Raw genomic sequence first — 109,737 nt, 5'->3', positions numbered from 1 at the left:
CGGGGGCCCGCGGATCGATTCCGCGGGCCCCCGCCTCCGTCTCCCCAGGCCGGATCAGCCGCTGATGTCCTTGCCGCTGAACCTGGCCCACGCGATCGAACCGAAGATCACGATGTAGGCGCCGAACACCAGCAGCCCCTGTCCCATCTCCCCGGTGGCGACCGGGTCTCGCAACACCCCGTCGAAACCGCTCCACCAGCTCGACAGCAGGTACGGCCGCAGCCCGGACAACTGCGGGATGACCCCGAGCACCTGGGCGACGATGACCAGCACCACGGTCGCGGCGATGGCGCCGATGGCGATCTCCGTCAGCGTCGAGAACGCCAGCGAGATCGCCGCCAGCGCCGCCATTCCCGCCGCGACGTACAGTACGACGAGCCCGATCCTCAACAGTCCCTCGGCCATGGGGATCGTCCCGCCGGACAGCAGGGTGATCGGCCCCGCCGGGAACAACAGCAGCCCGGTGAGCAGCGCCGACGACGCGACCGCCGCCACGGCCGCCAAGCAGAAGATCACCGCGTTGGCGTACTTGACCACCAGCAGCCTGGTGCGGCCCACCGGAACCGCCAGCAGGTAGCGCAGCGTGCCGATGCCCGCCTCCCCCGCGATCGAGTCCCCGGCGACCACCGCGACCGAGACCGGCAGCAGCAACTGCACCAGCAGGGAGAGCGCGGCGAAGGTGAGGAACAGCCCGTTGCCGGTGATCTGGGTGAAGACGCCGGGAGCGCCGTCACCGGGCTCGGGTCCGCCGAACGCCCTGAGCGCGACGCCGAGCAGCACCGGCACCAGGACGAGCACCCCCAGCATGGCGAGGTTCCTCGGCCTGCGGAAGGTCAGCCCGACCTCGGAGAAGAGGAAGCGCATGAGACCGCGCCTCTTTGCGACGCCTTCGGCGTCGCGGGCTTGGGCGCTTTCGGGTCGGCGCTTTCCTTCGTCGTTCGTCCGCTGCGCTCCCTCACTCCTCAGTCCAAGCGCCGACGCGCCCAAGCCGGAGTCCTTCGCGCTGTCTTCCTTGGTGCGGGTCAGGCCGGGGGTGGGGCCTTCTAAGGCGTCGGTTTCGGAGGGCGGGGTGTCCTTCTCTCCGGTGTTCTGGGGGGCGGTCATTGTCTGGTTCGGGGAACCCTTCTCAGCCGGCGACATCGAAACCCTCTCCGGTCAGGCCGACGAACACGTCCTCAAGACTTGGGCGGCGTACGGCCAGGCCGCGCACCGCGACACCGGCGGTGACCAGTTCGGCGCAGATCCGCTCGGCGGCCTTCTCGCCCAGTTCCGCGCTCACCTCGTCCTCGCGGTCCTCGCCGAGCCGTACTCCCGCCAGGCCCAGGTCCGCCAGCACGGCCGCCGCGGCCGCGACGTCCGGTGTCTCGACGCTGATCCTGACCGCCTCCGCGGCTCTGAGGGTGGCCAGAGGACCCTGGGCGGCCAGTCGTCCGGCCCGCATCACGGCCACGTGGGAGCACATCTGCTCGATCTCGGCCAGCAGGTGGGAGGAGACGAACACGGTCGTGCCCTCCGCCGCGATCTCCTTGACCAGGCCGCGCACCTCCCTGGTGCCCTGCGGGTCGAGGCCGTTGGTCGGCTCGTCGAGGATCAGCAGTTCCCTGGGCCGCAGCAACGCGGCGGCGATCGCCAGGCGCTGACGCATGCCGAGGGAGTAGGCGCGGTAACGCTTGCGGGCGGCGGCCGTGAGCCCGACCCTTTCGAGGGCCTCACCGATCCTGGCCGAGGCGGTACGGGGATCGACCGTGAGGTCGGCCGCGTCGTAGCGGCGCAGATTGGCCTCACCGGACAGGTAGGGATAGAAGGACGGCCCCTCCACCAGCGCGCCCACCCTCGGCAGCGCCGTCCGCAGGCCGTCCGGCATGGCGGTGCCGAGCAGTTCCCAGCCGCCCTCCGAGGGGGCGACCAGGCCGAGGAGCATACGGATCGTCGTGGTCTTTCCCGAGCCGTTGGGGCCGAGGAACCCGAAGACGCTTCCCTTCGGCACGGCAAGGTCCAGGTGGTCGACGGCCACCTGGCCGCCCCTGAAGCGTTTGGTCAGTCCGCGGGTGACGATCGAGTAGTCCTCCGTGCGGGCCTCGGGAGGCACAGCGGAGGAAGCGGAGGAGGATCTGTCCTCCTGGACGGTCAGCATGGCTCTCCCATCGTCGCCTGTGTCGTCTCCGCCTTCGAGCGCGACGGCCCTCCGCTCGCGGCGTCGTTCCTGGGGCGTGGCCCGGCGGGCCGGAGGGCGGGTACGGCCCCGCTCCGCCCCGCCGGAGTCCCGGTCCCGGGAGACGTGGGCGCGTCCCCCGGGGCCGGCCGCCGGGAGTCATGACCCTCCCGGCGTCCCGTTCGTCAGCTCGCCGCCGCTTCCTGCAGCCTCTCCGGGGTGACCGCGCCGACCAGCAGGCGGCCGTCGTCGGTCAGCAGCGCCGAGAGCAGCTTGCTCTGGATGACCCTGCCGCTGCCCCACGGCCCGCTGACCTGCTTGGCCGACCTCAGCAGGGCGTCCGCGAGGGCGTTCGCGTTCCCCGCCGGGCCGTCCGCGTCCTGGGACCGGTTCGCGCCGAGGTCCTTGACGGAGAAGGGGAGCACCGCGACCGAGGTCCAGCCCTGCCCGACGACCTTGGCCCTGCCCTTCAGCGCCCGTTCCCGTTCCTGCCTGGCCCGGTCCTGCTCGCTGAACTCGTCGGCGGCCCGCTCGGTCACCTTCGCCCCCGCGGGCGGGGTGAAGGTGAAGTTCTCCGCGGCGGGCGGGGTGAACGTGACCGAGGTGAAACCGACCTCGAAGGCCGGCTCGGCGGCGCTCTTGGCGTAGACCTGCACCCGCAGGGGGACGAAGGTCTCCCCGTCGAGCGCCAGCTTGACCTCCTTGACCAGGGACGCGCCGTCCTTGGGAGCCAGGACGAGCTGGTAGGCGGGGCGGTCGGCGACCCGCTCGGTGTTGCTCACGCTCACCACGGTGTCCGTGGCCGCCCTGCTCAGCACCTGCTGCGCGGCCTGCTGCGGAGTGGTCGCGGAGGGAAGCGCGGTGGCGTGCTTGTCCTGCGCCTCGGGGTCCACCCCGTTGATCCGGGTGGCCTCGTTGTCCTCGCTGCGCCACAGCCAGACCTGGTCGCCGTTGACGATCAGGTCGGTCTCGCTCATCTTGCCCGGAAGAGCCAGCCTGAGCCGGTCCGCGCCGCCGTACCAGACCTTGAGCTCGTGTGAGCCCGCCAGCAGGGCGGCGGGTGAGGAGCCGCCCATGCCCGAGATCTCCGGCAGGCCGGGAAGTCCCAGGGAGGCTGTCTGAATGACGGTGCCCGACATGGGCTTCATGCCGGACCGAGAGGCCGTGGCGGCGTCGGCGAGCAGCTGCTGCGCCGTACGCGCGGGGAGCGTGGGCTCCCCCTGGACGGCTGCGATGACCGGGCCCGCTCCGATGGCCGCGGCTACCACCGCGATCGCAGCGACCGGCACACCCCATCTCGTCACGCGGCTTCGCCTTGTTCGTTCAGACATGTCACTCCTTTACGGTAGTGCGTCGATCGTTTCTGAAGGCAGCTTGCGTGACCGTTCCTGTGCCGGAGCTGAGACAGACTGAGAGGTCTCACAGGTTCTCAGCGGTCTCTCAGTGCCGCTGGCCGAAGATGGGGGCGAAGGCGGAGGTGATGGGGGATGCGGGTTCTCGTCGTTGAGGACGAGCGGCGGATGGCCGCGGCGCTCCAGCGCGGGCTGCAGGCCGAGGGGTTCGCGGTCGACCTCGCGCATGACGGCGAGGAGGGACTGCACCTGGCCAGGGTCGGCGACTACGACGTGGTCGTGCTGGACATCATGCTGCCGAGGATCTCCGGCTACAACGTCTGCAAGCAGTTGCGGGCCGAGGAGAACTGGGTGCCGATCCTGATGCTGTCGGCGAAGGACGGCGAGTACGACATGGCCGACGGCCTCGATCTGGGCGCCGACGACTACCTGACCAAGCCGTTCTCCTACGTCGTGCTGGTCGCCAGGCTCAGGGCGCTGCTGCGCCGGGGCGCGAACCGGCGCCCCGCCGTGCTGCGGGCCGGTGACCTGACCCTGGACCCCGCGCGGCGCCGTGTTTCCAGGGGGCAGCAGCCGATCGAGCTGACGCCCAGGGAGTTCGCCCTCCTGGAGTACCTCATGCGCCACCACGACGAGGTGGTCTCCAAGTCCGAGATCCTGGAACACGTGTGGGACACCTTCGACACCGACCCCAACGTGGTCGAGGTCTACGTGGGCTACCTGCGCCGCAAGGTCGACGCGCCGTTCTCCAGGAACGCGCTGCAGACCGTCAGGGGGGCCGGGTACCGGCTCGCGGGCGATGGCGGTTGACCCGCGCACGCGGGGCGGGCGCCGTACGGCCGGTTGGTGGCGGCGCAAGAGCCTGCGTTTCCGGCTGACCGCGGTCGCCTCCGCCGTGCTCGCGCTCGCGCTGGTCGTCTCGGCGTACGTGATGGTCGGCGTGCTGGGCCAGGCGCTGATCACCACCATCGACGACGCGATCTACCAGCGGGCGCGCGACACGGTCTCGCTGGCCGACGCCGGGCGGCTGCCGGACGAGCTGACCACCTCGGACGGCACGCTGCTGCAGGTGATCGACGGCCGGGGGCGGATCACCCACGCGACCACCGGCACCGACCGGCTGGTGCCGCTGCTGAGCGCGTCCGAGCGGGCCTCCGCGATCGCCAAGGGAAGGGCGCGGTTCGTCAACGGCGAGCCGTACGGCATCCCGCATCTGCTTCGGGTGCGGGTGCTCAGCGCGGACCGGGGGCAGAGTGTGATCTCGGCGCGCTCGTTCCGTGAGGTGGAGACCAGCCTCAGTACGGCCGGTCACGTGCTGGTCGTCGGCACGCCGCTGCTGCTCGTGCTGCTCGCCGGCGCCAGCTGGGTGATCATCGGCAGGACGCTGCGTCCCATCGCCGCGCTGCGCAGGGGCGCGGACGAGATCACCGACACCGCGCGTTCCAGGCGGCTGCCGGTGCCCGAGGCCAGGGACGAGGTGCACAGCCTCGCCACCACCCTCAACGACATGCTGACCAGGCTCGAACAGGCCGACGCGCGGCAGCGGTCCCTGGTCTCCGACGCGGCGCACGAGCTGCGCAGCCCGCTGGCCAGTATCCGTCTCCAGCTTGAGGTCGCGCTCGGCCATCCCGAGGGGCAGGACTGGCGGGAGACGGCCGAGGGCGTGCTTGAGGACACCATGCGCCTGTCCAGGCTGGCCGAGGACCTGCTCGCCCTGGCCAGGCTCGACGAGCGGGGCGGCCCCGCCCGCAGGGAGCCCGTCGAACTGGAGCAGCTCATCCAGCAGACCGTCGAGCGCTACGGCGAGGCCGTCACGGTACGGCTGCCCGCCCCGGCGGGCGACTCCCCCGCGGGGGCGGCCGTGGTGACGGGCGACGCTCTCGACCTGGGGCGGGTACTGGTCAACCTCGTGGACAACGCGCTGCGGTACACCTCGGCCCCGGTGGTGGTCGAGTTGCGCGTCGAGGGCGCGGACGCGGTGCTGACCGTCACCGACGACGGCCCCGGCGTCCCCGAACCGGACAGGGAACGGGTCTTCGACCGTTTCACCCGGCTGGACAGCGCGCGCAGCCGTGACGAGGGCGGTTCCGGGCTCGGCCTGGCGATCGTCAGGGAGACGGTCAACGCCCACGGCGGCGCGGTGCACCTGGAGGATGCCTCGCCTGGTTTACGGGCAGTTATACGGCTTCCGCTATCTTGACCGACGCTTGTCCATCATGTGCTTGGCCGGGAAGGGCCCGGAGACCTAGCGTCACTTTCATGACTTCCGCTGACGGCGGCGAGCGGGAGCTGATCCTGCGGGTCGCGACGCGGCTCTTCGCCGCCCTTGGCTACGACGGAACCTCGACCAGTCAGATCACCGAGGCCGCCGGGGTCGACGTCGCCACGCTCAACGAGCACTTCGGCGGCAAGCGGGAGCTGTACCTCGCGGTCATGGAGCGCGCCCACCTGACCGAACTCGCCGATCTTGAGGGGACGATCGCGCAGATCGCCGCCGCGCCTCCGGGAGACCCTCTCGGGGAGCCCTCGGGGGCCGTGCACCGCCTGCTCGACAGCTACATCGACTTCTGCGTCAGGAACCCCGACATCGCCGCGTTGTGGATGCACCGCTGGCTGTCCGACGCCAGCGACGTCACCGAGCCGGAACGGCAGTACGTCCAGCCGGTGGTCCGGCGCATCAGCGAGACCCTGCGGTCCCTGGCCTCGCCGTCCGCCGACGTGATGTTCGCGGTCTGGACGGTGACGTGGTCGGCGCACGCCTTCTCCCGTGGCGGGGTCCTCGACGAGGAGGGCAACCACTGGAGCCCCGGCGACCCGGAGATCCTGCGCCGCTTCCGCGCCTACATGCACGACGTGGTGCACCACGCCCTCGGCCTGCCGGGTGACCCGCCTCGGTCGTGAGTCAGGGCCGTGACCTTCGGTTCCCTCCGGCGGACGGTACGCGACGGACCAGATAACAAATCGATTTACCCCGGTCAGGATATTGCGGTAAACCCGTCGCGGGTTCACGATGGGGACGCTCACTTGTGCCTCTTCCGGGGCGCCGGGGCACCCCCGGCGGGCGAGACCGTCAGCACGAGCCAGGCATGCGTTCCCAGGCCTGCGGGACGGACCGTCTGCCGCCGTCGCGGGACCGCCCGCGGACAGGACCCATCGAAAGGCGAGGTGCGCCCCCGCCTCGCGATCGGGCCACCCGTTCCCCCCACGGGTGGCCCGATCCCATTCCGGTCCTCTCAGAGACCTGATCCGCGCAGTCCGGAGACGACGGCGAGGGCGTCACGGGCGGAGGCGGCGTCGTGGACCCGGAAGACCCGGGCGCCCTGCCAGGCGGAGACCGCGAGGGTGGCGATGGTCCCGGCGTACCGCTCGTCGACAGGCAGCCCGCCGAGGGTCTCACCGACGAAGTCCTTGTTGGAGACCGCGACGAGCACCGGCCAGCCGGTGCCGACCATCTCGCCGAGGCGACGGCTGATCTCCAGGGAGTGCCGGGTGTTCTTGCCGAAGTCGTGCGCCGGGTCGATGAGGATCGACTCTCTGGCGACCCCGGCGGCGGCCGCCCGCTCGGCGAGGCCGACGGTGTGATCGACGACGTCGGCGACCACGTCGTCGTAGGCGATGCGGTGCGGGCGGGTGCGCGGGGTCACGCCTCCCGCGTGCGCGCACACCAGGCCGATGCCGTGCCTGGCCGCGACGTCGGCCAGGCCGGGATCGACTCCACCCCAGGTGTCGTTGAGCAGGTCGGCGCCGGCCTCGGCGACGACCTCGCCGACCTCGGCGCGCCAGGTGTCGACGCTGATGACCAGATCGGGGTGACGGTCCCTGACCGCCGCGACCAGGCCGGCCACCCGGCGGATCTCCTCCGCGGGGTCCACCTCGTCGCCCGGTCCCGCCTTGACACCGCCGATGTCCACGATGTCCGCGCCGCCCTCGACGGCCCCGTCGACGGCCTTGAGCGCGGCCTCGAAGCCGTAGGTCCTGCCCCTGTCGTAGAAGGAGTCGGGGGTGCGGTTGACCACCGCCATGATCGCGAATTCGCCGGGCCGGAACTCACGGCCTCGCAGGCGCAAGATAGTCATCGATACCGAGCCTATCGGGCCGGTACCGGAGAGGCGGGCGCTCCCACCTGCGCCGCCTCCGGGGGTTGGGGAAACCGTGCCTCACGTGGAGGTCAGGCGGCCGACCCACCCTCGGCCACCGTGACGAAGTCCTGGGCGACGGAGGGCAGCCGCCGCCGCGCGTGGACGAGGGCGATCACCCTGCGGACCGAGGGGTCGAGGGAGCGGACCACCAGCCCGGCCCTGGCCGCCTGTTCGGCCATGCCCCGGTACCACAGCAGGGAGGCCGCTCCCGAGCGGACCGTGTTGAGCCAGTTGCCGCGCTCGTCGAGCTGTACGGCGGGCACGGGAGCGATGCCGTACTTGGTGAACAGGGCGTCGAACTCCCTGCGCCGGGCACTGCCGGGGACGGGCATGACCAGCCGCATGCCGTTGAGCCTGTTCATCGGGACCGGGTCGGGCAGGTCCAGGCCGGACGGGGAGATCAGCACGATCTCCTGGCGTTCCAGCGGATGGCTGACCAGGTCGGCCGGGACGGGCAGGTCCGTCAGGCCGAGATCGGCCCGCTGGTCCCTGATGGCGTTGACCACGCCGTCCCGGCCGTCGCAACGGACGATGTGCACGCGCACCCCTGGATGCTCGGCGGCGTAGGCGGGAAGGAGTCGTCCGGCCAGCCCCGGTTCGAGGCTGGGGGTCGAGGCGATGCGCAGTTCCGCGTCGGCCTGGTGGCCGTGGGCGGACAGTGCCTCGATCTCCCTGACTGCGTCGAGCGCCTCCCGGGCCAGCTTGACCACCCGGCGCCCCTGCGCCGTGACGACCACGCCGCGCCCGGAACGGGCGAACAACGTCATTCCCAACTCTCGCTCAAGGTCTCTGATCGCGCGGGAAAGCGCGGGCTGCGCGATGTACAGCGACCTGGCCGCATCTGTCATGGTGCGGTGCTCCGCCGTCGCGACCACGTAGCGGAGCTGCTGCAGATTCATGGCTTCGACGCTAGGACACGGGCCCGGGGTCGGTCCCGGACATTGCAGAGATCACCTTTGACGATTTCAGAATGTAACCGTATATAGCGACATCCGTGACGGATGATAAATCAGTATGCTTACGCCCCAAATTCGATAAAAGTCCGGTCATTCGTGGACGGCCGGACACTCGGGTTAACGGGGAGACAGCGTGACAGGCAACGGGCACAACCCTCCACAACCACCGTGGCCTCAAGGGCCTCAGGGCCCCCAGGGGCACCCCCGTCCCGCACCGCCGCCTCCCGCCTGGCCCGCCGCGCCGCCTCAGGGACCACCACAGGGGCCGCCTCCCGGCCCGCCGCCGCAGGGGATGCCCGGACAGCCGTACCCGTCCGCGCCTCAGGCTCCTCCCAGGCAGGGTTTCCCTCCGGGTTACGGCTATCCGCCACCCGGTCAGGCAGGCCCAAGACCCGGCCCCAACCAGGGATACGGTCACCCGCCCGCCCCGCCGCAGGGCTATCCGCCCCAGAACCCGGGACCGCAGGGCTACCCGCCCGCGGGCCAGGGGTATCCGCCGCCGCCCGCGCAGGGCTACCCCCGGCCCGGGCCCCAGGGGCAGCCGCCGTACGGCGCGCCGATCCCGCCACCTCCTCCCGTCCCGCCCGCTCCGTGGCAGCCGCCGCAGCGGCGCTCGGGAGGCGCCGGAGTGATCGTGGTGAGCGTCTTCGGTGTGATCGCGCTGCTCTTCATCGGGCTCGTGGTCGCCGGGTCGATCATCAAGAACCGTTACCGGGACTCGGCCCCGCACTTCGCCGTGCCCACCTACACGCCCTCCCCCTTGGAGACCTCGCGGCCGGCCACCGAGGACACGCCCACACCCACACCGACGGAGACGCCGCAGGAGACGAAGCCGACGGACGTGCCCAGCCCCTCGAAGGAGGTCGTCCGCAACACCACCCTGGAGGGCAACACCCTCTACCGGACCGGTGGCCTGCCCACGGTGAGCTGTTCCGCGGGCTCGCCGAGCATCTACAGCCACAGCCAGCTCAAGGGGCTGATCCTGAAGACCTCCAGGTGCCTGGACAAGGGGTGGTCGCGGATCCTCGGCGAGCAGGGCATCGACTGGAGCCCGCCCGGCTACGCCATCGTCTCGGGCAGGGGACGCGGGGCGTGCGGGGACTTCCCCCAGATCGGCAGCATCGTGCCGTACTACTGCCCGCGCAACCACACCATCTACGCCTCGACCGGCGCCATGGCCAAGGGATCGGGCAACAGCCTCGGATACGGCCAGATCGTCGGCTGGCACGGCGCGATCATCAGCATGATGGCCCATGAGTACGGCCACCACGTGCAGCAGCTGACCGGCCTGTCCGACAGCTGGTGGCAGAAGACGCAACGCTCGTCGAGCAGGAGCGGCAGGCTCGCGCTGAGCCGCAGGTTCGAGCTCCAGGCCACCTGCTTCGGCGGGATGTTCATGCGTTCGGTCGCGAGCACCTACCCGGTCACCCCGGCCAGGCGCAACACGCTCTACTACTTCTACTCACGGGTCGGGGACTGGCCCGGTTACCCCCGTGACCACGGGACTCCGGCGAACAACAACCGCTGGTTCCGCCAGGGCTACGAGAAGAACAAGACCTTCCAGTGCAACACCTGGCTGGCCTCCTCCTCCTCGACGTCATAGCTTAAATACTCATTAACCGAAGTTTGGTTGTCTGTCTGCCATGTCCATGTATGGGGCTAGAATCCTGCCAATTCCATGTAATCGGGGGACCTCGGCTGTTTTGCCAGGTGGACCGGGGTAGGACGCAGTAGGAAGCGGTGTGATCATGCGCCATGGGCAGGGCCCGGGGGACTCTTCCGGCGATGACGGGAAACGGCACGCCCCTGAGCAGGACCCGGGGGTCACCCCCGGCGCCCCCGCCGCCGACGTTCCCGGCGCTCCGGGAACCCCCGACGCCCCCGGTGTTCTCGGCGCCCCCGGTCCTCCCTCCGCCGGGGCCGGCGAGGGGGCCGGGGAGACCGCCCGGCCCCCGGGAGAGGACGCCCGGATCCCGCAGGGCCCGGGAGACCTCGCACAGGGCCCGCCCTCCGTGGCGCGACCGGCAGGGAAACGGCCCAGATTCGCCAAGCCGCTGACGACGGCCTCGCTCGTCGGCTGGACCGGGCTCTCGGTGGTCCTGCCCGGCGCGGCCCACCTGCGCGCGGGACACCGCCGTACCGGCTACGCGCTGCTGGGCGTCTTCGCCGCGCTCCTGGTCGCCGCGGCGGTCGTCGCGTTCGTCGTCCTTCCCGGCAACGTGGGCTTCCTGACCAGGGACAGCACGCTGACGAGCGCGGTGGCCCTGGCCGGCGCCGGAGCCCTCGCCTGGTTCCTGATCGTGCTCTCCTCCTACATCTCCCTGCGTCCGAGGAGGCTCAGCGGCAGGGGACAGATCGTCTCCGGCGTCGCGATCGGCCTGCTGTGCGTCGGGGTGATGTCGCCGTTCGCCCTGGTGGCGAACACCGTGCTGACCGCCAAGAACACGGCCAACGCCATCTTCCAGAGCTCGACCGACAACCCGGCCGTGGTCCCCGTCAAGCACGAGGATCCGTGGAACGGACGCGACCGGGTGAACTTCCTGCTCGTCGGCGGCGACGGCGCGGGCAACAGGGACGGCATCAGGACCGACAGCATGACCGTGGCCAGTGTGCAGGTCTCGACCGGCAACACGGTCATGTTCAGCCTGCCCCGCAACCTGCAGCACGTCCGCTTCCCGCCGGACGGCACGCTCGGCAGGCAGTTCCCCAACGGCTTCATGCGCGAACTGCCCAACGGCGGCCTGCTCAACGAGGTGTGGCAGTACGGCGAGGAGCACCCCGAGGTCGTCCAGGGCAAGGACGGTCAGCGCGGGCCCAGGGCTCTCATGGAGGCGATCGGCTACACCCTCAACCTGAGGATCGACTACTACGCGCTGATCAACATGTTCGGCTTCGCCCACCTGGTCGACGCCATCGGCGGCCTGAAGATCCGGGTGGACAGGGACGTCCCGTGGGGCGGCCTCTACGGCACCGCCGGCACCATCAGGGCCGGCTACCGGACGCTGTCGGGTGAGGAGGCCCTCTGGTACGGCCGCTCCCGTGTCGGCAGCGACGACTTCTCCCGGATGAGCCGCCAGCGCTGCGTCATCGGCGCCTTCGCCCAGCAGGCGACCCCCTCGGTCGTGCTCACCAACTTCGTCAAGATCGCGAACGTCGCCAAGAAGATGGCCAAGACCGACATCCCCCGTGAGCTGCTCGACCCGCTGACCGAGCTGGCCCTCAAGGTCAAGAACGCCAGGATCACCAGCCTGCAGTTCGTGCCGCCGGAGTTCTACTCCGGCTCCCCCGACTGGCGGAAGATCCGCGCCGCGACCGTCAGGGCGCTGCGCCAGTCCGAGCGGCCCGCCCGCCGGGCCCAGGCCGCCGGGGTGACGGCCTCGCCGGGCGTGAGCGGGGCAACGGCCTCCCCCACGGGCGGCGACGGCACGCCCGCGGCGACCCCCTCGACCACGCGGCCCACGCCGCACCGGACGGCGCCGCAGACACCGCGCGAGACGCCCACCCAGAACGGCGCCACCGCCAAGTCGCTGAGCGAGATCTGCGGCTTCTGACCCACTCGTCCTGGGCGGGCGGGCCCCGGTTCTGCGCCCGCCCAGGGGTCCGGCGGCAGGCCGGAGCGGTCCCCGGTGCCGCGATCATGTCCGCCGGGACAGTGATCGGCGACCTTCCGGAGAAGGAAATCAACCCTGGCGTTTTGCTGGGATTGGTGACATAAGGCCTGGTCAGAGGCATTTTTCACGGCTGGACGGGGCCGCCGGAAATGCAGGAACGTGGGGAGAGTTCGATCCCCTCGAATCCGGTGGTGCGCCATGCGAGTCCTGATCCAGCTCCGCCCAACCCCCGACATCGTCGCGGCCGTGGCCGACCCGGGTGTCGCCACGACCACGGCCGACGTGTCCGACGGCCTGCCCGGGGTCGTCCTCGACCACTCCTTCGTCCCGGTCGCGGTGCCCCGCCCGGTACCGGCGGCCGGGGGCGACCCGCTGTCCCTGAACCAGGCACTGACCTTCTCCTTCGCCGCCGAGCACGCCTCGGTCCTGGTCCGCGGCGAGATCTCCGACGACGAGCTCTCCACCAGGGTCACGCTGCTGCCCAACACCCGCTCCGACGTCATCGGGGTGCACGCCGACCCGGTGATCGGGTCGAGCATCGTCTGCGGCGGCGACGCCCCCGTCGGCGACTGGCACGACGTGGAACGGCTGCTGCGCGTCGCCGAGCTCAGGTCGGAGGGGCTGGACGGCTCCGGCGTCCCCCTGGCCATCGTGGACACCGGCATCAACGCCGCACACGTCGCCCAGCGCATCGGACACGCCCCGATCATCGACTCCGCCCACAGCTGGAACCCCTCCGGCGTCTCCGGGACCGCGGGCCGGTTCGAGGTCGACCACGGCACGATGTGCGCCTTCGACGCGCTGATCAGCGCCTCGAAGGCGTCGTTGATCGACATTCCCGTGCTGCTCTCCCGGCGTCCCGGCGGCTCGGAGATCGACGGCCTGCTCTCCGACGCCGTCGCCGCCTTCGCCCACCTGCGCACCGTGCTCGACTCCCTGCCCGCCGCGACCCGGTCGCTGGTCGTCAGCAACAGCTGGGGCTCCTTCTCCCCCGAGTGGGACTTCCCCGTCGGCCACCCCGGCAACTACTCCGACAACGCGGCCCACCCGTTCAACCTGATCGTCTCCAGCCTTGAGCAGGCGGGCGCCGACGTGCTGTTCGCCGCGGGCAACTGCGGGCGCGACTGCAGGGACCGCCGGTGCGCCTACCCCGACCGCCCGATCGGCGGCGCCAACTCGCACCCGAGCGTGCTGTCCGTCGCCGGTGCGGACACCGAGGGCGAGCGGGTCGGCTACTCCTCCCAGGGGCCCGGCCGTCTCGCCCAGCGCAAGCCCGACATCTGCTCCTACACCCACTTCTCCGGCTCCGGGGCCTTCGGCGAGGGCTCGCCCGACTCGGGCACCTCCGCGGCCTGCCCCGTCGCCGCCGGACTGGTCGCGGCCATCCGCACCCGCTGGCCCGCCGCCGTACTGTCCCCCTCGCAGCTGCGCACCCTGCTGCACCGCACCGCGGACGACCGGGGCGGTGTCGGCTACGACTACGACTACGGCTACGGCCTGCTGGACGTCGCGGGGGTTCTCGCCGCGCTGCGGCGCAGAGACCGGCGTGCGGCGTAGCGGCGGCACGGTCATGGTCCTCATCACCGTACGGCTGCCGCCGCAGGCCACACTCGAACAGGCCACGCACCGTCTCGGCCTCAGGGACGAGGAGGTCGACCTGGGCTACGACCTGGTGCTCATCGATCCCCGCAGGGGCCTGTACGGCCTGCGCGTGACCGAGGCCGCCGCCGACCGGATCTCCCCGGTCGCCTTCGGAGGCACGGGCCCCCACTCCGACCCCCGCATCGAGCCGTACGGCCCGCCGCGCTAGGCCGAGCACCGGCGGGGAAACACGAAAAGGCCCGGCCGAAAAAAGAAGAAAAACCGGAAAACCGTATCTCCTTTTCTGTCACGTAGCCTTCCGGAGGCATTTCCGGAACAGGTGGCGGCCGTTTTCCCGCCTTTTCCGCTCCCTGATCCTCGTGCACCCTTGGTCCGTGGAACCCGGCGCCGGCCCCCTTATCCCGGCGCCGGGGAAATCATTCACCGCGACCATGGAGGGGAAATGCCCGAGAGGAAGAGCGATTACGGCCCGGCACGATTACCGGGGGCGGTTCGCACGGCCGCCGTACTCGTCGGGGCCCTGTCCGCCGTCCTGGCCACGGCCGGACCCGGAGTGGCCCTGCCCGTCCCAGCCCCCGCTCCCGCCACGGCCGCGCAGTGCGGTGACGTGGTGACGGCGAACCTCGTCCTGACCGCCGACCTGGTGTGCCAGGGCACCGGGCTGACCATCGGCGCGGACAACGTCACCGTCGACCTCGCGGGCCACACCGTCAGCGGGGCGCCCGCCGTCCAGATCCCCGACCGCAGGGGCACGACGCTGGTCAACGGCACGCTCACCGGCTCCCAGTCGCTCACCGCCGCCGGTTCCCAGCTGATCTCGCCGATCCCGCTGACGGTCTCGGGAGTCCGGCTCGGGGCGCAGACGAAGCTGACCAACGCCTCCGCCGTCCTCGGTCAGGGTTCCGGCGGCTGCACGGTCAACGGGATCAGGGCCCAGGACTCCTGGGTGACGCTCGACGGCTGCGAGGCGCGCGACCAGCTGTATCTGCGCCAGTCGACGGGCACCGTGCGCGCGAGCAAACTGACCTCCGGCTCCCTGCGGCTTGAGCAGTCCAGCAGGGGGCGCTACGAGAACAACGTCTTCGACGACTTCACCGTGCTCCTCTACGACATGTCCCGCGAGAACGTGTTCACCGGCAACGTCCTGAAGAACGCGGAAAGCGCCTTCTACACGGCCATGCCGCAGTCGCCGAACGTCACCAACACGATCCAGGACAACGACATCAGGAACAACGACATCGGCTTCGAGGCCGATGACGTCACCGGTTTCACCATCAAGGGCAACCGGTTCACCTCCAACCGCACCGCGGGCGTCCTCGTCGACAACGGCATCAGGCGCGCGAACTCGGAGTGGATCTCCGGCAACGTGTTCACCGGCAACGGCCTGCGGCCCAGCGGGGTCAAGGATCGTGACGGCAACCCGGTCGCGGGTGGCGTCCACGTCCGCACCGTCCCCGAGTCCCGGATCAACCTGTCCGGCAACGTCGGCAGGTTCAACGGCGGCTACCTCATCTGGGCTCCCGCGGGTCAGGTCGTCGACGGCGGCGGCAACAAGGGCCCCTGCGGGCCGGTGCCCAACCCCGACCTGACCTGCCTCTGACCACGCGTTCCCGCGTTCCGCCCCATCCGCCGTCCTCTCGGCCCGCCGACCTCCGTGCGCGCCGAGTCCACGCTGTCGGATTTATCACCAAATTTCAGGAAAAGCGGTGTGGGCAGGTTCGGTGGAACCCGATCGCCGAAGACGGCACGCGTGACCGTCGCCGCCGCGCCCGCGGCGACCGTGCTCGGGGCGGCCCGCGCCGCCCCGGCCTCGGCGCGCGTCCCGGATGCGGGAGCGGGCGAACGACCCCCTGCGGCGGGACGGGCCGGTCCCTGGCCTGAGGAGGCCGACTTCCGGGCGGGGCGGATGATCCCCGAGCGATATGATCTTCCCTCAGTTCACCCGGCCAACGACCCACGGGGAGTCATTCGTGCCGCTGCGCGAGCGTGCCCGCGCCGTCCTGGAGGCTCCGCGCTTCCAGCAGGCCGTCATCGCGATCATCCTGGTCAACGCCGCGACCCTGGGACTGGAGACCTCCGAGGTGGCGGTCGAGCGGTACGGCACGGCCCTGACCGTCATCGACCACGCCGCGCTCTACGTCTTCGTCGCCGAGTTGCTTGCCAAGGTCTACGTCTACCGGGGCCGGTTCTTCGCCGACCCGTGGAACCTGTTCGACACCTCGATCGTGACGATCTCCCTGTTGCCCGTCGCCAGTGGCCTCTCGGTGCTGCGGGCGTTGCGCATCCTGCGGGCGCTGCGCCTGATCTCGGTCGTGCCGAGTCTGCGCAGGGTGGTGACGGCGCTGCTCAACGCGGTGCCCGGGATGACGTCGATCGTGCTGTTGCTCGGCCTGGTGCTCTACGTGGCGGCGGTGATGGGCGCCAAGCTCTATCACGACACCGCGCCGGACTACTTCGGGGACCTGCCGACCTCGCTGTTCACCCTGTTCCAGATGATGACCGGGGACGGATGGTCGGACATCACCCGGGAGGTCATGGACGAGCACCCGGCGGCCTGGATCTTCTTCGTGGCCTTCATGCTGGTGTGCACCTTCGTGGTGCTGAACCTCTTCATCGCCGTCGTGGTCAGGGCCATGGAGGACGAGCACGCCGAGCAGTCGGCCGAGGCCGCGGCCCAGGAGGCCCTGACGGTCAGGGAGACGAACGAGGCGGTGCTCGCGGAGCTGACCGCGCTCAGGGCGGAGATCCGCGAGTTGCGGGACCGGGTCCCGGTGACGCCCGCCGGCCGCTGACCGGTGGGCGGGCGCCAGCGGTGAGCCGTCAGCGGGAGTAGAACTCCACGACGAGCTGCTCGTCGACCGGGATCACGATCTGCTCGCGCAGCGGGCGGCCGACAAGGGTGAACCTCAGGTCGGTGTGGCTGACGTCGAGGTAGGCGGCGATCCGGTCGTCGGCGTAGACGCCCTCCGCAGCCGCGACGAACGGCTGCATCGTCCTGGACCTCTGACGGACCGCGATGACCTGGCCGGGCTTGACCAGGTAGCTGGGGATGTCGACCTTGCGGCCGTCCACGGTGATGTGGCCGTGGGAGATGTACTGACGGGCCGCGTAGATCGACGGGGCGAGACCCGCCCGCAGGACCAGGGAGGCCAGACGGCTCTCCAGCAGCACAACCAGCTCGGCCCCCGAACGGCCGGTGCCACGCAGCGCCATGTCCCAGTAGCGGCGCATCTGCCGCTCGGAGACGTCGTAGTACCAGCGCAGCTTCTGCTTCTCCATCAGCCGCAGGCCGTAGTCACCGGTCTGCCGCCTGTTCGTCTTGCGCCCGTGCTCGCCCGGAGGGTACGGCCGCTCCTCGAAGTAGCGCACGGCCTTGCGGGTCAGCGGGACGCCCGCCCTGCGGGACAGCCGCACCTTGGGCCCGGTGTAGCGCACGGTCACTCCTCTGTGATTAGGTTTGCCTTAGTGAGGTAAGCCTTACCTTAGGTCAAGGATCCCCCGATCTCAAGGAGAGCCTGTTCATGCAGCCCGTCACCGCTCCCCCGATCCCCGAACGGGTCCGCACCCTCGCCGCCACGGCCGTCCCGACCCACGTGTCCCTGACCGGGACCCGCCTGCCCGCCTCGCCCGCCAGGGGAGGCGTCGACGACCGGGGCCGCCCGGTGCTGCTGGTCATGCCGGGAGATCCGCTCCACGACGCGCTCGACGAACCCGTGGTGACCGTCGACCTGACGGCCAGCCGCAGTCTCGGAGCCGTCCAGGCCTCGCGCGGCCTGCTCAAGGTGCAGGGGTGGGCGCAGGCCGTACCCGATGGGGAGGCGCGGCAGGCCGCGATCGCGATCGCCGAACGCTGCCCCGACGAGGCGCTGTTCGAGGCTCTTGAGGGCCGTGGCCCCCGGCTGCTGCGGATCGACGTCGGCCAGGTGATCTATCTCACCGGCCCGGAGTCGGGGGTGCTCGACGGTGAGGAGTATCTCGGCGCCCGCCCCGACCCCCTGATGGACGTCGCCGAACGCCTGCTCGGCCATGTCAACGGCACGCACCGCGACCAGCTTGAGACGGCGCTGGCCTGCCTGCTCGACGGGCCCGTCCCCGACGTATGGCTCTGGGAGCTCGACAGGTTCGGCGCGACCGTCCGCTCAGGCGTCGACGAGCCGACGCTGATCCGTCTGCCCTGGCCCGTCCCCGTCTCCGACGCCGGGTCCCTTGAGCGCGCCCTGCGCTGCCTGCTCTGTCACCGCTGACGCACCCGGCCTGCTCCCGTTCTCCCCGGCCGCGCCCCTGTCCGTTCGCGGGACGCGCGGGGAGAGGGGTTGTCTCAGCTCTCGGGGACGACCTCCCTGGTGGTACGGATGACCTCGTCGACGAGCCCGTAGTCCCTGGCCTCGGTCGCGGTGAACCAGCGGTCGCGGTCCCAGTCCTCCTCGATCTGTTCCAGCGTCTGGCCGGTGTGGAAGGCGATCCGCTCACGCATGAGCTGCTTTGTGTACAGCATCTGCTCGGCCTGAATGGCGATGTCGGTGGCGGTGCCGCCCAGGCCTCCCGAGGGCTGGTGCATGATGATCCTGGCGTGCGGCAGCACGTAGCGCTTGCCCGGCGCCCCCGCGCACAGCAGGAACTGCCCCATGGAGCCCGCGATGCCCATCGCGACCGTGGCGACGTCGTTGGGGATGTACTGCATGACGTCGTAGATGGCCATGCCCGCCGAGACCGAGCCGCCCGGCGAGTTGATGTAGAGCCAGATGTCACGCCGGTCGTCGTCCGCGGACAGCAGGAGCAGCTCGGCGCAGATCCTGTTGGCCACCTCGTCGTTCACCTCCGTGCCGAGGACGACGATCCGTTTACGCAAAAGCCGCTGGTAGAGCTGATCCTCGGCGACGGGCCGCGAATTGGTCATCTCTTTCACCCACCCCGGAGCTGAATTTACGAATGACGATTCATCGCGACCATAACGCTCCCGGGCCGGCGTTCCCGCGCCGTTCGCTGTGAGCGCTTTCCGCTCACAGCGCACCTTGGAGCGGCTCCCATGGGTGACAGACAAACCTCCGCCCCTGCCTCATCAAAGGATCAAGGCATCGTTCAAGATATGGGGATGCGACCGATCTCACCCGAACGCCGGGGCGGGCGAACCCGCCCGGAGCGCGACCGTCGGAGCGTGTCATGAACTCCCCCATCCGTGTCCTGGACGCCCACACCACGAACCGCTGGGCGGACGTCGGAGCGTTGATCTTCGAGTACATGGGAGCGACCCAGGCGGAGCTCGGTCTCCCTGTCCCGGTCTCCCTCGACGAGCTGCCCGCCCGCATGCAGAACGAATGCCGCGACCCCGGGTCCGTCTACCGCGACCCCGGCGTGTTCCTCGTCGCCTGCCACGACGACAGGCCGATCGGCGGCGTGGGTCTCAAGCCCCTCCCCGGGACGGACGCCGTCCAGGTGAGCCGTCTCTACGCGCGTCCCGGCCACCGTGGCGGGACGGGCAAACTGCTGATGGAGCACGCGCACAGACATGCCGAGCAGCGGGGTTTCGCCCGGCTGGTCCTCGACGTCATGCCCCAGCGCCACCAGGTCATCGGCCTCTACCGCCGTCTCGGCTACACCGAGGTCGAGCGCGAGGACCACCGCTCCTTCCGCATGCTCTCCATGGAACGGCTCATCACCCCCGCATAGCCCCTTTCCCGCAGGCCCATGTTTATCTTCCTCGTCCTCGGACACTGGATATCCCTGTGCGGGGAAACTCCACATAGAGGACATAAGGGGATGAATCACTCATGGGTGCGGAAGACAAGGTCTCCAACAAGGCCGAGGAGCTCGGGGGCAAGGTCAAGGAGGGCGCCGGGCGCCTCACCGACGACGAACGGCTTGAGGCCGAAGGTCGCGCCGACCAGAGCAAGAGCCACCTCAAGCAGGCGGGCGAGAAGCTGAAGGACGGCGCCGAGAAGGTCAAGGACGCCTTCAAGGACTGATTCCACCGGTCTCGCCGTGCCGTACGAGGCCCGGCGAGACCCGAGGTCCGCGAGGAAGGGGGACCGGTATGACGGTGACGCGGTTCCATGACCTGCCGCTGGCCGACTCCAGGCGACGCTGGAACAAGGAGGCCGCCGAGAGACGCGTACGCGCCTGGGCGGGGGCACAGCACAGGCCGAACGCCAAGTACCGCGAGGCCCACCTCTGGTACGACGGCGGCGAGCCCGACGAGTTCGGAAGCTACAAACTGCCCTTCGCCGACGTGGTCGACGGTGAGCTCAAGGCCGTCCCGCGCGCACTGCACGCCGCCGCGGGCGTCGTCGAAGGGGCCAGAGGCGGGGTCGACGTCCCCGGTGGCGACGTCGGGCCGATCAAGTCCCATCTGGCCAGGTACTACTCCAAGATGCACGAGACACCGCCCTGGGAGGACTGAGCGCGGGGCCACACCCGCCGGAGAACCCCGCCCGAAGGAGGAGACGATGACACCCGAGGAACAGCCGGAGCGGATGTCCGCGGACGGCAAGCCCATGGTCGGCGCGACACCCCGCGACGTGGTCCACATCAGGCTCGGCTCGTTCGCGTTGATCGCGGCCGTCGGCATCGGTGTGCTCGGCTTCGTGGCGGGTCTGACCTGGCTGACCGTGGTGATGGCGCTGGCGGTCGTCGTCGCGGTCGTCGACATCGCCCTGGCGGTCCGACGCCAGTCGCACGCCAGGAAGGGCACGACGACCGAGGCGGGCTGAGCGCCCTTCCTGGAGGACCGCCGCCCGCAGGCACGGCCCTCGGGAGTACAGGCTCCCCGTGGGCGCGGCCGGGCACCGGCCCTCAGGAGGGGGCGTCCACGGCCTCGGGCGACAGGATGTGGTCCAGGACCATGTGCGCGCAGCCGACGATGCCCGCGCCGGGGCCGAGTCTGCTCCGCTCGATCCGCAGGTTACGGGTCGACAGGGCCGTCGAGCGCCGGTGGACGACCTCGCGCACCCCGGCGAGCAGCGGCTGGAAGGTCTCGGCCACGTCCCCGCCCAGCACGACCACGGCGGGGTTGAGCAGGTTGACGGCGGTGGCGACGACCTCGCCGAGCATCCTGGCCGCGTTGCGGACGACGGTCATGGTCTCGGCGTCGCCCGCCCGCACCAGGCTCACCACGTCCGCAAGGGTTCTCACCTCGTGGCCCCTGGCGCGCAGGTCACGCAGGATCGCGGTGCCGCTGGCGACGGAGTCGACGCAGTCGACGTTGCCGCACCGGCAGAGCACCCCGCCGCCGTCGCGGACCGGGATGTGCCCGATCTCCCCGGCCGCGCCGAGCGCGCCGCGCAGGATCTCGCCGCCCGCGATGATGCCGGAGCCGATCCGGGTCGAGACCTTGATGAACAGCAGGTCGTCGGCCTGCCCGGCGTAGACGGCCCGGTGCTCGCCGATCGCGATGACGTTGACGTCGTTGTCGAGGAAGACCGGGGCGGGGAAACGGTCCGCGATGATCGGCGGGATCGTGACACCGGTCCAGCTCGCCATGATGCGGGCGCTCTCGGTACGGCCCGCCGCGAACTCGACCGTCGCGGGCACCCCGAGGCCGACCCCGCGCACCTGGGAGACGGGCCGGTCGCCGAGCAGTTCGCCCCAGGTCCGCATGACCAGGGGGAGGACGACGTCCGGCCCCTCCTCGACGTCGATGGCGAGGTCGGCGCGGGCCAGCTCTCCGCCCGCGAGGTCGCACACGGCGATCTGTGTCTTGCTCGCCCCGAGGGAGCCGACCAGCACGACGCCGCCCGAGGCGTTGAAGACCAGGCGGGTCGGCGGGCGGCCTCCGGTGGAGGGACCGTCGCTGTCCTCGATGACGAGGCGGCGGTCCAGCAGCTCGGTGACCCGAAGCGAGACGGCGGGCCGGGACAGGCCGGTGACCCGGCCGATGTCCGCGCGCGTGATCGCCTCACCGGTGCGAATGAGGCGCAGAACCTCACCGCTGGTGGCGAGCGCGGCAGCGGGACGACGAGGCATCCGCTAAGTGAACCACACCCGCTTAGGAAATGAAAAGTTCAAACTTTCTCATCTAAGATGACAAAACTCCGCTTGTGTAGAGCGCAAGATCCGGCTAGTGTCCGATCTATCCCTAATTCCGGTAGATCACCACGGAGTACTCCCCATGTCCGAGCTCCCGCAGTCCGCCGACCTGATCGTCTTCGGCGGTACAGGCGACCTCTCCATGCGGAAACTTCTCCCCGCGCTGTACCACTGCGACCGTGACGGCCGTCTCTCCCCCGAGACCCGCATCATCGCGATGTCCCGGGGCGGACTCGACGACGCCGACTTCCGCGGCAAGGTGGACGCCCAGGTCCGCGGCGCGGTACCGATCGACGACCTGAACGTCTGGGAGCGTTTCCTCGGCAGGCTGCACCACGTCTCGGTCGACATCGGCGGCGAGGACACGGCCGGCTGGGAGCGGCTCGGCGCCATGCTCGCCGGGCACGAGCAGCGGACCCGGGTGTTCTACCTGGCCAGTCCGCCCATGACGTTCGGCCCCTTCTGCAGGCAGCTCGAACGTGTGGGGCTGGTCACCCCCGCCTCCCGGGTGGTGCTCGAAAAGCCGCTCGGCCGCGACCTGGCCAGCGCGCGGCGCATCAACGACGAGGTCGGCGCCATCTTCGACGAGCGCCAGATCCACCGCATCGACCACTACCTGGGCAAGGAGACCGTGCAGAACCTGCTCGTGCTCCGCTTCGCCAACGCCTTCCTTGAGCCGATCTGGAACTCCCTGTGGATCGACCACGTCCAGATCACCGCCTCGGAGACCGTCGGCACCCCCGGCAGGCGCGGCTACTACGACCACGCGGGCGCGCTGCGTGACATGGTGCAGAATCACCTGCTCCAGCTCCTGTGCCTGGTCGCGATGGAGCCCCCCTCGCGCAACGACCGCGAGGCCATCCGCGACGAGAAGGTCAAGGTCCTGCAGGCGCTGCGGCCCATCGTCGGCGGCGAGGTCGACCGGTTCACCGTCCGCGGCCAGTACACCGTGGGCGAGTCCGGCGGCGAGCAGGTCCCCGGATACCTCGACGAGCCGGACGGCACCGCGCCGACCGAGACCTCGCGCCGGGTGGAGACCTTCGCCGCGATCCGCGCCGAGGTGAAGAACTGGCGCTGGGCGGGCGTCCCCTTCTACCTGCGCACGGGCAAGCGCATGCCCCACCGGTACTCGGAGATCGTGGTGCAGTTCAAGGACGTGCCCCACTCGATCTTCCCCGGCAGCGCGCCCAACCGGCTGGTGCTGCGGCTGCAGCCCAGCGAAGGCATCCAGCTGCACATCATGGCCAAGGAGCCGGGCGCCGGCGAGGTCGCCCTCAAGCCGGTTCCGCTCAGCCTGAGCTTCGCCGAGACCTTCACCACCCGGGTGCCCGAGGCCTACGAGCGGCTGCTCATGGACGTCCTGACCGGCAACCCCACCCTGTTCATGCGGCGTGACGAGGTCGAGGCCGCCTGGCGGTGGATCGACCCGATCCTCGGCGAGTGGGAGGCGCACGGCACCCTGCCCGAGCCGTACCCCGCGGGCACCTCGGGTCCCGCGGGGGCCCACGAGCTCCTCGGCCGCAGCGGCCGTACCTGGCACGAGGAGGCCTCGGAGTGAACGAGCCCGCAGACCACGACGACCGACGAGGAGGCCGGATGAACCCCGCCATCCAGGAGATCACCGACCGCCTGGCCGAGCGCAGCCGCGCCAGCCGTGGCGCCTACCTCGCCCGGCTCGACGCCGAGGCGAGGACGGCCCGCGAGCGCGGGCCCGCGCGCGGACATCTCGGCTGCGCCAACCTGGCCCACGGCTTCGCCGCCGCCGGCAGGGACAAGCCGGACCTGATGGCCAACGTCAAGCCCGGCGTCGCGATCGTGTCGAGCTACAACGACATGCTGTCGGCGCACCAGCCGTACGAGACCTATCCGCCGATCCTCAAGGCGGCCGTGCGCGCGGCGGGCGGCGTCGCGCAGTTCGCCGGCGGCGTGCCCGCCATGTGCGACGGCATCACCCAGGGCCGCGCGGGAATGGAGCTGTCGCTCTACAGCCGCGAGGTCATCGCGATGTCCACCGCGATCGCGCTCTCGCACGACATGTTCGACGCCGGTCTCATGCTGGGCGTCTGCGACAAGATCGTGCCGGGCCTGCTGATCGGCGCGCTGCACTTCGGCCACCTGCCCGCGGTGTTCGTGCCCGCGGGCCCGATGACCTCGGGCCTGCCCAACAAGGTCAAGGCACGCACCCGGCAGCTCTTCGCCGAGGGCAAGGTCGGCAGGGAGGAACTGCTCGACGCCGAGTCGCGCTCCTACCACTCGCCCGGCACCTGCACCTTCTACGGCACCGCCAACTCCAACCAGGTCATGATCGAGGTCATGGGCCTGCACCTGCCGGGCTCGACGTTCGTCAACCCGCGCACCGAGCTGCGTGAGGCCCTGACGAAGGCCGCGGGCAGGCGGGCGGTCGAGATCACCGTGCACGGCGAGGAGTACACCCCCGTGGGGCGGGTCGTCGACGAGAAGGCGATCGTCAACGCCTGTGTGGCGCTGCTGGCCACCGGCGGCTCGACCAACCACACGATGCACCTGGTGGCCATCGCCGCCGCAGCGGGCATCGAGCTGCTCTGGGACGACCTGGCCGCGTTGTCGAAGGTGGTGCCGCTGCTGACCCGCATGTACCCCAACGGCCAGGCCGACGTGAACCACTTCCAGGCCGCGGGCGGCATGCAGGTGCTCATCGGCGACCTGCTCGACGCCGGGCTGCTCCACGCCGACGTGCTGACCGTCGCCGGACACGGCCTCGACCACTACCGCTCGGCCCCCGTCCTCAAGGACGGCGCGGACGGCGAGCTGCTGTGGGAGGAGCGCACCGAGGGCAGCACCGACCCCGACGTGCTGCGTCCCGTCTCCGAGGCCTTCTCCCCCGACGGCGGCATCCACATGCTCGACGGCAACCTGGGCCGCGCGGTCAGCAAGGTCTCCGCGGTCAAGCCGGAGCACCTGGTCGTCGAGGCCCCGGCGAAGGTCTTCGACGACCAGCTCGAACTGCTGCGCGCCTTCGAGGCGGGCGAGCTCGACGGCCAGGACTTCGTCGCCGTCATCCGCTACCAGGGACCCAGCGCCAACGGCATGCCCGAGCTGCACAAGCTCACCCCGCCGCTGGCGGTGCTGCTCGACCGGGGGCAGCGGGTGGCGATCGTCACCGACGGCCGCATGTCCGGGGCCTCCGGCAAGGTTCCCGCGGCCATCCACCTGTCGCCCGAGGCCGCGCACGGCGGGCCGATCGCACTGGTCAGGGACGGCGACCCGATCCGTCTCGACTCGACGGCAGGCACCCTTGAGCTGCTCGTCCCCGCCGAGGAGCTGGCGGCCCGCACCCCGCAGGGCGCCCCGCTCACCGACGCCCGGTGGGTCGGCACGGGACGTGAGCTGTTCGCCGCCTTCCGCCGTACGGCGGGCCCCGCCGAACGCGGCGCCGGGATCTTCGCCCTGAACGGCCACGCGGAGAGCCTTGAGGCCGGGGCATGAGGAACGCGCGATGGTGAGCCTGCCCTGGCTCCCCTGGCTTGTCGCCGACGTCGGGGGAACCAACGCCCGTTTCGGCCTCGTCACCGAGCCGGGCGGCGCCCCCGAGGCGGTGGCCGTGCTGGCCGGCGCCGATCACGAAGGGCTTCCCGAAGCCGTAGCCGCCTATCTCGCGGAACACGCGGGCGGAGTTCAGCCGGGAGCGGCCTGTATCGCGATCGCGGGTCCCGTCGAGGGAGACCGTTACCGGCTCACGAACGCGGGCTGGTCGGGCTCCGTGCACGCCCTCGGCATCCCCAACGCCGAACTGCTCAACGACTTCGAGGCCCTGGCCGCCTCCCTGCCCCACCTGGGCGGGGAGGATCTGGTCTCGCTCGGCGGCCCCGCGCCCTCGCACGGCATCAAGGCCGTGCTCGGGCCGGGAACGGGCCTCGGCGTCGGGGGTCTGGCGCCCGCGGCCGAGGGCTGGGTGCCGATCCCCAGCGAGGGCGGCCACGTCACCGTGCCGATCCTCGACGAGCGCGACCACGAGATCGTCCGCGCGCTGCGCTCCGAGGGGCTCGAACACGTGATCGCCGAGCATCTGCTGTCCGGCCCCGGCCTGACCCGGCTGCACCGTGCCCTGGCACTGGTGCGCGGGACCGACGCGCCGCGCCTGACCGCCGCCGACATCGTGGCCAGGATGGACGACTCGCTGTGCGCGGAGACCGTCGAGGTGTTCTGCTGCATGCTCGGCACCTTCGCCGGGAACGTGGCGCTCACCCTGGGCGCCAGGGGCGGCGTCTATCTCGGCGGCGGCGTGCTGCCCCGTATGGTGGGACGGGTTCTCTCCAGCGGCTTCCGCCGCCGGTTCGAGAGCACCCCCATGCTGAACGACTACCTTTCCGGCATCGCCACGAACCTGATCGTGGCGCCCCAGCCCGCGCTCGTCGGCGCGGCGGCGTGGCTGAGCCAGCGCCTGTCCAACATGGAGTATCGATGAGTCTGCTCGACATCGCCCCGGTGATCCCGGTCGTCGTGATCGACGACCCGGAGACCGCGGTCCCCATGGCCCGTGCCCTGGTCCGGGGCGGCCTGCCCGTGATCGAGGTCACCCTCCGCACCGAGGGCGCGCTGGAGGCCGTCGAGCGGATCGCCGCCGAGGTGCCCGAGGCCGTCATCGGCGCGGGGACCATCCGTACCGGCGCGGACGTGGACGCCGCCGTCAAGGCCGGTGCCCGGTTCCTGGTCAGCCCCGGCTCCACGCCCTCGCTGCTGGACGCCATGCGGGACAGCGGCGTGCCGTTCCTGCCGGGTGTCGCGACCGCCTCCGAGGTTCTGGCGCTGGCCGAGCGCGGCCTGACCGAGATGAAGTTCTTCCCCGCCGAGGCCGCGGGCGGGCTGCCGTACCTGAAGGCGCTGGCCGGACCGCTGGCGGAGGTGCGGTTCTGCCCGACGGGCGGCATCAAGCCCGCGACGGCCGCGGCCTACCTCGCGCTGCCCAACGTCGGGTGTGTCGGCGGCAGCTGGCTCACTCCGGCGGACGCGCTGGCCTCCGGTGACTACTCCCGCATCGAGCGACTGGCCGCGGAGGCCGCCGCTCTCCGCTGAGCGACGTTCACGGGGTGGAGCCGGGAGCACCGTTCCTTTACCCTGTAGGGGCGAGGGGAGTACTTCCCAAGAGCCGACCCGGTCAGTACGGACGTCCCACGGCGTCCCCGGGCGGCCGCCCGCACTGCGCGGGTGAAGGAGACCTCGGATGACCGCGTCATTCGAGGAGTCGCCATGCCCACCCTCCCCTCCCCCACCGGCGACACGCCCTCCTGTCCTCTCGGGGGAGGGGCCGCGACGGTCCTGACCTATCCGCCGGGTTCCCTGGTCCTGCTCGCTGGTCTCCCCGGCGCGGGCAAGAGCACTCTGCTCGACCGGCTGTACGGCCTCAGCGGCGACGAACGGGAGCCGGTCGCCGCCGGCGGTACCCGGGTGATCGACTCACGGCAGTCACGCAACTGGTGGGCCCGCTATCTCGGGCCGGTCCCACATCGGGCCCGCACTCCGCTCGTGCATGCCACACATGTGTGGCGGATCGCACGGGCGGTGCTCGGCGGGCACGACGTGGTCGCGCACACCCGGGGCACCTGGCCGCACATTCTGCACGGCTTCGCCTGGCTGGCCCGCAGGGCAGGCGGCGAGGTCCACCTCGTCCTGCTCGACGTCGACCCGGAGACGGCGCGGGCCGGGCAGCGCGCTCGGGGGCGCACGGTCACCGCGACGACCTTCGCCAGGCACCGCCGCCGCTGGCGGGACCTGGTCGGCCGGGCCCGGCGCGGCCCCCTGCCGCCCGCCGCGGGTGTGACCCTGCTGGACAGGCCGGCGGCGGACCGGGTCGGCGCGATCCGCTTCACCGGCCCGCGCCGGCCTCCCTCCCGGAGGGGAAACGCAGGTCGGCCAGGATCGGCCGGTGGTCGCTGACCGACCTGGGCAGCACCCGGCTGTCGAGCACCTCCAGCCCCCGGGTGAGCACGTGGTCGAGGCGCACCAGGGGCAGGGTGGCCGGCCAGGTGAACTGCAGGCCGGAGCCCGCCCGCTCGGCCGCGGGTGAGAGCGTCTCGGTGAGCGCGCGCAGCTCCCGGTCGGTCGAGGCGGTGTTGAGGTCGCCGACGACGATGATCCGGGGGCTCGGATCGGCCCTGATCGCCGCGGCCAGCGCCTCGACCTGGGCGTTGCGCTCGGCGATGACCCACCGCTCCCCCGGGCGGAAGGACGCCAGGTGCACGGCGTAGAGGTTGACCCGGCCGTGCGGGGTACGGATGGTCGCCCACCGGGAGCGCGGCACCCCGGGCACCGACTTGGGCCTGCCCACGAAGGGATATCTGCTCCACACCGCGATGCCGGGGTTGTCGGGGAACCGGTAGGGCAGGTCGGGGTCGATCTCCGCGGCGAAGGCGGGATCGACCGTTCCGTTCATCAGGACCGGGTCGTCGTAGAGCTCGGCCGCCACCAGGATGTCGGGGCGCGCCGCGCGAAGGGCCCTCGCGGTCCCGGCGAGGTCGGGGTTGGCCATGTTGACGTTCTGGTGGACCACGCGCAGGTCCGGCTGCCCGGCCCGGACGGCGGGCACGAACGCGGGCCCGAACATCACCCCCCACGTCACGGCCGGAACCAGCGCCCCCGCGGTGGCGAGCCGTGACCTCCTGGCGAGAGCGGCCACGGCCAGCAGCGGGACCACGAGACCGAACCACGGCAGGGCGCTGTCGAGCGTGTTGCCCCATCCCCGCCAGTTCGGCACCAGCCGGTGCCCGGCGAGGACGAGGGCGGTCAGTGTGCCCGCGGCCGCGACGAGCCCGCCCCGAAACCGCTGCGCCATGACGTTCCAGAGATCCCTTCGACGGCCGGGCCCGCGCGTACGGCCCCGCCGTGGGATCCGGGGCCGCGCGGAACGGTCCACGCCCCGGGTCCGCCGTACTCGGTGGCCGGGCGGACGACTCTACCGCCGTCCGCCGCCCCTTTCCGCCCCGCCCGGCAGGACCAGGCGGAAAGGGGCGTCTCTTTCGGGCCTACCGGACGGGTACCGGGCGTGGACGGCTCCCGTCCGTCACGCCCGGCGCGACCCCGGCCGCGAGCATGACCCCGGACACGGCCGGCGGCCGCGGCAGGGCGGGGGAAGGCGGCTCCTCAGGACGGTCCCCCGTGACCGGCCCTCGCAACGCCCTGCCCGGCGGAGGCACCGTCCTGTCCGGCGGAGGCGCGAAGGAGGGGCGGCGTTCCCCCGGCCGCCCTGCCTGCCCGTCGCCGTGCTCGCCGCTGTGATCGCCTCCGCGCTCGCTTCCGTACCCGCCGCCGTACTCACCGTCCTGTCCGCCGTCCAGCTCGACGTAACGCAGCATCACCCCACGCGCGACGGTCGCGGGGTTGTCCACCCCGTAGACGGCGTAGAGCCGCCGTCCCGTCCGCCGCGACAGGTGTCCGGCCCACCAGCGGTAGACCGTTCCGTCCGTCCAGACCACCAGGTCTCCGTGCACGGAGACCAGCGCCAGACCGTAACCCCCGTGGACGTCACCCTTGACTCCCCGACTGGCCAGCTCGTCATTGAGCAGACCTGCGGCACGCACGGCGGGCGTCCAGGCGGATGTGCCGTGGACGATCGTCACCACCGTCCACCTCCTCTCGGTAATCGATGCAAGCGATTCTTCGTTTCCACTTCCCAGAGTGAACAGGAGTGATTACTTTCTGTAGATGTTCGACTACGAAGAGGTACATGCACCTCGGTTCGGGTCGGCTGTAGGTTCCACCCCGACCCCTGTAGGACCCAGAAAGACGGGAGCCCCCCATGCCCGCCCCCAAAGAGCTGGACCCCAGCACGAGCGTCAGCGCTTACTGGGGTTCCGAGCTGCGCAGGTTGCGCGAGGCGATGGGCTGGAGCCAGCAGGAGCTGGCCAGACGGACCTCGTACTCCACCTCACTGGTCGGCTTGATCGAGACCGCCGCACGTGCTCCCACCAGGAAGTTCGCACAGAGATGCGATGAGGTCCTGGAGACCGGCGGCACCCTCGTCAAGCTCTGGCCGCTGATCGGCAGGGAGTCCTCCCCCGCGTGGGTGCGCTCGCTGTTCGAGCTGGAGTGGGAGGCAAGGACGCTGCGTAACTATCAGCTGTCGGTGGTTCCCGGGTTGCTACAGACCGAGGACTACGCACGGGCGCTGACCCGGGCGGGAAGGCCGTTCGACACCGAGAAGGAGGTTGAGGAGATGATTACTGTGCGTATGCAACGCCAGCGACTGCTCGACCGGCCGGACCCGCCGATCCTCTTCGTCCTGCTGGACGAAGCCGTGCTGACCCGCCCCATCGGTGGCGGCGCGGTCATGCGCGCGCAGTTGCAACACCTTCTGGATGCCACGATGCGACCGCGGATCACCATCCAGGTGATCCCCTTCGACGTGGGCGCCTATGCCGGGCTCGCAGGGCCCATCTTGGTCCTGTCCTTCAAAGGCGCCCCCGACATCGTGTACATGGAGAACGCGGAAGCCGCACAGCTTCTGATCGATCCAGCGCGGGTCGACCCTCTATCGGCCCAGTTCGACGCCCTGCGCTCATATGCCCTACCCCAGGCCGCATCGGCGGCCTTCATCGAGAAAAGGATGCATTCATGGACCTGACCGGCGCACAGTGGCGCAAGAGCAGCCGTAGCAACGGAAACGGCGGCGAGTGCGTGGAGGTGGCCGACAACCTCCCCGGCGTCATCGCGGTTCGCGACAGCAAGAACCCCGATGGCCCGGCTCTGCTGTTCAGCCCCCAGGTTTGGGCCGACTTCCTGACGCGTGTCAAGACCGGCGTGGTCTGACACAGGTCCGTGAGGCCCCCGCTCCGGCGGGGGCCTCGTGCTTTTTCGCTCCCGTTTTTGGGGTTTCTTGACCGGCTGCTCCCCGAGGGGCTCGTGCCCGCGGTGCTAGCTTTCTCATGATCGAGAACCTGAACGGGGGCTTTTCGAAAAGGACGCCGAACGTGGGTTTCACGCAGTACTCGACCCGGTTTCGCCGCGTTTCCCGAGAGATCATTTCCGGAAAAATCCGGACAATGTGCCGCCGGCCGGTTCCCGTTCCCCACCGTTCCACGCGGAACGACGGGCCGCCGTGGCCCGGCCACCTCTGAGAGCGCGGAGGCGAGACGCGTGCGCAGATTCCTGCCGTTGCTCGGCTGCCTGACGGCGGGCGGCGTCCTGCTGGCCCTGTTCGGCCCCGGTGATCCGGCGCCCGGTCCCGGAACACCGCCCGGAGCCTCGACCGGACCTGACGGGGCCTCCGCCGGAGGCTCACGGACCTCCCGGACGCGGATCGACCCCGTCGCGGACGCGCGCGCCCGCCTGCGTGAGCATCCCGCCGACGCGCGGGCCTGGACGGCGCTCGGCGACGCCCATCTCGACGCGGCGGGGCGCACCGGCGACCCGGCCCACTACGCCCTGGCGCGCTCGGCCTTCAGGTACTCGCTGAGCCTGTCCCCCGAGGCCGACGCAATGATCGGCATGGGTGTGATCGCCAACGTCAGGCACGACCACGGCGCCGCCCGTGCTTGGGGAACACGGGCCCGCAGGACCGCGCCGCGCCGCTGGCCGCTGTACACGGTGCTGGCCGACGCCTACACCGGGCTCGGCCGGTACGACAGGGCGGACCTCGCCCTGAGGCGGATGCTCGGCGGCACCCCGGACGTGGCCTCGCTCACCCGGGCCGCCGACCTGCTGCGGTTGCGCGGTGAGAGCGGGCGGGCCAGGGCCGTGCTCCGCAGAGCCGGGTTCGCGGCCTCCTCCCCCGCAGAGCTGGCGTGCCAGGCCCACGGGCTCGGCGAGCTCGAATGGAGTCTGGGACGGCCGCGGCGGGCCGTACGCGCCTACGGGCGGGCGCTCGCCGCCGACCCCGAGCACGCCCCCTCGTACGCAGGACGGGCCAGGGCGGAGGCGGCGCTCGGCTGGACCGACGCGGCGATCCGCGACTACGGCGCCGCGGCGGCCCGCGACCCCGGCTACACGGCCGACCTCGGCGAGCTGTACGAGCACCTCGGGCGGCCGGAGCGGGCCGCGCGGCAGTACGCCCTGTTCACCTCCCACGGCCTGGCAAGGGTGGACGCGCTGAGGGCGGGACGGTTCGAGGCCGACCACGGCGACCCCGCCTCCGCCGTACGGCGCCTGCGGGCCGAGTGGAACGGGCACGGCGGCGCGGACGTCGCCGACGCCCTGGCGTGGGCGCTGCACCAGGCCGGCCACGACGCCGAGGCGGCCGGGTACGCCGCCCACGCCGAACCCCCCGGCTCCCGGAACGCGCAGGCCGCCTACCACCGGGGCGAGATCGCGCGTGCCCTCGGCGACACGGCCGCCGCCCGCGCCCACCTGGCCAGGGCGTTGCGGATCAACCCCTACTTCTCCCTCGACGGCGCACCCCGGGCCAGACAGGCACTGATCGACCTGCCCAGGACGCCGCCCCCTCCCCCGCCCGCGCCATCTCCCAAGCCATCGTCCAAGCCGTCGCCCAAGCCGTCGCCCTCCGGGACTCCCGCCCCGTCCGCCGCGCCGCGGAGGTCACAGCGGTAGGACGCCACCGGGTTTGAGGGCCTTCATGGCGATCTGGGAGGTCAGCTTGTCAAGGCCGGGCAGTTTGCCGAGCCGTTCGAGGCACAGCTGGCTGTAGGCCTCCATGTCGGGCACCGCGATCCGCAGCACGTAGTCGGGGCGGCCGAACATGCGCAGGCACTCGACCACGTCCTCGATCTCCAGGACCGCGGCCTCGAAGGCGGTGACGGTCTCCGCGTCCTGGCCCTCAAGCTCCACGTACGCCAGAACCTGGAAGCCGCGCCCGACGGCCGCCGGGTCGATGACGGCCCGGTAACCGCTGATCACCCCCGACTCCTCAAGGTTGCGGACCCGGCGCAGACAGGGCGAGGGAGTGAGCCTCACCCGCTCGGCGAGTTCGAGGTTGCTGAGCCTGCCCTCCACCTGGAGAAGGCCGATGATTGCGCGATCTGTGGCATCCATGGCATCGGATGCTATCCACTCAGCAGTGGACAATAAATATTGACATCATATTTCGGACAGCCTGACATAACCTTGCGGCAACCAAAGTGCACCACGGCAAGACGGGACCACCGATCATGACGATCTCCGCCGAAACCCGCGCAACGGCTCCCGACGACCGATACGCCCTCGAAGAGGGCCAGGTGTTCATGACCGGCACGCAGGCCCTGGTCCGCGTGATCCTCGACCAGATGCGCGCCGACCGCGCGGCCGGTCTCGAAACCGGCGCCATGGTCTCCGGCTACCCCGGTTCCCCCCTCGGGGGCTTCGACCTCGAACTCTCCCGCTCGCGGCGGCACGCCGAGCCCCTGGACGTCGTGCACCGTCCCGGCCAGAACGAGGAGCTCGGCGCCACGGCCGTCTGGGGCAGCCAGCTCGTCCCCGGCCTGCCCCGGCCGCGCAAGGCCGGCGTCCTCGGCGTCTGGTACGGCAAGGCCCCCGGTGTCGACCGCGCCGCCGACGCGCTGCGGCACGGCAACTTCGTCGGCGCCCACCCCGACGGCGGCCTGATCGCCCTGTGCGGGGACGACCCGATCTGCAAGTCCTCCACGCTCCCCTCGGCGACGGAGAGCACGCTGGCCTCCTTCGGCATGCCGATCGTCCATCCGGGAAGCGTCCAGGAGCTGCTCGATCTCGGCCGCCACGCCATCGCCGCCTCCCGGGCCAGCGGCCTGTGGGTGGCCGTCAAGACGGTGACCGACGTCGTCGACGCCAGCGGCACGGTCGAGGTGGGACCCGGCCGTGTGGTCCCGGTCACGCCCGTCGTCGAGTACCAGGGCAGGCCGTACCGGCACACGCCCGACGCGACCCTGCTCACGCCGTGGTCACTGGAGATGGAGCGGACCCTCACCGGCCCGCGCCTCGACCTGGCCCGTGCCTACGCCAGGGAGAACGGCCTCAACCGCGTCACCGTCGACCCCCGGGACGCCTGGCTCGGCGTCGTCGCCTCCGGCACCGCCTACTACGACGTGTGCGAGGCCTTCCGCAGGCTGGGCGTCGACCCGGCGGAGCTCGGCGTCCGCGTCCTCAAGATAGGCATGATCTGGCCGCTCGAACCGGAGATCGTCAGGACCTTCGCCAGGGGGCTCAAGGAGATCCTCGTCGTCGAGGAGAAGGACCCGCTGCTTGAGGGCCTGGTCAAGGACGTCCTGTACGGCACCGCCGACGCCCCCCGCGTGCTGGGCAAGCTCGACGAGAACGGCGCCCCGCTGATCCCGAGGAGCGGCGGCGTCGACGCCGACCTGGCGGCGAAGGCGCTGGCCTTCCGGCTGCGCAGGGCCGGACTCGACCCGGCGGCCGGCGACCGGGTCGACAGGGGGCTGGCGGTGATCTCCCGTCCGGCGCCGCTGAAGCTGCTCGGCCCGCAGCGCACCCCCTTCTTCTGTTCCGGCTGCCCGCACAACCGCTCGACCGCGGTGCCCGACGGTGCCCCCGTCGGCGCGGGGATCGGCTGCCACACGATGATCGTGATCAACCGCGAGGGCAAGGGCACGCTGACCGGCCTGACCCAGATGGGCGGCGAGGGGGCGCAGTGGATCGGGCAGGCGCCCTTCACCGACACCCCGCACATCTTCCAGAACCTGGGGGACGGCACCTTCCACCACTCGGGCTCGCTGGCCGTACGGGCGGCCGTCGGCGCGGGGGTCAACATCACCTACAAGCTGCTCTACAACAGCGCGGTCGCGATGACCGGCGGGCAGACGATCACCCCGTCGCTCGCGGTGGCCGACCTGACCCGCTGGCTGGAGACCGAGGGCGTGCGCAGGGTGATCGTCACGACCGACGAGCCCGAGCGTTACCGGGGGGTCAGGCTCTCCAGGATCGCCGAGGTCCGCGACCGGAGCGCGCTCGAACAGGCGCAGCGGGAGCTGGCCTCGATCCCCGGCGTGACCGTGCTGGTCCACGACCAGCAGTGCGCGGCGGAGAAGCGGCGGCTGCGCAAACGGGGCGAACTGCCCGACCCGGTCAGGCGGGTGGCCATCAACCAGCGGGTGTGCGAGGGCTGCGGCGACTGCGGGCAGAAGTCGGAGTGCCTGTCCGTGCTCCCGGTCGAGACGGAGTTCGGCCGCAAGACCGAGATCCACCAGTCCTCGTGCAACAAGGACTACTCGTGCGTCGAGGGCGACTGCCCGTCCTTCGTGACCGTCGTGCCCGGCAAGGACACCCGGCGGCGCCGGGCCGTACCCGTGCCGCCCGCGCTGCCCGCCCCCGAGCCGCGCGCCGGGGAGACGACGATCAGGCTGGTCGGCATCGGCGGGACCGGGGTGGTCTCCGTGGCGCAGATGCTCGGCACCGCGGCGATGCTGGACGGCAAGCGCTCACGCGGGCTCGACCAGACCGGCCTGGCCCAGAAGGGCGGCACCGTCGTCTCCGACGTCCGGATCTTCGAGGACGGCGAGGACCGCTCCGCGCGGGCGGGCACCGGCGCGGTCGACGCCTACCTGGCGCTCGACCTGCTCGGCGCGACCGACCCCAAGCACCTGAGCGCCGCCGACCCCGGGCGGACCGTCGCGGTGGTCTCGACCAGCCTGGTCCCCACCGGCTCCATGGTCGTCGACCCGTCCAGGCACGTCACCGAACTCGGCTCACCGATCGGCGCGCTCGAATCGCGCACCAGGAGCGAACTGAACGTCTACCTCGACGCCGAGGACCTGGCCCAGGCGCTGTTCGGCGACCACATGCCGGCCAACACGATCGTGGTCGGCGCGGCCTGGCAGCGCGGGCTCATCCCGCTGAGCCTGGAGTCGATCGAGCGGGCCGTACGGCAGAGCGGGGGCAAGACCGCCGACCTGACGATCGCCGCCTTCCACTGGGGCAGGGCCGTCGTCGCCGCCCCCGAGGCCGTCGCCGAGGCGGCCCGCCCGCCCGCGCCGCCCGCCTCCCGTCCCGATCCGGAGCTCGCCCGGCTCGTCGACTCGATCGCCGAGCCCGGCACCGAACTGCACCGCCTTCTGACGGTCAGGGTGCCCGACCTGGCCGCCTACCAGAACCCGCGCTACGCGGCCGGTTACGCCGAGGCGGTGCGCGCGGTCAAGGCCGAGGAGGAGAAGGCCTCCAGGGAGGCCTCCGGAGACTCACTGCCGATCACCGAGGCCTACGCACGTCACCTGCACCGGCTCATGGCCTACAAGGACGAGTACGAGGTCGCCAGACTGCACCTCGACCCGGCCGAGCGGGCCAGGATCGCCGCCGAGTTCGGGCCGGGTGCGAAGATCTCCTACAACCTGCACCCGCCGGTGCTGCGTGCCATGGGCATGAACCGCAAGATCCGCCTCGGCACCTGGTTCGACCCCGCCTTCCGCCTGCTGTACGGCATGCGCGGGCTGCGCGGCACCCGGCTGGACCCGTTCGGCATGGCCGGGGTGCGCAGGACCGAGCGGGCGCTGGTCGCGGAGTACACCCGCGACGTGCGGCGGGCCCTGTCCCACCTGACCCCCGAGACCGCGGCGACGGTCCTGGAACTGGCCGAACTGCCGGACGTCGTGCGCGGTTACGAGCACGTCAAGATGCGCAACGTGGCCGCCTACCGGGCCTCCGCCGCCTCCCTTCTCGGCCGCCTTTCCGGCGGCCGCAGGCCCGGCTCCCCCGAACGGGGGTGAGCCGGGGCCGCGAGACCCTCCGCACCGGTCAACGGCGCCCGGTGCGGAGAGGCGGCCCGCATCCGGCGGGTCTAACGGTTCACCAGCGGGCCGGAGCCGGTCGAGCGGCGTACGACCAGCTCGGGCTGGAAGACCAGTTCGACGTTCCTGCCCCGGGTGCCGCTGATCTCCTCGATGAGGGCCGCGACGGCGGCCGCGGCCATCGCGCCGACGGGCTTGCGGACGGTGGTCAGCGGCGGGTCGGTGAAGGCGATCAGCGGCGAGTCGTCGAAGCCGACCACCGAGACGTCCTCGGGCACGGACAGCCCCCGTTCCCGGCAGGCCCTGATCACGCCGAGCGCCATCAGGTCGGAGGCGCAGACGATCCCGGTGCAACCCTGTTCGAGCAGCCGGACCGCGGCGGCCTGGCCGCCCTCGACGGAGAACAGCGAATGCGAGATCAGCTCGTCGGTCTCGTCCGCGCCGAGCAGGTGCGCCATCGCCTGGCGGTAACCCTCGATCTTGCGGATCACCGGCACGTACCGGCGCGGCCCGAGGGCCATGCCGATCCGCTCGTGCCCGAGGTCCACCAGGTGCTGCACGGCCAGCCACGCCGCCGCCCTGTCGTCGGGGGAGATGAAGGGGGCCTCGATCCGGTCGCTGTAGCCGTCCAGCAGCACGATCGGCAGGCCCCGGCCGACCAGTCGGGTGTAGCGCTCGACGTCGGCGGTGGTGTCGGCGTGCAGCCCGGAGACGAAGACGATGCCGCTGGCCCCCCGCTCCGTCAGCATCTCGGTGAACTCGTCTTCGGGGGCGCCGCCGGGAAGCTGGGTGCACAGCACCGGGGTGTAGCCGTGCTGGGTCAGCTCTCTTCCGAGAGCCTGGGCGAACGCCGGGAAGATCGGGTTGTCCAGCTCGGGGATCACCAGGCCGACCACCCCGTTGCTGCTCCCGCGCGGGCGCTGCGGGCGCTCGTAGCCGAGCACGTCCAGCGCGGCCAGCACCGCCTGCCTGGTCGTGACCGCCACGCCCTGCCTGCCGTTGAGCACCCGGCTGACCGTGGCCTCGCTCACTCCCGCCCGCGCCGCGATGTCGGCCAGTCTGACGCCCGCGCCGTCGAGGCGGGGCCGGGGGACCCGCGGGAGTTCGCCGTCCATCACAAGCACCCCACCATGCGGCCGAGCGGGGCGCAAGCCAGACGGCATCCGGCCCCCGTGAAAGGGTTCGCACAACTTTTCGCAAACTGTAACATTCAGCGACCGTCATCACGATCAGCACCTGAACCCTTGTCGTCGCGACATCGGCCACCCGGAGCCGGGCTCCGGAAGTGGCCCGAAGGCAAGCGATTTCTAACCACATCTATGGACACACAGGTGAATGTCGCGATGTACTACCTCATCAATCACACGGCTGGATCCGGGCAGCGGAGTCCGGGAGGAACGAGCGCGCATGAGTACCGTCGTCCTCGACAATGTGACCAAGGTCTACCCCGGCGGGTACCTCGCGGTTGACCGCATCAACCTGCGCGCCGAGAACGGGGAGTTCCTTGTCCTGCTGGGGCCCTCGGGATGCGGTAAGTCCACGCTGCTACGGATGATCGCCGGGCTTGAGGAGGTCACCTCGGGCGACCTGTGGCTCGGCGGCACCCTCGCCAACGACCTGCCGCCGCGTGAGCGTGACGTCGCCATGGTCTTCCAGAACGGCGCGCTCTACCCGCACCGCACCGTGCGGGGCAACATGGCCTTCCCCCTGGAGATCGCCAAGGCCGACCCCGCCCTGGTGCGCGAGCGGGTGACCGAGCTGTCGAAGGCGCTGCACATCGACGAGACCCTCGACCGTCGTCCTGGAACGCTCTCCGGTGGTCAGCGCCAGCGTGTCGCGATGGGCAGGGCGATCGTCCGCCAGCCCTCGCTGTTCCTGATGGACGAGCCGCTGTCCAACCTCGACGCGGGCATGCGCACCGAGATGCGCATGGAGATCTCCTCGCTGGTCCGTTCCCTCGGCGTGACCACCATCTACGTCACCCACGACCAGGTCGAGGCCCTGACCCTGGCCGACCGCATCGCCATCATGAACCGCGGCGTGCTCCAGGACCTGGGCACCCCGGGACAGGTCTACAACGACCCGGCGACCGCCTTCACCGCGGCCTTCCTCAGCTCCCAGCAGCTCAACCTGCTGTCGGCCGTGGTCAAGACCCCGCAGAACCAGTTCATCATGCTGGACTTCGGACCACATCAGATCACCATTCCTTGGACCGATCCCAGGGCGTACGTGATCTCCCAGCACGTCGGCCGTCAGATCATCGTCGGCCTGCGTCCCGACTGCCTCGCCCCGGTGCCGGAGACGTTCGAGGGCCCGGTCTTCTTCGGCCGGGTCAGGGCGCTTGAGTACCACGGCCACGAGTGGCTCGCCTACGTCGAGAGCGGCATCCAGTCCGTCGCCGTCCCCGAGCCGCCCGACCCGCGCCACAACGCCCACGCGATGGCCGCCTCCGGTGGCCGTGCGATGGCGGCCATCCGCAGGCTGCTGCCCGGCCGGTCCGCACAGGCCGAGACCGAGTACGGAAACGAGCAGGCGAGCGGGACCCATCGCAGGGCCGACCTCATCGTCCGGCTCGGCGCTCGTCCCGTCTGGCGGGCGGGGGAGCCCGCCAGGGTCGGCGTGGACGCCAGCCGGTTGATGCTCTTCACCGTGGACGGCTCGCGCATCGACCCGCCCCGCCGCTGAGCGGGACCGGACGCGCCCTGGGCGGACCCGGGGACCCGGATCGCGGCAAGGCCCGGATGAACGGCCTCAGACGCCCTGAGGGGTCTGCGGCGCGGTGCTGCGGCCGATGATGGAGACGATCTCCACGACACGGACCGCGCGGTCCAGCTCGGCGCGGTGGAACGGAGGCCCCTCCGTACGTGCGAGGACCAGATGGAGTCCCGCGCCGGGGACGGGCACGCTCATGAAGCGGTGGCGTCCCCCGGTGAGCGCGCAGGGGCGCAGGGCGGTGAGGTCGGCCGATCCGATCCCGGACAGGCCTCCCCGTTCGTCGAGGGACTCCGGCGCCTGCCAGCTTCGGTGGACGAGTTCGCCGCTCTCGGAGGAGACGACGACCGCCCACTCGGCGCTCACCAGGTCCGGGATGGCGTCGACCAGGGTGGCGAAGGCCCGCCCCGGCTCCGCGACGACGTGCCTGAGCAGGTCGTAGTCGGGGGACGTCCCGGGGATCTCCCTGGTTCGCCAGACGGCCTCGACACGGATGCCCGGCACGGCGGAGAGCCGGTCCCTGACGCCCTCCGGGCCGAACGGTCCCGGCCAGGAGACGGTGAAGTCGTCGACGACCCGCCCCGCCTCACGTTCCAGCACCGTCACCTGGAGGATGTCGGCGCCCAGCGTGCCGAGCACCCGGGCCACCTGGCCCAGGGCCCCCGGCCTGTCGGGAAAGGACACCCGCAGTCGCAACATCATCGTCGATCCCCCCTCTCCGAACACAGGGTGTCCTAGACAGGTTTCACGGATGTTCCGGGGAGATGTCCAAGATAAGACCTTAAATCCGAAAAATTCGGAAAGCTTAGTGCTGGTAGGCGCCCGCGTCGGGAACCACCGAAGGGGCCTTCCCCGCCAGGTCACGGGCCTGGGAGGCGCCGCCGTACCAGGCCGGGTTGAGTTTGAGGCCCCGGCCGAGGGCCGGGGAGCCCGGCTTCAGGCGCAGGTCGTTCCCGCCCCTGAAGCGCGGATCGGCGACGACGGACCGCGAACCGAGCTTGAACCCGCGGGACCTGCCCCGGTAGACGCTGCCGCCCTCGTCGGCCCCCGCACCGTCCTCGTAGCCCATCTGGCCGCCGACCACGATGACGTTGTTGCGCAGTTTGAGGATGGCCGGGGAGCAGCCGTCATGACACGACCAGCCGATGGTGTCGCGGGCGGGGAGGTACACCGAGTTCTGCACCGCCACCGTGCCGAGCACCGGCCCGACCACATGACCGGCGCCCCGGGTGATCAGGAAGGAGCCACGTTTGCGTGAGGAGGTCACCACGTTGAAGGCGAACACGTTCCCGGTCGCGGTCCTGCCCTTGCGCGCGCCCAGCTCCGCGAAGGTCTCGTTGTCGCGGGCGATGTTCCTGACCACCCGGTTGCGGTCGCCGTTGAACACCTCGACCGCGGCGCCGTCGGTGCCGTAGTCCTCGCTGGCGGCGTAGCTGCCGGTGATGACGTTGTCGGAGACCAGGTTGTCGTCGCCGTTGAGCAGCACACCGAAGGCGCCGGAGTCGTTGTCACCGCCGTTGTCGTTGACGCTCATGCGGTCGTTGCGGGTCAGCACGCTGTTCCTCAGGACGTTGCGTGCTCCGACGAGGTTGACGCCGCTGGCGTTGCGGTCGGCCAGGACTCCGTCGAGCTCGTTGTCGTCTCCGGTCACCTCGAAGCCCGCCCACTGGCAGCCGCTCGCGCGCACCCCGGTCACCCGCAGGTGGGAGCCGCCGAGCACCACGCAGCTCTCCGTGCCCTCGCCGCCGACCTTCGGCGCCGAGCCCGTGCCGTACGGCTCGACCACGACGGGCCGCGCCGCGGTGCCCTTCGCGCGAAGCCGCAGCGGTCCCTGCCACACTCCGCCGCGACTGAGCCGCACCACGTCGCCGGGGCGCAACCTGGCGTCGTTGACCTTGCCCAGGGAACGCCACGCCTTCTCCGGCGAGGTGCCCGCGGCCGCGTCGTCGCCCTTCTCGGAGTCGACGTAGTAGACGCCGCCCGCCCGCGCCTGGGCGGGACCGGGGACCGCGACGAGGAGACCGCTCACGGTGAACACCGCGAGAGCGGGAACGGTCCATCGCGGAATGATCGACTCCATGTAGGCACGTCCCATCGCTGAGTGACGGTCAGCGGAGATCCTGGCACAGGGAGCCCCCGCCGGACCATCGGGGGCGGCAGGCACCCAGCGAACCGTTACAACTCTTTCACCGGCGTTGAGGTGGACATTGCCCGGCGAACGGCGCTCTCACGCGCCCTCGCGCTCCCACCAGACAGCGGAGTCGGGGGCGAGCCGCGCCAGGCCGCCCTCGATTACCGGCTCCTCGCTGGCCAGCAGGACACGTCCCGGCGCGGGCAGTTCGACCGGCTCACCGGTCAGGTTGACCGTGCAGGCGAACCCCTCGCCACGGGCGAAGGCCAGCGTCCCCTCCGGGGAGGGCAGCCACGCCAGAGCGTCCTCACCGAAGGAGCCCCGGGCACGCCTGACCTCCAGGGCCCGCCGGTACAGGTTGAGCGTGGAGGAGGGGTCGGCCAGCTGCGACTCGACGCTGAGCGGCCCCCACGAGGCGGGTATCGGCAGCCAGGGGTCCTCGCCGCCCGGCAGGCCGAAGCCGAGGTGCGGCTCGGCCTCGTTCCACGGCAGGGGCACCCGGCAGCCGTCCCTGCCCGCCTCCGGGTCGCGCAGCCGCTGCGGGTCGTGCAGGAACTCCTCCGGCAGGTCGAGGACCTCGGGCAGGCCGAGCTCCTCCCCCTGGTAGACGTAGGCCGATCCGGGCAGGCCGAGCGTCAGCAGCGCCGCGGCGCGGGCCCTGCGCAGGCCCGTCCCGCCGCCGCCGTAGCGGGTGACGTGCCGTTTGACGTCGTGGTTGGACAGCACCCAGGTGGTCGGGGCGCCAACCGACCCGGCGGTGTCCAGAGACTCCTGGATCACCGCGCGGAAGGCCGCCGCCTCCCACGGGGTGCCCAGGAAGTGGAAGTTGAAGGCCTGGTGCAGCTCGTCGGGACGGACGTAACGGGCCAGCCGTCCCGGGGAGGGCGCCCACGCCTCGGCGACGCCGATCCGCTCGCCGGGGTAGGAGTCCAGGAGCCTGCGCCAGGCCCGGTGGATGTCGTGGACGCCGTCCTGGTCGAAGAACGGCACCACGTCGGTGCCGATCATCCGGATCTGGTCGGGATGGCCGACGTCGGGCAGCCCCGGCGCCTTGACCATGCCGTGCGCCACGTCCACCCGGAAGCCGTCGACGCCCAGGTCGAGCCAGAAGCGCAGGACCGACTCGAACTCGGCGTGGACCTCGGGATTCTCCCAGTTCAGGTCGGGCTGCTCGGGGGCGAACAGGTGGAGGTACCACTCGCCGTCCGGCAGCCGGGTCCAGGCGCGCCCCCCGAAGATCGACTCCCAGTCGTTCGGCGGCAGCTCCCCGTTCTCGCCCCTGCCCTCGCGGAAGACGTAGCGCTCCCGCTCCGGGCTGCCCGGTCCCGCCTCAAGCGCCTCCCGGAACCAGGCGTGCCGGTCGGAGGTGTGGTTGGGCACGACGTCCACGATCACCCTCAGCCCGTACCGATGCGCCTCCTCGACGAGCGCGGCGGCGTCGGCCAGCGTCCCGAAGATCGGATCGACGTCCCGGTAGTCCGCCACGTCGTAGCCGAAGTCGGCCATCGGCGAGGTGTAGAACGGGGTCAGCCAGAGGGCGTCGACGCCCAGGTCCGCGAGGTACGGCAGGCGCCCGCGCACCCCGAGCAGGTCACCGATCCCGTCCCCGTTGCCGTCGGCGAAGCTGCGCACGTAGACCTGGTAGATCACCGCGTCGCGCCACCAGCGGGTGGCCGTCCCGTCTGCTCCGCCGGGGCGGTGGGATTGGGCGAGTTCGGTCATGGGGGTCCCCCGATCAGACGACTGTCAGACCGTGACGCCCGGCGGGCCCACGGTATGGCGGTCCCCGCCGCGGCCGGGGACGGACCACCGGGCCGGGCAGGATACGCCGGACGTTACGCGGCGGTAAGCCGGAGCGAAAGAATTTGCCGCAACTTTCTGCAAACTTATTACAGGAAGATGTCAAGACAGGGCCCGGAACGCCCACCAGAAAAGTCACCATATATCCGTCTAGCTGCATGTTTCTCACTCCGGAGGCGCCGAGGGCTTCCGATGAAACCCCCGTAACCGCTTGCGTCACGGCCGCCTCGCGGGGAACGAGGAGGTCAGGAAAGCGTGCCCGTGAGGCGAGGAGACCGCGAACGTGAGCCAGGCAACGGAGCACGACGGCGCAGGGGGTGACATCGATCCCGGCCGGGCGTGGGCGCACTGGATCGACGGCGGGACGGTCGTCTGGGACCTGGACGGGGACCCGGCCGGGTTCGGCCACAGCCTGCTCCTGTCCGGCGAGGGCGGCATCGCCCGCACGGGCGGGGACCTGACCGGCGCCCTCGGGGTCATCCGCCTGTCCCCCGGCTCGCTCACCGCCGCGCAGCTGGCCGTACGGCCTCACCTGGCCGGGCGGACGGCCTTCACGGTCGATCCGCGTGACGCGGGCCTGGTCCCCTCGGCGCTGCGCGGCCAGGTGGTCGCCGTGCGGCGGGACCCGGCGGGGGCGCCGCTGGCCGCGACCGGGGTGCAGATCGCCGGGGTGCTCGACGACCTCTACCGGGCGGCGGCCGACGCCGAGCTGGGCCCGGTCTGGGAGGACGGCGTCCCCAGGGTCTCGGTCTGGGCCCCGACCGCCGGGAAGGTACGGCTGGCTCTGTACGACACCCCCTCCGGGGCGGGCCGTACCGTGCGTCCGATGCGGCGCGACGACGGGACGGGCGTCTGGTCGGTCACCGGCGACCCGTCGTGGAGAGGGCGCTACTACACCTTCCTGGTCACGGTTTACGCCCCGGCCGCGGGAAAGGTCGTCGTCAACGAGGTCACCGACCCCTACGGCCTGTCGCTGTCGGCCGGCTCCACGCGCAGCCAGTTCGCCGACCTCGCCGACCCCGCCCTGGCCCCGGAGGGCTGGGCCGAACTGCGCAAGCCCCCCGTCACCCGGCACCGGCCGGTGATCCACGAACTGCACGTGCGCGACTTCTCCGCCGGCGACCCGTCGGTCCCCGAGGAGGAGCGGGGCACCTACGCCGCCTTCGCCCGGGACTCGGCGGGGACGGCGGAGCTGCGCTCCCTGGCCCGGGACGGCCTGACCCACGTGCACCTGCTGCCGGTCTTCGACTTCGCCACCGTCCCGGACCGCCGGTCCGAGCGGACCGAGCCGGACGGCGACCTGGCCTCGATGCCGCCGGACTCCGAGCTGCAGCAGGAACGTGTGGCCCTGACGGCGGCGCGGGACTCCTACAACTGGGGCTACGACCCGCTGCACCACACGGTGCCCGAGGGTTCCTACGCCTCCGACCCCGACGGGACGGCGCGGATCGTGGAGTTCCGGCGGATGGTCGCCGAACTGAACCGGATGGGGCTGCGGGTGGTCATGGACGTGGTCTACAACCACGCCTACGCCTGCGGTCAGCACCCCTCGGCCGTGCTCGACCGGCTCGTGCCCGGCTACTACCACCGGCTGCTCGACGACGGCACGGTCGCCACCTCGACCTGTTGCGCGAACACCGCCCCCGAGCACCTCATGATGGGCAGACTCGTCGTCGACTCCGTCGTCACCTGGGCCCGCGAGTACAAGGTGGACGGCTTCAGGTTCGACCTGATGGGCCATCACCCGAAGGCGAACCTCCTGGCGGTTCGCGAGGCCCTCGACCGGCTCACCCCCGGCGCCGACGGCGTGGACGGCGCCTCGGTCCTGCTGTACGGCGAAGGCTGGGACTTCGGCGAGGTCGCCGGCGGCGCCCGTTTCGAGCAGGCGACCCAGACCGCCATGGCGGGCACCGGGATCGCCACCTTCAGCGACCGGCTGCGGGACGCGGTGCGCGGCGGCGGCCCCTTCGACGCCGACCCGAGGGTGCGGGGCTTCGGTTCCGGCCTGGCGGGACCGCCCGACGACTCACCCGTGAACGGCACGCCCGAGCAGCGGCGGGGGCGGCTGCTGTACTACCAGGACCTGATCAAGGCGGGGCTCGCGGGCAACCTGCGCGACTACGCCTTCACCGCCTCGGACGGCAGGTGGACGCGGGCCTCGGAGATCGGCTACAACGGCTCCCCCGCCGGGTACACCGCCTCACCCGGCGAGGTCGTCACCTATGTGGACGCCCACGACAACGAGACGCTGTTCGACGCGCTGGCCTACAAGCTGCCCAGGTCGACGACGATGGCCGACCGGGTGCGGATGCAGACGCTCTCGCTGGCCACCGTACTGCTCGGGCAGGGCCTCGCGTTCGTGCACGCGGGCAGCGAACGGCTCCGCTCGAAGTCCTTCGACCGCAACTCCTACGACTCGGGCGACTGGTTCAACCGGCTGCTGTGGGACCCCGCGCTGGGCAACGGGTTCGGCGCGGGCCTTCCCCCGAGGGCGGGCAACGAGGCCAGGTGGGAGTACGCCAGGCCACTGCTGGCCGACCCTGCCCTCAGGCCGGACCGCGCGGCGATCCGCTCGGCCAGGGCGAGGTACGGCGAGCTGCTGAGGATCCGCGCCTCGTCCCCCGCCTTCGCGCTCGGCTCCCTCGACGAGGTGCAGGCGCGCCTGTCCTTCCCCGCCGCCGGGCCGCGGGAGATCCCCGGCGTGGTGACCATGCATCTGGACTCCGACGGCCTCGACCCGCACCGGACGTCGCTGACGGTCGTCTTCAACGCCACACCGGGGACCGTGACGCAGGCCGTCGCGGCGCTGGCGGGCGCCCGGGTGGAACTGCACCCCGTCCAGGCCGGCGGCGGCGACCCCGTCGTCCGGAGGTCCGGCTTCGACCCCGCGACCGGCACGCTGAGCGTCCCCGCCCGCACGGTCGCCGTCTTCGTACGGCCCGCGCCCTGAGAGGGGTCACCAGGCCGGGGAGGCGTTCCCGCTCATCAGCCTGGCCAGCCCCGGGTAGTCGGCGACGACGCCGTCCCCGTCGAGGGTGAGGTCGGCGCCGAAGCCCTCTCCCTCGAAGCGCACCCGGCCCCGCGCCAGGTGGACGTAGCGCTGCGGGTGACGGGTCACGTGCAGGTGGGGCACCCCGACCCAGGCGGTGACGAGGTCGATCCGCCCGTCGTTGGCGTCGAGGCCGTGGCGCAGGATCGGCATGGTGTTGGTCAGCGGAGACAGCGCGAGGTCGCAGTCGAGCGCGTCGCCCAGGGCGTTCACGTCGCCGCCCGGGGACGGCCCGCCCAGGTTCCCCTCCTCCTTGGTCTCGCAGGACCAGGCTCCGTGCACGGAGCGGCGCAGGTCGAGCGCCCGGTGCCAGCCCGCGCCGTGGACCCGCACCGACAGCAGTTCGGTGACGTATCCGGTCAGGGTGCGCAGGGTGTACTCAAGGCGGTAGGGCACGGGATCGGTGCCGATCGCCACCCCGACCGCCGTCAGCTCCGCCCCGAGGTCCACCTCGGCGTACTCGGCGCCCCCGTCCTTCATCCACACCAGCCCGCGCATCCGCCGTCCCCTCTCCCCCGGATGTCCCGACCCCTGCGGAACGGCCGTACCCCGGCAGGCCATGACGAACCATTACGCCACGGCGCGCCGCCGCCCGGCACTTCCGGTGATCGCGAAGTTTCGCCAGGATTGGTCCCGTGAACCGCACAGCCGCACGCCTCGGAGTCCTCCTGCTCGCCGGAGCGGCCGTGGCGGCCGTGCTCCTGGCGCTGCTGACCCCCTTCTCCTCCGGCGGGACACCGCGTGGCCCGGAGATGTCCCCGCTCGGCTCCGGGCCGGGAAGCGTCCACGTCAACCGGCTGAGCGAGCGCGACCACGAGCTCACGATCCGCTCGGCCGCGCTGGGACGCGAGGGCATGGTCCGGGTGCTGCTGCCCGGCGGGTGGCGCCCCGGATCGGGGCCGTGGCCGGTGCTGTACCTGCTCAACGGGTGCTGCCAGTCCGAGTACGACGCGTGGACGACCCAGGGGGAGGCGGCCAGGCTCACCTCGGCCTATCCGGTGATCGTGGTCATCCCCGAGGGGGGCCAGGTGGGCTTCTACTCGGACTGGCGGGAGGGCCCCGCCTGGGAGACCTTCCACCTCACCGAGGTCCGCCGCGTCCTGGAGCGCGACTACGGCGCCGGGGACCGCAGGGCGGTGGCGGGGCTGTCCATGGGAGGGCTCGGCGCGATGTCCTACGCGGCCCGTCACCCGGGGATGTTCCGGGCGGCGGCCTCCTTCTCCGGTGTGCTGAACACCCTCGACGGCAACAACGGCGTCGACTGGCTGCTCAACGAGTACGGCGAGGACTCCGCCGACCTGTGGGGCGGCCACCGTGACCCCGCCTGGGCGGCGCACAACCCGGCCGACCTGACCGCCGGGCTGCGCGGGGTGCGGCTCTTCGTCTCCTGCGGGGACGGCACACCCGGGTCTCTCGACCCGCTGGGCACCGCCCCCGACCGCGGGGAGGCCACTCTGCTGCGTCAGGCGCAGACCTTCGTCAACCGGGCCCAGGCGAACGGCGCGCGGGTCGTGACCGACTTCTACGGCCCCGGAACCCACAGCTGGCCGTACTGGCGGCAGAGCCTGGAACGGGCGCTGCCCATGCTCATGGACTCCATCGGCGCGAGCGCCTGACCGCGCACGGCGACACATCCGGTATGCCCCGCACTGCCCTCCGTGTTGGAGCCCCCGGCTCTCCGGAAAGTTAAGACGACCGACTCTGGGCGTTCAGCTCAGTCACCCCTGTCCGGTCACCCCCGTGACTAGCGTTCCTAAAACGCCCCAGCTCAGGGGCATTTGCCGCATGTCACGAGGAGCAACCTTGCGAGTCCTGGCCGTTGTCCCCGCCCGTGGAGGATCAGCGGGCGTCCCGCTGAAGAACCTGGCCGCGGTCGGCGGCACTCCCCTGGTCGCCCGCGCGGTCAAGGCCTGCCTGCGGGCCGAACTGATCGACGAGGTGGTGGTCAGCACCGACCACAGGGGGATCGCCGAGGCGGCCCGTGAGGCGGGGGCGACCGTGATCGAACGCCCCGAGGAGCTGAGCGGCGCGACCGCCTCAAGCGAGTCGGCCGTCCTGCACGTCCTCGACCACCTGTCCGACGTGCCGGACGTGGTCGTCCTGGTGCAGTGCACCAGCGCGTTCATCGACCCGGCCGACCTGGACGGCGCGATCGTCAAGGTCCTCGACGGCACCGCGGACGTGGTGTTCTCCGGGCTGGAGACGCACGAGTTCCTGTGGAGCTCGGCGGGCGCGGGCATCAACCACGACCCCGCGCACCGGCCGCGCCGCCAGGACCGCGAGCCCGACTACCGCGAGACCGGCGCCTTCTACGTGATGCGCACCGAGGGCCTGCGCGAGCACGGTCACCGCTTCTTCGGCGCCGTCTCCGTGCAGCCCGTCCCCGCCAGGCACGCCCTGGAGATCGACTCTCCCGAGGACCTGGAGATCGTCAGGGCCCTCGCGCCGTTCGTCGACCTGCCCGAGCCCATCGACGTGGACGCGGTGATCACCGACTTCGACGGCGTGCACACCGACGACCGCGCCTACGTGGACCAGGACGGCCACGAGACGGTCGCGGTCAGCCGCTCCGACGGCATGGGCATCTCCCTGCTGCGCAGGGCGGGCGTCAAGCTGATGATCATGTCGACCGAGCAGAACCCGGTGGTCACCGCCCGTGCCCGCAAGCTCGGCGTGCCCGTCCTGCAGGGGCTGACCGACAAGCGGACCGTGCTGCGCGACTGGCTGGCCATCGAGGGCATCGACCCCTCCCGTGTCGCCTACGTCGGCAACGACGTCAACGACCTCGGCCCGATGGGCGACGTCGGCTGGCCCGTCGCGGTCCCCGACGCCCACCCCAGGGTCCGCGCCGCGGCCAGGACCGTGCTGACCAGGCCCGGCGGGGCCGGAGCCGTACGGGAACTGTGCGACCGCGTCCTGGCCGCGCGCCCCGCGACGGAGACGGCCGTGACCTCCGCCCCCAGGACCGAGCTGCGGCTCTCCCCGGTCGCCAAGCCGGTCCAGATCGGCGACGCGCTGGTCGGCTCGGGCCAGCCGGTCTACGTGATCGGCGAGATCGGCATCAACCACAACGGCGACATCGACATCGCGCGCAGGCTCATCGACGTGGCCGCCGAGGCGGGCTGCCAGGCGGTCAAGTTCCAGAAGCGCACCCCGGAGATCTGCGTGCCGCTTGAGCAGCGCGACCAGATCCGGCAGACGCCGTGGGGCGAGATGACCTACATGGAGTACAAGGTCAGGACCGAGTTCGGTCTCGACGAGTACACCGAGATCGCCAGGTACTGCCAGGAGCGCGGCCTGCACTGGTTCGCCTCTCCGTGGGACGTGCCCTCGGTCGAGTTCCTTGAGGCCATGGACGTCGTCACGCACAAGGTCGCCTCGGCCAGCGTCACCGACGTGGAGCTGCTGCAGGCCCTGGCCGCGACCGGCAAGCCGATCATCCTCTCGACCGGCATGTCCACCCTTGAGGAGATCGACAGGGCGGTGGAGATCCTCGGCACCTCCAAGCTGGTGCTGATGCACGCGACCTCCACCTACCCCCTGCCGCCCGAGGAGGCCAACCTCCGCACGATCGTCACCCTCCAGGAGCGCTACGGCGTGCCCGTCGGCTACTCCGGCCACGAGCGCGGCCTGCAGATCTCCCTGGCCGCGGTGACGCTGGGCGCGGTGACCGTCGAGCGGCACATCACGCTGGACCGCACCATGTGGGGCTCCGACCACGCCGCCTCGCTCGAACCCTCGGGCCTGGAGCACCTGGTCCGTGACATCCGCATCATCGAGACCGCCCTCGGCGACGGCGTCAAGCGCGTCTTCCCCGGTGAGGAGGCCCCGAAGGCCCGGCTGCGGAGGGTGCGGGTCTGAGTTGTGTTCCTTTGCTCCGCCTGGCGGCGTCGCGGGCTTGGGCGCCCCGAGTCGGCGCTTTCCCTCGTCACTCCGTCGCTTCGCTCCTGCGTTCCTCAGTCCAAGCACCGACGCGCCCAAGCCGAAACTCCTCACGCTTGGGGCCGGTAAAGCGCAAGATCAAAAACCTCACGTGTAGGGCTTAGGAAGTTCCCGCGTGGGGGTCGAATCACCAGAGAAAACAGAAAAGGGAAAACTTGATCACGTTGTCCGTCGTCGTCCCGGTCAAGGACGCCGAGCTCTACATCTCCGACGCGTTGACCTCCCTGGTCAGGAACGCGCGCAGGGACTTCGAGTTCATCGTGGTCGACGACGGATCGACGGACGCCACCGGGCAGATCATCGAGGACTTCCGCGACGAGCTGCCCGGCCTGGTCGTAGTGCACAACGACAGGCCGGTCGGGCTCGCCGACGCCCGCAACCTCGGGACCTCGCTGGCCTCCGGGCGCTACCTGACCTTCATGGACGGCGACGACTGGCTGGCGCCCGGCTACCTCGCCGAACTGACCGGGGCGATCGAACGGCTCGGATGTGACTTCGTCCGGGTGGACCACGTCCAGGCCGAGGGGCGCAAACGGGTGATCCACCGGGCGCCGCTCGCCGTACGGGAGACGGTGCTGAAGCCCCGCGACCACATCCTGCCCACCGGGGTGAAGACGATGGTCGACTACCCCTACGCGTGGGCCGGGATCTACCGTCGCGACCTGGGTGAGCTGCTGACCTTCCCCGGGCACCTGCACACCGCCGAGGACCGGCCGTGGATCTGGCGCCTGCACCGGCAGGCGGGCTCGTTCGCGGTGGTCTCGCTCGCGGGCCTGTTCTACCGCAGGATGGTCACCGGCTCGCTGACCCAGGTGGGCGACGCCAGGCAGCTGCACTTCTTCGACGCCTTCGACCTGGTCCTCTCCGACCTGGAGGAGGAGTTCGCCCCGAAGGCGGTGCGGACCTTCTGCGCCCTCCTCGCCCACCATCTGGAGCTGGCCGACCGCTTCTCCCCCGACCTTCGCGCCCGCTTCGAAAAGCGCGGCGCCGACGCCCTCAGGCGGTTGCCCTCCGACCTGCTCTCCGCGGGCCGGCTGGAGCCGGAGCGCGACCAGATCCTGCAGACATTGCTGGAGACCCGATGACACAGCTGTTCTACGCCTCGACGCTGTTCGGCGCGATGACGCTCGGGGCGGCGATCGACGAGGGGCTCTTCGGCCCGCACCCGGGCCGCAGGATCCTGCTGGTCTCGAACAACGCGGCCATCCCGGAGATCACCCCCTCCCTCGACCAGGCCCCCGGCTTCGCCGCGCTGCGTCCCCGGTTCGACGAGGTGTGGTCGTGGAACGACATCGTGGCGCCGCTGCACCCCTCCGACTGGAAGGCCCGCATCATCGAGGTCCCGATGCTGGGCCGTCTCCTGCGTTCCCACCTCTCCCTTGAGGAGGGGCCCCGGGAACTGATCCTGGAGTCCATCGCGGTGCCGCCCGCCAGGACGATCGCCGGCCTGGTCAAGGACTGCCCGATCACGGTCTACTCCGACGGCCTGATGAGCTACGGCCCGACCCGTGACCCCCTGCCGCAGGAGATCTCGGGGCGGATCACCCGCCTGCTCCACCTGGACCTCGTTCCCGGCCTGTCGCCGCTGCTGCTCTCCGAGTACGGCGTGCCCGCGGTCGCCCTGCCCGACCGGGCCTTCCTCGACGTCCTCGCCCAGGCGGAACGGCTCACGCACGGCACGCGGGGCCTTCCCCGCGGTCAGGCGATGATCCTCGGCCAGTACCTGTCGGCGCTCGACATCGTCACCCAGGACGAGGAGGCCGGGCTGCACGCGGACATGCTGCGCGGCCTGGCCGCGAGGGGGTTTCGCTCGGTGCTGTTCAAGCCGCACCCGGCGGGCGGGCGGCGACACGCCCAGCGGCTCCGCGAGACGGCCGCGGAGCTGGGGGTTGAACTGACGGTCGTCGGGGAGAGCGTCCCCGCCGAGTCGTGTTTCGCCACGCTTGAACCCGAGCTGGTCGTCGGCTGCTTCTCCACCGCCCTGGTGACCGCGAGCAGGCAGTTCGGGCTGCCGGTCGCGACGCTCGGAGGCGACCTGGTGCTCGAACGGCTGGCGCCGTACGAGAACAGCAACCGCGTCCCGGTCACGATCACCGACGCCCTGCTCCCCCGCCTGTCCCCCGACGGGTCGCTGGAGGAGCCGCCCCCGGTCGATCTTCCCGCGCTGGTGGGTGCCGTCGGCTACTGCATGCAGAGCACCGTCCACCCCGGGCTGCGTGAACGGGCCGTCGCGTATCTGGAGGCCAACGGCCCCGCCCGCTACTTCAAGCGTCAGCGCCTGACGGCCCTGGACCTGCTCCCCACCACGCCCGCCCCGGAGCCGGGCCCCCTGGGCAAAATCCGCCGCCGCCTCTCCAAGGCCCTCTCCTGACCCGCCGGCACCCCGCTTATTGCACCCTCACGAGGGGCTCCCCGCCCCAGGCGTGAGGGTTTTGGTCTTGTGCCTTACCGGCGCCAAGCGTGAGGAGTGTCGGCTTGGGCGCGTCGGTGCTTGGACTGAGGAACGCAGGAGCGCAGCGACGCAGTGACGAGGGAAAGCACCGACCCGAGGTGCCCAAGCCCGCGACGCCGCAGGCGGAGCAAAGAGACACAACCCGCGACGCCGCCAGGCGGAGCAAAAGTCACAGTTTCAGGTAGCGGCGCATGCGGCGTTTGGCGCGGTAGCCGACTCGGAGGACGTTGGGCGGCACCTCCACGCGCAGGCGGGCGCGCCTGCGGGCTGCGGCGTACTGCGGGCCGTCCAGCAGGGAGGTCGCGGGGACGAGGCGTCCCGAGCGGGACTGGCCGACGAGGGCGACCATCTGCGACACCCAGTCGCTCTCCCCGTTGGGGTGGAAGTAGTTCGCCCTGCACCAGGCCTCGTCCGGGGTGTGGAAACGGCCCTGAGCCAGGTCGTCCATGGTGCCGAGCAGACCGCTTCCCTCGAAGACCAGGTTGATCATCTCGGCGCTGACGCCGAAGTCGGACAGCACCAGCAGCGGCACGTCCTGGGCGATGGCCTCCAGTGCGGCGGTCGAGCTGACGGTGACGAATCCGGCGGCGTGCGCCAGGTGCTCGTGCATGGCTCCGGCGGCGAACCGCACCGCGCCGGGGCGGACCCGCCCCTCGGTCTCCAGGGCCTGCCACAGGCGCTGGTAGTTGTGACGTTCGTTGTGCGTCTGGCGTTCGTTGTCCAGGGCGCGCAGTTTGACGACCACGTCCAGGTCGGGGCGCCGTCCGGCCAGGTCGGCCAGCGCGAGCAGGATCCGTTCCCTGTCCTCCCTGCGCTTGGGCACCTTGGCCTGGGTGGCGAACACGACGCGGTCGCGGGGCCCCGCCGCGGGGGCCTGCCCGCTGTCGCGCAGGAACGGCAGCCGGGTGAGGCCGATCTGTCCTCCGCCGCCGAGTTCCTTGCCGATGGTGGAGAACTCCTCGACCTCCCGCCCGCTGTGCAGGACGAACAGGTCGCATCCGCTGCGGAAGATCCATGCCTTCTCGGTCGCCGGGATGGAGATGCCCGGCAGGCCGGAGACGAAGACGGGCCGGGGCGTGAGGCCGGAGAGGACCTCGCTGACCAGCACGTCCACCACGGGCCCTGTGCAGGCGACCAGCACCACGTCGGGCCTGAACCGCTCGGCGGCCCTGCGCAGGGCTCTGGCGGACAGCACCGGCGGGTCACCGGCCGCGCCGGCCACGGCCGCGTGGATCTGGGCCGGTGAGGGCGTGATGGGGGTACGGACCACCGTCAGCTCCGCCGTACAGCCCGAGGGCAGGCCCTCAAGCAGGTAGGCGGCCCACTTCAGGTAGGAATCCGAGTCGGCCACGGCCAGGACCTTCAACCTGTGACTCCAGTGTCGTGATGGGCGAACATCGATAGGTGCGTTCTGAGGGAGGGCGCCGCCTGGGCGGTCCACCACTCGTCGGGGACGTCCACGGTCTCCACGACGACGCCGCGGGCCGACAGCAGGACGCGCAGGGAGGTGACCGCGGTCGAGGGCAGGCTCAGGACCCGCTGCTCGGCCTCCAGTCCGCGCAGCGTCATCTCCGCGGGGGCGCCGCCGTCGTAGACGGTGGTCCCGGGCTGCCTGCCGACCCTGGCGAGGTCGCCGGGGTCCTCTCTGCGGTGCGGGAAGTAGGCGACGGGCCCGGTCGAGCCGAGTCCGGCCAGCCAGCCGAAGTAGTGGTCGCGGTGGATGAGGCCGTTGCGGACCAGGGAGGTGCCCAGGACGACGGTGCGTTCCCTCGGCCCCGGTCTGCGCATGGGCTGGGACCTGAGCCAGGCGAAGTCGTGGGTGACCAGTTCGGCCCCCCGTGCGCGTACGGCCCGCGCCAGGTCGTCGGGGACGGGCAGCGCCGTGAAGATCGACAGGCGGCCTGCCCTGGCGGCCGCCCGCAGCCGCATGCCCGCGGCCGAGCCGAGCACCTTCCTGAGCGGTCCCGGGGTGGCTCTGGCCCGGAGCAGGGGCGTCCAGAACCGCCCGGTGAGCAGTTCCAGGAGCCTGATCGTGGCGAGCCCGTCGTCGACGATCACCATCCGGCCGGGCAGGGCGGTGAGCCAGGCCGCCTGGACCTTGCCGGAGAAGGCGTCGCCGACCGCCCAGCTCGTCCCCCTGCGGGGCCTGGGCATCTCGGGCGAGGGCTCGTCGAGTTCGAGCCCGGCCGGTGGGCCGAGTTTGGCGATCTCACGGCGGGTGACGGCCAGCGGGCGCAGCCCGGCCCTGGGCACCACTCGCGCGTGGGCGCCGAGCAGCCCCGCGTGGTGGGCCTCCACGGCGCAGAGCATCTGCAGCGGGGACTCCACCCAGGCAACGGCCGAACCCTGCTCCCGCGCGTGGTCTCGACCGTCCTCCACGCCGGGCGATGACCCGTTCACGACCGCCTCACCGTAACCCGGACGTCTTACGGCGCCGGGAACTACGGGTGAACACACGAATATGCCCTCTTGCGGGTCGTACTCGTGACGATCTACCGTAGTGTACGAAACCGTTTCGTACAGCTGGCCCCGGAGACGCCGATCATGTGGACCGCTGATGACATTCCCGACCTGTCCGGCAGTACGGCACTGGTCACGGGTGCCGGCAGCGGGATAGGGCTGGCGACCGCCCTGCACCTCGCCCGGCGAGGCGCCGAGGTGATCATGACCGCGCGCGACCGGGCCAGGGGGCGGGTGGCGCTGGAGAGGGTCAGGGCGGCGGCCCCGGAGGGACGGGTCGAGCTCAGAGGCCTTGACCTGGCCGATCTCGCCTCGGTGCGGGCGTTCACGGACGACCTTGACCGGCCGATCGACCTCCTCGTCAACAACGCGGGCGTCGCCATGATTCCACGGCGGACGACGGCCAACGGCTTCGAGGCCCAGTTCGGCGTCAACCATCTCGGGCACTTCGCCCTGACCGGGTCGCTGCTGCCCCGGCTGCTGGCCGGACAGGGGGCCAGGGTCGTCACGGTCTCCAGTGGCGCGCACGCGATGGGGCGGATCGACTTCGACGACCTGGGGCTGGAGAACGGCTACCGCCGCTTCGGCGCCTACTGCAGGTCCAAGCTGGCCAACCTGCTGTTCGCCCTCGAACTACAGCGCCTGGCCGGAGGCAAACTGCTCAGCCTGGCCGTCCATCCCGGGCCGACGGCCACCTCGATCATGCGGCCGGGCGTGTTCACCCGGCCGGTCACCGCCTTCATGCGGCTGGCGCTCAAGGCTCCGGAGAAAGGGGCCCTCCCCTCCCTGTACGCCGCGACCCACCCCGGCGTGGCCGGCGGCACGTACGTCGGCCCCGGCCCCAGGGCGCTGACGCCTTCGCCCAGGGCTCTCGACGAAGACCTGGCGCGGCGGCTGTGGATCGTCTCCGAGGAGCTCACAGGCGTACGGTTCGCCGCGCTCACGTCACGCCCCTGACCGGCCCAGGGGCCGGGGGCGACCCCGCCGGGACGGGTAAAGAGACCCCCTCTTGACCCGGTGGAGGAGGGGTCGGCCAAAAGATCTACGTTCACCTGGCACGCGAAGTCCTTGCCCTTGCCCTTCATCGTGCCCGTCGTGTCGCGATCCCCTCTCCCACCGGGGATCGCGTCACCGAAAGGGAGATCGTCCCGGGTGGACGAGGCCCCAGTCTTCCCCCTCGAACGAGGCCCATTCCCAAGCCAAGGCAATGTGTCGGACTTGTAATCGTCTGTCCGGTTCACGTACGTTCAACGAATTCGCGGCGAACGCCCAGACCTTTGCAGGTCAGCGCATTGCCACGACATTGCCCGACCGTGCTCCACCAGGTGGACATCCGCCTGATGGACACGGCCGCCGAATCCGCGAGTCTCGCGGAACCGGGGACCCAGGTCCTTTGGGGTGAATCAGCGCATACGCGCTGTAGGACACTTTCCAGTCCGAACCCGTCAGCTAACCCGGTAGGCGGCATGGAAGCGACGCAAGGAGCAGTACCCCATGGCCAAGCACCGCCTTACCTCCACCCCCAAGACGCACTACCTGGCCCGTGTCATCCTCGGCACCGCCATCGCCCTCAGCGGCGGAGTCGTCGCCGGTGGACCCGCCCTGGCGGACACCCCCGAGCAGACGTCCGCCACCGTCCGGAACGCGAGCGCGGACACCGCCAAGACCAGCCTCCAGACCACGGCCGAGCGCCTGCCCAAGGTGACCGCCCAGCAGGTTCTGAACATCGCCTCCCAGCAGATCGGCGTCAGCGAGAACGCCCAGGGCGGCGGCACCAAGTTCCACTCCTGGTACATGTCCAGTGAGCGCGCCAAGGAGACCACCGCCCGTGACGGCGGCCGCATCCAGGACTACGCCAACGCCCCCTGGTGCGCGATGTTCGTCTCCTGGGTCGGCGAGCAGGCCGGCATCCGCCCCACCATGGGCTGGGACGCCTACACCGTCACCCACGCCAAGTGGTTCAGGGACAACGGCCACTGGGGCACCACTCCCAAGCCCGGCGCCGTCGTCTACTTCGACTGGAAGGGCGGCAAGGACCTCGACGGGATCGACCACGTCGGCTTCGTGAAGCAGGACAACGGCAACGGCACGATCACCACGATCGAGGGCAACACCGGCAACGGCAAGGTCGAGCAGCGCATCCGTCCGACCTCCCAGGTCGTCGGCTACGGCTACCCGGTCTACAGCGGCTGACCCCATCCCCTCCCTCCGTACGGCCCCCGCCGTACGAGACCCCCATCCGCGGCGGACTCCCCGCCCGCCGCGGCGGTGATCCCCCGAATCCGGAAAGGGCCGTGGCTCCCCAGCCACGGCCCTTTCGGCGTCCCGACCCTCCGCCGATATGGGAGCGCTCCCAAAAAGAAGCGCATCCATTTTGTGGTCATTTAAGCCCATAAGTCGCAAGGGAAACGGAGGAGGGTAACGGTTGCGTCTCGCCGTATTGACGTCGGCCCACCCGTCGGCCACGCTTCGTGGGAGCGCTCCCAATACGTTGAGGAACCGCCTCGTCGCAGAGCCGCGTCTGTCGGGGACCGGCCCGTGACGACACCTCCCACCGATTCGGGCGAACGACCTGAGAGGGGTCCGGAATGTTGAACCACAGGCGGTGCGGCAGGCTCGCCGCGGTCACGACGGTCACGGCCGCGGCGCTGGCCTTGACCTCGTGCGGTTCCGGCGGGACGGACGGGCCCGCGTCCACGGCGGCCGAACCGGTCGTCGTCACCGTGCACACCTTCGGCGGCGGCGAGAACTTCGGCTACGACAAGGCCGCCCAGGCCTGGAACGCCGCCCACCCCGGCATCCAGATCAGATACCAGAACCTGACCGACCGCTTCGAGGACGTCTACCTGCCCCAGTTGCTCCAGCGGTTGCAGGCGGGCAGCGGCGCGGCCGACGTGGTCGCCCTGGACGAGGGCGCGATGGGCCTGATGAAGGCCCGCCCGCAGTTCTTCACCGACCTCGGGCAGTACGGCCTCGGAGGCCGCAAGGCCGACTTCCCCCCTGCCAAGTGGGACAACGGCGTCAACGCCGAGGGCAAGCTGTTCGCTCTCGGCACCGACATCGGCGGCATGACCATGTGTTACCGCACCGACCTGTTCGAGAAGGCGGGCCTGCCCACGGACCGCGAGGAGGTCGGCGGGCTCTGGCCCGACTGGAAGTCCTTCATGGACGTCGGCAGGAGGTTCCAGGCCGCCAATCCCGGAAAGGACGCGCCGCGCTTCCTGGACGGCCCGAACACCCTCTACAACGTGATCCTCGCCCAGGAGGCGCAGAGGAACGGCGACATCACCTACATCGACACGTCCAACAAACTCGTCATCGACACCAACCCCGCCGTGAAGACCGCCTTCGACACGGTCAGGAGCTTCAGCGAGGCCGGGCTCACCGCCAAGCTGGCCTCCTTCACCCCGCCCTGGAACGCCGCCATCAAGAAGGGCGGCTTCGCCACGATGGGCTGCCCCGCCTGGATGCTCGGCGTGGTCTCCGGCGCCGCGGGCGAGCCCGGCAAGGGGAAGTGGGACGTCGCGACGGTGCCGGGAGGCGCGGGCAACTGGGGCGGCTCCTACCTGGCCGTGCCCAGGCAGAGCAAGCACCCGAAGGAGGCCGCCGAGGTGGTGAACTACCTCACCGGCAAGGACGGCCAGATCATGGCCTTCCAGGAGGCCGCCGCCTTCCCCAGCTCCCTGCCCGCCCAGCGGGACCCGGCGGTCGGCGACCTGAGGAACCCGTTCTTCAACGACGCGCCGACCGGCCGGATCTTCGGCGCGTCGGTCGAGAACCTGCAGCCGGTCTTCCTGGGTGAGAAGCACGCCCAGGTGAAGACCGCGGTCGAGAAGATCCTTGAGGGCATGGACCAGGGCTCGGTCCCCTACGACCAGGCCTGGCAGAGGTTCCTCGACGCCGGGGTCAAGGCGGCCGGCTGATCCGCTTCCCCCACCGGTCCCGTCGCCCCGGGACCGGTGGGGCCCACAGAGAAACCAGCCAGGAAAGCCCCCCGAAAGGCCGATCGATGACCCCGCACGCCGCAGCCCCGGCCCAGGCCGGGCCCGGTGAGCGCCCGCCCGCCGTACGGAGACGGGACGGCGCGCTGTTCGCCAGGTTCGACCTGTTGGTCACCCCCTATCTCTTTGTCTCGCCGTACTTCGTGTTGTTCGTCCTCTTCGGGGTCTTCCCGCTCGGCTACACCCTGTGGGTCTCGCTGCACGACTGGGAGCTCGCCGGGGACAGGGCCTTCGTGGGGGCGGGCAACTACCTGTCCCTGGTCGCCGACGAGGCCTTCTGGAACGCGGTGGTCAACACGCTCGGGATGTTCGTCATCTCGACGGTCCCGCAGCTCGTGCTGGCGCTGCTGCTGGCCAACGCCCTCAACAAGCGCATCCGGGGCAGGCTCGTCCTCCGCATGGGCGTGCTGCTGCCGTTGGTGACCTCCGTCGTCGCGGTCGCCGTCGTCTTCACCCAGCTCTACGGGCGCGACTACGGCATGGTCAACTGGTTCCTCGGCCTCTTCGGAGTCGACGCGGTCAGCTGGCAGAACGAGAAGTGGTCCGCGTGGATCGCGATCTCCACGATGGTCGACTGGCGCTGGACCGGTTACAACGCGATCATCCTGCTGGCCGCCATGCAGACCATCCCCGGAGACCTGTACGAGGCGGCCTCCCTCGACGGCGCGAGCGCCAGACGGCAGTTCTGGCGGATCACCGTCCCGATGCTGCGCCCGACGATCGTCTTCACCGTGTTCGTCTCGACCATCGGCGGCCTGACGCTGTTCACCGAGCCCGTCATGTTCGACGGCAACCCGACGATGAGCGGCGGGGCGACCGGCCAGTACCAGACGGTGGCGATGTTCGTCGTCAAGGAGGCCTTCCGTGACTTCGACCTCGGGTACGCCTCCGCCGCCGCCTGGCTGCTGTTCGTGCTGATCCTGCTCGGCACGCTCGTCAACCACCTGCTCACCCGCCGCATCGGAGGCGCCGGATGAGCCGCCCAGGGGACGCTGGACCGCTGACGAGGGCCACGCTCGCCCTCGCCGTCGTGATCTCCGCCTTTCCCGTCTACTACATGTTCGTCATGGCCACCCGGACCAACGAGGAGGCGATCGACGTTCCCCCGCCGCTGCTGCCCGGCGGCCACCTGGGGGAGAACGTCGCCCGGCTGCTCGCGGCCGAGGACGCCCACTTCCTCACCGGCCTGGTCAACTCGGCCGTCGTCTCGGTCACCGTGACCGTCTCGGTCGTGTTCATCTCCACGCTGGCCGGGTTCGCCTTCGCCAAGCTGCGTTTCCGGGGCGGGCGGGCGCTGCTCGGGCTGATCCTGGTGACGATGATGGTCCCGCTCCAGCAGATGGGCGTGGTCCCGCTGTACGAGCTCATGGTGACCCTCGGCTGGACCGGCCGGCTCAAGGCGGTGATCCTGCCCTTCCTCGTCAACGGGTTCGGGGTCTTCATGATGACCCAGTACGCCTCCCAGGCGGTGCCGGACGAACTGGTCGAGGCCGCCCGCGTCGACGGCGCCTCGACGGCGGGAGTCTACGCCCGGGTGATCCTGCCCGCGCTCAGGCCGGGCATGGCCGTACTGGCGCTGCTTGTCTTCATGCAGACCTGGAACGAGTTCATGTGGCCGTTGATCGTGCTGGACCCGGACAACCCCGTGGTGCAGACCTCGATCGCCGCGCTCAACCAGGCCCACGGCACCGACTACGTCATGTTGTTCACCGGCACGGCGGTCTCGGTCCTGCCTCTTTTCATTGTTTTCGTCGTGTTCGGCCGTCAGATCGTCGGCGGCCTCATGGAAGGTGCGGTCAAGGCATGACGACGCAGCAGACACAGGATCAGCAACTGAGGTTCCCGGAGGGCTTCGCCTGGGGGGCGGCGACCTCCGCCTACCAGATCGAGGGCGCGGTCTCCGAGGGCGGGCGCGGCAGGTCCATCTGGGACACCTTCGCCCGCCTGCCGGGGCGGGTGGTGAACGGTGAGAACGCCGACGTGGCCGTCGACCACTACCACCGCTACCGCGACGACGTCCGGCTGATGGCCCGGCTCGGCCTGGGCGCCTACCGCTTCTCCGTCTCCTGGCCGCGCGTCCAGCCGGACGGCGTGGGGGCGGTCAACCAGCGGGGGCTCGACTTCTACCGCAGGCTGGTCGACGAACTGCTCGGCCAGGGGATCGACCCGTGGGTGACGCTCTACCACTGGGACCTGCCCCAGGCCCTTGAGGACGCGGGAGGCTGGCCCGCGCGGGACACCGCCCTGCGGTTCGCCGACTACGCGGCGGCCGTACACGACGCGCTCGGCGACCGGGTGCGCAACTGGAGCACGGTCAACGAGCCGTGGTGCGCGGCCTTCCTCGGCTACGCCTCCGGGGAGCACGCCCCAGGGCGGCGGGAACCCGCACGGGCGGTCCTGGCCGCCCACCACCTGCTGCTCGGCCACGGGCTGGCCATGGCGGCCATGCGCGCCCAGCGGGCCGGCAGCCGGATCGGCGGCTGCGTGAACCTCTACGCCGTCTCTCCGCTGACACGCTCGGCGGCCGACCTGGACGCCGCCCGCCGCATCGACGGCCTGCAGAACCGTCTCTTCCTGGACGCGCTGCTCAGGGGGGAGTATCCGGCGGACGTCCTGGCGGACCTCGGGGAGGCCGCCGAGGGGCTCGCTGAGACGGGGGACATGGGGGTCATCTCCGCCCCGATGGACATGCTGCTGATCAACTACTACAGCCGGTTCACCGTCTCCGGGGCCCCGGGGGGCGCGGTCTCGGCCGCGGCGGCGCCGACGGACACCGGCTCGCCCTGGGTGGGCAGCGAGCACGTCTCGTTCGCCGGGAGCGGGCGTCCGGTGACCGGCATGGGCTGGGAGATCGACCACGACGGGCTGCGGGAGGTCCTGCTGCGGGTCGCCGGGGACTACCCCCGGATCCCCCTGGTGGTCTCCGAGAACGGCGCGGCCTTCGACGACGTCGCCGACGCCGGCGGTTTCGTGCGGGACCCGGAGCGCAGGGACTACATCGAGGCCCATCTGCGCGCCTGCCACGCCGCGATCGGGCAGGGGGCGCCGCTCGTCGGCTACTTCGCCTGGTCGCTGCTGGACAACTTCGAGTGGGCCTGGGGGTACGGCAAGCGCTTCGGGCTGGTGCGCGTCGACTACCCGACGCAGCGCAGAGTTCCCAAGGAGAGCGCCCTTTGGTATGCCGAGACAATCAGGCGTGGAGGCCTGACCGGTCCTGCACAATGAAGTCCGGAGAATCTTTCATGGGGGCGAGAAACATGAACGGCGACCGTCGTCCGACCCTTGAGGCGGTCGCGGCCCTGGCCGGAGTCGGGCGCGGCACGGTCTCCCGGGTGATCAACGGTTCGCCGAAGGTGAGCGAGAGGGCTCGCGACGCGGTGCAGCAGGCGATCAGGGAGCTGGGCTACGTCCCGAACCGGGCCGCCCGCACCCTGGTCACCCGGCGCACGGACACCGTCGCGCTGGTCGTCTCCGAGTCGGAGCTGCGGGTCTTCGACGAGCCCTACTTCGCCGGGACCATCCGCGGCATCGGCTCGGCGCTCTCGGAGACGGGCCTGCAGCTGATCCTGGCGATGGCCCAGTCCAGGCAGGACCACGACCGTCTTGAGCACTACCTGACGGGCCAGCACGTCGACGGGGTGCTGCTGATCTCGCTGCACGGGGCCGACCCGCTGCCCGGCAGGCTGGAGGAGATGGGCGTGCCGACCGTCATCGGCGGCAAGCCCGTCGGGCTCGACCCCTACTGTTACGTCGACGTGGACAACAGGGCCGGGGCCAGGCAGGCGGTGAAGTACCTCCTGGGCAGGGGCCGCAGGCGGATCGCCACCATCGCGGGCCCGCAGGACATGGGGGTCGGCGTCGACCGGCTCGCGGGCTACCGCGACGCGCTGATCGCCACGGGCGTGCCGGAGATCGTGGCCTACGGCGACTTCAGCGAGGACAGCGGCGCGCGGGCCATGTGCGGGCTCCTGGCCGAGCACCCGGACCTGGACGCGGTCTTCACCGCCTCCGACCCGATGGCGCTGGGCGCGCTGCGGGTGCTGCGGCACGAGGGCAGGGACGTCCCCGGCGACGTGGCGGTGATCGGGTTCGACGACTCCCCCGCCGGGGCCCACTCCTCTCCCCCGCTGACCAGCGTGCACCAGCCGACCGAGGCGATGGGCCGTCAGATGGCCCACCTCCTGGTCGCCCGCATCAATGGTGAACACCTGGAGCAGCCGGTCGTGATCCTCGACACGCATCTGGTCGAGCGGGCCTCCGCCTGAAAGGACAGTCGTGCCCAGGCAGTTCATCCTTCGTGACGGTGACATGTACGCCGAGATCAGTCAGTTCGCGGCGGCCGTGCGCGTGCTCAGGCACGACGGGCGCGACCTGGTGGCGGACTGGCCGCCGGAGGGGCCCGTCCCCTTCTACAGCGGCACCCTGCTGGCCCCGTGGCCCAACCGGGTCGGCGGGGCGCGCTACACCTTCGGCGGCGTGACCCACCGCCTCACCGCGAACGAGGAGTCCCGGGGCAACGCCCTGCACGGGCTGGTCGCCGACGTCAGGTGGTCACCGGTCGAGATCGGCCCCGCCCACGTACGGCTGGCGCACACCGTGACCCCGGTGCCCGGTTACCCGTTCACCCTGGCCCTGCGGGTGCTCCACCATCTGACCTCCGGCGGGCTGACCACCACGCTGACCGCGGAGAACACCGGTGAGCACGCCGCGCCGTACGGCTGCGCGCCGCATCCCTGGCTGCTGGCGGGCGAGGACGCCGGGGAGTACGAGCTGCTGGTGCCCGCGGACAGGGTGCTGCTGCCCGACGAGCGGATGCTGCCCGCCTCTCTTGAGGACGTCTCCGGCACGCCGTACGACTTCAGGGAGCCCAGGCGGCTCGGCGGCACGGTCGTCGACCACACCTTCACCGGTCTGAGGCCCGGGGCGGACGGCCTGACCAGGGTGCGGGTACGCGGCCCGGAAGGCGGGGTCGAGGTGAGCTGGCGGGCCTCGGTCCTGCCGTGGGCGCAGGTGTGCGGCGGCACCGGGTCCGGCTATCGGGGGCTGGCGGTCGAGCCGATGACCTGCCCGCCGGACGCCTTCAACTCGGGCACCGACCTGATCGTGCTCCAGCCGGGCGAGACGACCGAGACCTCCTGGACGATCTCCCCGCTCTGAGGCCTCTTCCCCACCCTTGATCCGACGCGTGCCGTACCGGACTCCGGGGGACGGTTTCCTTGGCGACCCCGCTGTGCGACAATTTCATTGGGTGATGAATTATGACTCGGAACACGTGTGTGATCGCGGGGGGCGGTCCCGCCGGGGCCGTACTCGCGCTGTTGCTGGCCAGAGCCGGCGTCCAGGTGACGCTGCTGGAGAAGCACTCCGACTTCCTGCGTGACTTCAGGGGCGACACCATCCACCCTTCGACCCTGCAGGTCCTGCACGAGATCGGCCTGGCCGAGGAGTTCCTGCGGCTGCCGCACCACAAGGCGTACGGCATGGCCGTGCACACCGACGAGGGGACGGTCCCGGTCGCCGACCTGTCCAAACTGGGAGGCGAGTATGGCTACATCGCCTTCGTCCCGCAGTGGGACTTCCTCAACCTGGTGACCACCGCCGCCGCGCGTTACCCCACCTTCCGTCTCCTCATGAACGCCGAGGTGCACGGCGTGATCCGGGAGGGGAACGCGGTGCGCGGGGTCCGCTACCGCGACCCCGACGGCGAGCACGAGCTTCGAGCCACACTGACCGTGGCCGCCGACGGGCGCCACTCCGACGTACGGCGTGCCGCCGGGCTCGTCCCGATCGAACACGGCGCGCCGATGGACGTGGTGTGGTTCCGGCTGCCGCGCGAGGAGAGCGACCCGGACGAGACGTTCCTGCGCCTGTCCTCGGGCCGGATCATGGTGGTGATCGACCGGGGAACCTACTGGCAGCTGGCCTACGCCATCCCCAAGGGCGGCTTCGAGGAGTTGCGGGCGGCCGGGATCGAGACGCTGCGGGAACAGGTGGCGAACCTGCTGCCGTTCCTGGCGGGCCGTACCGGGCTGCTGACCGGCTTCGACGACGTCAGCGTGCTCTCGGTCGCGCTCAACCGGCTGCGCCGCTGGCACCGGCCAGGCCTGCTCGTCATCGGGGACGCCGCGCACGCCATGTCGCCGGTCTTCGGCGTCGGCATCAACCTGGCCGTGCAGGACGCCGTCGCCACGGCCAACCTGCTGGCCGGGCCGCTGGCCTCCGGCGCGGAGATCCCCGAGTCGCTGCTGGCCAGGATCCAGCGCCGCCGTACGGTGCCGACCGTGGTGACCCAGTTCGCCCAGCGGGTGGTGCAGGACCGGCTGATCCGGCCGGCCCTGGACGGGCGGGACGCCCCGGAGCTGCTGCCACGCGACCTTTCCCACCTTCCGGTGGTCGGCGCCCTGACCCGCCGGTTCATCGGCCTCGGTGTCCTTCCCGAACACGTCAAGAGCCCCTCGTGAGCCCGCAACGGATCTCCGCCGAGCCCACGGCCCCCTACCGACAGGCACCGCGACGTCTTCCACAGTGACAAAGAGGTTCTCAATCTGTGGACGTTGAGGTGGGTTCGCCCACGAGGTTGCAATAGCCTGGTATGTCGTGAGCAACTACCTCGATTCCTGGCGGGAGCTTCCCGCGGCGCAGCAGCCCGAGTGGCCCGACCGCGGCGAGCTGGACAAGGTCGTCGCCGAACTCTCCGCACTTCCCCCGCTCGTCTTCGCGGGGGAGTGCGACAACCTCAAGGCCGAACTCGCGGCGGTGACGCGAGGCGAGGCCTTCGTGCTGCAGGGCGGTGACTGCGCCGAGACCTTCGCCGGCGCCACCGCCGACACCGTCCGCAACAAGCTGAAGACGCTGCTGCAGATGGCGATCGTGCTCACCTACGCGGGGAGGGTCCCCGTGGTGAAGATCGGCCGGATAGCGGGGCAGTTCGCCAAGCCCCGTTCGAAGGGAACCGAGGTGCGCGGCGGCGTCGAGCTGCCCGCCTACCGGGGCGACATGGTCAACGGTCTCGACTTCACCCCTGAGTCGCGTCTGCCGGACCCGGGACGGCTGCTGCGCGCCTACCACTCCTCCGCGGTGACGCTGAACCTGATCCGCGCCTTCACCAAGGGCGGCTACGCCGACCTGCGGCAGGTGCACGCCTGGAACCAGGATTTCGTCAGCGAGTCCCCCGCGGGCAAGCGCTACGAGCGGCTGGCCGGGGAGATCGACCAGGCGCTGGCGTTCATGCACGCCTGCGGCGCCGACCCGGCGGAGTTCCACGGCGTGGAGTTCTACTCCTCGCACGAGGCGCTCATCCTCGACTACGACAGGGCGCTGACCAGGATCGACTCCAGGACCGGCCAGCCGTACGACGTGTCGGCGCACATGGTCTGGATCGGCGAGCGCACCCGCCAGCTCGACAGCGCTCACGTGGAGTTCTTCTCCCGCATCCGCAACCCGATCGGCGTGAAGCTGGGCCCGACCACGACGGCCGAGGAGGCCCTGGCGCTGGTCGAGAAGCTGAACCCCGACAACGAGCCCGGCCGCCTGACCTTCATCACCAGGATGGGCGCCTCCAAGATCCGCGAACACCTGCCCGCGCTGGTGGAGAAGGTCACCGCGAACGGCGCCCAGGTCGCCTGGATCTGTGACCCGATGCACGGCAACACCTTCGAGGCCCCCAGCGGTCACAAGACCCGGAGCCTGGACGACGTGCTGAACGAGGTCGCGGGCTTCTTCGAGGTGCACCGGGACCTCGGCACCCACCCGGGCGGCATCCACATCGAGTTCACCGGCGACGACGTCACCGAGTGCGTGGGCGGCGCCGACGAGGTCGCGGAGGGCGACCTGGCGCTGCGCTACGAGACGGCCTGCGACCCCCGCCTCAACCGGAGCCAGTCGCTCGACATGGCCTTCCGGGTCGCGGAGCTCTACCGCTCCTCCTGAGCCCTGAGCTGCGGTTCGCCGCGAGGCACACGAGGGTCCCACGCCTGTGGTGCGGGACCCTTCGTCGTTTCGGGGTCAGTCCTTCTGCGCGCGGAGCTCGTTGGCCAGCTCGGCGCGGATCGCGTCCATGTCGAGCGCCCGGACCTGACCGATGAGGTCCTCAAGGGCGGGCGCGGGCAGCACCCCGGGCTGAGCGAAGACGACAATGCCGTCCCGGATGGCCATGACCGTGGGGATCGAGGTGATTTCGAAGCCCTGCGCGAGCCCCTGCTCGGCCTCGGTGTCGATCTTCCCGAACTTGATGTCGCCGTGCTTCTCCGAGGACTTCTCGAAAATCGGCCCGAACGTGCGGCACGGCGCGCACCAGGACGCCCAGAAGTCCAGCAGGACGATCCCCTCGTCGGCGATTTCGTTGAAGTTCTTCTCGGTTACCTCAATGGTCGCCACCTGTGGCTCCTCTTGTCGTCACGTCTTGTATGGCTCGCATAACCACTTCCCTCCCCCGGACATTCCATCCCGGCGACGCCCGGACCACCCCCGTTCAAGGGTGCCGATCCGAACGCCGCCGTACCGGATACGAGGGATCCCCCGCCTCAGGTGTGAAGGGTTTTGATCTTGGGTTTTCCGGTGCCGTGTGTGAGGGGTTTCGGCTTGGGCGCGTCGGTGTCTGGACTGAGGAGTGAGGGAGCGGAGCGGACGAACGACGAGGGAAGACATCGACGCGCCCAAGCCCCGCGACGCCGCCAGGCGGCGCAAGGAGACACAACCCGCGACGCCGAAGGCGGAGCAAAGAATCACAGCATCAGCCCGACCACCAAAGGATCATGGTCCGAGGACCGGAACGCGTCAGGCCGGTAGAGCCGAGGCGGGTTGTACTCGGTGTTGTAGTCGAGGATGCGGCTCTCGTCGGCGTTGACGTGCCAGATGGTCGTGCCGGTCACCTTCCTGAGCAGGCCCCGGCCCGCCAGGGCGTGGTCGAGTTCTCCGCTGCGGCCCTCGAAGAGGTAGCTGTAGCGCAGCGGCGCGGGGACGAACCGCTTGCTGAGGCTGGTCAGCCCGCCCGCCTCCAGCGTGTCGATCGGGTCCTCCTCGCCGTAGGCGTTGAGGTCACCGAGCACCAGCGCGTTGGGCAGCCTGAGGCTCTCGACGAGGGCCAGCGTCGCCTTGGCCTGGCGGACGCGTTCGCCGTTGTAGCAGCCCTGGCCGTCGCCCAGGTCGGCGTCGGGACCGGTGGCGGCCGCGTCGCAGCCCTTCGACTTGAAGTGGTTGACGACCATCGTGAACGGCTGGCCGCCCCGGACCCGGCGGAAGGTCTGGATCAGCGGAGGCCGCCTGAAGACGGGGTCGGCCGAGGAGCGGGCCGGGCCGACGGGCCTGAGCCTGGCGGGCTTGTAGATCACCGCGACGTGGATCAGGTCGGTGCCCGGGTTGGGGTGGGTCAGCGCGGCGTAGGTGCCCGCGCCCACTTCGGCGTTGAGCGCGTCGACCAGTGCCTGGACGGCGGTCTGGCCGTTGTTCTGGACCTCCATGAGGCCGACCGCGTCGGCGTTCAGGCCCTTGAGCGTGGCGACCAGCTTGGTCAGCTGCCGCTGCTGTTCCTCGGTGGTGTCCGCACCGCGTGAACCCAGGGTGGTGAACCAGTTGAGGGTGTTGAGACTGGCCACCCTGACGTTGCCGAACACCGGCGGCGGCGCGGGCAGGCGGGGGTTGGTCCGCAGGAAGGTGACCGGTTTGGTCGGCTGGAGGCGGTAGACGCCGAAGCCGTACCCCAGGACGCCGGTGGCGCCGAGCGTGGTGTCGCCGAGGCGGACGACGCGCGGGTCGGTGTAGGGGATGGTCTGCGGGTTCTCCCTGGTCGAGCCGTCGTCGAGGAGCAGGCTGCGGCGCCGGTCGGCGGCCTCGTCCACGCCGGTCCTGTCGGTGGCCTGGAACAGGCGTCCTCCCGAGGAGAGGGTGAGTTCGCCGAAGCGGCCCAGGTTGTAGTGGTCGGTGACGGTCAGCGGCCCGGTGACGGTGACGAGCATGCTCTCGACGGGTTCGAGGGTCGATCCCTCGGCGCGCGGCAGGCTCAGCCTGGCCGGGGTGACGGTGCCGGTGCCGCAGACGTCGACGGCGGTGACCGGTGAGAGCTCGGTCCAGCCGTTGTACTCCACGACCTTGCCGGTGACCAGCACCCGGTCGCCGGCCTTGACGTCCTTGAACGTGTCACGGGCGTAGGCGAACAGGCCTTCCGAGGTGGCGGGGTCGGCGTCGGGGGTGGGGTCCTGCAGGAAGAACCCGCCGAGCTGGTCGGCCCGCTGGAAGTCGCCGGTCACCACGCCCTGGACGCGTACGGTCCGGCCCGCCAGCGGGCTGGTGTCCCCGCTGCCCTGTACCTGGGCGATCGGGTGGGTCGCGGGCGTCTGGCACGGCTCCCCGGTCGGCGTGACCGTGGGACTGGCCGTGGGACTGGCCGTGGGGGTGGGGGTGGGCTCCGGGGTGCCGCACGGCGCGGCGGCCGTGGTCCCGTTGCGCGGCGCGGGGGACGCGCTCACCAGGTCGGTGCCGTTGACGTCGGTGTCGGCGCAGCCGTGGCCGGCACGCAGGGCCGCGGTGGTCGTGGACAGGGCGGGGGCCGGAGCGCCCTCGGCGTAGTCGGCGGTGCCGTACCCGACGAGATCGGCGATGAGGGCGCTCTGCTCGGGTGAGCAGGGGGTCGAGCCGCCGTTGCAGGCCAGTCCCTGCGCGGAGCGGACCAGGACGACCTTGCCCGAGGTTGCGCTCATGTTGGCCGTCCCGGTCGTGTCCGGGGCGGGCAGCGGGGCGCCCGCGCCTCCCCCGGCGAGCTTGACCAGGTGGTAGCGGCCGGGTTCCAGCGTGCCGGACAGCGGCACGACGGGGTTGGCGGCGAAGTTCCCCGTGCCGGTCGCGCTGCCGTACTGGACGGACCAGCCGTCCAGTGCGACCGGCGTGGAGCTCCGGTTGAACAGTTCGACGAAGTCGTTGGCGAGTGGTGCGCCGCTGTTGCCGCCCGCGCCGTAGACCTGGCTGATGACGACGGTTCCCGGTTCGGCCAGGGCGGGTGCCGGGGGGAGGGCGGTGACCGTGGCCGCGGCGGTGCCGAGGACGGCCAGAGCGGAGATGACTCGGGATAAGGCACGCATGAGGCGGAGCGTAGAACCGGTTTGATCTGCCGACACTTACTTAGAAATGGCCAGATGGTGAAATCAACGAATCTTGACACTAAGTGCTGACTAAAGGCATCAGTTATAGCTTGCTATGACGTAGATCTCACGTAAGGCTTCGTCTGGGGTATCACTGTTTTATGAGAACTCTGGACGTGGGTTGGATGACCTGCGCCGCCTCCCCTGAGTGCGCGGGATCGGCCCGGCAGCCGTACGGGCGCTGCCTGGCCCATCTGGAGCATCACGAGCTCGACGAGGTCCTCCGCGGCCTCTCCCCCGGCTCCGCGATCGATCTGCGGGGCACCGTCATCGGCAAGGACCTGCTGGAACGAGTCCTCACCCCGACCCGTGGGCGTCTCGGCAGGGCCAGGTTCGACCTGGCCGTCTTCCCCGAGGACGTCAGATTCTGCGACGTCGTCTTCAGCGGGGACGTCTCCTTCGACCAGGCTCGCTTCCATCGCCTGGCCTCGTTCGTCGGCGCAAGGTTCGCCGGAAACGTCTCTTTCAGGGAGGTCAAGTTCGTCAGGGAGGTCTCCCTGCACGGCGTCCACGTCGCCGGGCACGCCGCTTTCGACCGGGTGTCCGCGGGCCGGGACGCCTTGTTCGGCTCGGCGAGGTTCGCCCGGACCGTCTCCTTCGAGGGGGCCGAGTTCCACGACTTCGCCACCTTCGACGGCACCCTCTTCCAGGGGGATGTGACCTTCCGCGGCTGCCGGTTCGGCAGGGCGGTCTCCTTCAGGAGGACGGAGTTCGGCGGTCTGGCCGGGTTCGAGGCGACACGGTTCTGGGCGGGTGGCTACCTGGCCCCCGTCTCGGTCGGCCGCCGTCTCACCCTCGCCGGGGCGTGGGCGGGCAACGGCCTCGACCTGACGGTCCGCGGCTGCCCGGTCGACCTGCGGCGTATCCGGGTGACGGGCCGTCTGAGCGTGCGGCTGGACGGCGCGGTCGCCGACCTCGAAGAGGCGACGCTGCGCGGCCAGGCCACGGTCAGCGGGAACGGCGCGGCCGCGGTGACCTCCGTGCGCGGGCTTGAGGCGGAGGCGCTCCAGCTGAGCGCCGTCGATCTCAGCACCTGCCGTTTCACCGGCATCCGCACCCCGGAACGGCTCAGGCTGACCGGTTGCGTGTTCGCCACGACCCCGCGCGGCGTGCGGATCACGCCGCACTGGCCGCCGCTGCGCTGGTGGACCCTCCGGCGGACGCTGGCCGACGAGCACGCCTGGCGCGGCTGGTCGGACGAGGAGCAGGACGTGCCCGCGCCGCACCGCCTCGCCGTCCTGTACTCGCGGCTGCGCGCCGGGATCGACGACAAGGCGACCGCTGCCGACTTCGCCTTCGGCGCCATGGAGATGCGCCGTGCGACCAGCCGTTCCTCCGGCCGCTGGCTGCTGTCGCTGCACTGGATCATCAGCGGGTACGGCCTGCGGATGGGACGGGTCGTCGGCTGGTTCGCCCTGCTGGCGGCGATCACCGTGGGCAGCCTGCTGATGGGTTCGGCCTCGCACTCGGCCCGCCGGGCGAGCGCACCGAGGACGCCGCACCCCTCCATCCAGTTGTCGCCGTAACGGCCTGTCCGTTTTCCCGGAATCGGCGATTTCCCGGGCTCGGAGAAGGCGTCCGCGGGGGCGCGAGACGGTGACTCCGGGTTGTGTCCGGGTTATCCCGGATGCGCCGAACCCACCTCCACCCCGACGATGTACGGTGATGACCGCACAGGGAGTACGGGGGTGGAGGTGGGCGTGGCCGGAGCCGGGGTGATCGACGACTACGTGGCCAGGCTCAGCCGTACGCTCAGCGGGCCGCGAGGACCGAAACTCGACATGGTCACCGAGGCCCGCGACAGCCTGCTCGACACCGCGGAGGCTCTGGAGCTCGACGGGCTCGGCAGGGCCGAGGCCGAGCGGGTCGCGGTCGAGGAGTTCGGCCCGGTCGAGGAGATCGCGCCGGGCTACCAGGAGGGGCTGTCGATCTCGGCGGGGCGCAGGCTCGCGGCGCTGCTGTTCATCAGCGTGCCGCTGACCATCATGGCCTGGAGCCTGGTGTGGCGCTTCTCCTCCCAGGACCCGATCGCCTACGAGCGGTGGCCCGCGTGGTTCATGCCGGTCTCCCGCGGCCTGGACTATCTGCAGCTGGCGGTCGCCCTGCTCGGCGGGGCCGGGCTGTTCGCGCTCGGCCGGGGGCTGCGCAGGATCAGGCGGCCCAGACTCGTCACCCGGTCGCTGGGAGTGCTGGTGCTGATCGTGCTGCCGCTCACGGGTGCCCTCGGGCTGCTGCTGACCTACGGCGCGCAGCGTGACGACTTCTTCGACCACCCGCTGAACCTCGGCGTCGAGACGCTGAGCCTCGGGCTGTCGCTGCTGCAGCTGTACGGCGCCACCCGCTGCCTGATGATCACCCGCAGGCGCCGCGTCCCGGCCCTCGGCCGGTCCTAGCGGCCCAGCCGCTCCCCGGAGCCACCGGGGTCGAGCACACCGCCGATCACACCGGTAAACTCCCGCCAGGCCGCGCGTTCCCCCGCCAGGGCCCGGTGGCCCGAGGAGGTCAGCCGGTAGGTGCGCCGCCTGCGCCCGCCGACCGTCGCCCACTCGCTGGCGAGGTATCCCGCCTGTTCGAGCCGTCGCAGCGCTGGATAGACCGTGCCGGTCGGCACGTTCAGTGAGCCGCCGCTGCGTGCCTGCAGGGCCTCGATGATCGCGTAACCGTGCAGAGGTTCCTCCTCAAGCACGGACAACAGCAGGGCGTCCATGTGCCCGCGAAGCGTGTCGGCGTTCACCTCGCGCCCTCCGCCCGCCCTACGGCGCCTCGATCGTTCACGCCCTCACCTTACCCTTCCGCAGACAGGCTACATGTAGCCGTTCTACATGTAGAGTGCCTATAGGTAGACAGACACAACAACGGAGGTGAACCGTGGGCGTGCTCGACCTGGCGCGGACACAGTTCGCGGTGACGGGAAGCATCCACTTCCTGTTCGTCGTGCTGACGCTGGGCCTGGCCCCGATCATCGCGATCATGCACACCCGGCACGCCGTGACCGGCAGGCCCGAGCACGAGCGCGCCACCCGCTTCTGGGGTCAGATCTACGTGACCAACTACGCGCTCGGCATCTTCACCGGCCTGGTGATGGAGTTCCAGTTCGGGCTGAGCTGGAGTGGCCTGTCCGAGTACGCGGGAGACGTCTTCGGCGCCCCCCTGGCGATCGAGACGCTCGGCGCCTTCTTCATCGAGTCCACCTTCCTCGGCCTGTGGATCTTCGGCTGGAACAGGCTGAACCGGTGGGCGCACCTGGCGTGCATCTGGATGGTGACGCTGACCGCCTACGTCTCCGCCTTCTGGATCATGGCCGCGAACTCGTTCCTGCAGAACCCGGTGGGGGCCGTCGAGCGCGGCGGCCGTCTGGTGCTGACCGACTTCGGCGCGCTGCTGAGCAACCCGGCGCTGGTCAACTCGCTCCCCCACGTGGTCGGCGCCGGTCTGTGGGCCGCGGGCTCCGTGGTCATGGGGGCCTCCGCCTACCAGCTGTTCCGCCGGACCCCCGAGCGGGAGTTCTTCACCTCCGCCCTCCGCACGGGCCTGCTCGTCGCCTTCTGCGGGTCGCTGGTCACGGCCGCCTTCGGCTACGCCCAGTTCGGCTCGATCGGCCTCTACCAGCCGGACAAGTTCCGCGTCCCGCTGGCCGGGGTCGCCCTGGCGGCCATGATGGGGATCGGACAGCTGGTGCAGTTCCTCCTGCTCCTGCTGGCGCCCCTGACCTACTGGCTGCCGCGCTGGCGCTGGGCGCAGCCGCTGCTGGTGATCCTCACCCCGGCGCCGTTCCTGGCCGCGATCTGCGGCTGGCTGGCCCGGGAGGTCGGCCGCCAGCCGTGGCTGATCAACGGCAGGCTCACCGTCGCCGACGCCATGTCCCACGGCCTCACACCGGGCATGGTCACCGTCTCCCTCGTCGGGTTCACCGGGGTGCTCGGCCTGCTGGCCGTCACCGACTACCTCCTGATCGCCGGAACCGTACGGCGCGGCCCCGGCACCGTCGCCCTCGGCGCGGACGACGAACCCGCCCCCGCCGTTCTCGAACACGCGCTCAGCCACTAGACATCCCGCCACGGAAGGTGAGGAATCCATGGACGTCCTCTGGCTGGGCGTGCTCGCCCTGCTGCTGATCGGCTACTTCGCCCTGGAGGGGTTCGACATCGGCCTCGGCATGCTGCTGCCCGTGCTCGGCCGTACCCAGCGGGACCGTGACACGATCGTCTCGGCCATGGCCCCGTTCGTGCTGGCCAACGAGGTGTGGCTGGTCGCCGTCGCGGGCGTGCTCTTCGGCGCCTTCCCCGAGGTCGAGGGACGGGTGCTGTACGGTCTCTACCCGCTGGTCGTCACCCTGCTGATCTCGTGGATCCTGCGCGACGCGGGCCTGTGGTTCCGCCGCCGTCTCGACGGGACGGGCTGGCGGGCCGCCTGGGACTGGGCCGTCTGCGCCGGATCGTACGGCCTGGCGCTGAGCTGGGGCATGATCCTGGCCTCGATCGCCCAGGGCCTGCCGGAGTCGCCCTCCCCGCTCGCCGGGATCGCCTGCGTCGCCGTCGTCGCCGGGGCGTTCGCCTTCCACGGCTGGACCTTCGCCTCCTGGGCGCTGCCGGGACGGGTCACCGGGAGGAGCCGCCGCGGCGGGGCACTGCTGGTCTCGGCGTGCGCCGCCGCCCTGCCCGCCGCGGTGCCGCTGGCCGCACTGGCGCCGTGGCTGCTCGAACACGCCGCGCCCGAGGGCACGCTGGGTGTGCTCAGTCTCATAATCGCGCCTTTGACGCCGGTCATGGCGGGTGCGCAAGTATGGACATGGCGCACGTTCGGTCCCAAGCGTGCGGCCGGTCGGTTGCCGTCGTTCTTCTAGGGTTCACATGCACAAGGATCTCCTTCGGCTGGTCCGCGGCGAGCGGGCGGTCCGCCGCCACCTGGCGGTCTGCCTGGCCGCCGCGGTCGTGGCCGGGCTGCTCGTGCTGGTCCAGGCGGAGGTGCTGTCCGGGGTGCTCTCCGGCCGCTTCGCCCCCGCCGCGCTGACCGTGCTCGCGCTCGTCGTCGGCGCCCGCGCCCTGCTCGGCCTGGTTCAGGGGGTGGCCGCCGGACACACGAGCACCGGCGTGAAGACGGCGCTGCGCCACCGGCTGCTGTCGCGGCTGCGGGAGCTCGGCCCGGCCGGTCTCGCCTCACGCCGCTCGGGCGAGCTGGTCACGCTGGCCGGTCGCGGCCTGGACGCCCTCGACCCCTACCTGTCCGGTTACCTGCCCGCGGCCGCGGTCGCGGCCGTCGTACCGGTCGCCGTGCTGGTACGACTGTTCGCGGCCGACCTGACCAGCGCGGTGATCGTGCTCGTCACGCTGCCCCTCATCCCGCTGTTCGGCGCGCTGGTGGGGATGCGCACCAAGGAGGTCACCGAACGGCAGTGGCGGGCGCTGGCCCATCTCGGCGGGCACTTCCTCGACGTGGTCAGGGGCCTGCCCACGCTGCGCGCCTTCGGCAGGGCCCGCTACCAGGCCGAGGTGATCGGCCGGGTGGCCCAGGAGCACCGGGAGGCCACGATGCGCACCCTGCGGGTGGCCTTCCTGTCGTCGCTGGTGCTCGAACTGGCCGCGTCGCTCTCCCTGGCGCTGGTCGCCGTCCCGGTCGGGCTGCGGCTGCTGTCCGGGTCGATGGAACTGCCCACGGCGCTGCTGGTGCTGCTGCTCGCCCCGGAGGCGTACCTGCCGCTGCGCACCATGGGCAACAGGTTCCACGCCGCGATGGAGGGGGTCGCCGCCGCCGACGAGGCGTTCGCCGTCCTGGACGGCCAGGCGTCCGCCCCCGCCGTACGGGACGCCCCGGCCGGGGCGGCGGACCGGGCCGGGGGCCGCGCGCCGGAGATCCGCCTGGAGAACGTCACCGTGCGCTACCCGGGCCGGCAGGAGGCGGCGCTGGAGAACGTCTCGCTGACGATCGCACCGGGTGAGCGGGTCGCGCTGGTCGGCGAGAGCGGGGCGGGCAAGAGCACCCTGCTGCACCTGTTGCTCGGCTTCGTCGTCCCGGACAGCGGGCGCGTCCTGATCGACGGCGTGGCCCTCACCGCCGACGACGCCTGGCGGGAACGGCTGGCGTTCGTGCCGCAGCGCCCCCACCTGTTCGCCGTCTCGGTCGCCGACAACGTCCGCCTCGGCTTCCCCGGCGCCACGATCGAGGAGGTACGGCGGGCGGCCGGGGCCGCGCACGCCGACGAGTTCGTGACGGCGCTGCCCGAGGGCTACGAGACGGTGCTCGGCGAACGCGGCGCGAACCTGTCCGCCGGGCAGCGGCAGCGGGTCGCGCTCGCCCGCGCCTTCTGCCGCCCCGGCACCGACCTGCTGCTCCTCGACGAACCGACCGCGCGGCTCGACGGCCGCAGCGAGGCGGCGATCGTGGCCGCGACCGGTGAGCTGGCCGAGGGACGAACCGCGGTGATCGTGGCGCACCGGCCCGCGATGATCGACCTGGCCGACCGGGTGATCCGGCTGGCCGAGGGGCGTGTGGTCTCCGCCGAACTGATCGGAGGGTCCCGATGACGGGCGTCAAGGACATGAAGGGCCGGACGGCCCTGGCGATCTCCTCGGGCGCGGCGGCCGAACTGGCCGGACTCGGGCTGATCGGGTCCGCGGCCTGGCTGATCACCAGAGCCGCCGAGCACCCCCCGCTGGCCGCGCTGAGCGTGGCGATCGTCGGCGTCAGGGCCTTCGCGACCACCAAGGGCGTCTTCAGGTACGGCGAGCGCCTGGCCGGGCACGACGTCGCGCTGCGGGCGCAGGCGGCGACCAGGCAACGGCTCTACCGGGCGCTCATCCCGGCGGGGCCGCGTGACCGGCGGGGAGCCGACCTGCTCAGCCGGATGGTCGACGACACCGACGCGGCGCAGGACCTGCTGGTCCGCTGCCTGCTGCCTGCGGCGGCCGCTGTGGTGACCGGGGTCGCCGCGGTCGTGCTGGGGCTGTTTCTGCTGCCCGCCGCGGCGTCGGCGCTGCTGGCCGGGCTGCTGGTCGCCGGGGTGCTGATCCCGGCGGGTACGGCCGCCGCCGCCCGGCGCTGGTCGGCGCGGATCGCGCCCGCGCGGGCGGAGCTGGCGGCCCGGGTCGCCGACCTGGTCCACGGCGCGGCCGACCTGGCCGCCTACGGGGCGGGAGGGCGCGCGCTGGCCGCCTGCGCCGAGGCCGACGCCCGCCTGGGCGCGCTGGAACGCCGCCAGGCCAGGGCCAACGCGGTCGCCGCCGCCCTCGGCACGCTAACGCAGGGCCTGACCGTGCTGGCGGTCGTCTGGATCGCCGGAGGCTCGCAGGCGGGCCGGGTCGCCACGACGGTTCTCGCGCTGGTCTCGCTGGTCGCCTTCGAGCCGGTGCTGCCGATGGCCGCGGCGGCGGAGCGGCTGACCGGGGTGCTCGCCGCCCTGCGCCGGTTGCGGGAGGTCCGCGCGACCCCGCCCGCCGTCGCCGAGCCGGTGAGCCCCGCCCCCGTGCCCGAGGAGCCGCCGACCGTGGAGATCCGCGACCTCGTGGTCCGGCACGGCCCCGGTCTGCCCGTGGCGCTCGACGGCGTCAGCCTGACCCTCACCCCGGGCAGGAGGGTCGCCCTGGTCGGCCCGAGCGGCGCGGGCAAGAGCACCCTGCTTTCGGCCCTGATGCGGCTGGTGGAACCCGAGTCCGGCACGATCCTGCTGAACGGGACCGACCTCGGGAAGATGACCTCCGACGACGCCAGGCGGGTCATGACGGGACTGACCCAGGACCCCTACGTGTTCCGGACGACGCTGCGGGACAACCTGCGCCTGGCCGGGCCGGAGGCGGACCAGGACGAGCTGGCCGAGGCCGTACGGCGGGCCAGGCTCGACCGGTGGGTCGAGCGGACCGGCTGGGACACCATGCTCGGGGAGGACGGGCGGACGGTCTCCGGCGGCCAGCTCCAGCGGCTGGCGCTGGCCAGGGCGCTGCTGAACGACCCTCCTGTGCTGCTGCTGGACGAGCCCGCCGAATCACTGGACGAGGCCACCGCGGACGCGCTCATGGCCGACCTGCTCGACGCCACACGGGGCCGTACGACACTGCTGGTCACCCATCGGCTGCGCGGGCTCGAAGGGGTCGACGAGATCGTCGTGCTGGAGAACGGGGCGGTCGCGCAGCGGGGAACCCACGAGGAACTGGTCGGGACGCCCGGCTACTACCGTGACCTGTGGCGCTCCGAGGCGCTGACCGCCGGGCGCTGACCCGTGTTCCCCGGCCGGGTTCTCGTCCGGGGCACAAGGCCGCGGCCCGGATTTCCCGATCAGGAGCACAGGGGCTCCCGGGATGCCGGAAGCCGTCCGAGGCGGGCGGGCGGGAAACGGATGCGCCGCCGGGGTCCGCAGCGTCCCCGGCGGCGCATCGGCTCTGGGCGAGGCTACTGCCCGGTCTTCTCGACGAGGGTCGCGGTGGCGGTCTGGGGCTTGCCGTCGCGGAGGTAGGTGATGGTCACCTTGTCCCCCGGCTTGAGCCCCCTGATCGCGCCGACCACCGTCGCGCCGTCGTCGACCGGCGTCTCGTTGATCTTGGTGATCAGGTCGCCCTGCCTGATCCCCGCCTGGGCGGCCGGGCTGCCGTCGGTGACCTGGTTGACCAGGGCCCCGGCCACGTCACCGGTCGCGTCGGCGAGGCTGACGCCCAGGAAGGCGTGGCTGACCTTGCCGGTGTCGATGAGCTGCTTGGCGACCTGCTTGGCGGTGTTGATCGGGATGGCGAAGCCGACACCGATGTTGCCCTCGCCGCCGTTGGTGGCGATGGCGCTGTTGATGCCGACCACCTCTCCGGCCGCGTTGACCAGGGCACCGCCCGAGTTGCCGGGGTTGATCGCCGCGTCGGTCTGGATGGCCCCGCCGATGGTCGTCGTTCCGCCGCCCTGCTGTTGCTGCTGCATGCCGCCCCAGCCCGGCGGGAGCTGCTGTCGCTGCTCGCCGCCGACGGTCACCGTACGGTTCAGGGCGCTGACGATGCCCGCGGTGACCGAGCCGGACAGGCCCAGCGGACTGCCGATGGCGAGCACCGAGTCGCCCACCCTGACCTTGTCGCTGTCACCGATCGTGGCCTTGGTCAGGTTGGAGACGTTCTCCGCCCGGATGACGGCGAGGTCGGTCGCCGGGTCGGTCCCGACGACCCTGGCGGAGGCGGTCTTGCCGTCGCTGAACTTGACGGTCATCGAGCCGTTCGTCCCCACCTGGCCGCCCAGCGTGACCACGTGGTTGTTGGTCAGGATGAGGCCGTCGGCCGAGAGCAGCACGCCCGATCCGTCGCCGCTGCCGTTGGCGCTCTTGACCTCGATGGAGACCACCGAGGGCTGGACCGCCTTGGCCACGTCGGCGACCGTGGCGAAGCTGCCGACCTGGCGCACCTCGGCCGAGGGGGAGACGGACGAGGCCGTGACCGTGCCGGCCCCGGCGATCGAGGTCGCGATGAAGGCCCCCGCGACTCCACCTCCCACGGCCATCGCGGCCAGCGCCAGACCGGCCCCCAGCTTCTGCCTGCCGGTGAGCGACCCCCGCTGGGCGGGGATCCGCAGGGACTCCGCCGCGTCCGGAACCGGGTGGATCAGCGTCGGCTGCGGCCCGGTGTCCCGGCCCTCCGAGTAACCTCCGACACGCGGCGGCACCTTGCCGAACTGGCTCCATCCTTCGTTCTCGTGGGTCGCCTCGGCCGGGGTGCTTTCCTGCTCATTCTTGTTCGGGTCCATGTCTTCCCCCACGTCCTGCATCCGCTCGTGGACTGTCGGAGCGGCGACCGGCGGTTCCGGTACACCAGAACAATGCCTGACAGGACGTAAGCGCAGGTTAAGAGGATGATCGGAGCCCCTTCCCTTCTCTCACGTCCCCTTTATCCGCCGTGCTCAGAGGCCCTGTCGCTCCTCCAGGAGGGACAGAAATCACTCGCGGATCGGCCGCGTATAGGTGACTAACCGAATAATCACTCCCCCAAGGCTTAACCCCTTTTTGCTGTCTTTCGCTCTGGCGAGGAGGCCCCCGATGACCGAGAACGTGATCGAATTCGACCCGAACCGACGCCCTCGCCGATCGCGGCGCACCACCGCGCCAGCCCCCGTCGGGACGGATCTGGAAGGGTTGATCGACTCCTGGAAGCGCGCCCTGGAAGCTGGCAACAAGGCCCCGTACACGATCTACCTGTACACGCGGTCAGTTCGTGCGTTCTACGCCTACCTCCGCGCGAACGGCCACCCTCACGACGCTGAGGGGGTGACCGCTGACCATGTGCGTGACTTCCTGGCCTCAGAGCAGGCCCGGACTAGCGTCCACACCAGCTCGGCCCACCACTCCTACCTCGGGGTGTTCTTCAACTGGCTCATCTCCGAGGAAGAGCGCAGCACCTTCTCACCTGTGCTGCGTGCGGATCGGCCGCATGTACCGAAGAAGGCCCGCAAGTACCTGACGGACGCGGAAATCTCCGCGTTGCTGACCGCGTGCAAGGGCGCCGGGTTCGCGGAGCGCCGCGACACAGCCATGATCATGATCCTGATCGACAACGGCGTGCGTGCGAGCGGGCTCGCGGGGATCCAGCTCGAAAACGTGGACCTCCGGCAGCGGCGAATCATGATCGTGCTGAAGGGCGGCGACGAGCACTGGATCCCGATCGGCGCCAAGACGGTGGTGGCTCTGGATCGGTATCTCAGGGTCCGGGCCAAGCACGGGTGGGCGTCATCCCCCAACCTCTGGTTGGGGGTGCGCAGCAAGACGATGGGGAAGATGACGCGCGCCGGTGTGGCTCTGATGTTGAGCCGCCGCGGCGAGGCGGCCGGGGTGGAGAACGTGCACCCGCATCGTTTCCGGGGGACGGCGGCGCATCTTCTGCTGAAGGAGGGGATGGACCCGGACTCTGTGCGGCGCGTCCTTGGCTGGAAGTCGTACGCGCAGATGTGGCATTACACCGAGGAGCACGCGAACGATCGGGCGCGGGCGATGCACACGAAGTTCGCGCCTGGCGATCGGTTCTGAGGGGTTCCGCGGGGTCCTGGCCTGCCTGGGCAGCGTCACAGGGGGCTGGGGTCCGGCGGGGTGGCCGCGCTCACAGGTGATGCTGTGAGCGTGGCTGGCGGGGGCGCGGTGTCGGTCGCGCGGGCGCCGCCGGGGTCAAGCGGCGTTGCGTTCGCCGTCCTCGTATCCGTCGCGGTAGCCGACTCGGTACTGCAGACGCGGATGGCGCAGGATCCAGGCGAGGGTGATGGTGGCGCTGGCAGCGAGCAGCAGGTGATGGAGAGAGATCGGCAGGGAGTGGCCGGGTATGAGGGCGTCCAGCGCCACGTAGGCGACGCTGAGGGCCCATAGGGCGATGGTGACCAGTGCGAGGAGCATGGAGCCTCCTGAGGGGGACTGCTGACAGCACATGGCCGGGCGGCGTTAGGGCCTGCACGACGCTGTGCTTACGGCAGTCCTATATAACACTGCACCAGAAGAAAAATCCGCCTCCTGAGTGACAAAAATCCCTGCCCAAGTGGCAGTTTTTCCCGTCTCCCCTGGTCACGCTAGGAATAGCGCATCGAAAATTTTTTCGATGATCGCCCGTTTCGGGCGGCGCATTCATGGTCAGCCGAGCTCGTCACGCAGGATCTTCTCGATTCGGGAGAGGCCCCGTTCATAGTCCTCCCGGGCCCGCTCGTAGCGCTCCCGCTCCTCTTCCCGCCACTTCTCCAGCTCCCGCCGACGCTCCTCAGGCAGGCGGGCGAGCAGTTCGTCGAGGGTGTCGTCGGTTGCGGTCTCCCCCACGGCGGCCGCCTCCGGGTCGAGACCCGCCAGGGCGAAAGCCTCGTCACGCGGGATGCCCAGGGTGTCGGCGAGCGCGACCACTGTGGCCGGCCGAGGACGTCGGCGCTGGGTCGCCAGGTTGTTGATCGTGCTTCGGGCTACGCCCGAACGGCGATGTAGGTCTGTGGCTGTCCACGCGCGTCCGATGCGCTCCGCCTCGACCCTTCTCCAGAAGGGCAGACCTGGCGGTCCCGTTTCATGCTCCATGGAGTGAGTTGTAGCACGGTGGAGCGTATAGAGCATCAGATCATGACGTAAATCACGGGAAACTCTTGACTCGGCGTGTAGCGATATGCCTTGAGATGTAGCGTCTTGAATCGAGATGTAGCATCTTGTAGCGTTCTAGTACGAGATAGAGGAAGGAGGCCGCGATGGACGAGCCCATGCTGACCGTGGCTGAGGCTGCCGCCCGGATACGGGTCAGCCAGTGGACGATCCGCCGGGCCATCAATTCCGGTGAGCTGCGTGCGACGAAGACCTCGACGAAGGGCCGGTGGCGGATCTACGGATCCTCGTTCGAGGCGTACATGGCGCCGACGCCGACCGAGACCACGGCGGACGTCTGATGGCCACCCCCGAACAGCGCAGCCGCGCCGCCCGAATCGCCGCACATGTGCAGTGGGCGCGCACTCCTCACCGGGGTGAGCGGACGGAGGCGGCCCGCCGGGCGTCGCCGGTGTCGATCGACTACTGGATCGCCCGCATCACCGCTGAGGGCAAGGTCCGGAAGCGGGACATCCCGAAGGCCGCAGAGAACGCGCACAAGGCGTACATGACGCAGATGTCGCTGAAGGCGAGCACTGCACGCAGTAAGGCCGCCGAGCGCAGCGTGCGCCGGTCGGCGTAACCGGGCGGCCCGGGCCGGGCCAACGGCCGGGCGCCCGTAGACCCAACCCCCAACAGCGAAGAGAAGAGGTCAGGCCATGCCTGAACACTACAAGCTCGGCGAGCGCGTCCGCGTCATCGTCGAAGGCCTCATCACGCACATCGCACCCGCGTGCGACGCGTTCCCCGAGGAGCTCACGGTCGATCTGGAGCACTCGGCGGGCCCGTACGGGGTGACCGTCCCGCTCGACACGGTCACCATCGAGCGCCTGGTCCCGGCCGACGGCGTCCCCCAGCCCGGGGAAATCTGGCGAGACCGGCACGGCACCGACTGGTTCGCGCACCAGGGCTATCCCCCGGTTGCTCTGCGGGCTACCACCGGTCAGTTGGCTCCTTGGCCGACCATCGACAGGGAGCGCGGCCCGTTGACGAAGGTCTACCCGGCGCCCGTCATCGTGCTCGACGGCGGTGCGGCATGAAGTTCGGCGACCTCACCCCCGGAACCCTCGCCCGGATCCCGGCCCCGCCGGACACCCTCACCCCCGACAGCGTCCTGCCGCCCGCGGTGCAGATCCTGACCTACCCCACCCCCTGCCGCCGCCGCGGCTGCCGGGCGGTGGAGGTGATGGCGCGGCTGCAGGACGGCGGCCGCCCCCGCCTGTACCACCGGCTCCCCACCCGGCCGGTCGTCCTCATCACCATCGCGCAGACCGAGGAGGTCTGATGTTCTCTCCGCACACCATCACCCGCATGACCGAGCAGCTCCGCCAGCTGCAGGACAACGTGACCGCCGCTGAGCAGAAGCTGGAGGAGGCGCGCGCTGCAGTGTCCGAGTGGTCGGAGCTGCTCGCGCTCGCCGAGCAGCGCCCGGCGCTGCTCCCGCCTTCGGTTGACCGATGGAAGGAGGCGTTACATGGGGGTACCACTCCCCCGGACGACCAGCTCGTCGCACCCCAGCAGCCGCAGCGTGGTCCCGGCTGGTGCGCGTGCGGCCTCCCCGGGCTGCCCGGCATGCGGCACGCCGACGCCGAGTGCGTCCCGCTCGCCCCGCGGCTGCCCGCGACCACGGTTCTCCCTGTTGGCCGGGCGCCGTTCGAGCCGTACGTCCCGTCGGCCGACCGGGAGCAGGCGTGACCGCCGCCCTCCCCTGCATCATGCTCGCGCTGGCCGCCGCCCTCCTCGGGGTGGCGGCGGCCCGCCGCGGCCGCTGGCTCCACGCCACCTGCTGCGGCGTCGCCGCCCTCATCGCCGTCTACGTCGTCCTGCTCGTCGGCCTGCCGGTCGAACTGATCCCGCTCGCCGCCGTGGCCGTCCCCGGCCGGTTCCCGGTCGAGTGGCGGGAGGACAACCCGCTGGGTCTGTACGACCGCTACACGTGCGTCTACTTCCGGCCCGAGGACAACCCGGGCCCGGATGAGCCGACGCCGATCCCTGACCCGCCCAACCAGCTGACGTTGTGCCCGCGGGAGCCGTACGAGCGGCCTGGCCGGATGTTCGTCGACACCAAGCCCGTCGAGGTGAAGGCGTGACCGCCCGCCACCTGCCCGCCGCCGACCTCACCCTGGGGTTGGTGGCGGGCGCCCGCACCTGGACCATCACCCTCCCCGCAGGCACTCCGTTGTTGAACGCCAACAACCGCCTGCACCACGCCCCGAAGGCGCGTCTCACCGCGGCGATCCGGGCGGCCGGGAAGCAAGCCACCGAGGCCGCGGGGGTACCCCCGCTCGCCCGAGCGCACGTGTTCGGCATCCTCCACCCGGCCACCCGGGGCCGCCGCGACCCGGCGAACTGGTACCCCAGCTTCAAGGCGTTCATCGACGGCCTGGTCGACGCCGGGGTCCTGCCGGACGACGACGACACGCACCTCGTCGGCCCGGACATGCGGCTCGGGCCCGTCATGAAAGGCGGCCAGCTGCAGCTGCTCGTCATCGAGCTGCCTGCCCCCGAGGCGGTGGACCAGTGATCCCCCTCATCGCCGAACTCGTCGCCCTACGCCGTACAGCACAGATCCAAGGCCAGGAGCTCGCACACACCCTCGGGTTGGGGGCGAGTGCTGGTCCGTCGATGGTCAGCCGGTGGGAGTCCGGGCAGGCGATTCCTGTCGTCGGCCACGTCATCGGGTACGCGCACGCCGTCGGCCACCAGCTCGTCGTCGTGCATGACGGCGAACCGGTCGGCGCCCTCGACGAGGTGCTGCCCGACATGGCCGGGCTGCGTACGGCGGCTGGTCTGACGCGGGCTGCCGTGGCTGAGTGCCTGTGGATCACCGTCACCTCAGTCGGCCATCTGGAGCGTACGGCCGGGCCGCGCACTCAGCTCACCGCTCTCCTGCGGTACCTCGGCGCGCTCGGCTGCACGCTCACGCTGGCGCCATTTGAGGTGGTGGAACGGTGAGACGCCGACGCATCATCACCTGCGCCTGCTGCGATCAGCAGGGCTTCTCGAAGGGCCGGGGTCTGATCCGGGCGTGCTACCAGCGCCACTGGAGCGGGGGTTCCCTCGACCAGTTCCCCTTGCGTGGCCCGGTGCCGGTCTGGGCCGGTGAGGCTGCCCGGGCGGCGCGGGCGGCGCGGCTGGAGGACTACGGCGACCTACGCCGCCTGGGTCTGTCGCAGTGGGAGGCCGCGATCCAGATCGGTGTCTGCCGACGTACGGCGGAGCGGTACGACGCCGCCCTCCGAACCCAATCCGAATCCGAATCCCCCGAGAGGAAATCAGCGTGACAACCGACTCCGGTCAGGTCAGGCCGTTCGCCGACGTCCTGCGTGACATCCGTAACGGCCAGGTCTCCGACGAGGCCGCGGCCGCGATGCAGCAGCTCGTCGCCGCGGTCCGCGAGCACGGCAAGAAGGGCGCCATGACCCTCACTCTCACCGTGGAGCCGATGAAGGGCAACGAGGCGGCGCTCATGGTGGTCGGCGAGGTCACGGTGAAAGCCCCCAAGGCGCCTCCGCGGGCGGCCGTCTTCTTCGCCGACACCGACCACAACTTGGTCCGTGACGACCCCCGCCAGATCGCCCTGCCCGGCCTGCGTGAGGTCGGCCGGGCCGTCAACCACGACAACGTCAAGGAGATCAACAAGTGAGTGACTGGGCCCCCCGAACCGAGAACGACGCCCTGATTCAGGCCCTCAACGGCGCCCAGGCGCCCGACGAGCTGGAGCCCGGAGCCATCTACGGGTACAAGCTGAACGACCACGTGCACGTGGTCGACCTGCTCGACCGCGACCGGGAGAGCCCGCAGCGCAAGACCGGGACCGTCACGGTCGAGGACATCACCTCGTTCCTGCACTACTTCGGTAAGCACGCCGACGAATCCTCCGAGGTGTACGTCGACGTCGCCGCCAAGCGGATCACGGCCGTCATCAACGCGCACACCGCCATCGACCCGAGGTGGGGTGACCACCGGGTCGTCCTGCAGCTGCGCACCACGAAGGCGTGGCAGGAGTGGGTCGGCCAGGACCGCAAGGTCATGTCGCAGCAGGCGTTCGCGGAGTTCGTCGAGGACCACCTCGGTGACATCCGGGAGCCGTCCGCGGCCGACATGCTGGAGATCGCCCAGACGTTCCAGGCCAAGACGAAGGTGAACTTCTCGTCGGCGACGCCGCTCGCGTCCGGTGACCGGCGCCTGGTGTTCGAGGAGACGACCGACGCGTCCGCCGGGGCGAAGGGTCAGCTGCAGGTGCCGGCCACGTTCAAGATCGCGGTGAAGTGTCTCGAGCTGCCCGTGGCTGAGGGCGAGGACCCGACGACGTACGGGATCAGCGCGCGGTTCCGGTACCGGATCCCGGGCGGCGCGTTGCAGGTGGTCTACCTGCTGGACGACACGGATGCGGTGCTGCGTGACGCGGTGCTCGCGGTGGTCGGCCAGATCGAGGAGGCGCTCGGCGTCGTCGTGATGCGGGGCACGCCCGCGTGATGAGCACCACCAGCACCCTGCCCCCCACCGGCCTGCTCGGTGGGGGGCTTCCTCCTGCTCTACCCAGAGACGCGCAAATCACCGTCGCGACTCGCGTCGGCACCCAGGTCACGACGACCACGTGGCCGGTGTGCGTCGGCGTCGCGGACTTCATCACACGCTTGCTTGGAAAACCTGGAGACCCTGATGATTCGTGACTGGTTCCGCAGCCGGGCCGCCCTGATCCGCCGCCTCGACGCGGCCGACCGCCTCCTGGAGGAGGCGCGAGAGGAGGCTGCCAAGGAGGCCTCCGCCTCGGGTGTGCATCGGAAGACAGTCCTGAGGCAGAAGGACACGATCCGCACCCTGGAGTCGCGGCTCGACCTCTTGCAGCGGGCGAACATGGCACGCGACCGTGTCCGGTAGGTGTTGGCCGTTCACGCACCGGTGGGTATCGGTCCCGATCGTGGCCGGTGGCCGGCCAGTGCAGCAGCGGTGCGCACGGTGCGGCAAGACGAGGGTCCGCGTCCGGTAGTGCCCGTTTTCGCGCGCCCATCCGTGTAGCAGGATGTAGCAAGTTGTAGCGTCTTGAATCGTCTTGGAGCGTGATGTAGCGTGTTTCCTGCAGGCGCCGATCAGCGCCTCCCTTCCCCCGGATCCCAGGAGCCCGCCATGCTCGCGCAGCGTCTCACCGTCCCCCAGCTGCTCGCCTCCGCGCCTGTCAGTCGGTACGCCGCCGAGCTGACGGGATGCGCCGAGTACGGCGTCAAGGGCATCTTCCGCGACGGCGACGGAGTGCTGGAAGTGCGGGTCTACACCGCCCCCACCGGCGCCACCCCCTGGCGTCGTGAGCAGGCCGTCCAGCAGGTGGAGACGGCGCTCCAGCACCAGCGGGCCCGGGGCCTGCTCGACGACGCGCAGCTCGTCACCCGGGTGCAGGGCGGCCCGTGGCGGCCCGCGATCGCTATGTGACCCCACCTTTGGCACGGGGGGTTTCCGGGGAGCACGAGACCCCGCCCCGCAGACCCCCGCCCCTCCCCCTTCTTCAGCGAACCCAGGAGCCCAGAAGCAATGACCACCACGACCAGCGGGTTGGAGTACGCGGCCCGCTACACCCACACCTACCGGGACGGCCGCACGGTCACCATCACCAGCATCCACCACGAGACCCCCGGCGACCAGGCGTGGGCGCTTGAGCGGGTCGCCGAGATGGTGCGCGCGCAGCGGGCGCTCGGCCGCCCCGTGGACGCGCACCTGGTGATGCGGCGCGCGGCGACCGACTGGAAGCCCGCGCAGGCCGCGCCGATCAGCATCGCGAACCTCACGACGGGGCAGCGCGACGGGTGGGCGTGCGTCACCTGCGGAAAGCAGCGTGTCGTCGAGGAGCCGATGGTGTCCGCCGGGCAGGTCCCGGCCGTGGACGGCGTGGGTTCGTGGACGGTGTTCCGGTGTGTGAACTGTCCGCCGCGCGAGATCATCGGCGCGATCCCCACCCCGACGACTGTCGACCCGGCCGACGTGCCGGTCGAGCTCGTCGAGGTGGTCCTCCGGCAGCGCGGCCTGGCCGGTCTGTTCGCCGACACGGGGAAGATCCGCGCCGAGCTCGCTGAGATCCTGACCGTCGCCCACCGTACGGCCGGTGTGCTGTGACCACCCCTGACATGATCACCTTGACGGAGATGCGGCCGGACGGCTCCAGCCTCGTCCAGACATGGCTGATCTCCTCCGCCGACAGGGCTTTCCTCTCCCGCACCTTGAGGAAGATCATCGGTGACCCGTCCGCCGAGACGATCGCCACGGCCGCCGCAGTCCAGACGATCAGCGAGATGACCCAGACTTCCCCGGGCATCATCACCGACTTCCGGGACCCGGCGTGAGCATCCCGCCACGCGTTCAGGCGCTCGCCAACGAGCTCGACGGCCTCATCGAAGGCGCCATCAACAACCAACCGCGCACCCTGCAGACCCGCATCGGCCCGTCTGAGCTCGGCATCCCCTGCGACCTGCGTATCGGCTACAAGCTCGCCGGGCACCCGGCCGTCAACACAAACCAGCCGTTGAGCTGGAAAGCGTGGATCGGTACGAACGTCCACAACGGTCTGCAGGAGCTGCTGGAGCGCGCGAACTGGGCGTTGCCGAACTGGCACATCGACGGCCAGTCCCGGTACGCGCTGGAGGAACGCGTCACCGTCGGCCAGATCAACGGCGACGACATCTCCGGCAACTCGGATCTGTACCTCGACGGGGTCGTGTGGGACTGGAAGGTGCCGGGCGGCAACACCCTCCGCGAGTACAAGAAGCACGGCCCCGGCGAGCAATACCGCGTCCAAGCGCACACGTACGGCCTCGGCTGGGAGCGTCTCGGCTTCCCCGTGACCGACGTCGCCATCTACTTCCTGCCCCGCGACCAGGAGTGGAAGCAGCGCTACCTGTGGTCGGAGCCGTACAACCGGGCCGTCGCCGAGGCGTCCCTGTCGCGGGCGGACGGCATCGCGAAGCTCGTGACCGCGCTCGGCCAGGCCGCTTTCCCTCTGCTTCGGCGCCGCGAGTCGTGGTGCCGGTCCTGCCCCTGGTTCCGGCCGGGGGCCACTGATCTCGCCACCGGTTGCGGTGGTGACCCCGACGCCCTCACCGAGGCCGCGTCGGAACTGTCTGACCTCATCGCCCAGTAGCAACGAATCCAAGGAGCACAGATCATGACGACCCCGTTCACGATGGACGCCAACGCCTTCCTCATGGGCGGCGGCATCCCGTCCGCGCAGTTCCCGACCATCGGCACCACCGTCAGCGGCCCGATCACCACCCCTCCGACCGTTGAGCAGCAGAAGGACCTCGACAGCGGCGAGCCGAAGTTCTGGTCGGACGGCAAGCCGATGATGCAGATGGTCGTCACCGTTCAGACGTCCCTGCGTGACCCGCAGATCGTCGACGACGACGGCCAGCGGAAGTTCTACATCAAGGCCAAGCTCCTCGACGCGGTGCGTACCGCTGTCCGTCAGGCGGGCGCCCGGGGCCTGGAGGTCGGGGGTGTTCTGTCCATCACCTACGTCGCTGACGGTGAGGTGAAGAAGCGCGGCCACAACGCGCCGAAGATCTACACCGCCGCCTACGCGGCGCCGTCGGCTGTTCAGGCGAACGAGTTCCTTCAGGGTGCCCCGCAGGCCCCGGCGACCGCGCCGGGACCGATCGCACAGATGCCTCAGCAGGTCGCGCAGCGCGCCGAGGCTATCTACCAGGCCGCGCAGACGACTCTGGCCGCCCAGCCCGCGCCCGCCCCGGCAGCCGCCGCGTGGACGCCGCCGCCCGGGACGAGCCCCGAGCAGGCCGCCGCGCTGGCCGCGCTCACCCCCGAGCAGCGGGCCACGCTCGGCTTCGCCTGACCCTCCTGAACTCCGGTGCCCGCTCCCGTGGCGCGCGAGGCCGCGGGGGCGGGCACCGGCCCCTCCCTTTACAAAGAAAGGTTCCACCGTGAGCAACGTCCCTGAGTGGGTGGCTGGCCTGACTCCTGAGGAGCTCGTCGCGGTCCACGCCGAGGAGGAACGCGACGAGTGGGCGGAACGCGGCGAGGACATCGAGGTCGACGACTTCAACGACGACTACTACGACCTGCACGCTTCCTGACCCTCTTGATCAGCCCCCGTGCGCCGAAAGGGGAAGCGGCGCACGGGGGCTCCCCCCTTTCCTCCCCTGCCCGACCAGCAGACACCCAGGGTGCGAGTCCCTGGGGCGGGCGCTCAGCACCACCCGCACGACCGAGAGGGGCCCACCATGCGCACCACCCACAGGACACCTCTCCACGGCGAGGCGGCCGCGTGAGCGTCCCCCTCGAACCTCCCCTCACCCGCAGCGCCGTCGTCGGGCACGCCATCAACTGGGGGAAGCCGCTCACCACCGGCCCCCGCTACGTCCGCACCCCCGGAATGAGCCGCTGGCACCGGCCCCGCCACGGAGTCCGCTACCCGCGCGGCGTCTCCTACGGGCTGTGGTGCGGGCAGGCCGCCCGCGACGACGGGCGCCTCCTCACCGCCGACCAGCCCCCGGCCGGGGACGCGGTGTGCGGCACCTGCGAAGGGCGGGCGATCGGCGCCGGACAAGACGTGCAGCCCGACGGGCGGCCACCCCTCCTGTTCTCCCCGGCCCGGCTGGTGCCGCCGAAGAAGTGCCCCGGGTCCCGCACCGTGTGGTGTGAGGAACTCGCCTGGAACGTCGGCCGGTGCCTGGCGTGCGGAACCGTCTGCCCTATGCGGTCCTCCGGCGGCCCGTACAACCCCCGGTGGGGGCTCACCACCCACCCGCCCGGCCCCGACCTGATCCCGGGGTGTCCTTTCCACGCGTGGCGTGAGCTGGGTGTACAGGACGGCCGAGTGTCATGCCGGTGCACGCACAACCTCGGAGGCCAGGCGTGACCCTCTCCATCCCCCTCATCACGCCCGACCACGACACCATCAAGGCCGCCCTCGCCTACGCGGCCGCCGGATGGTACGTGCTGCCCGTCAACCGGGCCACGAAGCACGCCGGGTCAGTGCTCGGCAAGGGCTGGCCGTCGAAGTCCAGCCGAGACCCGCAGACCATCGCCGTCTGGTTCGCCGGAACCGACCACGCTCTCGCCCTCCACGTCGGCCGGTCCGGCGCAATCGCGTTCGACGTCGACCGGCCCGACGCCCTACCGCCGCTCCTCCGGGCCGCGCTCCTCACCGCCCCCGGGCCGTTCCAGTCGACTCGGGAGCATGACGCCGAGCGTGGCCACTACCTGTACGCCGCCCCAGACGGCCGCACCCTCGGCAACTCCACCGGCGGCCTCGGCAAGGCGTGGGGTGAGGTGCGCGGCAAGAACGGCATCATCGTCGTCTCCCCCAGCATCCACGAGAAGGCCGACCAGGGCGGCCGGTACGAATGGGTCCGCACCGGGGCGCTGCCCGAGCTGCCGCCTGCGTTGGCCGGCGAACTGCCCGACGCGGGCGACAGCAACGACGCGGCGACCGACCGTGAGGTGAAGGCGTTCCTCGACCGGCACACCGCCGGTACGCGGCCGGAGTTGCTCGCTGGGCTGACCACCCAGTTCCAGAGCGCGCTCGCGACCGGCGAGTCCCGGCACGGGATCGCGCTCCGAGCGGCGGCCGGGGCGATGCGGGAAGCCGCGGCCGGTCTGTACCCGGCGTTGGACGCGGCCGCCGCCCTGTCCGGGGTGTTCATCACGGCGATGGCCACCTCAAGGGACGGGACCGAACGGATCCTCACCGCCCGTCAGGCGCAGACGGAGTTCCTCGGCGTCCTGTCGTGGGCGGTCGCCCAGGTAGCTGTCGCGGACCTGGCCGCAGTGCGGGCCGACGTCGACGAGCGTCTCCCCCACGATGACGACTTCTCCGACCTGATCGCGCCGACCGGGCCGGGTGCTCAGGGTCCGCCCCCTTTCGCGACGGACGGCGCCCTCGCCACCGTCCACCAGCTCCACCCCACGCCTGACCCGACACCCCCAGCCGCGGCCGTCGACGGCGCGGAGGAGCTCGACCTGGAGGCGCTCGCCTACGAACGTGAGGTCACCCACGAGCTCCGCAAGATCCGGGTGCGTGAGGAGGCGGCCCGGAGGGCGAAGAAGGCGCGCGCCGGGAACGTCGTCCCGCCTGACATCACCCTGCTGTCGGACTTCCTCGCCGTCGAAGACGAACCAGTGCGGTACCGCGTCGACGGGCTGTGGCCGGTCGGCGGACGGGTCATGCTGGCCGCCCAGTTCAAGGCCGGGAAGACGACCACGGTCGGGAACCTCGTGCGGGCGCTGGCCGACGGGGTGCCGTTCCTCGGCAAGTTCGACGTCACCCCACCGTCCGGGCGGATCGTCATCATCGACAACGAGCTCGACGCGCGGATGCTCCGCTCCTGGCTCCGCGACCAAGGCATCACCCGGACCGACGCCGTCGGCATCCTCCCCCTGCGCGGCCGCCTGTCGTCCTTCGACATCCTCGACCCGCAGACCCGCACCGAGTGGGCTGACCGGCTGCGTGCCCTCGGCGCGACCGTGGTGGTGCTGGACTGTCTCGCTCCTGTGCTCGACGCCCTGGGCCTGTCCGAGGACAAGGAAGCGGGCCGTCTCCTCGTCGCGATCGACGAACTTCTGAAAGAAGCAGGAGTCGAAGAAGCGATCGTGATTCACCACATGGGCCATTCCGGTGAGCGGTCCCGGGGTGCTTCCAGGCTCCGCGACTGGCCCGATGTGGAATGGCGACTCGTCCGGGAAAAGGACGACTCCGGAGAAACGAATCCCGCCGCGCCACGCTATTTCTCAGCGTACGGGCGAGACGTCGATGTGCCCGAGTCGCTTCTTTCTTTCAACCCTGCGCAGCGGCGCCTGGAGCTCGCTGGAGGGTCCCGTAAGGACGCGAAGACCGAGTCGGCCGCGGGCGCCATCGTTGAGTGGCTCACCCTCTCTCCGCACGCGTCAGGGCGTGCGATCGAGGAGGCGTTGGCCGACGAGCACCCTCAGAAGGCGATCCGTGACGCCCTCAAGTCGCTCGTCCGGGCGGGGAAGGTGGTCGTGGTGGACGGGCCGAGGAGGGCGAAACTGCACTCTGTCTCTTCCGAGTGCGTCAGTGCGTCAAGTGCGTCACTAGTGCGTCAACGCACTAGTAGTGAGTGCGTCAGTGCGTCTATAGGAGACGCACTGCACTCACTACACGCGGACCCACGCGACCCCTCGGATCTCATAACGCACTCCCAGCCGTCCGAAGTGATCGTCGACGGTCTCCGCATCGACCCCACCACCGGCGAGATCCTCAACCCCGAGGACGCCCCGTGATCCCCCCCTGGCTCCTCGCCTGCTCCAGCGGGCAGCTGCGCACCGCGGGCATCACCCAGTGCCCCCACTGCCGGGTCCCGGTCCTCCGAGGCCTCGACGCCGAAAAATGTGCACTCCCCGTCCGGGCCGATATCAACCCGATCGACGAAATGGGGGAAGCGGTCGCGCTTCTCCAAGGCCGCGCGACTTACGATCTTGTCGGCAACGCGCAGAAAAAGGAGCTCGAGCACCGCTATGAGTGGCACATAAGGAATCCCCGCCGATATCCGGTACTCGCCGCACATAAATGCGGCTCACCCCTGCCCGCTATTCCTGCCCGCGCGCCTGAAATCCTCACGGAGGCCGAAAGCAATGACGCCCCCTTCTGAACCCCCACCACCCCGACGGTCGTAGGACGCGACGTTAACCACCGCCGCCCGCCACCATCGCTCCCGTCCGATCCGAACCATCCAGGGGGACCTCCCGTGCACCACCTGCCGACCGTCGTCGCCACCGACCTCGAATGGGCCTCCTTCTACGCGGCCGACCTCGTCGAGGCACGCTTCCCCGGCACCCCCAGGCCACCCCGCCCCAACCTCATGACCGCCGAGGCCCGAGAGCTCCGCGACCAGCTCGCCCGCGTCGAGCGCATCGAGCGCGTCGCCGTCATGCCCGGCGAGCACCCCGCCCCCGTCGACCTCGACGTGGTGACAGCGCTCAACAACCTCGCCATCGAGGCCTACACGTGCGCCGCCATGGTCGCCCAGGCCATCATGTGCCCGACCCCGGCGCCGCCGGCCACCCTGCAAGCCAACGTCGGCCCACTGCTCGACTTCGCCGCCCGCCACCTCGTCGAGGCCGACTTCGTCGACCCGGGCCTGGCCGAAGACCTCGCCCCCCGAGCCCGCCGCATCGTCAACACGCTCGCCCACCACCTCGACCTCTGGCCCGACGGACACGTCCTGCGCATCACCTGCCCCTGGTGCCCCACAGACGGCCCCCAGGCGGCCGGAGACGGCCAGTGGACGCTGCGGGTGCGGATCATGCCTGGCGATCAGATCGCGATCGTCTGTGAGGGTTCCTGCGAGCCTCCGGGCAAGGACGTGACGACCTGGTGGGGTGGGCGGCCGTGCTGGCCGTTGTGGGACTGGGCGTGGCTCGCCAAGCGTCTCCAGGCCGCCTGAAATCAGATCCCCGAACCCCCCACACCCCTTATCCGACCTAGGTAAGGTAAGGGGTGTGGAAGGAACCAGCGGACCCGTCCGCATCACCAAACCCCTGCTCGACGTCCTCGAAACCCTCATCCAGGCCCACCGCCAGGGCTACGAACTGCACGGCTGGGCCATCATCAAGGCAACCGGCCGAACCGGCCCCACGATTTACGGCGTCCTCGACCGCCTCGAAGACGCCAAGTGGATCGAGGGCCACTGGGAGGACAAGAACCCCGACCCCACCAAACCACCCCGCCGCTTCTACACCCTCACCGGAACCGGCGCCCCCGCCGCCCGCGCACTACTCGCCGAACGCCGCCCCGAAGCCCTCCAGCCCCGGCCCGCCACTGGCAGCGTTTTTCGCGGCCTGCTCAGCACGATTTTCCTCGGAGGCGCTCGGTGAGCGGCTGGGAAATCTTCCTCGGCATCACCCTAGGCCTCATCGTCAACGAAGCCTGCGAAGTGTCTCCCTGGGCAGCCCGGAAGCTCGTTCAGTGGTCTGCCCGCGTACGCTACGCCGATCCCCAACGCGCCGAAACGCGCGCCGCCGAACTGGTGTCATTGATCGAAGAGCGACCGGGAAAGCTTTTCAAGCTCTGCACCGCACTTAGATTTGCTATAGCAGCTTGCACATTCACCACAGCTCGCAACCAGCAAAGACATTTGAGAATTTTGTTCAAAACAACCATAATAGCCTTTTTTATAATCGGCGCCCCGGTAAATCATTTTCGAGCGAAACAATTCATAGTCGACATCCTGGACGACCCCAACCCCGCACATCCATTAATTGTTTCTATCGCAAAGATCCCTCTCACAAAAAATGGCAAATTCCACTCAAGAAGCAAGGGAGCCTAAAGGTACGTTCGGGCATCTTGACACTAAGCTTGTGGATAACTCATAATCGGAGGCACGCGAAGCATGTCCAGATGAGCCCCGCCACTGTGCGGGGCTGCTCCATGTCCGGGGGTGAGCACGTGTGCCCCCACCCATCGACCCCACCACCCGCGCCGCCATCCTCGACAGCATCCACGCAGGCGGCAAACGCAACGAGATCGCCCGCCAGCACAACGTCAGCCCGTCCACCGTCTCGAAGATCGCCCGCGACGAAGGCGTGACCACCGCGTTCGACCGGACGCAGACCGAAACGGCCACGCGCGCGAAGCAGGCCGACAACAAATCCCGCCGCACCCAGCTCGCCAGCCTCGCCCTCGACGATGCCGACACCATGCGCCGCCGCGCCCTGGCCGCTGAGGCCGGCCGCGACGCCCGCGACTTCGCCACCGCCTACGGCATCTTCATCGACAAGCACGTCGTGCTGGAGCGCCTCGACTCCGACAACGGCGCGTCCGAAGCCCGCAGCATGCTGGGCGCCATCGCCGAAGCCCTCGAAGTCGCCGCCGCGAACCTGCCGGACGAGACGTGAACCTCGAAGCGCTCGGCAAGGTCCTGTCCCCCAAGCAGCTGCGCTCCATCGTCGGCGCGCTCGCCACCCCGCAGATCGCGCTCTGGGCCGGGGCCGTGTCGAGCGGGAAAACCATCGCGAGCCTGCTGGCGTTCCTCATCGCCGTCATCCGTGCCCCTGACCATGGCCTCATCGTCATCGTTGGCCGCACCCTGCAGACGATCGAACGCAACATCATCGACCCGCTCCAGTCGTCCACCCTGTTCGGCTTCCTCGCCGGGCAGATCCATCACACCCAGGGCAGCACCACCGCCGTCATCCTCGGCCGCACCGTCCACCTCGTCGGCGCCTCCGACGCGAAAGCCGAAGGCCGCATCCGGGGCGCCACGATCGCGCTCGTCTACGTAGACGAAGCCACCCTCGTCCCCCAAGCGTTCTGGATGATGCTTCTGTCCCGGCTCCGAGTGCCCGGGGCGAAACTCCTGGCGACGACAAACCCAGACGGGCCAGCGCATTGGCTCCGCACCGACTTCCTACTCCGCGGCGCCGACGTCGGAGTGAGAAGCTGGCACTTCACCCTGCGCGACAACCCGAGCCTGGAGCAGTCGTACATCGACCTGCTCATGGCCCAGTACGTCGGCCTGTGGCGGAGACGGTTCATCGACGGCGAGTGGTGCCTCGCGTCCGGCGCGGTCTACGACATGTGGGACCCGGCCAAGCACGTCGTCAGTGTCGTACCGCCCATCGTCCAATGGATCAGCGCCGCAGCCGACTACGGCACCGTGAACCCGTTTCACGCGGGCAGGTTGGGCCTGGGCGTCGACGGGCGGCTGTACCTCACCCACGAATGGCGCTACGACAGCAAGCGCGAGTTCCGGCAGCTGACCGACGCCGAGTACAGCGTCCGCTTCCGTGACTTCCTCGACCGTACGGGTGGCCGGCCGCCGTACACCATCATCGACCCGTCCGCGGCATCGTTCCGTGTCCAGCTCCACCAGGACGGGCTGGCGAGCACGTTGGGCAACAACGAGGTGCTGCCTGGCCTCCGCACGGTCGCGAGTCTGCTGGCGACCGACCGGCTGAAGATCGCGGATGCCTGCCCGGAGGTCATCAACGAGTTCCCGGGCTACTCCTGGGACGAGGCGGCAGCTGAGAAGGGCGAGGACGCGGTCGTCAAGGTCGCCGACCACGGTCTGGACATGATCAGGTATGCGGTGCACACGCCGCGGGCGATCTGGCAGTACCAGTTGCGCGAGCCGGTCTTGCCCGCAGCGTGAGCACTGCTCTACCAGGTCGTAACTTGTGGGAATGTCCATTCCCGTGGCTTTACTTTTCCATCCCCCTTCACTGATGGAGCACCCATGAGTCAGACGCCGACCGTCGGCCAGATCGTCCACTACGTCAGCTACGGCACCCCGGGCGGCGAGTACCCGAGCGTCTGCCGGGCCGCGATCATCACCGAGGTCACCGGCTATGCACCGCCCGAGCACGCCGACGACGACATGCAGGCGCGCTGCCACCTCGCCGTGATGAACCCGACAGGCATGTTCTTCAACGAGGTGGACTACGGCCCGCAGAACGTGCCGGGCACGTGGCACTGGCCGGAGAGCGTCGACGAGCCGGGGCAGGTCGAGCCGGAGCCCGAGGTGTGGAACCCGTACCGGGAGCGGGCCGCGCTCGTCGCCTACCTCGCCACCCAGTTCCCCGCCGCCTTCGCCTACAGCGACCCGGACGAGCCGGACTGGCCTGTCATCTACGTCACCACGCCGCATGGCCAACTGTCCTGGCACATCTCGCCCGACGACCTCGACCTGTTCCCCCACGTCCCCACGCTGGGCGTCGATGAGGCCCCGGCCTGGGATGGCCACACGACGGCGGAGAAGTACGAGCGCCTGATCGCGCTGACGAGCAACGTCGCTGGCCTGTAGTGAGAGGACGCGCATGATGGCCACCGAGCTCGCCGTCCCTCCCGGTTGGGAAGGTACCCGCGGTCCGTTCCCCAGCGAGTACGGCCAGCCCCACGTCTACGCCCGAGACGTCCACTCCGGCGCCGGGAACTGCGTGTGCGGTCGTGCGCTCGTCGACCACCGCCATGTTCAGACTGCGCCGGGCGTTCCGATCCCTGGCGAACCTGCCGAGCTCGCCGACCTCCCGCCCGAGGTGCGCGCCCTGGTCCACGCCGTCGATCAGATGCGCGACCGCTGGGCGGAGGCCGACGACACCGTCCAGTACGAGCTGTGGCGGACCGTGCACGAAGCGAACGACGCCGTGTGGAACCGTGGGGCACACCGCCGTGAGCACGACGGCGTACCCCACGACTCCAACTAGATCGGGCGGCTCCTCGGGCGGAGATCCTCGGAGCTCACGCCGTGCCCGATGATCGTTCCGGCCGGAACCGACCTGATGATCACGCCGCGCCGAACGAAGTGGCGGAAGCCACCCGAGTCCTCGATGCGGTCGGCCACCACGGTCACGGTCTCGGTCCGGTTGGGGTTGGGACGGAAGTAGTACGCGGTCATTTCGACCCTTTCATCTACTTGTTTATTTGACGTACCAATTGTCCCAAAACGGCCGAACGAAATGTTAGTGCCGCCTGTTCCCGCAGGTCAGAAGCCCAGGAAGGACGACCAGCGTGCCGCTTCCGGCAGGCGGCACCTGGCCGCCCCAACACCTCAACCCCATCTACCAGCACTACGGCGTCCTCGACGCCTGGTACCGGGGTGACGACGACGCCCTCGCCATCCTGTACGGAGCGCACGGCGACCGGCCGGCCAACCGGCCCTCGACCTACCGGGGCGGGATCGTCGGCACCATGGCCCGTTGGTTCTGGGGGCAGCCCACCCCGCAGGGCGAGCGCCGGACGAAACTCCACGTGCCCGTGGCGAGCGACATCGCCACCATGTCCAGCGACCTCCTCTTCTCCGAGCCCCCGAGCCTCACCGTCGAGACCGTGGCCACGCAGGAGCGCATCGAGGAGCTGGTCGAGGACGGCCTCCAGGCCACCTTGTTGGAGGGGGCGGAGGTCGGGGCCGCGCTCGGCGGGTACTACCTCCGCGCCGTCTGGGACACCCAAGTCGCCGAACAACCGTGGCTCGCCGTCGTCCACGCGGACGCGGCCGTCCCGGAGTGGCGGTGGGGCAAGCTCGCGGCCGTCACGTTCTGGCGCGTGGTGGAGCAGGACGACCAGACCTGTCTCATCCATCTGGAACGGCACGAGCCGGGCTACATCCTCCACGGCCTGTACCGTGGCCGCCCCGGCAACCTCGGCGACCAGGTGCCCCTCACCGACCACCCGGAGACCGCCGGACTGCAGCCCGTCGTCCAGACCCGCATCGACCGGCTCACCGCCGTGTACGTCCCCAACATGAGGCCGAACAGGACCTGGCGGAACTACCCTGCGGGCGCCAACCTCGGCCGCTCGGACTTCGACGGGCCGGTCCTCGGATTGATGGACGCGCTCGACGAGACGTACACGTCGTGGATGAGGGACGTCAGGCTGGCCAAGGCCCGCCTCATCGTCCCGAGCAGCTACCTGCAGTCGAACGGCCCCGGACGAGGCGCCAGCTTCGACTTGGACCGTGAGCTGTACGAGGGCCTGACGATCCTGGGCGAGGGCGACCGGATGGAGATCTCCGCCACCCAGTTCGGGATCCGGACCGTCGAGCACCGGGACACGGCCGCCGAGCTGCTCGCCGCGATCCTCCGCGCCACCGGCTACTCGGCCCAGTCCTTCGGGCTCAGCGGGGACGTGGCCGTCACCGCGACCGAGGTCTCCGCGAAGGAACGCCGGAGCTTGACCACCCGGGGGCGGAAGGCGGTCTACAGCGGTCCGCCGCTCGCCGACGCCATCGAGATGCTGCTCCTCCTCGAGACCGAGGTCTTCGGCAGCACGATCCCAGCCGAGCGGCCGACCGTGGTCTTCGGCGATTCCGTCAGCCCGGACCTCGCGCAGCTCGCCACCACCGCCGAACTCATGAGGCGCGCGGAGGCCGCCTCGGACGAGACCCTCGTCCGCATGCTGCACCCGGACTGGGACGAGACCGAGGTGCAGGCCGAGGTGGAGCGGATCGCCGACGCCCGGCCGGCCCCGATCGCCGACCCGTTCGCCTTGCCGGGTGAGATGACGGGCCCGGACGACGGCGGAGACCCGGAGGCCGAAGGGCAGGACGGGCCGCCATCACTTCCCCAGACGGTGAAGTGATGGCCTGACCTGCGAGGAGGTCCCCCGCCATGGCTGTGGACCAGGACCTCCTCGACCAAGTCGCCGCCAGCGTCGCCGACCTCTACCGGGAGGTCGAAGCCAGCCTCATCAAGACGGTCGCCGACGAGCTCAAGAAGGACCTCATCGCGCCCACGGCCGAAACCAAGCTGGACGCGGTCCGGAAGCTCCGGCGCGCCGGGCTCGCCGTCTACGAACGGCTCCAGAAGACCAAGTCGGCCACGATCCGGGAGGCGATCCGGCAGGCGTACCGGGACGGCCGCGCCTCCGCGCTCACAGGCCTGCCCGTGTCCAAGCAGGTGCGCGACGACGCCCGCCAAGCGCTCGCCCAGACGCCCGGCGCCGCGATCATCGAGAGCATCGCGGCCGCCCTGCACAGGGACCTCGGTGTCGTCGAAGGCAACATCCTCCGCGCCCCCGAAGACGCGTACCGACGCGTGCAGGCCGCGACCGCAGCCCGGATCGCCCTCGGAACCGCCACCCGACGTCAGGCGTCGCAGGCCGCGTGGGCCCGCCTGGTGGACCAGGGGATCGTCGACTTCACGGACCGCGCGAACCGCCGGTGGCGCCTGTCGAGCTACGCGGAGATGATCGGCCGCACCAACGCCCAGCGCGCCGCCGTACAAGGCCAGATGGACCGCCTGCAGACAGCCGGGATCGACCTCGTCGTCATCTCCGACAACACGCAGGAGTGCAAGGTCTGCAGGCCGTACGAGTCGAAGGTGCTCCGGCGGAACCCCGGGCCGATCGGGAAACTCCGCATCCCGCACGCCACGAAGGACGGCGAGACCGTCGAGGTGACCGTCGTGGCGACACTCGACCAGGCCCGATCCGCAGGCCTGTTCCACCCGAACTGCCGCCACAGCGCGTCCGCGTACCTGCCCGGCATCACGAAGCTCAAGACCGCGACCGCAGACCCTGAGGGCGACGTCGCCCGGCAGAAGCAGCGCTATCTGGAGCGGAAGATCCGGGCTGCGAAGGAGCAGGCCGCCGCAGCCCTCACCCCGGAGGCGCAGAAGGCCGCCCGTACGAAAATCCGGGCTGAGCAGGCCGCGCTCCGCGACCACCTCAAGGCCAACCCTGACCTCAAGCGCCTGCCGTACCGCGAGCAGGTCGGCGCCGGCAACGTCCCCGGTCCTGCGGGGCCGAAGGGCGGCCCCGTCGCCGACATGCCGCCGAGCACGCCTCCTCCCCCAGTGGAGGACGCCGCCCTGAAGAAGGCGAAGGCCGCGCAGACCGAAGTCGAGGCGAAGGCCGCGAAGGCGAAGGAGGAAGCCGAGGCCGCCGCGAAGAAGGCCCAGGCCGAAGCGGAAGCCAGGGCGAAGGCCGAAGCCCTCGCAGCCGAGAAGCGCGCCGCCGCCGAGGCCGCACGCCGCGCCACCGAAGAAGCCGCTCGTCGAGCTGCGGAGGAAGCGACCAGGCGGTCCGCCCCCGGCATGCGGCAGGGGTTGCGCCACCACAGCAACGCCGACGGCCTGGAGTGGGCGCGCGAGCATCTCCCCACGCCGGAGGACCTCACCGAGGCCGAGAGGAAGGCCGTCTTCCGGTACACGGAAGAGGCCTACATGATGGTCAACGGCGGCTTGCGTGGTCAGCCTGTCCCCCACCGCGACCGGTACAACCAGCTCCTCGAAGGCCTCGACAGCGCCTTCAAGAAGACCAAGCTCCCCGAGGCGGTCGTGCTCCACCGGGGAGTGGGTAAGCGCTTCGCGGACTTCCTCGGAGCGAACGTCGAGGACGCCGACTCGATGGCCGCGCTGGTCGGCAAGACGTTCGTCGAGGCCGGGTTCATGTCCACCTCGGTCGGCGAATCCGCAGCCCTCCCGGGCCAGATCTACATGATGATCCGGGCCCCGAAGGGCTACGGAGCGCTGAACGTCATGGGCACTTCGGAGGCTGACGAGGACGAGCGTGAGATCCTGCTCCGGCGTGGCGCGCACTACGTGGTGCATGCCGCCTACCAGAAGAAAGGTGTCTGGTTCGTCGAGGTCGAGATCGTTCCTGACGGCTGGTCCCGGCCGGACGGGTGGACGCCGACCCCCTTCGGGGACGCTGACGAGGGCTACACGGAACAGGGGAAGCCGAAGTGACGACTCGTGGCCGGTGGGCTGACGACCCTCAGCCCACGAACGTGGACAGCCCGCCGGGCTACTCCTCCGTCCCCGCCGGGCCGGTACGGCGCGCGCCGCTCCACAACCACGACGGTCAGCTACTCGGCCACGTCTGGACCGACGACCTCGCGGCCGCCGGCTTCCGACCCGCCGAACAGGCCGGGCCCGCCGGGGTGCGGGCGGGCGCGTACGTGTGGACCGTCCTGTCCGAGTGCCACCGCCGGGACATCCCCGCGGCCGAGCTGCTCGACCCGGTCCTGTACGAGCCCACCTACCAGCTTCGGCCTTAGCCGACCTCGCACCATCCGGCCTGGAGAATCAAGAGCAGGATCTTCTCGGCGTCCGCCGCGTCGATGCGGGCGTCCCCGCCATCGAATCTAAGCCTCGTGTTCTCGACGATCTGATCGCGGGGCTTCCCGTTGAGCGAGTCGCTGCAGGTGTTCCGCGCCCGTTCGACCGATCGAGGTTCGTCGAGCGCCGGGTCGATTTTCCGTAGCCCGGCCAACAGCTCTCTGGTCTGGCCAGCATCGAGCTTCGGAACCGCGAGCATGAACCCCGTCGACGTCGCACTGGGCGAGGCGCTCGCCGTTGGCTCCTCCTGGCCGTTCCCTCCGAGGAGGAAGACCAGGGCGATCAGGAGGGCGAGGGCGCCGATAAGCACCGCGCAACCGATCAACCTCGTGTTCGGCGTCTTCGGCGGCTGGCCGTACGGCTGCGTGCGCGGTAACCCAGGCGGCTGCTGCTGAGGGTGTTGAGGGTGCATGCCGCGCACCATACGCCCCACCCAGACTTTCCGTCCCGAAAAGGGCCCGCACGGGCCGCCACAATCCCGCACGGGAGCAAACATGCACTACCTGCCCAACACCCCCGGCGCCATCATCGGATGGACCCGACGCGGCCCCATCCGCGTGCAGGCCGGAGGAAGCGAAACCGTACCCGAACCCGCACCCACCGACCCCGCCCCGACCGACCCGGCCCCGCAACCTGCACAGGAAACGGACTGGAAGGTCGAAGCCCGCAAGTGGGAGAAGCGCGCCAAGGAGAACAGCAGCGCGGCCGAAGAGCTCGACAAGGTCCGCAAGGCCTCCATGACGGAAATCGAGAAGGCCGTCGAGAAGGCCCGCAAGGAAGGCGAATCCACCGCCCTCGTGACGGCCGGCCGGAAGCTGGCCGCAGCCAAGTTCGAGACCGCCCTCGCCCGCAAGGGTCTCGACCTGGGTGACGCCGCCGACCTGATCGACACAGCGAAGTTCGTCGACGACAAGGGCGACGTCGACGAGGCCGCGATCAAGAAGGCCGTCGACCGGCTGGCCAAGCTCGCCCCCAAGGCTCCGTCCTCCTCGGGCGGCGACTTCGGCGGCGGCAACGGCAGCACGGGCACCAACGAGCGCCCCAAGTCCATCCGCGAGGCGTACGCCCGCGCACAAACCTGAACAACTAAGCACGGAGTGTGAGTAATGGCCATCACCCTGGCGGACGCCATGCGCAACGCCAGCAGCGACGTCGACTACGCGGTGATCGACGAGACCCGGCGTACGTCGTGGCTGCTGGACCAGATCACGTTCGACGACACTGCGAACCCCACGGGTGGTGGCACACTCGCCTACACCTACTCGCGGCTCACCCAGACCCGCGGCGGCGCATTCCGCGCCTACAACACCGAGTACACCCCGGCTGAGGCGAAGCGCACCCAGATCACCAGCTCGCTCTACCCGTTCGGTGGCGCCTACAACCTGGACCGAGTGCTCGCGCACGTCGGCCAGGCCCGCACCGACGAGATGGCCTTCCAGACCAGCGAGCTCATCAAGGGCTGCCAGGTCACTTTCGCCGACCGGCTCATCAACGGCGACCACGCCACCGACGCCCTCGGCTTCGACGGCCTCGACGTCGCCCTCACCGGCAGCGTCACCGAGTACTTCCAGAACACCACCAGCTACTACGTGGACTGGTCAGCGACCGCCGTCGACACCGCCGAGAAGAGCATCACCGTCTCCGACCAGCTCGACGAGTTCCTGTCGCTGATGAACGACCAGCCGACTGCGCTGCTCGGCAACAGGGTGCTCCTCACCCGCATCAAGGCCATCGCCAAGCGGGCCGGTCTCTACACCAAGGAGTCCGACGACCTCGGCCGGACGATCGAGCGGTACGGCAACGCCGTCCTCGTCGACCTCGGCACCGTCAACTCGGACTTCACCGGCAACTCCTACGTGGTCCCGATCGAGACCCGAGACCCGGACGGGGCGGGCGGCGGCGGCAACGTCACCAACCTGACCGACCTGTACGCGGTCCGGTTCGGCCTGGACGCCCTGCACGGCGCCAGCATGGCCGGTCGGCCGCTGATGCGGACCTGGGACCCGGACTGGGACACCGCGGGTGCCGTCAAGACCGGCGAGCTGGAGATGGGCCCCGCCACGCTCGTCCTCAAGCACGCCCGCTCGTGCGGCGTCTTCCGCAACATCAAGGTCAAGTAGGAGGACCCAGATCATGAGCATCCGCTACTTCCTCATCTACAGCCCGACCGCTGACTTCACCGGCCGCGTCGGCGCGGTGAGCTTCGCCGACGGCGTCGCCCGGGTGAGCTTCGACGACACCCGCGAGAACGGCCAGTGCATGGCGGACGAGGACGGCGTCCAGGTCGGCCGGTCGATGGTGCTGTTCGCGCGGCGCCGCCCCGGCTACCGGGTGGTCGAGGTGGACGCGTCCGGCCAGCCGCTTCCCGAGGTCGAGGAGAAGCCGAAGCGGCGGACCCCGGCCAAGCAGACCCCCAAGGACCCTGACCAGCAGGGCGACGACACCAAGAAGGAGGGCGAGCAGTCGTGACCGTGCTCGGCCGCTACTACGAAGGCGTCCTCGCTGACGCCGCCGCCCTCGACGTCCCGTTCAACGCGCTCCCCGGCATCGACCAGTCCGCGTTCGTCCGCTCCAACATCCCCGCGTGGGCGTGCACCTCCGACCTGGCCGCGACCTCGTCCGGGGTGGCGATCGGCGTCCGGATCTGGCTCCGCAAGGGCGACGTCGTCACCAACATCGCGTTCGTGGCGGGCAACACGGCGGAGAACACGCCGACGCACCGGGCGCACGCCCTGTACGACCCTGACGGCAACCTGCTGGCGCAGACCGCCGACCAGCTCACCGCCGCCTGGGCCGTCAACACGGCGAAGAAGCTGGCGCTCACCGCCCCGGTGACCATCAAGAAGGACGGCTGGTACATCGTCGCGACCACTACCACGGCGACCACCACCGTCAACACGCTGCTCGGGTGCGCGCCGATCGTCACCGCGTCCGCGGCTGTGGGCGGGAAGGCGCTCGGCTTCACCTTCGGCACCGGCCTGGACGGCGTGTTCCCGGCTACGACCGGTGCGCAGACCGGGGTGGCGAAGTGCCCGATCGCGATCGTGAGCTGAGAAGGGACTGACCCATGCCCCGTACGGCCATCACCGCCTCCACCACCCTGACCGAGATGGGCGTCGACCCGACCGCGGTCGACGGCCCCATCGAGGCGACCGACGGCAACAGTTTTCCCTGGCGTGAGCACCGGCTGCTGTACGTCATGAACGGCGACGACGCCTCGGTGACCCCCACGTTCTTGACCCCGGGCACGGTCGGACGGCAGGCCCTGCCGATCGGCGACCTGACCGCCAACGCGATCCCCGCCGGCGCCTACCGGATCTACGGGCCGTTCGGTCCGGAGTTCCGGCAGTCCGACGGCACCGTGCACGTGGACTGGGTGGGCACCACCCCGGCCAGCATCACGGCGGCGGTGCTCGACGCCTGACAGGCGTCCCCTAATCGCGCGGGTGGGCGGTGCTGGAGGGGGGCCGCCCGCCCGCGTACCAACCTCCCCCTCGAATCCCGAGAGGACGCTCTGTGCGCCTGACCGACCCCGTAGCCGCATTCGTCACCAACGCCATCACCGACCAGGCCGACCCCGGCGAGGTCGTCGACTACGAGGTGCAGTTCGAGCTCGCCCCCCGACCCGGCGGCTACAACCCGTCGCTCGTCGTCATCCTCGTCGGCCGGAACAGCGGCGGAGCGCCGGTGATGGCGCCGCCCGCGACCATCAACAGCGCCGTCACCACCCAGGGTGCGATCGACACCATCGTGGCCAACGCCCTGACCTGGATCCGCGCCCAGTAACACCATCGAGGGGGTGTGCGGTGACCACCATCACCAACACGGTCAAGGACGCGTCCGGCGCCCCGGTCTCCGGTGTGCAGGTGACCGCGCACCTCGTCGCCGCGGCGACCTTCTTGGTCGGGGGCGGGGAGATCGTCAAGGAAGTCACCACGACCTCCGGCCAGGACGGCGTGTGGTCGCTGACCCTCACCCCCACGGAGTCGCTCGCCTACCCTGACGGCGCCTACTACACGGTGTCCGAGGGTGAGCGGCGGCACACCATCACAGTCCCCGCCACAGGGACGCACACACTGTCTGAAGTGCTCGTTTCGATCCCTGGCGTCCGGGCCGACGTGGGTCTCACAGTCACATCTGGAGATGCCCGGTACGAGCTGGCGGCGCGACGCGGACAGCCCAACGGATACGCCGCCCTCGGCGCGGACGGGCTCGTCCCTACGAGCCAGCTGCCCGCCGGGAGCGGAGGCGACGCGGTCTCCTCGGTCAACGGGAAGACCGGCGTCGTCGTGCTCGGAGCGGGCGACGTGGGCGCTTCCACCGCAGCTCACACGCATACCGGCGCCTACGATCCGGCGGGCACCGCCTCGTCGCTGATGACCTCGCACACCGGCGCTGCTGACCCTCACCCGCAGTACCTCACGAGTGCGGAGGGGGCCGCTGCGTACGCCCCGACGGCTCATTCCCACGCAGGTGGGGACATCACCAGCGGAGTTCTCACGGTGGCTCGGCTCCCGGTCGGGACGACCTCTGGGACCGTCGCTGCGGGGGACGACTCGCGGATCGTCGGAGCCGTGCCGAAGAGCACGGTGACCACGAAGGGCGACCTCCTCGCGGCGACCGGAAACGCAACGGTCGCCCGTCTCGGCGTCGGCAGCGACGGCCAGGTGCTCACCGCCGACGCTGCGCAGACGTCCGGCCTGAAGTGGGCCGATCCCCCGAGCGGCGGTGGCGGGTCGGGTGGCGGCCCCGTCTACCCCTTGTCCGCGTACGGCCTGCTCGCGGCGTCCGGCGATCCCGAGACCTTCATGCTGGGGTCCGGTGCCTCGGCCAACACGATCCTGGGCAGCCGCATGGAGATCCCCGCCGGGGTCACCATCACCCGCCTCTGGGCGGCCGTGCGGGCGGGCGGCACCTACGCGGCCAGCGCGGTCCCGAACAGACTCGGTCTCTACACCGACGAAGGGGTCCTGGTCGCCGCGACCGCGGACGATTCCACGCTGTGGACGGCCGCCGGATGGCGCGGAGGGGCCCTCGTCGGCGGCCCTATCGCCGCCCAGAGCACGCCGCGCATGGTGTACATCCTGCTGATCTTCGGCGGCATGTCTGACCTGGTCATGCCGTACCCGGCGAGCGCGAACGATGCGCAATCGAGCTGGTTCTGCCGAGGCCCGTCCGCTTCGGGCCCGCGCCGGGCTTTCTACACGGGTGCGGGCGGCGGCGGCTTGCCCAGTTCCTTCAACCCGGCCAGCTACGGCACGGAGACCACGTATCTCAGCCTGGTGGGGGTGACATGACGTACGCGACCGTGGACGACCTCGCCGCCTACCTCTCCACGCCCCCCACCAACGCCCACCTGCTCCTGACCCGAGCGTCCCGCGTGGTCGACCAGGCGCTGCTGTGCGCCGTCTACGACCCGGACGACGCCGCGGTGCAGACCGCGCTCCGGAACGCCACGTGCGAGCAGGTCGCCGCGTGGGCCACGGCCGGTGAAGACGGGTCCGGCGTCACCCCGATCTACAGCACCGTCACGATCGGGTCGGTCACGCTCGGCGGCCGATCCTCGGGCGGCGGCACGAACAGCGGAAGCGCCGCCTCGTCCGGCCTCGCCCCGCAGGCTTACGCCGTCCTCCAGGCCGCCGGGCTCACCGGCCACGCACCCCAGACCTGGAGCTGCTGATGGGCGCCATCCCCGACTGGCTCCTCCGCCACACCGTGCTGGTCGAGCCCCTCACCGGGGAGGGTCCGTTCGGCCCCGAGTACGGCGAACAGGTGCCGGTCCGGTGCTTCGTCGACGCCAAGCGGCGCCTCGTCCGAGACGCCGAGGGAGCTGAGGTCATCAGCGAGACGACCATCTTCATGCCGCTCGACACGACCTGTCCGGCCGGGTCCCGGGTCGTCATCGGCGACCGCGCCAGCACCGTCATCATGGCCGCGCGGCGCGACGGCGGAGGCCTGCCGACCCCGGACCACCTTGAGGTCGTACTCCAGTAGGGAGGCCCGTGATGCCGCAACGCTCTCAGCTCAAGCTGGACGGTCTCGGCAAGGTCGACCAGGCCGTGCACGAGGCCGCGGCCGACGGCCTGGAACTGTGGATGGAGCACAACCTTCAGGTGAGCCGCGATCAGGTGCCCCACGAGGAGGGGACTCTGGAGCGGTCGGGGGTCGCGTCCGTGGATCGGGCCAGCCTGACCGGCGCGGTCTCCTACGACACCCCGTACGCCACGATCCAGCACGAGCGCCTCGACTTCCAGCACGACGGTGGCCGGAAGGCGAAGTACCTGGAAGATCCGTGGGACTCCGAGGCGAAGGTCGGTCTGGAGATCGTGGCTGCGCAGGTTCGGCGGGCCCTCCAATGAGCTGGACCACCGCGCTTCTTACCGCGATCGCCGAGCAACTGCACGCCGCGGGCGCCGGCGTCTGGCGGCTGAACGGGCCAACGTACACCGAGGGTGAAACGGCGATCGTGTTCGGCCGCCTCCCCACCGAGCCCGATCGGGCCATCGCCCTCGCCTGCTACGGCGTGGACCAGGACGCCGACGACCCGGCCAACACCGACGGCACCCAGGGCGTCCAGCTGCGCATCCGTGGCACCAAGGATCCCCGGGTCGTCGACGACATCGCCGACGCCGCGTTCGACGCGCTGCAGGGCTGGCAGGCCCCGGCCGCAGGGATCCTCCTCATGACCCGCCGTATCCAGGCCCCCATGGGGGTCGACGGACTCGACCGGCGGGAGCGGGCCGACTCCTACCGGCTCCTCGTCCACCGCCCGACCACGCACCGCCCCGGATAGGGAGAGAGATCACACCATGGCCAATCAGAGCCTTCTCGCCAGCGCGTGGGCGCTGGACGTCAACACCGGCACCTCGGGTGCGCCCACGTGGACGCGCGTCAAGGGCATGACCAGCTTCAAGGAGACGATCGAGTCGACCGTCGAGGACGACTCCGACTTCGACAGCAACGGGTGGGGGTCCGACCAGGTCACGCAGCGCAAGTGGCGGCTGGAGTGCGAGGGAAAGAGGAAGAGGGACGCTGCCTCG

Annotated in this window: 116 protein-coding genes and 1 riboswitch (1 of these 117 running past the window's edge); of the genes, 90 read left to right on the top strand and 26 right to left on the bottom strand. The window is 70.7% G+C overall.

Features of this window, described 5'->3' with window-relative positions:
- Positions 1 to 54: 54 nt before the first annotated feature.
- The 3 genes from ACIBVQ_RS05180 to ACIBVQ_RS05170 form a co-directional block, all read right to left on the bottom strand.
- Positions 55 to 864 (bottom strand): ABC transporter permease, encoded by an 810-nt coding sequence (locus ACIBVQ_RS05180; protein ID WP_352009379.1) that lies wholly within the window; start codon positions 862 to 864, stop codon positions 55 to 57.
- A 262-nt stretch (positions 865 to 1,126) separates the two neighbouring features.
- Positions 1,127 to 2,134, bottom strand: a complete 1,008-nt coding sequence (locus ACIBVQ_RS05175; RefSeq protein WP_362771854.1) for an ABC transporter ATP-binding protein — start codon at positions 2,132 to 2,134, stop codon at positions 1,127 to 1,129.
- Between the two features lie 203 nt (positions 2,135 to 2,337).
- A complete protein-coding gene (locus ACIBVQ_RS05170) occupies positions 2,338 to 3,456 on the bottom strand; it encodes a DUF2092 domain-containing protein (protein ID WP_352009377.1) in 1,119 nt (372 codons plus the stop codon).
- Between the two features lie 183 nt (positions 3,457 to 3,639).
- Between ACIBVQ_RS05170 and ACIBVQ_RS05165 the strand changes: the two genes are divergently transcribed.
- From ACIBVQ_RS05165 to ACIBVQ_RS05155, 3 genes are read left to right on the top strand one after another with little or no spacing between them, the layout of a single operon-like run.
- The gene (locus tag ACIBVQ_RS05165; protein WP_352009376.1) at positions 3,640 to 4,314 is read left to right on the top strand and encodes a response regulator transcription factor; all 675 of its coding nucleotides are present in this window, start codon (positions 3,640 to 3,642) and stop codon (positions 4,312 to 4,314) included.
- Positions 4,304 to 5,704 carry a sensor histidine kinase gene (locus ACIBVQ_RS05160; RefSeq protein ID WP_399175732.1) on the top strand — a complete coding sequence of 467 codons (1,401 nt, stop codon included), beginning with the start codon at positions 4,304 to 4,306 and terminating at the stop codon, positions 5,702 to 5,704. Before ACIBVQ_RS05165 ends, ACIBVQ_RS05160 begins: the two co-directional genes overlap by 11 nt.
- 59 nt (positions 5,705 to 5,763) lie before the next feature.
- Positions 5,764 to 6,405, top strand: a complete 642-nt coding sequence (locus tag ACIBVQ_RS05155; protein ID WP_352009374.1) for a TetR/AcrR family transcriptional regulator — start codon at positions 5,764 to 5,766, stop codon at positions 6,403 to 6,405.
- Positions 6,406 to 6,737: 332 nt separating this feature from the next.
- Here ACIBVQ_RS05155 and folP read toward each other — a convergent pair whose 3' ends face one another.
- Together folP and ACIBVQ_RS05145 are read right to left on the bottom strand one after the other, a co-directional pair.
- Positions 6,738 to 7,580 carry a dihydropteroate synthase gene (gene folP, locus ACIBVQ_RS05150; RefSeq protein ID WP_399175730.1) on the bottom strand — a complete coding sequence of 281 codons (843 nt, stop codon included), beginning with the start codon at positions 7,578 to 7,580 and terminating at the stop codon, positions 6,738 to 6,740.
- A 92-nt stretch (positions 7,581 to 7,672) separates the two neighbouring features.
- Positions 7,673 to 8,542, bottom strand: a complete 870-nt coding sequence (locus ACIBVQ_RS05145; protein ID WP_352009372.1) for a LysR family transcriptional regulator — start codon at positions 8,540 to 8,542, stop codon at positions 7,673 to 7,675.
- A gap of 349 nt (positions 8,543 to 8,891) precedes the next feature.
- Between ACIBVQ_RS05145 and ACIBVQ_RS05140 the strand changes: the two genes are divergently transcribed.
- The 6 genes from ACIBVQ_RS05140 to ACIBVQ_RS05115 all read left to right on the top strand — a co-directional run bounded on the left by ACIBVQ_RS05140 (position 8,892) and on the right by ACIBVQ_RS05115 (position 16,604).
- Positions 8,892 to 10,202, top strand: a complete 1,311-nt coding sequence (locus tag ACIBVQ_RS05140; RefSeq protein WP_399175728.1) for a neutral zinc metallopeptidase — start codon at positions 8,892 to 8,894, stop codon at positions 10,200 to 10,202.
- A 145-nt stretch (positions 10,203 to 10,347) separates the two neighbouring features.
- Positions 10,348 to 12,150, top strand: coding sequence for an LCP family protein (locus ACIBVQ_RS05135; protein WP_399175726.1), 1,803 nt, complete (start codon positions 10,348 to 10,350; stop codon positions 12,148 to 12,150).
- A gap of 258 nt (positions 12,151 to 12,408) precedes the next feature.
- Entirely contained in the window at positions 12,409 to 13,767 is a 1,359-nt protein-coding gene (locus tag ACIBVQ_RS05130) for a S8 family serine peptidase (protein ID WP_399175724.1), read from the top strand.
- Positions 13,757 to 14,020, top strand: coding sequence for a hypothetical protein (locus tag ACIBVQ_RS05125; RefSeq protein ID WP_352009368.1), 264 nt, complete (start codon positions 13,757 to 13,759; stop codon positions 14,018 to 14,020). Before ACIBVQ_RS05130 ends, ACIBVQ_RS05125 begins: the two co-directional genes overlap by 11 nt.
- Positions 14,021 to 14,254: 234 nt before the next feature.
- Positions 14,255 to 15,412, top strand: coding sequence for a right-handed parallel beta-helix repeat-containing protein (locus ACIBVQ_RS05120; RefSeq protein ID WP_399175722.1), 1,158 nt, complete (start codon positions 14,255 to 14,257; stop codon positions 15,410 to 15,412).
- 370 nt (positions 15,413 to 15,782) lie between these two features.
- A complete protein-coding gene (locus ACIBVQ_RS05115) occupies positions 15,783 to 16,604 on the top strand; it encodes an ion transporter (protein WP_352009365.1) in 822 nt (273 codons plus the stop codon).
- 28 nt (positions 16,605 to 16,632) lie between these two features.
- Here ACIBVQ_RS05115 and rpsD read toward each other — a convergent pair whose 3' ends face one another.
- Complete coding sequence (gene rpsD / locus ACIBVQ_RS05110) at positions 16,633 to 17,247, bottom strand: 30S ribosomal protein S4 (RefSeq protein WP_352009364.1); 615 nt, start codon at positions 17,245 to 17,247, stop codon at positions 16,633 to 16,635.
- 86 nt (positions 17,248 to 17,333) lie between these two features.
- On the opposite strand from rpsD, the gene ACIBVQ_RS05105 reads away from it, so the two are divergent.
- Positions 17,334 to 18,056: a DUF2470 domain-containing protein gene (locus ACIBVQ_RS05105; RefSeq protein WP_352009363.1), complete on the top strand. Its 723-nt coding sequence runs from the start codon at positions 17,334 to 17,336 to the stop codon at positions 18,054 to 18,056.
- 74 nt (positions 18,057 to 18,130) lie between these two features.
- Here the strand turns inward: ACIBVQ_RS05105 and ACIBVQ_RS05100 are convergent, their stop codons facing one another.
- Entirely contained in the window at positions 18,131 to 18,709 is a 579-nt protein-coding gene (locus ACIBVQ_RS05100; RefSeq protein WP_352009362.1) for an ATP-dependent Clp protease proteolytic subunit, read from the bottom strand.
- A gap of 263 nt (positions 18,710 to 18,972) precedes the next feature.
- Between ACIBVQ_RS05100 and ACIBVQ_RS05095 the strand changes: the two genes are divergently transcribed.
- From ACIBVQ_RS05095 to ACIBVQ_RS05080, 4 genes are all read left to right on the top strand, one after another.
- On the top strand, positions 18,973 to 19,479 hold the full coding sequence (locus tag ACIBVQ_RS05095; protein WP_352009361.1) for a GNAT family N-acetyltransferase: 507 nt from the start codon (positions 18,973 to 18,975) through the stop codon (positions 19,477 to 19,479).
- A 101-nt stretch (positions 19,480 to 19,580) separates the two neighbouring features.
- A complete protein-coding gene (locus tag ACIBVQ_RS05090; protein ID WP_352009360.1) occupies positions 19,581 to 19,775 on the top strand; it encodes a CsbD family protein in 195 nt (64 codons plus the stop codon).
- A gap of 68 nt (positions 19,776 to 19,843) precedes the next feature.
- On the top strand, positions 19,844 to 20,209 hold the full coding sequence (locus tag ACIBVQ_RS05085) for a hypothetical protein (RefSeq protein ID WP_352009359.1): 366 nt from the start codon (positions 19,844 to 19,846) through the stop codon (positions 20,207 to 20,209).
- 46 nt (positions 20,210 to 20,255) lie between these two features.
- Entirely contained in the window at positions 20,256 to 20,519 is a 264-nt protein-coding gene (locus ACIBVQ_RS05080; protein ID WP_352009358.1) for a hypothetical protein, read from the top strand.
- Positions 20,520 to 20,601: 82 nt separating this feature from the next.
- Here the strand turns inward: ACIBVQ_RS05080 and ACIBVQ_RS05075 are convergent, their stop codons facing one another.
- On the bottom strand, positions 20,602 to 21,771 hold the full coding sequence (locus ACIBVQ_RS05075; protein ID WP_352009357.1) for an ROK family transcriptional regulator: 1,170 nt from the start codon (positions 21,769 to 21,771) through the stop codon (positions 20,602 to 20,604).
- A gap of 145 nt (positions 21,772 to 21,916) precedes the next feature.
- On the opposite strand from ACIBVQ_RS05075, the gene zwf reads away from it, so the two are divergent.
- From zwf to ACIBVQ_RS05050, 5 genes are all read left to right on the top strand, one after another.
- Positions 21,917 to 23,392: a glucose-6-phosphate dehydrogenase gene (gene zwf / locus ACIBVQ_RS05070; protein ID WP_399175718.1), complete on the top strand. Its 1,476-nt coding sequence runs from the start codon at positions 21,917 to 21,919 to the stop codon at positions 23,390 to 23,392.
- Between the two features lie 38 nt (positions 23,393 to 23,430).
- Positions 23,431 to 25,299, top strand: a complete 1,869-nt coding sequence (gene edd / locus ACIBVQ_RS05065; protein ID WP_352009355.1) for a phosphogluconate dehydratase — start codon at positions 23,431 to 23,433, stop codon at positions 25,297 to 25,299.
- Between the two features lie 10 nt (positions 25,300 to 25,309).
- The gene (locus ACIBVQ_RS05060) at positions 25,310 to 26,278 is read left to right on the top strand and encodes a glucokinase (protein ID WP_352009354.1); all 969 of its coding nucleotides are present in this window, start codon (positions 25,310 to 25,312) and stop codon (positions 26,276 to 26,278) included.
- Complete coding sequence (gene eda, locus ACIBVQ_RS05055; RefSeq protein ID WP_399175715.1) at positions 26,275 to 26,886, top strand: bifunctional 4-hydroxy-2-oxoglutarate aldolase/2-dehydro-3-deoxy-phosphogluconate aldolase; 612 nt, start codon at positions 26,275 to 26,277, stop codon at positions 26,884 to 26,886. Before ACIBVQ_RS05060 ends, eda begins: the two co-directional genes overlap by 4 nt.
- A 174-nt stretch (positions 26,887 to 27,060) precedes the next feature.
- Positions 27,061 to 27,747, top strand: coding sequence for an AAA family ATPase (locus ACIBVQ_RS05050; protein WP_399175713.1), 687 nt, complete (start codon positions 27,061 to 27,063; stop codon positions 27,745 to 27,747).
- On the opposite strand, the gene ACIBVQ_RS05045 is transcribed toward ACIBVQ_RS05050, so the two are convergent.
- Positions 27,677 to 28,642, bottom strand: coding sequence for an endonuclease/exonuclease/phosphatase family protein (locus tag ACIBVQ_RS05045; RefSeq protein WP_399175711.1), 966 nt, complete (start codon positions 28,640 to 28,642; stop codon positions 27,677 to 27,679). The two genes, ACIBVQ_RS05050 and ACIBVQ_RS05045, sit on opposite strands and share 71 nt — an antisense overlap.
- 190 nt (positions 28,643 to 28,832) lie before the next feature.
- A complete protein-coding gene (locus tag ACIBVQ_RS05040) occupies positions 28,833 to 29,429 on the bottom strand; it encodes a hypothetical protein (protein ID WP_399175709.1) in 597 nt (198 codons plus the stop codon).
- Positions 29,430 to 29,605: 176 nt separating this feature from the next.
- Between ACIBVQ_RS05040 and ACIBVQ_RS05035 the strand changes: the two genes are divergently transcribed.
- From ACIBVQ_RS05035 to ACIBVQ_RS05025, 3 genes are all read left to right on the top strand, one after another.
- Positions 29,606 to 30,430, top strand: coding sequence for a helix-turn-helix transcriptional regulator (locus tag ACIBVQ_RS05035; protein ID WP_352009349.1), 825 nt, complete (start codon positions 29,606 to 29,608; stop codon positions 30,428 to 30,430).
- Positions 30,421 to 30,615, top strand: coding sequence for a DUF397 domain-containing protein (locus ACIBVQ_RS05030; protein ID WP_352009348.1), 195 nt, complete (start codon positions 30,421 to 30,423; stop codon positions 30,613 to 30,615). The genes ACIBVQ_RS05035 and ACIBVQ_RS05030 overlap by 10 nt, the downstream gene beginning before the upstream one ends.
- Positions 30,616 to 30,942: 327 nt before the next feature.
- On the top strand, positions 30,943 to 32,352 hold the full coding sequence (locus ACIBVQ_RS05025; RefSeq protein ID WP_399175707.1) for a tetratricopeptide repeat protein: 1,410 nt from the start codon (positions 30,943 to 30,945) through the stop codon (positions 32,350 to 32,352).
- Here the strand turns inward: ACIBVQ_RS05025 and ACIBVQ_RS05020 are convergent.
- A complete protein-coding gene (locus tag ACIBVQ_RS05020) occupies positions 32,341 to 32,793 on the bottom strand; it encodes an Lrp/AsnC family transcriptional regulator (RefSeq protein ID WP_352009346.1) in 453 nt (150 codons plus the stop codon). The genes ACIBVQ_RS05025 and ACIBVQ_RS05020 overlap by 12 nt on opposite strands.
- A 116-nt stretch (positions 32,794 to 32,909) precedes the next feature.
- Between ACIBVQ_RS05020 and ACIBVQ_RS05015 the strand changes: the two genes are divergently transcribed.
- Positions 32,910 to 36,431 carry an indolepyruvate ferredoxin oxidoreductase family protein gene (locus tag ACIBVQ_RS05015; protein WP_399175705.1) on the top strand — a complete coding sequence of 1,174 codons (3,522 nt, stop codon included), beginning with the start codon at positions 32,910 to 32,912 and terminating at the stop codon, positions 36,429 to 36,431.
- 71 nt (positions 36,432 to 36,502) lie between these two features.
- Here the strand turns inward: ACIBVQ_RS05015 and ACIBVQ_RS05010 are convergent, their stop codons facing one another.
- The gene (locus tag ACIBVQ_RS05010; RefSeq protein WP_399175703.1) at positions 36,503 to 37,567 is read right to left on the bottom strand and encodes a LacI family DNA-binding transcriptional regulator; all 1,065 of its coding nucleotides are present in this window, start codon (positions 37,565 to 37,567) and stop codon (positions 36,503 to 36,505) included.
- A gap of 292 nt (positions 37,568 to 37,859) precedes the next feature.
- On the opposite strand from ACIBVQ_RS05010, the gene ACIBVQ_RS05005 reads away from it, so the two are divergent.
- Positions 37,860 to 39,137 (top strand): ATP-binding cassette domain-containing protein, encoded by a 1,278-nt coding sequence (locus ACIBVQ_RS05005; RefSeq protein ID WP_352009343.1) that lies wholly within the window; start codon positions 37,860 to 37,862, stop codon positions 39,135 to 39,137.
- A 66-nt stretch (positions 39,138 to 39,203) separates the two neighbouring features.
- Here the strand turns inward: ACIBVQ_RS05005 and ACIBVQ_RS05000 are convergent, their stop codons facing one another.
- The 3 genes from ACIBVQ_RS05000 to ACIBVQ_RS04990 form a co-directional block, all read right to left on the bottom strand.
- On the bottom strand, positions 39,204 to 39,866 hold the full coding sequence (locus ACIBVQ_RS05000; RefSeq protein ID WP_352009342.1) for an amino acid-binding protein: 663 nt from the start codon (positions 39,864 to 39,866) through the stop codon (positions 39,204 to 39,206).
- A gap of 103 nt (positions 39,867 to 39,969) precedes the next feature.
- Positions 39,970 to 41,259, bottom strand: a complete 1,290-nt coding sequence (locus tag ACIBVQ_RS04995) for a hypothetical protein (protein WP_399175700.1) — start codon at positions 41,257 to 41,259, stop codon at positions 39,970 to 39,972.
- 132 nt (positions 41,260 to 41,391) lie between these two features.
- A complete protein-coding gene (locus ACIBVQ_RS04990; protein WP_352009340.1) occupies positions 41,392 to 43,017 on the bottom strand; it encodes a glycoside hydrolase family 13 protein in 1,626 nt (541 codons plus the stop codon).
- Positions 43,018 to 43,378: 361 nt separating this feature from the next.
- Here ACIBVQ_RS04990 and pulA point away from each other — a divergent pair, with 361 nt between their 5' ends.
- The gene (gene pulA, locus ACIBVQ_RS04985; protein WP_386189834.1) at positions 43,379 to 46,045 is read left to right on the top strand and encodes a pullulanase-type alpha-1,6-glucosidase; all 2,667 of its coding nucleotides are present in this window, start codon (positions 43,379 to 43,381) and stop codon (positions 46,043 to 46,045) included.
- 6 nt (positions 46,046 to 46,051) lie between these two features.
- On the opposite strand, the gene ACIBVQ_RS04980 is transcribed toward pulA, so the two are convergent.
- The gene (locus ACIBVQ_RS04980) at positions 46,052 to 46,642 is read right to left on the bottom strand and encodes a putative glycolipid-binding domain-containing protein (RefSeq protein WP_399175698.1); all 591 of its coding nucleotides are present in this window, start codon (positions 46,640 to 46,642) and stop codon (positions 46,052 to 46,054) included.
- Between the two features lie 137 nt (positions 46,643 to 46,779).
- On the opposite strand from ACIBVQ_RS04980, the gene ACIBVQ_RS04975 reads away from it, so the two are divergent.
- The 4 genes from ACIBVQ_RS04975 (at position 46,780) to ACIBVQ_RS04960 (ending at position 52,457) form a co-directional block, all read left to right on the top strand.
- Positions 46,780 to 47,760: an alpha/beta hydrolase family protein gene (locus tag ACIBVQ_RS04975; RefSeq protein WP_352009337.1), complete on the top strand. Its 981-nt coding sequence runs from the start codon at positions 46,780 to 46,782 to the stop codon at positions 47,758 to 47,760.
- 187 nt (positions 47,761 to 47,947) lie between these two features.
- On the top strand, positions 47,948 to 50,005 hold the full coding sequence (locus tag ACIBVQ_RS04970) for an N-acetylneuraminate synthase family protein (protein ID WP_399175695.1): 2,058 nt from the start codon (positions 47,948 to 47,950) through the stop codon (positions 50,003 to 50,005).
- Positions 50,006 to 50,241: 236 nt separating this feature from the next.
- Positions 50,242 to 51,171 (top strand): glycosyltransferase family 2 protein, encoded by a 930-nt coding sequence (locus ACIBVQ_RS04965; RefSeq protein ID WP_399175693.1) that lies wholly within the window; start codon positions 50,242 to 50,244, stop codon positions 51,169 to 51,171.
- A complete protein-coding gene (locus ACIBVQ_RS04960; protein WP_386189837.1) occupies positions 51,168 to 52,457 on the top strand; it encodes a polysialyltransferase family glycosyltransferase in 1,290 nt (429 codons plus the stop codon). The genes ACIBVQ_RS04965 and ACIBVQ_RS04960 overlap by 4 nt, the downstream gene beginning before the upstream one ends.
- Positions 52,458 to 52,707: 250 nt before the next feature.
- On the opposite strand, the gene ACIBVQ_RS04955 is transcribed toward ACIBVQ_RS04960, so the two are convergent.
- Both ACIBVQ_RS04955 and ACIBVQ_RS04950 read right to left on the bottom strand, forming a co-directional pair.
- Positions 52,708 to 53,889: a DUF6716 putative glycosyltransferase gene (locus tag ACIBVQ_RS04955; protein WP_399175691.1), complete on the bottom strand. Its 1,182-nt coding sequence runs from the start codon at positions 53,887 to 53,889 to the stop codon at positions 52,708 to 52,710.
- An 11-nt stretch (positions 53,890 to 53,900) separates the two neighbouring features.
- Positions 53,901 to 54,938, bottom strand: a complete 1,038-nt coding sequence (locus ACIBVQ_RS04950) for a hypothetical protein (protein ID WP_399175689.1) — start codon at positions 54,936 to 54,938, stop codon at positions 53,901 to 53,903.
- 144 nt (positions 54,939 to 55,082) lie between these two features.
- Between ACIBVQ_RS04950 and ACIBVQ_RS04945 the strand changes: the two genes are divergently transcribed.
- The 10 genes from ACIBVQ_RS04945 to ACIBVQ_RS04900 all read left to right on the top strand — a co-directional run bounded on the left by ACIBVQ_RS04945 (position 55,083) and on the right by ACIBVQ_RS04900 (position 66,928).
- On the top strand, positions 55,083 to 55,955 hold the full coding sequence (locus ACIBVQ_RS04945) for an oxidoreductase (RefSeq protein ID WP_399175687.1): 873 nt from the start codon (positions 55,083 to 55,085) through the stop codon (positions 55,953 to 55,955).
- Positions 55,956 to 56,339: 384 nt separating this feature from the next.
- A riboswitch (cyclic di-AMP (ydaO/yuaA leader) is annotated at positions 56,340 to 56,477 on the top strand.
- Between the two features lie 15 nt (positions 56,478 to 56,492).
- The gene (locus tag ACIBVQ_RS04940) at positions 56,493 to 57,191 is read left to right on the top strand and encodes a CHAP domain-containing protein (RefSeq protein ID WP_362916729.1); all 699 of its coding nucleotides are present in this window, start codon (positions 56,493 to 56,495) and stop codon (positions 57,189 to 57,191) included.
- Between the two features lie 395 nt (positions 57,192 to 57,586).
- Positions 57,587 to 58,921 carry an ABC transporter substrate-binding protein gene (locus ACIBVQ_RS04935; protein WP_399175685.1) on the top strand — a complete coding sequence of 445 codons (1,335 nt, stop codon included), beginning with the start codon at positions 57,587 to 57,589 and terminating at the stop codon, positions 58,919 to 58,921.
- Between the two features lie 86 nt (positions 58,922 to 59,007).
- Positions 59,008 to 59,976, top strand: a complete 969-nt coding sequence (locus ACIBVQ_RS04930; protein WP_399175683.1) for a carbohydrate ABC transporter permease — start codon at positions 59,008 to 59,010, stop codon at positions 59,974 to 59,976.
- Positions 59,973 to 60,806, top strand: a complete 834-nt coding sequence (locus ACIBVQ_RS04925; RefSeq protein ID WP_362916735.1) for a carbohydrate ABC transporter permease — start codon at positions 59,973 to 59,975, stop codon at positions 60,804 to 60,806. Before ACIBVQ_RS04930 ends, ACIBVQ_RS04925 begins: the two co-directional genes overlap by 4 nt.
- Positions 60,803 to 62,224, top strand: a complete 1,422-nt coding sequence (locus tag ACIBVQ_RS04920; protein WP_399175681.1) for a GH1 family beta-glucosidase — start codon at positions 60,803 to 60,805, stop codon at positions 62,222 to 62,224. Before ACIBVQ_RS04925 ends, ACIBVQ_RS04920 begins: the two co-directional genes overlap by 4 nt.
- 32 nt (positions 62,225 to 62,256) lie before the next feature.
- Positions 62,257 to 63,264, top strand: a complete 1,008-nt coding sequence (locus tag ACIBVQ_RS04915; RefSeq protein ID WP_352009468.1) for a LacI family DNA-binding transcriptional regulator — start codon at positions 62,257 to 62,259, stop codon at positions 63,262 to 63,264.
- A gap of 10 nt (positions 63,265 to 63,274) precedes the next feature.
- Positions 63,275 to 64,156, top strand: coding sequence for an aldose 1-epimerase family protein (locus ACIBVQ_RS04910; RefSeq protein WP_352009325.1), 882 nt, complete (start codon positions 63,275 to 63,277; stop codon positions 64,154 to 64,156).
- Between the two features lie 101 nt (positions 64,157 to 64,257).
- A complete protein-coding gene (locus tag ACIBVQ_RS04905; protein ID WP_352009324.1) occupies positions 64,258 to 65,460 on the top strand; it encodes an FAD-dependent oxidoreductase in 1,203 nt (400 codons plus the stop codon).
- 136 nt (positions 65,461 to 65,596) lie between these two features.
- The gene (locus ACIBVQ_RS04900; protein ID WP_352009323.1) at positions 65,597 to 66,928 is read left to right on the top strand and encodes a class II 3-deoxy-7-phosphoheptulonate synthase; all 1,332 of its coding nucleotides are present in this window, start codon (positions 65,597 to 65,599) and stop codon (positions 66,926 to 66,928) included.
- 75 nt (positions 66,929 to 67,003) lie between these two features.
- On the opposite strand, the gene ACIBVQ_RS04895 is transcribed toward ACIBVQ_RS04900, so the two are convergent.
- Both ACIBVQ_RS04895 and ACIBVQ_RS04890 read right to left on the bottom strand, forming a co-directional pair.
- Positions 67,004 to 67,375, bottom strand: a complete 372-nt coding sequence (locus ACIBVQ_RS04895) for a thioredoxin domain-containing protein (protein ID WP_352009322.1) — start codon at positions 67,373 to 67,375, stop codon at positions 67,004 to 67,006.
- 347 nt (positions 67,376 to 67,722) lie between these two features.
- Positions 67,723 to 70,071, bottom strand: a complete 2,349-nt coding sequence (locus ACIBVQ_RS04890) for an ExeM/NucH family extracellular endonuclease (protein WP_399175678.1) — start codon at positions 70,069 to 70,071, stop codon at positions 67,723 to 67,725.
- A 161-nt stretch (positions 70,072 to 70,232) separates the two neighbouring features.
- On the opposite strand from ACIBVQ_RS04890, the gene ACIBVQ_RS04885 reads away from it, so the two are divergent.
- Positions 70,233 to 71,657, top strand: coding sequence for a pentapeptide repeat-containing protein (locus tag ACIBVQ_RS04885; RefSeq protein ID WP_399175676.1), 1,425 nt, complete (start codon positions 70,233 to 70,235; stop codon positions 71,655 to 71,657).
- A 162-nt stretch (positions 71,658 to 71,819) separates the two neighbouring features.
- Positions 71,820 to 72,524, top strand: coding sequence for a permease prefix domain 1-containing protein (locus ACIBVQ_RS04880; protein ID WP_362916747.1), 705 nt, complete (start codon positions 71,820 to 71,822; stop codon positions 72,522 to 72,524).
- Here the strand turns inward: ACIBVQ_RS04880 and ACIBVQ_RS04875 are convergent.
- Positions 72,521 to 72,865, bottom strand: coding sequence for a helix-turn-helix transcriptional regulator (locus ACIBVQ_RS04875; RefSeq protein WP_362916749.1), 345 nt, complete (start codon positions 72,863 to 72,865; stop codon positions 72,521 to 72,523). The two genes, ACIBVQ_RS04880 and ACIBVQ_RS04875, sit on opposite strands and share 4 nt — an antisense overlap.
- Positions 72,866 to 72,999: 134 nt before the next feature.
- Between ACIBVQ_RS04875 and ACIBVQ_RS04870 the strand changes: the two genes are divergently transcribed.
- Genes ACIBVQ_RS04870 through cydC form a run of 4 tightly spaced genes read left to right on the top strand, consistent with a single transcriptional unit; the run spans position 73,000 to position 78,337 of the window.
- On the top strand, positions 73,000 to 74,178 hold the full coding sequence (locus ACIBVQ_RS04870; RefSeq protein ID WP_399175673.1) for a cytochrome ubiquinol oxidase subunit I: 1,179 nt from the start codon (positions 73,000 to 73,002) through the stop codon (positions 74,176 to 74,178).
- Positions 74,179 to 74,206: 28 nt separating this feature from the next.
- A complete protein-coding gene (locus tag ACIBVQ_RS04865; protein WP_386189847.1) occupies positions 74,207 to 74,974 on the top strand; it encodes a cytochrome d ubiquinol oxidase subunit II in 768 nt (255 codons plus the stop codon).
- A gap of 7 nt (positions 74,975 to 74,981) precedes the next feature.
- Positions 74,982 to 76,652, top strand: coding sequence for a thiol reductant ABC exporter subunit CydD (gene cydD, locus ACIBVQ_RS04860; protein ID WP_362916755.1), 1,671 nt, complete (start codon positions 74,982 to 74,984; stop codon positions 76,650 to 76,652).
- Positions 76,649 to 78,337 carry a thiol reductant ABC exporter subunit CydC gene (gene cydC, locus ACIBVQ_RS04855; protein WP_399175671.1) on the top strand — a complete coding sequence of 563 codons (1,689 nt, stop codon included), beginning with the start codon at positions 76,649 to 76,651 and terminating at the stop codon, positions 78,335 to 78,337. The genes cydD and cydC overlap by 4 nt, the downstream gene beginning before the upstream one ends.
- A 173-nt stretch (positions 78,338 to 78,510) precedes the next feature.
- On the opposite strand, the gene ACIBVQ_RS04850 is transcribed toward cydC, so the two are convergent.
- Positions 78,511 to 79,833: a trypsin-like peptidase domain-containing protein gene (locus tag ACIBVQ_RS04850; RefSeq protein WP_362916759.1), complete on the bottom strand. Its 1,323-nt coding sequence runs from the start codon at positions 79,831 to 79,833 to the stop codon at positions 78,511 to 78,513.
- A gap of 289 nt (positions 79,834 to 80,122) precedes the next feature.
- On the opposite strand from ACIBVQ_RS04850, the gene ACIBVQ_RS04845 reads away from it, so the two are divergent.
- Positions 80,123 to 81,106, top strand: a complete 984-nt coding sequence (locus ACIBVQ_RS04845) for a tyrosine-type recombinase/integrase (protein ID WP_399175668.1) — start codon at positions 80,123 to 80,125, stop codon at positions 81,104 to 81,106.
- Between the two features lie 135 nt (positions 81,107 to 81,241).
- On the opposite strand, the gene ACIBVQ_RS04840 is transcribed toward ACIBVQ_RS04845, so the two are convergent.
- Both ACIBVQ_RS04840 and ACIBVQ_RS04835 read right to left on the bottom strand, forming a co-directional pair.
- Complete coding sequence (locus ACIBVQ_RS04840; RefSeq protein WP_386189213.1) at positions 81,242 to 81,463, bottom strand: hypothetical protein; 222 nt, start codon at positions 81,461 to 81,463, stop codon at positions 81,242 to 81,244.
- A 231-nt stretch (positions 81,464 to 81,694) separates the two neighbouring features.
- Positions 81,695 to 82,120 (bottom strand): helix-turn-helix transcriptional regulator, encoded by a 426-nt coding sequence (locus ACIBVQ_RS04835; protein WP_352009310.1) that lies wholly within the window; start codon positions 82,118 to 82,120, stop codon positions 81,695 to 81,697.
- A gap of 164 nt (positions 82,121 to 82,284) precedes the next feature.
- Here ACIBVQ_RS04835 and ACIBVQ_RS04830 point away from each other — a divergent pair, with 164 nt between their 5' ends.
- From ACIBVQ_RS04830 to ACIBVQ_RS04695, 28 genes are all read left to right on the top strand, one after another.
- Positions 82,285 to 82,479 (top strand): helix-turn-helix domain-containing protein, encoded by a 195-nt coding sequence (locus tag ACIBVQ_RS04830; RefSeq protein WP_352009309.1) that lies wholly within the window; start codon positions 82,285 to 82,287, stop codon positions 82,477 to 82,479.
- Positions 82,479 to 82,760 (top strand): hypothetical protein, encoded by a 282-nt coding sequence (locus tag ACIBVQ_RS04825; RefSeq protein WP_399175665.1) that lies wholly within the window; start codon positions 82,479 to 82,481, stop codon positions 82,758 to 82,760. Before ACIBVQ_RS04830 ends, ACIBVQ_RS04825 begins: the two co-directional genes overlap by 1 nt.
- 76 nt (positions 82,761 to 82,836) lie before the next feature.
- Entirely contained in the window at positions 82,837 to 83,217 is a 381-nt protein-coding gene (locus ACIBVQ_RS04820; RefSeq protein ID WP_399175664.1) for a hypothetical protein, read from the top strand.
- The gene (locus ACIBVQ_RS04815) at positions 83,214 to 83,462 is read left to right on the top strand and encodes a hypothetical protein (RefSeq protein WP_399175662.1); all 249 of its coding nucleotides are present in this window, start codon (positions 83,214 to 83,216) and stop codon (positions 83,460 to 83,462) included. Before ACIBVQ_RS04820 ends, ACIBVQ_RS04815 begins: the two co-directional genes overlap by 4 nt.
- The gene (locus ACIBVQ_RS04810; RefSeq protein WP_399175660.1) at positions 83,462 to 83,872 is read left to right on the top strand and encodes a hypothetical protein; all 411 of its coding nucleotides are present in this window, start codon (positions 83,462 to 83,464) and stop codon (positions 83,870 to 83,872) included. Before ACIBVQ_RS04815 ends, ACIBVQ_RS04810 begins: the two co-directional genes overlap by 1 nt.
- The gene (locus ACIBVQ_RS04805; RefSeq protein WP_399175658.1) at positions 83,869 to 84,267 is read left to right on the top strand and encodes a hypothetical protein; all 399 of its coding nucleotides are present in this window, start codon (positions 83,869 to 83,871) and stop codon (positions 84,265 to 84,267) included. Before ACIBVQ_RS04810 ends, ACIBVQ_RS04805 begins: the two co-directional genes overlap by 4 nt.
- On the top strand, positions 84,264 to 84,701 hold the full coding sequence (locus ACIBVQ_RS04800; protein ID WP_399175656.1) for a hypothetical protein: 438 nt from the start codon (positions 84,264 to 84,266) through the stop codon (positions 84,699 to 84,701). The genes ACIBVQ_RS04805 and ACIBVQ_RS04800 overlap by 4 nt, the downstream gene beginning before the upstream one ends.
- Positions 84,698 to 85,132, top strand: a complete 435-nt coding sequence (locus ACIBVQ_RS04795) for a hypothetical protein (protein ID WP_399175654.1) — start codon at positions 84,698 to 84,700, stop codon at positions 85,130 to 85,132. Before ACIBVQ_RS04800 ends, ACIBVQ_RS04795 begins: the two co-directional genes overlap by 4 nt.
- Positions 85,129 to 85,461, top strand: a complete 333-nt coding sequence (locus ACIBVQ_RS04790) for a hypothetical protein (RefSeq protein ID WP_399175652.1) — start codon at positions 85,129 to 85,131, stop codon at positions 85,459 to 85,461. The genes ACIBVQ_RS04795 and ACIBVQ_RS04790 overlap by 4 nt, the downstream gene beginning before the upstream one ends.
- Entirely contained in the window at positions 85,458 to 85,823 is a 366-nt protein-coding gene (locus ACIBVQ_RS04785) for a hypothetical protein (protein WP_399175650.1), read from the top strand. Before ACIBVQ_RS04790 ends, ACIBVQ_RS04785 begins: the two co-directional genes overlap by 4 nt.
- Positions 85,820 to 86,656: a DUF2303 family protein gene (locus ACIBVQ_RS04780; RefSeq protein ID WP_399175648.1), complete on the top strand. Its 837-nt coding sequence runs from the start codon at positions 85,820 to 85,822 to the stop codon at positions 86,654 to 86,656. Before ACIBVQ_RS04785 ends, ACIBVQ_RS04780 begins: the two co-directional genes overlap by 4 nt.
- 186 nt (positions 86,657 to 86,842) lie before the next feature.
- Positions 86,843 to 87,061 (top strand): hypothetical protein, encoded by a 219-nt coding sequence (locus ACIBVQ_RS04775; RefSeq protein WP_399175646.1) that lies wholly within the window; start codon positions 86,843 to 86,845, stop codon positions 87,059 to 87,061.
- Positions 87,062 to 87,307: 246 nt separating this feature from the next.
- Positions 87,308 to 87,607, top strand: coding sequence for a hypothetical protein (locus ACIBVQ_RS04770; protein WP_352009295.1), 300 nt, complete (start codon positions 87,308 to 87,310; stop codon positions 87,605 to 87,607).
- Positions 87,608 to 87,706: 99 nt separating this feature from the next.
- Positions 87,707 to 88,285: a hypothetical protein gene (locus ACIBVQ_RS04765; RefSeq protein ID WP_399175644.1), complete on the top strand. Its 579-nt coding sequence runs from the start codon at positions 87,707 to 87,709 to the stop codon at positions 88,283 to 88,285.
- An 11-nt stretch (positions 88,286 to 88,296) separates the two neighbouring features.
- Complete coding sequence (locus ACIBVQ_RS04760) at positions 88,297 to 88,512, top strand: hypothetical protein (RefSeq protein WP_399175642.1); 216 nt, start codon at positions 88,297 to 88,299, stop codon at positions 88,510 to 88,512.
- The gene (locus ACIBVQ_RS04755; RefSeq protein ID WP_399175640.1) at positions 88,509 to 89,306 is read left to right on the top strand and encodes a hypothetical protein; all 798 of its coding nucleotides are present in this window, start codon (positions 88,509 to 88,511) and stop codon (positions 89,304 to 89,306) included. Before ACIBVQ_RS04760 ends, ACIBVQ_RS04755 begins: the two co-directional genes overlap by 4 nt.
- Positions 89,307 to 89,330: 24 nt before the next feature.
- The gene (locus ACIBVQ_RS04750; protein WP_352009291.1) at positions 89,331 to 90,014 is read left to right on the top strand and encodes a hypothetical protein; all 684 of its coding nucleotides are present in this window, start codon (positions 89,331 to 89,333) and stop codon (positions 90,012 to 90,014) included.
- 88 nt (positions 90,015 to 90,102) lie between these two features.
- Positions 90,103 to 90,255, top strand: a complete 153-nt coding sequence (locus tag ACIBVQ_RS04745; protein WP_352009290.1) for a hypothetical protein — start codon at positions 90,103 to 90,105, stop codon at positions 90,253 to 90,255.
- Positions 90,256 to 90,446: 191 nt separating this feature from the next.
- A complete protein-coding gene (locus ACIBVQ_RS04740) occupies positions 90,447 to 91,040 on the top strand; it encodes a hypothetical protein (protein ID WP_399175638.1) in 594 nt (197 codons plus the stop codon).
- Positions 91,037 to 93,424, top strand: coding sequence for an AAA family ATPase (locus ACIBVQ_RS04735; RefSeq protein ID WP_399175636.1), 2,388 nt, complete (start codon positions 91,037 to 91,039; stop codon positions 93,422 to 93,424). Before ACIBVQ_RS04740 ends, ACIBVQ_RS04735 begins: the two co-directional genes overlap by 4 nt.
- Positions 93,421 to 93,792: a hypothetical protein gene (locus ACIBVQ_RS04730; protein ID WP_399175634.1), complete on the top strand. Its 372-nt coding sequence runs from the start codon at positions 93,421 to 93,423 to the stop codon at positions 93,790 to 93,792. The genes ACIBVQ_RS04735 and ACIBVQ_RS04730 overlap by 4 nt, the downstream gene beginning before the upstream one ends.
- Positions 93,793 to 93,888: 96 nt before the next feature.
- Positions 93,889 to 94,587 (top strand): hypothetical protein, encoded by a 699-nt coding sequence (locus ACIBVQ_RS04725; RefSeq protein ID WP_399175632.1) that lies wholly within the window; start codon positions 93,889 to 93,891, stop codon positions 94,585 to 94,587.
- Positions 94,588 to 94,642: 55 nt separating this feature from the next.
- Positions 94,643 to 95,017: a PadR family transcriptional regulator gene (locus ACIBVQ_RS04720; RefSeq protein ID WP_399175630.1), complete on the top strand. Its 375-nt coding sequence runs from the start codon at positions 94,643 to 94,645 to the stop codon at positions 95,015 to 95,017.
- On the top strand, positions 95,014 to 95,469 hold the full coding sequence (locus ACIBVQ_RS04715; RefSeq protein WP_399175628.1) for a hypothetical protein: 456 nt from the start codon (positions 95,014 to 95,016) through the stop codon (positions 95,467 to 95,469). Before ACIBVQ_RS04720 ends, ACIBVQ_RS04715 begins: the two co-directional genes overlap by 4 nt.
- Positions 95,470 to 95,590: 121 nt before the next feature.
- Entirely contained in the window at positions 95,591 to 96,037 is a 447-nt protein-coding gene (locus tag ACIBVQ_RS04710; protein WP_399175626.1) for a hypothetical protein, read from the top strand.
- Complete coding sequence (locus ACIBVQ_RS04705; protein WP_399175624.1) at positions 96,034 to 97,293, top strand: PBSX family phage terminase large subunit; 1,260 nt, start codon at positions 96,034 to 96,036, stop codon at positions 97,291 to 97,293. Before ACIBVQ_RS04710 ends, ACIBVQ_RS04705 begins: the two co-directional genes overlap by 4 nt.
- Before the next feature lie 84 nt (positions 97,294 to 97,377).
- On the top strand, positions 97,378 to 97,944 hold the full coding sequence (locus ACIBVQ_RS04700) for a hypothetical protein (RefSeq protein ID WP_399175623.1): 567 nt from the start codon (positions 97,378 to 97,380) through the stop codon (positions 97,942 to 97,944).
- Between the two features lie 13 nt (positions 97,945 to 97,957).
- Complete coding sequence (locus tag ACIBVQ_RS04695) at positions 97,958 to 98,344, top strand: hypothetical protein (RefSeq protein ID WP_399175621.1); 387 nt, start codon at positions 97,958 to 97,960, stop codon at positions 98,342 to 98,344.
- On the opposite strand, the gene ACIBVQ_RS04690 is transcribed toward ACIBVQ_RS04695, so the two are convergent.
- Positions 98,341 to 98,535, bottom strand: coding sequence for a hypothetical protein (locus tag ACIBVQ_RS04690; RefSeq protein ID WP_399175619.1), 195 nt, complete (start codon positions 98,533 to 98,535; stop codon positions 98,341 to 98,343). The two genes, ACIBVQ_RS04695 and ACIBVQ_RS04690, sit on opposite strands and share 4 nt — an antisense overlap.
- 113 nt (positions 98,536 to 98,648) lie before the next feature.
- Here ACIBVQ_RS04690 and ACIBVQ_RS04685 point away from each other — a divergent pair, with 113 nt between their 5' ends.
- From ACIBVQ_RS04685 to ACIBVQ_RS04675, 3 genes are read left to right on the top strand one after another with little or no spacing between them, the layout of a single operon-like run.
- Entirely contained in the window at positions 98,649 to 100,217 is a 1,569-nt protein-coding gene (locus tag ACIBVQ_RS04685; protein ID WP_399175617.1) for a hypothetical protein, read from the top strand.
- A 29-nt stretch (positions 100,218 to 100,246) separates the two neighbouring features.
- Entirely contained in the window at positions 100,247 to 102,325 is a 2,079-nt protein-coding gene (locus ACIBVQ_RS04680) for a phage minor capsid protein (RefSeq protein WP_399175615.1), read from the top strand.
- Positions 102,322 to 102,636 (top strand): hypothetical protein, encoded by a 315-nt coding sequence (locus ACIBVQ_RS04675; protein WP_399175613.1) that lies wholly within the window; start codon positions 102,322 to 102,324, stop codon positions 102,634 to 102,636. The genes ACIBVQ_RS04680 and ACIBVQ_RS04675 overlap by 4 nt, the downstream gene beginning before the upstream one ends.
- On the opposite strand, the gene ACIBVQ_RS04670 is transcribed toward ACIBVQ_RS04675, so the two are convergent.
- A complete protein-coding gene (locus tag ACIBVQ_RS04670) occupies positions 102,633 to 102,896 on the bottom strand; it encodes a hypothetical protein (protein ID WP_399175611.1) in 264 nt (87 codons plus the stop codon). The genes ACIBVQ_RS04675 and ACIBVQ_RS04670 overlap by 4 nt on opposite strands.
- Between ACIBVQ_RS04670 and ACIBVQ_RS04665 the strand changes: the two genes are divergently transcribed.
- The 13 genes from ACIBVQ_RS04665 to ACIBVQ_RS04605 all read left to right on the top strand — a co-directional run.
- A complete protein-coding gene (locus ACIBVQ_RS04665; RefSeq protein WP_399175609.1) occupies positions 102,895 to 103,092 on the top strand; it encodes a hypothetical protein in 198 nt (65 codons plus the stop codon). The genes ACIBVQ_RS04670 and ACIBVQ_RS04665 overlap by 2 nt on opposite strands.
- Positions 103,093 to 103,191: 99 nt before the next feature.
- Positions 103,192 to 103,779: a hypothetical protein gene (locus ACIBVQ_RS04660; protein ID WP_399175607.1), complete on the top strand. Its 588-nt coding sequence runs from the start codon at positions 103,192 to 103,194 to the stop codon at positions 103,777 to 103,779.
- Positions 103,780 to 103,803: 24 nt separating this feature from the next.
- Entirely contained in the window at positions 103,804 to 104,817 is a 1,014-nt protein-coding gene (locus ACIBVQ_RS04655) for a major capsid protein (RefSeq protein ID WP_399175605.1), read from the top strand.
- A 13-nt stretch (positions 104,818 to 104,830) separates the two neighbouring features.
- Positions 104,831 to 105,166, top strand: coding sequence for a hypothetical protein (locus tag ACIBVQ_RS04650; RefSeq protein ID WP_399175603.1), 336 nt, complete (start codon positions 104,831 to 104,833; stop codon positions 105,164 to 105,166).
- A complete protein-coding gene (locus ACIBVQ_RS04645; protein WP_399175601.1) occupies positions 105,163 to 105,750 on the top strand; it encodes a DUF4082 domain-containing protein in 588 nt (195 codons plus the stop codon). Before ACIBVQ_RS04650 ends, ACIBVQ_RS04645 begins: the two co-directional genes overlap by 4 nt.
- A 14-nt stretch (positions 105,751 to 105,764) precedes the next feature.
- Positions 105,765 to 106,121, top strand: a complete 357-nt coding sequence (locus ACIBVQ_RS04640) for a hypothetical protein (protein WP_399175599.1) — start codon at positions 105,765 to 105,767, stop codon at positions 106,119 to 106,121.
- Positions 106,122 to 106,213: 92 nt separating this feature from the next.
- Positions 106,214 to 106,483 carry a hypothetical protein gene (locus tag ACIBVQ_RS04635; protein WP_399175597.1) on the top strand — a complete coding sequence of 90 codons (270 nt, stop codon included), beginning with the start codon at positions 106,214 to 106,216 and terminating at the stop codon, positions 106,481 to 106,483.
- A 20-nt stretch (positions 106,484 to 106,503) separates the two neighbouring features.
- Positions 106,504 to 107,994, top strand: a complete 1,491-nt coding sequence (locus ACIBVQ_RS04630) for a hypothetical protein (protein ID WP_399175595.1) — start codon at positions 106,504 to 106,506, stop codon at positions 107,992 to 107,994.
- Positions 107,991 to 108,377 carry a hypothetical protein gene (locus tag ACIBVQ_RS04625; RefSeq protein WP_399175594.1) on the top strand — a complete coding sequence of 129 codons (387 nt, stop codon included), beginning with the start codon at positions 107,991 to 107,993 and terminating at the stop codon, positions 108,375 to 108,377. The genes ACIBVQ_RS04630 and ACIBVQ_RS04625 overlap by 4 nt, the downstream gene beginning before the upstream one ends.
- Entirely contained in the window at positions 108,377 to 108,691 is a 315-nt protein-coding gene (locus ACIBVQ_RS04620) for a hypothetical protein (protein WP_399175592.1), read from the top strand. The genes ACIBVQ_RS04625 and ACIBVQ_RS04620 overlap by 1 nt, the downstream gene beginning before the upstream one ends.
- Before the next feature lie 11 nt (positions 108,692 to 108,702).
- Entirely contained in the window at positions 108,703 to 109,056 is a 354-nt protein-coding gene (locus ACIBVQ_RS04615) for a hypothetical protein (protein ID WP_352009269.1), read from the top strand.
- Positions 109,053 to 109,490, top strand: a complete 438-nt coding sequence (locus ACIBVQ_RS04610; protein WP_399175590.1) for a minor capsid protein — start codon at positions 109,053 to 109,055, stop codon at positions 109,488 to 109,490. The genes ACIBVQ_RS04615 and ACIBVQ_RS04610 overlap by 4 nt, the downstream gene beginning before the upstream one ends.
- 16 nt (positions 109,491 to 109,506) lie before the next feature.
- On the top strand, positions 109,507 to 109,737 hold the beginning of the coding sequence (locus ACIBVQ_RS04605; protein ID WP_399175588.1) for a phage tail tube protein. It continues 240 nt past the right edge of the window; 231 of the gene's 471 nt are visible here — the first part of the coding sequence; its start codon is at positions 109,507 to 109,509; its stop codon lies beyond the right edge, outside the window.

Source organism: Streptosporangium sp. NPDC049376 (assembly GCF_044466505.1).
In the GTDB taxonomy this organism is placed as follows: Bacteria; Actinomycetota; Actinomycetes; order Streptosporangiales; family Streptosporangiaceae; genus Streptosporangium.
This window is presented reverse-complemented; position numbering and strand designations above follow the sequence as displayed.

What these genes read in the sequence shown, in the direction of transcription:
- ACIBVQ_RS04940 (WP_362916729.1), top strand. Translation starts at nt 56,493, where the DNA reads ATGGCCAAGCACCGCCTTACCTCCACCCCCAAGACGCACTACCTGGCC.
- ACIBVQ_RS04840 (WP_386189213.1), bottom strand. Translation starts at nt 81,463, where the DNA reads ATGCTCCTCGCACTGGTCACCATCGCCCTATGGGCCCTCAGCGTCGCC.
- ACIBVQ_RS04890 (WP_399175678.1), bottom strand. Translation starts at nt 70,071, where the DNA reads ATGCGTGCCTTATCCCGAGTCATCTCCGCTCTGGCCGTCCTCGGCACC.
- ACIBVQ_RS04920 (WP_399175681.1), top strand. Translation starts at nt 60,803, where the DNA reads ATGACGACGCAGCAGACACAGGATCAGCAACTGAGGTTCCCGGAGGGC.
- ACIBVQ_RS05175 (WP_362771854.1), bottom strand. Translation starts at nt 2,134, where the DNA reads ATGCTGACCGTCCAGGAGGACAGATCCTCCTCCGCTTCCTCCGCTGTG.
- ACIBVQ_RS05015 (WP_399175705.1), top strand. Translation starts at nt 32,910, where the DNA reads ATGACGATCTCCGCCGAAACCCGCGCAACGGCTCCCGACGACCGATAC.
- ACIBVQ_RS04810 (WP_399175660.1), top strand. Translation starts at nt 83,462, where the DNA reads ATGTTCTCTCCGCACACCATCACCCGCATGACCGAGCAGCTCCGCCAG.
- ACIBVQ_RS04995 (WP_399175700.1), bottom strand. Translation starts at nt 41,259, where the DNA reads ATGGGACGTGCCTACATGGAGTCGATCATTCCGCGATGGACCGTTCCC.
- ACIBVQ_RS04845 (WP_399175668.1), top strand. Translation starts at nt 80,123, where the DNA reads ATGACCGAGAACGTGATCGAATTCGACCCGAACCGACGCCCTCGCCGA.
- ACIBVQ_RS04775 (WP_399175646.1), top strand. Translation starts at nt 86,843, where the DNA reads ATGATTCGTGACTGGTTCCGCAGCCGGGCCGCCCTGATCCGCCGCCTC.
- ACIBVQ_RS04990 (WP_352009340.1), bottom strand. Translation starts at nt 43,017, where the DNA reads ATGACCGAACTCGCCCAATCCCACCGCCCCGGCGGAGCAGACGGGACG.
- ACIBVQ_RS05000 (WP_352009342.1), bottom strand. Translation starts at nt 39,866, where the DNA reads ATGATGTTGCGACTGCGGGTGTCCTTTCCCGACAGGCCGGGGGCCCTG.
- ACIBVQ_RS05045 (WP_399175711.1), bottom strand. Translation starts at nt 28,642, where the DNA reads ATGGCGCAGCGGTTTCGGGGCGGGCTCGTCGCGGCCGCGGGCACACTG.
- ACIBVQ_RS04620 (WP_399175592.1), top strand. Translation starts at nt 108,377, where the DNA reads ATGGGCGCCATCCCCGACTGGCTCCTCCGCCACACCGTGCTGGTCGAG.
- ACIBVQ_RS04830 (WP_352009309.1), top strand. Translation starts at nt 82,285, where the DNA reads ATGGACGAGCCCATGCTGACCGTGGCTGAGGCTGCCGCCCGGATACGG.
- ACIBVQ_RS04680 (WP_399175615.1), top strand. Translation starts at nt 100,247, where the DNA reads ATGGCTGTGGACCAGGACCTCCTCGACCAAGTCGCCGCCAGCGTCGCC.
- ACIBVQ_RS05020 (WP_352009346.1), bottom strand. Translation starts at nt 32,793, where the DNA reads ATGGATGCCACAGATCGCGCAATCATCGGCCTTCTCCAGGTGGAGGGC.
- zwf (WP_399175718.1), top strand. Translation starts at nt 21,917, where the DNA reads ATGTCCGAGCTCCCGCAGTCCGCCGACCTGATCGTCTTCGGCGGTACA.
- ACIBVQ_RS05080 (WP_352009358.1), top strand. Translation starts at nt 20,256, where the DNA reads ATGACACCCGAGGAACAGCCGGAGCGGATGTCCGCGGACGGCAAGCCC.
- ACIBVQ_RS04695 (WP_399175621.1), top strand. Translation starts at nt 97,958, where the DNA reads ATGATGGCCACCGAGCTCGCCGTCCCTCCCGGTTGGGAAGGTACCCGC.
- ACIBVQ_RS05120 (WP_399175722.1), top strand. Translation starts at nt 14,255, where the DNA reads ATGCCCGAGAGGAAGAGCGATTACGGCCCGGCACGATTACCGGGGGCG.
- ACIBVQ_RS04770 (WP_352009295.1), top strand. Translation starts at nt 87,308, where the DNA reads ATGCTCGCGCAGCGTCTCACCGTCCCCCAGCTGCTCGCCTCCGCGCCT.
- ACIBVQ_RS04960 (WP_386189837.1), top strand. Translation starts at nt 51,168, where the DNA reads ATGACACAGCTGTTCTACGCCTCGACGCTGTTCGGCGCGATGACGCTC.
- ACIBVQ_RS05135 (WP_399175726.1), top strand. Translation starts at nt 10,348, where the DNA reads ATGCGCCATGGGCAGGGCCCGGGGGACTCTTCCGGCGATGACGGGAAA.
- ACIBVQ_RS05145 (WP_352009372.1), bottom strand. Translation starts at nt 8,542, where the DNA reads ATGAATCTGCAGCAGCTCCGCTACGTGGTCGCGACGGCGGAGCACCGC.
- ACIBVQ_RS05130 (WP_399175724.1), top strand. Translation starts at nt 12,409, where the DNA reads ATGCGAGTCCTGATCCAGCTCCGCCCAACCCCCGACATCGTCGCGGCC.
- ACIBVQ_RS04750 (WP_352009291.1), top strand. Translation starts at nt 89,331, where the DNA reads ATGACGACCCCGTTCACGATGGACGCCAACGCCTTCCTCATGGGCGGC.
- ACIBVQ_RS04945 (WP_399175687.1), top strand. Translation starts at nt 55,083, where the DNA reads ATGTGGACCGCTGATGACATTCCCGACCTGTCCGGCAGTACGGCACTG.
- ACIBVQ_RS05105 (WP_352009363.1), top strand. Translation starts at nt 17,334, where the DNA reads ATGCAGCCCGTCACCGCTCCCCCGATCCCCGAACGGGTCCGCACCCTC.
- ACIBVQ_RS05090 (WP_352009360.1), top strand. Translation starts at nt 19,581, where the DNA reads ATGGGTGCGGAAGACAAGGTCTCCAACAAGGCCGAGGAGCTCGGGGGC.
- ACIBVQ_RS04930 (WP_399175683.1), top strand. Translation starts at nt 59,008, where the DNA reads ATGACCCCGCACGCCGCAGCCCCGGCCCAGGCCGGGCCCGGTGAGCGC.
- ACIBVQ_RS04700 (WP_399175623.1), top strand. Translation starts at nt 97,378, where the DNA reads ATGAGTCAGACGCCGACCGTCGGCCAGATCGTCCACTACGTCAGCTAC.
- ACIBVQ_RS05030 (WP_352009348.1), top strand. Translation starts at nt 30,421, where the DNA reads ATGGACCTGACCGGCGCACAGTGGCGCAAGAGCAGCCGTAGCAACGGA.
- ACIBVQ_RS04850 (WP_362916759.1), bottom strand. Translation starts at nt 79,833, where the DNA reads ATGGACCCGAACAAGAATGAGCAGGAAAGCACCCCGGCCGAGGCGACC.
- ACIBVQ_RS04820 (WP_399175664.1), top strand. Translation starts at nt 82,837, where the DNA reads ATGCCTGAACACTACAAGCTCGGCGAGCGCGTCCGCGTCATCGTCGAA.
- ACIBVQ_RS04655 (WP_399175605.1), top strand. Translation starts at nt 103,804, where the DNA reads ATGGCCATCACCCTGGCGGACGCCATGCGCAACGCCAGCAGCGACGTC.
- ACIBVQ_RS04935 (WP_399175685.1), top strand. Translation starts at nt 57,587, where the DNA reads ATGTTGAACCACAGGCGGTGCGGCAGGCTCGCCGCGGTCACGACGGTC.
- ACIBVQ_RS04760 (WP_399175642.1), top strand. Translation starts at nt 88,297, where the DNA reads ATGATCACCTTGACGGAGATGCGGCCGGACGGCTCCAGCCTCGTCCAG.
- ACIBVQ_RS05140 (WP_399175728.1), top strand. Translation starts at nt 8,892, where the DNA reads ATGCCCGGACAGCCGTACCCGTCCGCGCCTCAGGCTCCTCCCAGGCAG.
- edd (WP_352009355.1), top strand. Translation starts at nt 23,431, where the DNA reads ATGAACCCCGCCATCCAGGAGATCACCGACCGCCTGGCCGAGCGCAGC.
- ACIBVQ_RS05010 (WP_399175703.1), bottom strand. Translation starts at nt 37,567, where the DNA reads ATGGACGGCGAACTCCCGCGGGTCCCCCGGCCCCGCCTCGACGGCGCG.
- ACIBVQ_RS05180 (WP_352009379.1), bottom strand. Translation starts at nt 864, where the DNA reads ATGCGCTTCCTCTTCTCCGAGGTCGGGCTGACCTTCCGCAGGCCGAGG.
- ACIBVQ_RS04625 (WP_399175594.1), top strand. Translation starts at nt 107,991, where the DNA reads ATGACGTACGCGACCGTGGACGACCTCGCCGCCTACCTCTCCACGCCC.
- ACIBVQ_RS04925 (WP_362916735.1), top strand. Translation starts at nt 59,973, where the DNA reads ATGAGCCGCCCAGGGGACGCTGGACCGCTGACGAGGGCCACGCTCGCC.
- ACIBVQ_RS05035 (WP_352009349.1), top strand. Translation starts at nt 29,606, where the DNA reads ATGCCCGCCCCCAAAGAGCTGGACCCCAGCACGAGCGTCAGCGCTTAC.
- ACIBVQ_RS05165 (WP_352009376.1), top strand. Translation starts at nt 3,640, where the DNA reads ATGCGGGTTCTCGTCGTTGAGGACGAGCGGCGGATGGCCGCGGCGCTC.
- ACIBVQ_RS04915 (WP_352009468.1), top strand. Translation starts at nt 62,257, where the DNA reads ATGAACGGCGACCGTCGTCCGACCCTTGAGGCGGTCGCGGCCCTGGCC.
- ACIBVQ_RS05155 (WP_352009374.1), top strand. Translation starts at nt 5,764, where the DNA reads ATGACTTCCGCTGACGGCGGCGAGCGGGAGCTGATCCTGCGGGTCGCG.
- ACIBVQ_RS05050 (WP_399175713.1), top strand. Translation starts at nt 27,061, where the DNA reads ATGCCCACCCTCCCCTCCCCCACCGGCGACACGCCCTCCTGTCCTCTC.
- ACIBVQ_RS04885 (WP_399175676.1), top strand. Translation starts at nt 70,233, where the DNA reads ATGAGAACTCTGGACGTGGGTTGGATGACCTGCGCCGCCTCCCCTGAG.
- ACIBVQ_RS04670 (WP_399175611.1), bottom strand. Translation starts at nt 102,896, where the DNA reads ATGCTCGCGGTTCCGAAGCTCGATGCTGGCCAGACCAGAGAGCTGTTG.
- ACIBVQ_RS04690 (WP_399175619.1), bottom strand. Translation starts at nt 98,535, where the DNA reads ATGACCGCGTACTACTTCCGTCCCAACCCCAACCGGACCGAGACCGTG.
- eda (WP_399175715.1), top strand. Translation starts at nt 26,275, where the DNA reads ATGAGTCTGCTCGACATCGCCCCGGTGATCCCGGTCGTCGTGATCGAC.
- ACIBVQ_RS05085 (WP_352009359.1), top strand. Translation starts at nt 19,844, where the DNA reads ATGACGGTGACGCGGTTCCATGACCTGCCGCTGGCCGACTCCAGGCGA.
- ACIBVQ_RS04660 (WP_399175607.1), top strand. Translation starts at nt 103,192, where the DNA reads ATGCACTACCTGCCCAACACCCCCGGCGCCATCATCGGATGGACCCGA.
- ACIBVQ_RS04815 (WP_399175662.1), top strand. Translation starts at nt 83,214, where the DNA reads ATGAAGTTCGGCGACCTCACCCCCGGAACCCTCGCCCGGATCCCGGCC.
- ACIBVQ_RS05095 (WP_352009361.1), top strand. Translation starts at nt 18,973, where the DNA reads ATGAACTCCCCCATCCGTGTCCTGGACGCCCACACCACGAACCGCTGG.
- folP (WP_399175730.1), bottom strand. Translation starts at nt 7,580, where the DNA reads ATGACTATCTTGCGCCTGCGAGGCCGTGAGTTCCGGCCCGGCGAATTC.
- ACIBVQ_RS05005 (WP_352009343.1), top strand. Translation starts at nt 37,860, where the DNA reads ATGAGTACCGTCGTCCTCGACAATGTGACCAAGGTCTACCCCGGCGGG.
- ACIBVQ_RS04610 (WP_399175590.1), top strand. Translation starts at nt 109,053, where the DNA reads ATGAGCTGGACCACCGCGCTTCTTACCGCGATCGCCGAGCAACTGCAC.
- ACIBVQ_RS05160 (WP_399175732.1), top strand. Translation starts at nt 4,304, where the DNA reads ATGGCGGTTGACCCGCGCACGCGGGGCGGGCGCCGTACGGCCGGTTGG.
- cydD (WP_362916755.1), top strand. Translation starts at nt 74,982, where the DNA reads ATGCACAAGGATCTCCTTCGGCTGGTCCGCGGCGAGCGGGCGGTCCGC.
- ACIBVQ_RS04980 (WP_399175698.1), bottom strand. Translation starts at nt 46,642, where the DNA reads ATGCGCGGGCTGGTGTGGATGAAGGACGGGGGCGCCGAGTACGCCGAG.
- ACIBVQ_RS04865 (WP_386189847.1), top strand. Translation starts at nt 74,207, where the DNA reads ATGGACGTCCTCTGGCTGGGCGTGCTCGCCCTGCTGCTGATCGGCTAC.
- ACIBVQ_RS05075 (WP_352009357.1), bottom strand. Translation starts at nt 21,771, where the DNA reads ATGCCTCGTCGTCCCGCTGCCGCGCTCGCCACCAGCGGTGAGGTTCTG.
- ACIBVQ_RS04640 (WP_399175599.1), top strand. Translation starts at nt 105,765, where the DNA reads ATGCCCCGTACGGCCATCACCGCCTCCACCACCCTGACCGAGATGGGC.
- ACIBVQ_RS04615 (WP_352009269.1), top strand. Translation starts at nt 108,703, where the DNA reads ATGCCGCAACGCTCTCAGCTCAAGCTGGACGGTCTCGGCAAGGTCGAC.
- ACIBVQ_RS04905 (WP_352009324.1), top strand. Translation starts at nt 64,258, where the DNA reads ATGACTCGGAACACGTGTGTGATCGCGGGGGGCGGTCCCGCCGGGGCC.
- ACIBVQ_RS04650 (WP_399175603.1), top strand. Translation starts at nt 104,831, where the DNA reads ATGAGCATCCGCTACTTCCTCATCTACAGCCCGACCGCTGACTTCACC.
- cydC (WP_399175671.1), top strand. Translation starts at nt 76,649, where the DNA reads ATGACGGGCGTCAAGGACATGAAGGGCCGGACGGCCCTGGCGATCTCC.
- ACIBVQ_RS04835 (WP_352009310.1), bottom strand. Translation starts at nt 82,120, where the DNA reads ATGGAGCATGAAACGGGACCGCCAGGTCTGCCCTTCTGGAGAAGGGTC.
- ACIBVQ_RS04765 (WP_399175644.1), top strand. Translation starts at nt 87,707, where the DNA reads ATGACCACCACGACCAGCGGGTTGGAGTACGCGGCCCGCTACACCCAC.
- ACIBVQ_RS04665 (WP_399175609.1), top strand. Translation starts at nt 102,895, where the DNA reads ATGAACCCCGTCGACGTCGCACTGGGCGAGGCGCTCGCCGTTGGCTCC.
- ACIBVQ_RS05060 (WP_352009354.1), top strand. Translation starts at nt 25,310, where the DNA reads ATGGTGAGCCTGCCCTGGCTCCCCTGGCTTGTCGCCGACGTCGGGGGA.
- ACIBVQ_RS04825 (WP_399175665.1), top strand. Translation starts at nt 82,479, where the DNA reads ATGGCCACCCCCGAACAGCGCAGCCGCGCCGCCCGAATCGCCGCACAT.
- ACIBVQ_RS05100 (WP_352009362.1), bottom strand. Translation starts at nt 18,709, where the DNA reads ATGACCAATTCGCGGCCCGTCGCCGAGGATCAGCTCTACCAGCGGCTT.